Origin of the sequence: Demequina aestuarii (assembly GCF_000975095.1) — a bacterium.
Classification (GTDB): domain Bacteria; phylum Actinomycetota; class Actinomycetes; order Actinomycetales; family Demequinaceae; genus Demequina; species Demequina aestuarii.
The window spans coordinates 1-115343 of record NZ_BBRD01000002.1; the positions used below are offsets into that span (position 1 = coordinate 1).

A 115343-nucleotide genomic window follows, 5' to 3' on the forward strand; every position below is an offset into this window, starting at 1 on the left:
GGCGAGCCTGGCCGCCGTGCCGACCTCCCTTCGCCGCTGGAGGCGTCAGTGAGACTCGGCGAGCGCCGTCACGAAGGCGCGCCTCCCCGCACGCGTCGCCCTCTTGCGCGCCAGGGCTCTGCCGCCGCCAATCCATCGGAAAAGCCGTCGCCCAAGCTCGCTCTCGCATCGGCGACCACAACGTCTTGTGCCACGGTCTGCCACCACGCCTCACGCGCAACCGCCTCCGCGAACTCATCGTCAAACCACCGCCACGCGACCGGATCCGGGGTCGCCCCTAGCGCCAGTGGCACGTCGGAGAACTCTGTGCAGAGCGTGTCGTACCCTCCGTCGGCTGAGGTCGGCCGATACCAGAACACCCGGTCAGGTCCACGTTCGACCGTGACCTCAACATCCCAGCCGACGAGCTCACCGGCTGCGACGACGCCGCGGGCTACAACTGGCCCGTGACCGATCATCGGTGGGCACCGAGGTGGTAGTTGTTCACACCACGACCTTTCGGCGCTCACCAGCACCGGTCGCGGAGCAGAGTCCAGGTTGCAGGCGGCTGAGGTCTAGCGCCCACCCGAGCCGCCCGTTGGAATCCCGTCAAGCGCCTCGATGACTGCAGCGCCGAGTGCGGAGGTCCCTGCAGGACACTCCGGCTCGAACTCCACGAACCCCGAGCGTGCGCCATCGTTGCGCCACACCACTCCGGAGCCGCCAACGTGATCACGCCGCGGCACCCGCGTCCACCGCCTCCCAGACAACCGAAACACCAACAGTGTTGCCTCGACAACACCGCCGTCGGACGCGACGACCAGGTCGCGAAGCTCTATGAGCGCGCGCCGTCCATCCGAGACTCGACTCGCCGCCACTGCTGGATCGCGTCCACGCACCCGACTGCAACTGACGTCATCGATCCCGCGCGCCGAAAGTGACTGACGCACGTCGTCCTCGACCCAGCGCAGCAAGTCATCAAGTGACTCTTCATCCATGATGCGCGTCATTTGTCTCGACCTCGATAGAGAGTGATGTGGCCGCGCCAATACCCCTCCGATCCGGTCACACGATTCATCGGAATCGCCGGGAAGGACACTCGGAAGACAGGCCCCCGGGACTGCTGAGGGTTGAGGTGACTCCTGACTTGTTACTAGTGACGTGAGCCCCGCTGCATGGTGTCATCTGCTCTAGGGGCTCGCCTGTTGCGCTGTATATCGGCTCACGATGCTGCGTGTGGCGCCAGCCACGACAATCAAGCCGAGCAGCGCATAGCAGACGCGCACCCACAGTGGAAGCGGGGCGAATGCCAGTCCTAGTACGAGCGCGGAGATGGCGTAGAGGGCCAAGTCCAAACCTAGCGATGGGGTCTGTCGTCGCAGTGACCCCACGACCATGAGGGCGACCGCGGCCAGCAGAGAGAGGTATGTGGTCATCATCTGCAATTGTACGTATTCTTCTTGACCTGAGTCGGATACCAGTAGCCCGGGCTGAACGCGTACTCGCGGAGGAACTTGTAGCCGAAGCAGTTGCCGTTCTCGTAATAGCGGCCAGTGATAAGGCCGTATACGCCGAGCCATGCCGCGATGACGGCAGCGGCGGGTGCGGCTACGCCACCCGAGAACGCGGAGACGACCCCGGCGGCGATGGCCGAGAGCGCGGCGCCGTCCCTGATGTTCCTGGTCGTCGCGCGGTTGAGGCGAACGGTGCACGTGATGATTCCGCAGTCCGCCTGAACCTTGGGATCCGCGACGACAGGGAACTCAATGTCGCCGCTCAGATCGAGTGGCTGAATTACGGCGTCGCCCTCGACGACGTAGCGCGTCGGGACTGGCTGTCCTGACGCGTCGTAGGCCCAAGGCTGCTCAATCACTCCAAGTACCACGGAGATCTCCTCGGAGCCTGCCGTGAGATGTACGCTCCCGTCTTGCTGTAGCTCGGGTGACACCCCAGGAATCGTGTATGCATATTCGTCGGGCGCAGACGAGTCATTCAGGACTGTGTGGATGTGCGCAGATCCGCCGTCAGTCTGTACTGCCACATCGACGATGACCTCGCCGTCGGAACTCTGTGGCACTGCCACTGTCCCCGCTACAGTCTCGACTTCGAGTCCCGCAGCAGTGAGGTCTCGCGTCACTGCTAGCGGAGCGGAGGGGCTGACGTCGTTGATCGCTTGGGCAATCTTGTCGACGTCTGGCTTGCCGCCATCCGCCTGAGCGATTGTTCCCCCAGAGACAACAAGAAGCGCAGCGATTGCCGCACTCGTGCCCGATTGAGTGGTTCTAGTCCACACATTGACCCCCTGGTCATGTGTCTATTCTGAGTTGATCCGCAGAAGCTACGCTCTCCTGCTTGGGGTTGCCCGGGACGTAGGTCGCGAGGGGTTCAGCGTGGGTGGCGCCAAAAGGCCTCGAGTCGGTCTGGCGTGTAAGGCGCTGCAGTGCGGCACGGCGACGGGAGGGTCTGGCACGCCGTGAGGTGACAGGGGTGACCTGACCGGTGCGTCTCGAGTATGCGTCGTCCGGTACAGTCGCGAGGTCTCCACAGACCCCCGTGACCCCCGTGACCCCCTCACACAGCATGCCCGTTCTGTCCAGTTTGTCCGTTCACGGGGGCGGAAGCGGTCGCGCAACTCGAGAGCGAGGTGCGGGCACGGATTCGTTCACGTGGCGTCGACCCGCTGCGTGATAGCAAGGGCGTGCGCGCATCGGTCGATGAGGCGCTCGCCGCGTGGGAGGAGCGCGCTTTTGAGGGCGTCGTGCCGCCCGTTGAGGATCCGGAGCCGGCGACCCGGGCCGTGCTCGCGAACGTCGCCGGGCTCGGGCCGCCTCAGCAGTACCTCGATGACCCAGCGGTCGAGGAGATCTGGATCAACGAGCCTTGTCGCTATCGCCGTCATGGGTATCACCGGTTGGTGGATGCCGGTGCGTTGGTATATCGACGCACTACGCCGTCGAGGCCGAGGGCGAGCCCGCCACTCCCGAGCCGCACAAGATCGCCGAATGGGGGTGGTTCCGCTGGGACAACCTCCCGCAGCCGGTCTTCGCCCCGATCCGCGCGCTCCGCGCCACTGGCTGGTCTCCGTCACCATAGGTCCAAGAGACCTGGCAGCAGTCTGCGGGGCTCACTCGTCATATGCACAGGAACGGGCAAGCGCCCGGCAAGAAGGGGGCCCCGTGCCGAACGACATTCTCGACAACAGCGCCCTCGTCATCGCGGCGGCGGCGGTCGCTGCAGTCGCGCTCGCGTTCGCAGGGTTCATCGGCGCGCGGCATGGTCGCGGCACCCGATCAGTGCTGTGGACCGCGCTCGTGCTCTGGCTGCTGGTGATCGCCGTCGCCACCCTCGGCTCCACGGTCTCATCCCACTACACGGGCCCGCGCGGGCTGAGCCTGGTCCCCGGACAGGAGATCGAACGCGGGCTTGCCAATGAGCGCGGCTCGCACCCGTGGCTCAACCTGGTGGGCAACGTGGCGCTCTTCGTGCCTTTCGGCTTCCTCGCTGCTTGCCTGGTGAGGGCGCCATTCATTGGCCGCGTGGCGACCGCATTCATCTTTGGCCTGATGCTGTCAGCGTCGATCGAGATCGCGCAGTACGTGCTGGGCCGGGTGGCCGACATCGACGACGTGATTCTGAACACGAGCGGCGCGCTCGCCGGGGGCGTCGTGGGCGCGCTGGTGGCGGTGGTCGCGCTGCAATCGCGCAGGGTGAGAGCCGACTGACCCGGTGCGACTCCGACGGCGCGGCGCTATTCTCAGCGGTGGTGGGCTGCTGACGGCAGTCCGTGCTGGTGGAGGAGCCACCTGGCGATCACCCCTGAAGGGCAACGATGTTCCAGACCCGCTCTCTGGTCGGCTCGGCTGACGCTCTCGCCGCCCACCTCGATGGCACCATCGCACGCGGCAGCGTCTCGGCCTCGATCGAACACTCCGGCGAGCTCAGCGTCGGCGACGCTCGTGTGGTCCTGCGGACGTACGAGCGCTACAGCATCACCGGCAGCAACCGGGTCACGCTCTCCGTCACCATCCTCGCTGTGGGCGACCGCCTTGAGGTCGCGCTCACCACCTCCGGCGGCAGCGAGGCCGTGTTCTTCAAGCTCAACACCTTCGGCGAGAGCGCCTTCATGGACAAGGCCGTCGACGCGATCGACGCCTTCGCCTGAGAGAGCCCATGCCCACCGGTGCTCTGCGGGCGCTCGTGCATGTGCCCCCCATCCGCCCGGCCTGACCGTAAACCCCCATCCTTCGGCGAAGTTCGAGAACCGCTCACTAGTGAGCCCGTACGGGGCGACCTCGACAGGCCGTCAGAAACGCGAAGAGACTCGCCCCCACCACCAGGGGAACTGGTGGCGAGAGGCGAGCCTCGAGAGCGGGCGTCAGGCCTTGGCGGTCGAGCTTCGCGACTTCTTCGCGCGCAGCCACCAGTAGATGGCGGTCACCGCGAACAGGATGAGGCCGATGAGGGCGAGCCAGAGCAGCGCCTCGACCACGAAGCCGATGACGGCGATGGCAGCGAACGCGATGAGCAGGACCACGATGAGTGTCTTCATGCCTCGTATCAACGTCGTCACTCCGGAGCCCATTCCGCCCGCGCTCGGGAGACGCTGACGAGCACACCTCGCACAGGAGTAATCTCTGGAGAAGACAGCGGCCGTCGTCACCTCCCCCCGGTGCCGACGGCCGTTGTCGCGCCTGGCCCACTCACCCGAAGGTGAACGAGTACGCCTCCACCCCCTCGGAGAGCGTGACGTCGAGCACGTGCTGCCCCTCGGTCACCGCCTCCACCAGGCCATACGATCGCGGCGTGCCGTCCACCTCGATGGTGCGCATCTCACCACCATCGAGACTCACCGTGACCGAACCGGAGCCTGCGAGCACCATCCGCACCTGCGAGGCATGGAAGTTCAGCCTCACCCTCGCATCGGCCGATGCGGGGGTCGCGTACTGCGTCTCCAGCACCCAGTCGCCGGAGAGCGCGAACGAGTCGTCGGGCTGCGCATCCGGGAACGCGTACGCGCCCTCGCCCGGTGCGTAGCGGCCTTCGCCGCCGTAGTTGACGTCCTTCGAGGTGCCCAGGAAGGTCTCCTGCGTGGTCGACCCGACATCGGGCGTGACGTCCGCGACGTCCGTGTCCCCGGGGAGCTGGACGTCGGGGTTCGCGTCGCGCAGCAGCTCGCGGATGAGCCCCTCGGTCGCCTCGTAGTTGCCCTCTCCGAGGGCGATGTGACGCACCGTGCCCTCGGCATCGATCAGGTAGTGGGCGGGCCAATAGCGGTTGCGATAGTTGGTCCAGGTCGACAGGTTGTTGTCGATCGCCACCGGGTAGGTGATGCCGAAGTCCTCGGCGCCGGCGCGCACGTTGCCCGGGTCCTTCTCGAACGCGTACTCGGGAGAGTGGACGCCGATGACGTTCAGGCCCAGGTCCCCATAGGCCTCGTGCCACGCGACCGTGTGGGGAATCGAACGCTGGCAGTTGATGCACGAGTAGGCCCAGAAGTCGACGAGCACCACCTCTCCGCGCAGGTCCTCGAGTTCGATGGCGTCGTTGCCCGGGGTGTTGAACCACTCCTCGATTCCCCTGATGCTGGGGGCCGTGCCGCAGCTCTCGAGCTCGGTCGCGCCGTTGGTGCACTGGTCGAGGTCCTTGTTCTCTTGCGTGACCAGCCCGCCCAGGTCGAGAGCTCTCTGCGCGGACTCGTTGTCGGTGAGGTCGGTCTGGATGCCGGCCGTGTAGTCCGGCACCAGGCGCTGCAAGGTCTGCGGAAGGTTGAAGGCGAGGCCGATCGCGAGCGCGATCATTGCGACGCCCGCGGCGATGCGCAGGCCGCGTTCACGACGTCGGAACGCCTTCACGCGCTCCGCGACGCGGCGTCCGGCGAGAGCGAAGAACAGCAGCGGGACCGCGACGCCGATCGCGAAGGAGATGGTGAGCAGCACGGTGCCCCAGCCGATCTGGCCGGTGGAGCCGGCGACGATGATCGCCGCGAGCACCGGGCCGGCGCAGGGCACGAACACCGCACCGAGAGCGAGGCCCACCCCGAAACCGCCCCGGTTGTTCTCGACCCGTCGCTGTGGCACCCACGTGAACGCGCGCTCGAGCAGGTGCTCGAACCGCGGCACGATGAGCCCGAGCCCGATCGCCACCAGCACCGCCATCGCGACCCACCGAATGATGTCCTGCGGCAGGTTCAGCGCACCGAGGATCAGCGAGCCCACCAGGGTGACGAGAGTGAAGCTCGTCACGAGCCCCGCGATCACCAGGAACGGGCGCCAGCGCGAGACCGTGCTGGCTGTCGCATCGGCCGGCCGTGTCTTGACCGCCGCAGCCCCGGTGCGCGCGACGCCGCCAGGACCGATGGCGTCGATCTGCGGAATGCTCGATCCCTGCGAGGTCCGCGCCGACTGCGCTCCGCCCGTGAGGAAGATGACCGGCAGCACCGGCAGGATGCACGGCGAGATGCCGGTGATGAGGCCGCCGAGCAGCCCGATGATGACAAGTTCCATGTCCGTGACCTTCCTAGTCGTCGCGGCAGGTTCGCTCGCGACGGGTCACCGGATTGGACGGCCGATGCGGTCGCCAAGGTCTCCCGACATCGCACCAATCCGCCCGGCGGGGCCGCGCGAACCCGGGGTGTCGCCGCATCAGTGGCGGGCGCTCCCCAGGGGCGCTGAACCCATGGCCCGGACGCTCGGGCTCAGGACAACGGAGGCAGTCATGCTCACAACCAAGACGAAGTTCTCGACCGGGCTCGCGCTCGCGGTGGCCAGCACGTTCGTGCTGTCCGCCTGTTCCGCGTCCGACGACGACGCGATGGACCCGGCGATGTCGGAGACCCCCGCGATGACCGAGGAGTCGCCCGAGCCCGCGATGTCAGAGGACGCCATGGCGATGGACCCGGCCGCGAACCTCGTGGGCCCGGCCTGCATGGCGTACGCGGAAGAGGTGCCCGACGGCGCCGGGTCGATCCAGGGCATGTCCCAGGACCCGGTCGCGGTTGCGGCTTCCAACAACCCGATGCTCACCACGCTGGTCTCGGCAGTGAGCGGGGAGCTGAACCCCGACGTGAACCTCGTGGACACGCTGAACGGTGACGAGTTCACCGTGTTCGCTCCCGTCGACGACGCCTTTGCGAAGATCGACGACGAGACCATCGGCGTGCTCCAGGAGGACGCTGACCTGCTGTCCTCGATTCTCACGTACCACGTCATCCCCGGCCAGATCGAGCCGATGGACATTGCGGGCACTCACACCACCGTGAACGGCGCCGAGCTCGAGGTCATGGGCGAGGGCGACGACTTCACGGTCAACGGCGAGTCCGCGGTGCTGTGCGGCGGCGTCCAGACCGCGAACGCCACCGTCTACCTGATCGACACGGTGCTGATGCCGTAGTCGTCTTCACAGACCTCTCTCCCTGAGGACGCGGCCGCCGACACCCCCGGGTGTCGGCGGCCGTGGTCGTTTCTGCGGGCGGAGGGCCGTTCCGGTTGCCGTGCTCGCCGCGCTGCAGGACACTCATGCCGTGGACGGGGCGCCACCGGCGCACCCGACACGTCGGTGGCCGGACACGAGGAGGCGCCATGGCGCACGGCGACATCACCCACATCGACATCCCGGTCTCGGACCTGGGGGCCGCGACGGAGTTCTACGGGACGCTGTTCGGCTGGCAGATCGCCGAGCCGCCCGGCTTCGAGGGCTACCCGATGTGGACCAACCCCAATGGAGCCGGCGGCGGCGGGCTTGCACCCAGGTCGGACGACTTCACTCAGCCGCGCTCCTACGTCGAGGTCGACTCGATCGACGAGACCCTGGCGCTGGCGGTCCAGCACGGCGGCACGGTGGTGGTCGAGAAGATGCCCATCGACGCGACCAGCTGGTGGGCCGCATTCGCGGACCCGGATGGCAACGAGATGGCGCTGTACGAGGGCACCACACAGATGGGCTGACGGGAGGCCGGCGCGCACGGGCCGTGGGTCCCGGGCGGTCCGACGGGCTGGGACACTAGCGTGGAGCCTGCCTTCACCTAAGGAGCCCGCATGCGCCAGCCCGCCACGATCCGGGGCTCGCTCACCCCCCGCACCGCGTGGATCGTGTTCGCGGCTGCGGCGTTCATCTACTTCGTCGCAGTGGTGCAGCGCACGGCGCTCGGTGTCGCCGGCGTGGAAGCGCTCGACCGGTTCGGCGTCGAGGCGCTCGGGCTGTCCGCGCTCTCGGTGGTGCAGATCACCGTCTACGCGTCGCTCCAGCTGCCCGCCGGTGCGCTGCTCGACCGCCTGGGCCCCAAGCGCATGCTGCTGGCCGGCTCGCTCATCATGGGCGTGGGTCAGCTGCTCCTCGCCTTCACGGACCACCTGGGCTGGGCCCTCGTGGCCCGGGTGCTGATCGGCGCGGGCGACGCCCCCGTGTTCGTGGCCGCGACCCGTCTGGTGTCCGAGTGGTTCCCGCCGCGGCGCGCTCCGCTCATGGTGCAGATCACCGGAACGCTCGGCCAGGTGGGACAGCTCGCGAGCGCGATCCCCGTCGCGTGGCTGCTGCACGAGCACGGGTGGACGCCCACGTTCACGGCACTCGCCGCGCTCGGCCTGTTCGCCGGAGCGATGTCGCTGTGGCAGGTGCGGATGCCCCCCGACGACCACGCGCACCACTCCGTGCCCTCCGCCACCGGCGCGTCGGGCGAGGTGTCACCTGCCGCACCCGCGCATCGGCCGTCTGCCGGCGATGGTTCCGCGAGCGCCGCACCTCCGCTGCGCATGCGCGATGCGATCCGCCCGCCGGGCGTGAAGCTCGGATTCTGGACGCACTGGACGGGACTGTTCTCGGCCAACACGGTCGCGCTGCTGTGGGGCGTCCCGTTCTTCGTGCAGGGCCAGGGGCTGTCGACGGCACAGGCGAGCGGACTGCTCACGCTGCTCGTCATGACCAACATCGCCGCCGCGCCCGTGATCGGCACGCTCACCGCACGGCATCCCCTGCGACGGTCGTGGCTGATCCTCGGCGGCGCGACGGCCATCGCGATCGCATGGGCCGCGATCCTGCTGCCGTCGACACCCCGCCCTCTGTGGCAGTTGGCCGCGCTGATCGTGGTGCTGGGCCTGGGCGGCCCGGTGTCGCTCGTGGGCATGGACTACGCGCGCACGTTCGGCATCCGCGGACGGCTCGGCACCGCCACCGGGTTCGTGAACATCGGCGGATTCGCGGCCACCGTGCTCTCCGTGGCGCTCGTGGGCGCCGCGCTGCAGATCGTCGCGCCCGGCACGTCCGACTACTCGCTCGGCGACTACCGCATCGCGCTGTCCACCATGACGGTGCCGTGGGCGATCGGCGTGACAGGCATCCTCTACTCGCGCCGCCGCACCCGTGCGGAGATGGCCGATGCGGGCGTCACCGTCCCGCGCATGCGAGAGGTCCTGCGGGAGGGCCGCCGGCTCTGACGGCTTGCCCAACTCCCAGCGGGCTCCCAGGTCTCTCCCAGCATCGGCCCGTTGACTGAAGGCATGATCTCTCCGAAGCCCTTCCGCATCGCCGCCGGCATCGCCGGAGCGCTGCTGCTCGCCTCGTGCACCACTCCCACCGATGGAGACCCCGCGACCGCGCCGCCGTCCAGCAGCGCGACCCCGACGGACATGCCGGCCGTGTGGGACTCCTCGGTGCTGCACACCATCGAGGTCGACTACGACGCGGGCGACTACGAGTCACTCATCAGCGCCTACCTGCAGTCGGGCGAGAAGGTGTGGATCTCCGCGACCGTGACCATTGACGGCGAGACATTCGAGAATGTCGGGCTCAAGCTCAAGGGCAACTCGTCGCTGCGCGGGCTGGACGAGGAGCAGGCGGAGAGCCCCGAAGATCTGCCATGGATCATCAGCCTCGACAAGTACGTCGACGGTCAGACGCTCGACGGCGCGAGCGAGTTCGCGGTGCGATCCAACAGTGCGGAGGCGTCTCTCAACGAGGCGCTCGCCCTCGACGTGCTCGACGGCACCGGGCTCGCGGCGGAGCAGGCGATCGCGGTGTCCTTCACCGCCGGTGACTCCGACCCTGCGCTGAGGCTCGTGGTCGAGAATCCCGACGAGGCGTGGATGGAGCGCGAGCTCGGGGTCGGCTACCTTTACAAGGCCGAGTCGACCGGCGACTGGTCCTACCGGGGCGACGATCCCGACGAGTACGCCACGTCGTTCGACCAGAAAGGCGGCGACGACGACCTCACGCCCCTGATCGCGTTCCTGGCGTTCATCAACGACTCCGACGACGAGGACTTCGCCGCGTCACTGCCGGAGTGGCTGGACATCGACGCCTTCGCCACGTATCTGGCGTTCCAGGACCTGGTGCAGAACACGGACGACATCGACGGCCCCGGCAACAACGCCTACCTCTACTGGGATCCGGAGACGGAGCGCATGACGGTGGTGAACTGGGACCTCAACCTCGCCTACGGCTCGGCACCTGGCGGCGGCATGGGCGGGTTCGGCGACCGGCCCGATGCGGGCGCGGGGGGCGGCATGCCTGAGGGCGAGCGTCCCGAGGGGTTCGCACCCGGCGAGGTCCCCGAGGGCTTCGATCCCCCCGACGTGCCGGAGGGGTTCGAGCCGGGCGACCTACCCGACGGCTTCGACCCCTCCGAGCTGCCCGCCGACCGCTCGGACGGCGGCTTCCGCGGGATGGGGGGGATGGGCGGCGGGACGGTGCTCGTCGAGCGGTTCCTCGAGGTACCGGAGTTCGCGGCACTCTACGAGGACGCGGTCGCCGACCTGGAGGCCCAGTGGTACGAGTCAGGAGACGCGGCCGCTCTGCTCGAGGAGTGGACGGACCTGCTGACCGCGGAGGCCTCTCACCTCGTCGATCCCGCAACGGTCGAATCCGAGGAGGCCGAGCTGCTGACCCGTCTCACGACTGGCGACGAGCAGTAGCACCGGGCACGCGCATCGGGCGTAGCGTGGAGGCATGACTACCATTCCCACCCGCACACTCAACGACGGCCACGAGATCCCTGCGATCGGGTTCGGCACCTACCCGCTCAAGGGAGACGAGGGCTACCAGGCGGTGCGCTCGGCGCTCGATTCCGGCTACCGCCTGCTCGACAGCGCGGTGAACTATGAGAACGAGGCCGAAGTGGGGCGCGCGGCCCGCGACTGGCTCGAGGACAACGGCGTGGAACGCGACGCCCTCACCATCCAGACCAAGCTGCCTGGCCGTCACCACGACTATCACCTGGCCATCGCGTCCGTCGAGGAGTCACTGGAGCGCATGGGCCTGCAGCGCATCGACGTGCTGCTCATCCACTGGCCCAACCCCCTCACCGACAAGTACCGCGATGCGTGGCGTGCGCTGGTGGACCTGCGTGCCAGCGGCGTGGTGCGCTCGATCGGTGTCTCCAACTTCACCGCGCAGCACCTGGCGGACATCGTCGACGAGTCGGGCGTGACGCCCGCGATCAACCAGATCGAGCTGCACCCGTACTTCATCCAGGAGCAGATGCGCGCCGAGCACCAGGCACGCGGCATCCTCACGCAGTCATGGAGCCCGCTCGGCAAGCGCCAGGCGCCGTTCGAGGAGCAGCCCGTCGCGCAGGCCGCCGAGGCCCACGAGGTCTCTCCCGCCCAGGTGATCCTGCGCTGGCAGGTGCAGCTGGGCAACGTGCCGCTCCCGAAGTCGGCCACCCCGGAGCGCCAGGCGTCCAACCTCGACGTGTTCGGCTTCGCACTCACCGAGGCCGAGATGGCGGCCATCTCCGGCCTCACCCGCGAGGACGGTCGGCTGTTCGACGGCGACCCGAACACTCACGAAGAGATGTAGCGAGGTGGGCCCCGCTGTCGATCAGGCCGGCGGCCCGTCCTGCTCGGCCTCCATCTGGGCCACGAACTCGGCCTTGCTCGACTGCCATCCGTCCTCGTTCATCCCAGTGCGCCAGTAGCCGGAGATCGAGACGCGCTCCTTCGGCACCCCCCGCTCACGGAACAGGTGGCGACGCAGCGGCTTGATCATGTCCGCGTTGCCGTGCACGAACGCCTCGACATCGCCCTCTGGCCACTCCGCAGACTGAACCGCGTAGGTGAGCGCCTCCCCGTATGCCATGCCCAGCTCGTCGCGGTGGACCCACGTCACCTCGGTGCGGTCCGTCACCGGCAGCACCTGACGATCTGCGGCCGATGCGACCTCGAGGTAGACGCGCGCGACGGCCTGAGCGGGCATGGCGTCGAGGGCGGCGGCGATCGCGGGCATCGCAGATTCGTCCCCCACGAGCACGTGCACGTCGGCGTCGGGCCGCGGCGCCCACTTGCCACCTGGCCCGACGAACCGGAGCTCGTCGCCCGGCTGGGCTTGTGCCGCCCACGGGCCCGCCAACCCCTCGTCGCCATGGACGACGAAGTCGATCGCCATCTGGAGCGACTCCTGGTCCAGCCAGCGGATCGTGTACGTGCGCTTGACGTCGCCGAACCTCAGCTTGACGTAGTGATCCGTGAACTCGAGCGGGGGAAGCTCGGCGAGGTCAGGGCCGCCGACCACCACGCGGATCATCGCCGGCGACAGCCTCTCCGTGCGCAGCACCGTGACGGTGCGCAGTGGCCTCTTGTCTCCCATGGCCTCATGGTAAGCACGGCCGACGTACACCAGGGACGGATCACCCGAGTGCGCGGGGGTGCGCCTGAGGGGCCGCCACGCGACTCCGCTTGGTTGGTCCGCTGGCGCGGTACGGCAGCCGGCCGATGCGCGGACAGGTGCGTCGTGCGCGAGCGGGTGGGAGCGGCTCCGTGTGGGCGGGTCAGGTCCGTGGTCCCAGCAGTGCGTCCGCCGTCGCACCCCACTGGTCCATCAGGTCGAAGTTCTCGGGGTCCCGCAAGAAGTGGACCTGCAGCCCGTCCATCGCCGCGAAGACGCGGCGGGCACGGTCGTGGTCCTGATCGCCGAGCCACCTCGCGAGCTGGGCGGCCAGCCGGTCCGCGCGGTCGCGGAAGTACTCGTGGCCGGGGTGAGCGGGGTCCAGAGCGTCGGCGCCGACCATCGCGAAGAGCTGTGCCGCGCGCGGCCGGGCCGCGATGTTGGCGACGATCGCGTCGAGGACCGTCCGCGCATCGGCCGCAGGCGGCAGGGAGGCCTCGAACTCCGCACTGTCGCGTTCGTCGCGGCGACGCACCAACGCGACCAGCAGGGTGGGCAGATCGGGGAAGTAGTGCATGACGCCGGGCGCCGACATGTCGCAACGACGCGCCACCTCCGCCATGGAGAGCCTGCGGTGGCCCTCGGCGTCGATGATCGCGAGCGCGGTGTCCAGGATGCGCTCGCGGCGCACCTCGGGAGCGAGCCTCTCGGCCATGGCCCCTCCTCCCGTGCTTGTCCCGGCCACCGTCGGGGCCTACCATGGACCTTATCTAACGCCCTTAGATAAGGGCAATGACCTCGCGGCTCTGCCGCGGAAGGAGCACCCATGAACGCCCCCGCCGCATCGGCCGCGTCGCCCGCCCAGGCGCCCGGAGTCACCGTCCAAGCCGCTGGGATCGTCGCGGCCCTGCCGCGCTCCGAGAGGATTCGGCTGGTGTCCGGCGCTGACTTCTGGAACACCGAGGCCGCAGAGGCGGAGGGCGTGTCCGCGTTCATGCTGACCGACGGCCCCCACGGGCTGCGCAAGCAGAACGGCGCCGGCGACCACGCCGGCCTGCACGACTCGGTGCCCGCGACGTGCTTCCCCACGGCGTCCGCGCTCGGATCCACGTGGGACGTGCCGCTGCTCGAGGAGGTGGGCACCGCACTCGGGCGCGAGTCTCGCTACGAAGAGGTGGGCGTGCTGCTCGGCCCGGGCCTCAACATCAAGCGCCACCCCGCGGGAGGACGGAACTTCGAGTATCTCTCCGAGGACCCGCTGCTGTCCGGACGCATGGCGGCCGCGCTGGTGCGCGGCATCCAGTCCGAGGGCGTAGGCGCGTGCCTCAAGCACTACGCCGCGAACAACCAGGAGTCCGACCGCATGCGGGTGGACACCATCATCGACGAACGCACGCTGCGCGAGATCTACCTCACCGGCTTCGAGATCGCGGTGCGCGAATCCCAGCCGTGGACCGTGATGTGCGCCTACAACCTCATCAACGGCGAGCACGCAGGTGAGTCCCGGATGCTCCTCACCGAGGTGCTGCGCGACGAGTGGGGATTCGACGGTCTCGTGATGACGGACTGGATCGCCACTCACGACCGTGCTGCGGGCATCCACGCGGGACTCGACCTCGAGATGCCCTCCAGCTCCGGTGCGTGGGACGCACGCGTCGAGGCCGCGATCGAGGCGGGCGAGCTCGCGGAGGCCGATCTCGACATCGCCTGCGGCCGCGTGGTCGCTCTCGCGCTCAAGGTGGCGGCCGAGCGCGCCTCGCGCCTGCCCGCCGACCCGGTCACCATGCACGACGATCACCACGCGCTCGCGCGCCGCGTCGCCGCTGCCGCCACCACTCTCCTCACGAACGACGGCACGCTGCCGCTGGCGCCCCGCGGACGCATCGCGCTCGTCGGGGCGTTCGCCGAGTCGCCCCGTCACCAGGGTGGAGGCAGCTCGCTCGTCAACTCCACGCGCATGGACACCGCGCTTGAGACCATGCGGGCCCGCCTCGGCGGAGCCGGCGAGGTCGTGTACGCGCCGGGCTATGACGCCGCCACCGGGGACGCGACCGATGCCCAGATCGCTCACGCGCTCGCGGCGGCCGAGGACGCCGACGCCGTGGTGCTGATGGTCGGGCTGCCCACGTCCTTCGAGTCCGAGGGCTACGACCGTTCGCACCTGGACCTGCCCGCCTCCCATGAGCGCCTCATCCAGGCCCTCACCGCCCGTCACCACCGCGTGGTGGTGGCGCTGTCTCACGGAGCCCCCGTGCACATGCCCTGGGCCGACGCCCCTCAGGCGATCGTCACCGGCCATCTGGGCGGGCAGGCCGCGGGCAGCGCCATCGTCGACGTGCTGTTCGGCGATGCCGAGCCAGGCGGTCGGCTGGCGGAGTCCTACCCGGTCCACGTGCGCGAGCTGCCCTCCGACCACCACTTCGCGAATGCGCCCACGCAGGTCCAGTACCGCGAGGGACTGTATGTGGGCTATCGGTTCCACGACACGTTCGGGGTGCCGGCGCGATTCCCGTTCGGCCACGGCCTGAGCTACGCGTCCTTCGAGGTCGGCGAGCCCAAGGTCACCGGACGCGGCACGGCCCGCACCGTCACCGTGCCGGTCACCAACACCGGCGAACGCGCGGGGTCGACGGTGGTCCAGGTGTACGTGCACGACCGTGAGTCAACGCTGCACCGGCCCGCGCAGGAGCTCAAGGGCTTCGCGAAGGTGCATCTCGAGCCGGGCGAGACTGCCGATGCCGTCGTCACGCTCGACGAGCGCTCGTTCGCCGTCTACGACGTCACCGGTGCGGCCTGGAAGGTCGAGGCCGGCGAGTACGAACTGCGCATTGGGCTGTCGTCCACGCGGATCCTCGCCACCAAGTCTCTGCGCCTCACCTCCGGCGACGCGGTGGCGCCCGCCCCAGGCACCGCATCGGCCATCGCCACCGACAAGGAGTTCGCAACGATGCTGGGCCGCCTCGTTCCCGAGCCCCGGCCGCTGTTCCCCTTCCACTACGACTCCACGATCGACGACCTGAGGACCACCTGGCTCGGCCGCAGGTTCGCGGGTGCACTGAGCGGGATCATGGCGAAGGCGCTGCCGACGGACGCGGACATGCCGGACGAAGTGCGCGAGACCATGACGTCGTTCCTGGTGAACATGCCGCTGCGGGCGCTCGCGATGATGTCGGAGGGTCGCCTGTCATTCGCGTCTCTCGACCGGCTGATCCGCCTGCTCAACGCAACCGCGCTGTCGACCAGGCGCGCGGCGCGGCGCTAGCCCCGGCCCTCGCTCCGTGGGGCCGGGCCACGCGCCTATGCTCGGCAGATGAGCCCCTCCCGCTGGTCGCTGCGCGCCCGCATCAATGGCGAAGACCACAGCGTCACGCCCAAGGAACTGCTGTTCGATGTGGTGTACGTCTTCGCGTTCATCCAGGTGACCGACTGGATCGCCAAGGAGTTCACGTGGCGCGCGACGGCCGAGGGCCTCACGGTGCTCGCGATCCTGTGGTGGGTGTGGATCTCCTGGGCGTGGCTCGGCAACGTCATGCGGGCCGACAAGGGGCTCCCCCTCGCCGGCTTCGTCGTGTCGATGGTCGCGGTGTTCGGCCTCACCATCACCATCCCGGACCTCTGGGACGCGGAAGGTGGCGGCCTCGCACCGCTGGCGTTCGCAGGGTTCTACGTGCTGATCCGCGTGATCCATGCCGCAGTGTTCTTCTGGGGCGCGCGAGGCGATGCCCGAACCCGCCGCCAGATCCTGCTGTCCACTGCCGCGTGGATCCCCGCGGCGGGACTGCTGATGGTTGGTGCACTGGCCGAGCCACAGGAGCGGCTGTATTGGTGGATCGGCACGGTCGCACTGGACATCGTCGCGACGTGGGTGCTGTCGGTGAAGGGGCCGGGATGGAAGGTGCATTCGGGTGAGCACTTCGCCGAGCGGTTCGACCTGGTGGTGATCCTCGCGATCGGCGAGTCCGTGCTGGCGGTGGGTATCACCGCCGCGGGCATCGACCTCAATCCGGAGTTGATGGCCATCGCGCTGCTGGGCGTGCTCATCGCGATCGCGCTGTGGTGGCCCTACTTCAAGGACGTGGGACCGACCCTCGAGAACGCCCTCAAGGAGGCCGACGCCGAGCACCGCAACGACCTCGCGCGCGACGCGTACACCTACCTTCACCTGCCGCTGATCATGGGAATCCTGCTGGTCTCCGCCGGGAACAAGGGAGCGGTGACCGCGATCGAATTGGAGCAGCCCTCGGGCGACTCGGCGCTGCTCATGGCCGGAGGCGCGGCGCTGGTCGCGCTCACGTGCGCGCTGCTCATGCGCCTGGCGGGCGGCACATCACGGTGGCTCGTCGCATCGGCGGTGTTCTTCGCGCTGGCGATGCTATGGATGCCGCGGATCGACCCGACGATCGCCACCCTGGTCACCATCGTGGTGCTCTCCGCCGTGGGCTGGCTCACCCCCGCCACGCGCAACCGGAAGTCCGTGGCCATCGCCGCCAATGAGGAGAACTAGCCCGGATTCGCGCGCAGCCGGCCCGCGCATCGGCCGTCCCTCTGGCGCGCGCAGGGAATGACGCGCGGCCGATGCGTGTATGAGTGGGCATATGGCTGACAACTATCGGGAGGGCTCCCTCTCCCTGCGCGGCGCGGTGGCGATGGGCACCGGCGTCATGGTCGGCGCCGGCATCTTCGCCCTCACCGGCCAGGTCGCGGCGCTCGCGGGACCGCTGTTCCCGCTCGCCTTCCTCACCGCCGCCGGCGTCGCAGGACTGGGTGCCTACACCTACGTCAAGATGACGCGCGCGAACCCGTCCGCCGGCGGGATCGCGATGATCCTCACGCAGGCGTACGGCCGCTCCGCCGTGGCTGCGGGGTCAGCGATGCTGATGGCACTGTCGATGGTGCTCAATCAGGCCCTGGTGGCGCGCACGTTCGGCACGTACCTCACTGTTCCGTTCGGGGACAGGGCCGGCTGGATCATCCCCGTGCTGGCCGTCGCAGTGATCGCCGGCGCCGTGGCCGTGAACCTCGCACGCAACGAGACGATCGGCTGGATGCAGACGATTGGCGCGGTCGTGAAGATCGCGGGAATCGGCGTGCTCGCGATCGCCGCCCTGGCCGCATCCGGCTGGTCCTACGAGGCTGGCTCGGAAGGGCTCTCGGCGGGGACCTCGCTCGGCGGGTTCGTCGCCGCCACGGGACTCGGGGTGCTCGCCTACAAGGGCTTCACGACCATCACCAACTCGGGGGGTGAGCTCAAGAACCCCTCGCGCAACGTGGGCCGCGCGATCATCATCTCGCTGGTGCTGTGCGCCGTGGTCTATGTGCTGGTGGCGATCGGCGCGGGATCCTCACTCAGCGTGGACCAGATCGTCGAGGCGCAGGACTACTCGCTGGCCGAGGCCGCGCGCCCCGCGCTGGGCCAGTGGGGGGTGTGGGCCACCGTGGTGGTCGCCGTGGTCGCGTGCGTCACCGGAATCATCTCCTCGATGTTCGCGGTGTCGCGGATGCTGACCATGGTCACCGACATGCGCATGATCCCCCACCGTCACTTCGGGATGCCCGGCGACGTGCGCCACCACATGCTGGTCTACCTGGGCGTGGTCGCGGCGGTGCTCGCCGTCGCTCTCGACATGGGGCAGATCGCCGCCGTGGGCATCGTCTTCTATCTCGTGATGGACATGGTGATCCACTGGGGCGTGCTGCGCCGCCTGCGCCACGACGTGGACGCGAAGGCCTGGGTGGTCGTCAGCGCACTCATCGCCGATGCCGTGGTGCTGGCCGCCTTCGCCGTGGTGCGCGGGCAGGAGGCGCCGTGGGTGATCGTGGGCGCCTTCGCGGGAGTGGGCCTCATCTACGCGCTCGAGGCCTGGTACCTGCGGACTCATCCGGACGAGGACCACGAGACCTCGTCGTCCGACGAGTCCGGGCGCGGATAGCATCTCCGCATGACAACGGCCGTGCGCATATGGCGAGCGCTGACGCCGGTCGCGATCCTGGCGGCCATCGCCGCGAACCTGACCACCGAGATCCGCAGCGGCGACTTCGTGTTCGTCGACTACTTCGGCTACTTCACCAATCAGACCAACCTCATCGCGGCCACCGTGCTGATCGCGGCCCTGCGCTCCACCGCACGCGCCCGGCCGCTGTGGCTCGAGCTGGCCCGCGCATCGGCCGTCGTGTATCTGCTGATCGTGGTGATCGTCTACTGGATCCTGCTGTGGCCCACCATCGACGATGTCGCAAACCCGTGGGCCAACGCGATCATTCACGCGGTGAGCGGCGTGGTGCTGCTGGTCGACTGGCTGCTTGAGGGGCCTCGCGATCCCATCTCACTCCGGTGGGCATGGGCTCCCGCGCTGTACCCCCTGGTGTGGTTGAGCGTCGTGATGGTGCGTGGCGCGACGGACGGGTGGGTGCCGTACCCGTTCCTCGACCCGCAGGACGGCTACGGTCCGGTCGTGGTGGTGCTGGTGGGGATCGTCGCCGCAGGAGTGATCGCAGGTTCCGCCCTCTTCCACGTGACGCGGTGGCGAGTGATCACTCCGACCGGATCGTCGGTCTAGCAGGAGGGGCGCTACGGTGGACGTGGAAGGGAGAGCGCGCCGTCGAGCCCCCGGCGCGACCACGATGAGCACACCCCCCACTGTCGACCATCGCCCCATGACCGCGAAGACCCTCGCCACCTGGGTCTTCTGGCCCTCCGCGATCATCATTCTCGGCTTCGCCCTCTTCGCCATCGTCGCTCCCGGCGCGGCAGAGAGCGCATTCGACACCATCCAGAGCGAGATCATCGGCGCGTTCGGCTGGTACTACGTGCTCATCGCCGCGTTCTTCGTCGCGTTCGCTCTCTTCATCGGCTTCAGCAAGTACGGCGGCATCGTCCTCGGAAGGGACGGCGACAAGCCACAGTTCTCGATGTTCTCGTGGTTCGCGCTGCTGTTCGCCGCTGGCATGGGAATCGGCCTCGTGTTCTTTGGCGTCTCGGAGCCGCTCTCACACTTCGCGTCGCCGCGACCCGGCGTCACTGGTGCGCCCGAGTCCATCGCTCAGTCCGCGATGTCCCAGACGTTCCTGCACTGGGGCGTCCACGCGTGGTCGATCTACATCGTGGTGGGCATCGCGATCGCGTACGCCGTGCACCGCAAGGGACGCCCCGTCTCGATTCGCTACGCGCTCGAGCCGCTGCTGGGCAAGCGCATCCACGGCGCATGGGGCAACGTGATCGACGTCACCGCCGTGGTGGGCACGCTGTTCGGCGTCGCGACCTCGTTGGGCCTGGGCGTCCAGCAGATCTCCTCCGGACTGGGCACCACGGGTATCGCCGAGCCGAGCACCGCCACCCAGATCGTGCTGATCATCGTGATCACCATCATCACCATCTTCTCGCTGGTCACCGGGCTCGAGCGCGGCATGAAGTGGCTGTCGAACATCAACCTCGCCCTGGCCGGGGCGCTGCTGCTCTACGTGCTGTCGACTGGGCCCACGGTCTTTCTCCTGAGGGAGTTCGTCCAATCCATCGGCGCGTACATCCAGTCCTTCATCGGCCTGAGCTTCAACGTGTCCGCCTTCCAGGGCGACGCCGGCGCCACGTGGCAGGCGGACTGGACCACGTTCTACTGGGGCTGGTGGATCTCGTGGGCACCGTTCGTCGGGGTGTTCATCGCGCGCGTCTCGAAGGGTCGCACGGTGCGCGAGTTCGTGTGGGGCGTCCTGCTCGTGCCCGCGTTCGTGACCTTCCTGTGGTTCTCCGTGCTGGGAGGCTCCGCGCTGTACGACCAGCTGTACGGAGACGGACGGTTCATCGCCGCGGACGGCACCATCGATTCCACCGGCTCGCTGTTCCAGCTCCTGGAAGGGCTTCCCGGCGGCGGCGTGGCTGCATTCGGCGCGATCATCCTGATCGCCGTGTTCTTCATCACCAGTTCCGACTCCGGCTCGCTGGTGCTGTCGATGCTCACCTCCGGCGGCAACGACAGCCCCAAGCGCTGGCTGCGCGTGTTCTGGGCCACCACCACGGCGATCGTCGCGATCGCTCTCCTGGTCGCAGGCGGCCTCAACGCGCTGCAGACAGCCGCGATCATCACGGCGCTGCCGTTCTCCTTCGTCATGGTCGCCATGTGCGCCGCGACGCTCAAGGCCTTCAGGCGAGAGCATCGGAACTACCTGAGCGCCAACCGAGCGGAGTTCGCAGAGCACATCACGGAGAGGGTCGGGGAGTCGTACGGGCTCGCTGCGGCCACCGACGAGGTGGACCCGGAGGGCTCCCGCACCCACCTGCCTCACGCGCCGCATCGGCCTCATTGGCGCGGGCGCCGCAAGCCGCGTGGGGGCGGCGAGACCGGTGCGACGGACCCGGACTACGAGCGTCATCAGACGGACCACATCGTGCGGCCCCTGCCCGAGGACGGCGAGGAGCGTTGACACGGCACGGGATCAGTCCGTGATGAGCGCGAACCTCACCGTGTCGCCGGGCCTCGCCTGAGCGGCGGCGGCGAGTCCCGAGGCGTCGACCACGCCGACCACCGGGTAGCCGCCGGTGGTCGGGTGATCCGCCAGGAACACCACCGGCTCACCCGACGGCGGGACCTGGACAGCGCCCAGCACCATGCCCTCGCTCGGGATCTCGCCCTCGATCGCGCGGTCGAGCGGCGTCCCGGCGAGACGCAGCCCGACCCGGTTCGAGTCCACCGACACCGTGTACGGCGATGACGGCAGTGCCGCGCGTGCACCCGCGGTGAACCAGTCGTCGCGCGGCCCGAGCCTGATGGACAGGATCAGGGAGTCCCGTACGGGTGGGGCGTCGTCGTGGCCGGTTCCCCGACCAGACACCGCGCGTGCGCGCCGCGCCTCGTCACGCAGCGCTGCGAACTCCTGATCCACCACGGGCGCACTGGCGCCGACCGGCACCTGCTCCCCCACCGCAAGCGGTGACGGGCCCAGCGCCGAGAGTGTGTCCGTGGAGCGACTGCCGAGCACCGGCTCGATCGCGATTCCGCCCCTCACGGCGACATAGCTCCGGACGCCTCGCGCGGGTGAACCGAGCTCGAGCGTCTGCCCTGTGGCGAGCCGAACCGGGGATGCGAACGGCGCCGGCGCCATCCCGCCGAGCACCGGGCCGATGAAGACCGAACATGGGGCGCCAGTGACGGCCACCAGCACGGGCCCGGTGGCGCGCAGTGTGCAGCCCGTCGCCGTCGTCTCCAGCACTGCGGCACCGGCAGGGTTGCCCACGAGCCGGTTCGCGAGTGCAGCGGCAGGTGCGTCGAGAGCCCCGGCACGCGGCACCCCCAGATGCGCGAACCCCGGCCTGCCCTGATCCTGAACGGTGGTGAGAGCGCCGGCGTCCAACACCTCCAGGGCCGGGCTCACGGCGACACTCCTTCGTCCTCGACCACCCGCACCCGCGTGCCGGGCGTCAGCAAGGCGGGAGGCTCTCGGCTGTCGTCCCAGAGCACGACGCCGACGGCCGTGCCCAGCAGCTGCCATCCTCCCGGCGAACTCCGCGGATACAGTCCCGCATACTCTCCTGCGAGCCCGAACGCATTGGCGGGGACCCGGGTGCGCGGAGTGGTCCGGCGCGGCACGGCGCGCCCCTCGGGCAGGCCCGACAGATAGGCGAAGCCGGGCGAGAAGCCGCAGAACGCCACCTGAAACTCTGCTTCCACGACGGTGGCGACCACTTCCGGCACGGTCATGTCCCACAGTGTCGCGACGGCGTCGAGGTCGGGACCGTCGAACGCGACCGGAACCTCGACCATCGCTGCGGCGCGGTCCTGGGGCAGCGACAGCGTCCACGAGGACAGCTCGTGGATGAGGCGCTGCACGTCATCGACGGCCAGCACCGAGTGAACGCCTTCGAGCCCGATGCGGTCGAGCAGCAGGGTGCGCGCCGCGGGCACCACCTCCCCCACGTGCACCGCCGTCGTGCGCTCGGACGGCCCGCCCCACCGCGCCCGCACCTCCGCGTCGAGGGCCGTCACCCAGGCGGAGTCGCTGAACTCGACCAGCAGCGCATCGGCGCCGACGCGCCGCACCGCGGAGACCACATCGCCGGCCCGCACTGCCTCAGCCATCGATCGAGCACCGTCGCTGCACTAGTGCTCGGTGGTTCCGGCGAAGGCCCGCAGCTCGACGCCGGCGTCGATCAGCGCTCGGCGCACGTCGGCCGCGAGCGCCGCGGCTCCCGGGGTGTCTCCGTGGACGCACAGAGACCTGGCGACGACGGTCAGCGACGAGCCGTCGTGTGCGGAGATGGGCGTACCGCCGGCGATCGCGAGCGCGCGCTCCACGACCTGCCTGGGGTCCTTGACTACGGCCCGGTGCTCGGCGCGCGGCACGAGCGTTCCGTTCGGCGTGTAGGCCCTGTCGGCGAAAGCCTCGGTGACCGTGGTCAATCCGGCCGCCTCGGCCGCATCGAGCAGTGGGGAGCCGGGCAGGCCCAGCACGGCGAGGTCACGGCCCGTGGCCTCGCACGCGATCAGCACTCCGTCGACGACGGCCGCGGCCTGCCGCGAATCGTGCGACACACGGTGGTAGAGAGCACCGTGGGGCTTCACGTAGGTCACGCCGGGCCCGGCCGCCGAGGCGAAGACCTCGAGTGCGCCGATCTGGTACGCGACCTCGGCAGACAGTTCGTCAGGCGGCACGTCCATCGCTCGGCGGCCGAAGCCGGCGAGATCCTGGTACGAGACCTGGGCACCGATCGCGACGCCCCGCTGCGCGGCACGCGTGCACACCCGCCGCATCGTCACCGGATCGCCGCCGTGGAAGCCGCATGCGACATTCGCACTGGTCACGGACTCGAGCAACGCGTCATCGTCCGTCAGAGACCAGCGCCCGAACCCTTCGCCCAGGTCCGCGTTCAGGTCGATCACAGTTCCGTCGCTCACGCTCTCAACGTATCGCGGGTCGAGCGCTCACACCATGCCCGCCATCGCCGCCTAGTGCCGGAGCAGCAGGCAGACGTCGACACTGCCTTCGAGCCCGACGGGGCCCTCCACCGTGTCATCGGCGTAGTCCTCGTACCAGCACTCCCACACGTCGGGACGAGAGCCGTCTCCGAGCGTCACCGCGAAGTCGAGGCCCTGGGCATCGCCCCATTCCATGAGCTCGTGCGTCAGTCCGCCGATCCAGGCGTACGGGCCGCGCTGCGTCGCCACGGCGTACCGGCCGGCCTCGAGCCGGCCCACCACGTAGCGGTCGCGCACCCGCGGGACGTTGGACACCGCCTGGCCCACCTCCACGGTGAAGGGGTCCTCCGTCGACACCGAGCGGTAGCGGAACATCCCGGCGCCAATCGCCTCAGCGCCGCGTTGATCGAGGTATGCCTCGAGCTCGGTGATCGCCGGGCCCACACGCGCGGGCAGATCCGCCATGGTGGTGTGCACCGGCAGCGCGATGTAGTCGACGGCCTCGCGCCACTCGACCCTGAACTCAGCCATGACGCCAGGCTAGACCCGCACCATGGCCGAGACCAGGGGTCCTGTGTCAGATAACTAGCTCGAGCGGTACTCCGGGTTCGGGTGGCCAAAGTGCTCGCCGGAACTCCAGGCCTCCACCGAGTTGCCACCTTCAGGGAAGCCCCCGCCCGCCTTGAGCCACGCCGCCATGTGCATGAGGTTCCACGCCATGAAGGTGGTGTTCTTCTGCGTGAACTCCGTCTCCGGCCCGCCGCTGCCCTCGTCCAAGTAGGACGGGCCGGGCCCGATGGCGCCCAGCCACGCGGCGTCCGCGTTCGGCGGGATCGCGTAGCCGAGGTGCTGCAGCGAGTAGATGAGGTTCATCGAGATGTGCTTGGCGCCATCCTCGTTGCCGGTGACGATCACACCGCCCGTACGACCGTAGAACAGAGACTGACCGCGGTCGTTGGTCTCACCCGAGAGCCCGTAGAGCCGCTCGATCAGGCGGGTCGCGACCGAGGACTTCTCGCCCAGCCAGATCGGCGTGCCGATCACCAGGATGTCGGCGGCGAGGATGCGCTCGGAGAGCTCAGGCCAGTCGTCTGCGTCCTGATTGCCGCCCGGGACGTCCTCGCGCATGTCGGGGTTCACCCCGGGGGCGACGTCGAAGTCGACCAGGCGAATCTGATCCACCTCCACGCCCTGCTTCTCCATGATGGCGATCGCGTCCTCCATCAGGCCCTGGGTGTGGCTGAGCGCGGGGCTCGGCTTCAGGGTGGTGTTGACGAAGACGGCCTTGAGGCCGGTGAAGTCGTGCGTTGTCGTGTCTGGCATGGGTGACACCTCCTGCAAGGTGACACGCGCATCGGCCGGCTTCTATTCCGTGTCAGACGTCGACAACCCTGGCCCCGCGGCGCTGCTGGACCTCCCACGCGTTCTTCTCGCGGGTCGCAAGCATCACGACGACGCCCCAGAACCCGAGATCGTCCACGAGGCCTACGGGGCCGAAGAACAGTTCCGGGATGAGGTCGACGGGCACCAGCGTGTAGATCACCGCGGCGATCGCAGTGAGCCACGTCACCGGCGAGAGCTTGTGCTCGCCGCGGCGAACAGCATTGAGGAACTTCCACCACATGAGCGCGCCTCCTGAGGGGTCTGTCTCTACGGTAACCCCGCGATGCCACGTACACAGGACTCGGATGAAAAGAGTCAGCACACCTCCCGCGGACGGGTGTGAAGGAGGGCACGCTCGTTCGATCCGAGTCTCGTGCACACCGGCCGATGCACAGGCCCCGTTCGCACTAGGCGGCGAGGCGGTAGTGGACAGCTTTGGGCGCGCGGGTCATCAGCCAGGCGAAACCCGCCACAATGAGAGGGGGCATGACCAATCCAATAGCGAGCACATCCCAAGCGAAGACCCCTGGCGATGCGCTCCCCATCGCCCGGACTACGTCGAGGACAGCTGCGCAGGCGAGACCTGCCCCCACCGCGAAGCCCACCAGAATCCCTCCCTGCCACGCCGCGACGGAGCGCGCCAGGCGCGGCGACGCTCCGAGCGATGAGAGCGTGACGTCGTCCCGCCGCGCGTCCGCACGAGCCAGGCCCAGCGCAAGCCCGGCTGCCGCACCGGCGACGAGGAGCGTCGCCATCAGCGAGCCGAACGTGATGACCCCCAGGCTCCAGTCGATCGGGCGCGCGACGTACGCGTGAAACTCACCCTCACGCATCAGGGCCGCCTCGAGCTGATCCTCCTCGAGTTCCGTGAACCCTTCCTCCCGTTGCAGGAACAGCGTGCCGGGGACGACCTCCGCGTCTACCGACTGTGCGGCCTCGAGCGACAGAATCACCGGATAGGTCGACACCCACGTCTCGGGCTCGGCGACGATCGCGGGTACGTCAACCGCCTCGCTGGGCTCTCCCTCGCCCAGGTACGCCCCTCCCCCGGCGTCCCATGACTCCAGGTGCACGGAACCCTCGGAGCCGGCTGCCGCGTCAGGTCCCACCAGCAACGGGTCGACGACAACCGCCCCACCGGAGGCGAGCATCTCGCGCTCTGCCTGGTTCGCTGGCCTTCCCAGGATGTACTCGAGCTCCGCTGGACCGCCGACTGCGAGTCCGTACACTTCCGAGCCGAACTGCTCCGCACAGCGCGGATCCGCGGCCATCTCCCGCTTGGTCATGGACCCCATCTCGTACATCTCGGTGTCCGGGTCCCACGCCGGGCAGAGGCTCGCGTCGGGACGCCGAGCGATGGAGACGCGCACAGTCTCGGCATCCGCATAGGTGTCCTGCACACGATCGATCGCGATCGCCTCGATCCCTGGGAACGGCTCCCGGGCGCGGGCGGTCAGAGCGCCCGCGTCACCCACCAGTGGCGTGTCGAGGCCGTCGACGTACTGCCAGGTGTAGAGCGGCACGTAGGCATCGCCGAACTGCGCTTGCCCGTACTCGTCGGATTCGTACACCTCGACCATGCGCACCTCGTTCAACGCCACGTTGCCTGCGATCAGCACCGTCACACTGATCGCTGCGACCACCGGAACGGTGCGTCCCGTGTGACGCGCGGCGTCGCGTGAGGCGAGACGGGCGCCCAGGCTCACGCTGCCGAGAACCCTGGCAGCGAGCCGCAGAGCCACCGGTGTGAGGGCGATCAGCCCGGCGAACAGCAGCACCACACCAACGAGCGTCACTTGCTCAGCGAGTGAGTCCGCCGAATACGCCTCGGACTCGGCGGACTCCCACGCGACCTCGCGCAGGTGAGCCGCATAGGCCAAGGTCGCTGCGGCTCCCGCGACCAGCATCCCCCCGACTGCCGCTGGCCAGCGGCGCGGCCGCGACGGCTTGCGAGACCCGCGCAGGGCGGCCATCACGTCGCGACGGGCCGATGCGATGGCCGGGACCAGTGCAGCCAAGGCGCCGGCCGCGGTCGTGAAGGCAACGATGGCGACCACGTGCCACCACACCACCTGGAGGCCCCAGACCTGCGTGTTCACGTCGCCCCATGTGTCCAGCACCCAGAGCCACCCCGCTCCGACCGCCAGGCCCACGGGCACGCCGACCAGCCCGCCTGCGAAGCCCAGCAGCGCGCCGTTCCAGATCCCCACCCCCACGAGCGCTCCTCGCCCGGCCCCCGTCGCCGCGAGCAGGGCGAGGCGCTCTTGGCGACGGCGCATCGATACGGCGAAGGCCGCGCCGGCGAGCAACACCACCTCGAGCAGCCCCAATCCCGCCCCCACAATCGCGGCGCCACCCTCGCCTTCCGCCGCTGGCCACAGCGCGCGCGAGGCGTCCAGGTACTCCTGTGGGGGGTCCTCGGCAACAGAGCGCGAGTACACGGCGACGCCGTCGTTGTTGAGGTCACGGACCGCGTTCCAGTCGAGCGCCAGATCCGGTAGATAGGTGGTCTGACCCGTCGCCGACGCGCCGTCCTGGAGCCCGGGCTCGAGAGCGGCGAGACTACCGAAGACAACTCCCTCTTCAGCGCGCAGAGGCGCCGAGACCACACCCGAGACTGTTCGCTCGCCGCCGCCGCGACCCACGCTCAACACGTCTCCCACGTCGAGCCCCCAGCGCGACGCGAGCTCGGTCGACACCATGACCTGGTCATCATCCGGAGCAGACCCGCGCACCACGTCGTACATCCCCACGAAGGCCGGGTCCCACGCCGGGCCCACCACGGCGTCGAAGGCACCCGCCGCGTCGGCCGCATCAAAGGTGAGGTACACGTCTGCCTGGGACAACGTCAGCGTTCGCGTCTGTTCAGGCAGCAGCCCGCTCACCTCGCGATCCTGGGCGGCCCCCTCTACTGCCAGCACGTTGCCGGGCGCTTCCTGCGCGCCCTGTCCAGGATCGTTGACCTGCATCATGTACGGATCATCGGTGTGCTGCGTCACACGCGCGCCGGCCGGACCCACCACTTGCACCCAGGCTTCGTTGGACCCGAGCTGCTGCGTGATGCGCTGAGCGTCCGTGGGCTCCTGGCCAGCGCTGACAACGCTGACGCCCATCAGCACCACCGCGGGCAGCGCAACCAACAGTGCCACCAGAACACCCTGACGGGGATCCCTCCGCAGGTCGCGCCACGCGATGCGCGCAGCAGTTGCGGCCCGCCGCGCGGGGGCGAGTGGCCTCATCGGGGCTCGCCGGTGAGCAACTGTTCGGGGCGAGCGGCACGCGCCTCCTCCAGGATGGTGCCGTCCGCAAGGTGGACGATGCGGTCGGCCCACGCCGCGTGGCGCGCGTCGTGGGTGACGAGCACCACGGCGGATCCCTGGTCCGCCATGCTGCGCAGCACACTGAGCACCCGGTCGCCCGTGACGGAGTCCAGTGCACCCGTGGGCTCATCCGCGAGCACCAGGCGGCGCTGGCCCACCATCGCCCGAGCGATGGCCACGCGCTGGCGTTGCCCGCCAGACAGGTCGTCGGGGAAGTCCTTTCCGCGCTCTCGCATCCCCACCGCGGCGAGCGCACGCCGCGCCTCGGAGCGCGCGGTCGCCCGCGACGCGCCATCGAGGTCGAGCGGGAGGGCGACGTTTTCAATCACCGTCAGCGCCGGAATGAGGTTGAAGTCTTGGAACACGAATCCCACGAGCTCACGTCTCACGCGAGCACGGCCACGGGCGCTCGCGCCTTCGATGGGGACCCCGGCAACCGTGACCTCGCCCGCATCCGGCGTCACCATGGCGCCCGCGATCGAGAGCAGCGTCGACTTGCCCGAGCCAGACGTACCCATCACCGCGACCATTTCGCCCGCCGCGACGTCGAGGCTCACGCGCCGCAGCGCGTGCACCCGACCGTCACCGTCGCCGTATGCCTTGGAGACGTCGCGCATGCTCAGCACGATCTCTGGGTCTGCTCCAGATCCGTCCCCCACTGTCTGCGCGCTCACTTCCTCGACTCCGCAGCGACGTGTCCATCGGCCAGACTGAAGGTCGTCGCGGCACGTGCATCGGCCCCAGGCTCGATATCGCCGTTCGCGAGCCTCGCTGCCGTGTGGTCGAGCCAGCGCACCTCCGCCTCGGCGCGGAAGATCATCGCGTCCGCGACCAACGCCCAAGCGCTGTCGCGGTCGCCGCTCGCATGGCGCGCACGAGTGAGATCCTGCATCCGGGACAGCACGGCCGCTCGCTGGACCTGAATCACCCGGGCGGTGTCGACCTCCGGCATGGATACTGCGAGGGCGATCTTGAGTGCCGCATCGTCCCTGCTGGGCGATCCGAGTTCGACCGGTGTCGTCCACCACGTGGCGGCTTCTTGGTGCCCCGCGTCAGTGAGCCCGTAGTGCACCTGACGGGCGTCGTCGGCCTCCGAGCGGCTCACGAGGCCGTCGCGCTCGAGCCGGTCGAGGGTGGTGTAGACCTGGCCGATGTTCAGCGGCCACACGCCGCCGGTCGCCTCCTCGAACGCGGCCCGCAACTGGTAGCCGTAGCGGTCGCCATCCGCGAGGAGGGCGAGAAGGGCCTGTTTGACGCTCATGAAGTCATCTCCATACTCGGTATGTATACGGAGTATGGTGGGTGCGCCGCTTCGCGTCAAGCAGCGTTCAGCGGTGTGTCGCGTGCACAGCGAACGGATCAACGGAGACATCAGCGGGCCCGCAGGTGGGGAACACCGCAGCGGCGCTCAGGTCATCCGGCCCGTCTGTTCGCGGCGTACCGGCCGATGCGCGGGCTGGCGTGCGCGCACGGGCCTCGCCCCCCCCCCCAGATAGTGCTGGTGGCCACGGAAGGGAGCGGGGTGCGCGCTGCGTTGTCCTAGAGGTCACGGAGACACCATGGCCAGAAGCACAACGCAGCGCACGGTCGGGCCCCAGAAGGGGTCAGGAGGACGACGCAGTGCGCGCCGACCGGCTGCGGGCTAGACGACCTCGCGCAGCAGCCCCGAGTGCACGTCGAACACGAAGCCTCGCACCTGCGTGACGTCGACCAGGAACGGGTTGTTGCGCAGGCGCGCGATCGACTGGCGCAGGTCCGCGTCGAGGTCCTTGAAGGACTCGGGCGACCAGGTGGGCTTGAGGCCCGTCTCGTCGAGGAGCTCGTTGCGCAGCTCGTCGTCGGTGAACGTGAGCGCACCGCAGTCCGTGTGGTGAATGAGGATGATCTCGCGCGTGCCGAGCTTGCGCTGCGAGATCACGAGCGAGCGGATCATGTCGTCCGTGATGACGCCGCCGGCGTTTCGCATCACGTGCGCGTCACCCACCTCGAGTCCGAGCATCGCGAAGGTGTCGAGGCGGGAGTCCATGCACGCCACCACGGCGAGCTTGCGGCGTGGGGGCAGGGGGCGGTCGGGAAGGTAGGCCTCCGCGTAGCGCGCGTTGTTCTCGATCAGCTCGTCGGCGATGCTCATGTGCTCTCCTGGTCCCGGGGTGGACGTTCACCGGATATTCTGCCCGATCCGGGACGCAAGGCCGGTGCACGAGTGCTGGCGACGCGTACCCTGGAGTCACCGAGGCCGTACTGCTCTGGCCGATGTGTGCCGTGCCGGTGTTGTGCGGCCTCGGCCCTCACGCGCCACGTGTGACGATGGACGCATGTCACGCATCTTCATCACCGGATCCTCCCAGGGCATCGGCGCCGAGTGCGCCCGCCAACTCCTCGCTCTTGGCCACGAGGTGGTGGTGCACGCCCGTGACGACGCCAGGGCAGCAGCCGCGCTCGACGCCAATCCAAGCGTCGCGGCTGTTCTCACCGGCGACCTGGCGAGCATCGAGCAGACGACCGCGCTCGCCGCAGCTGCGAACGAGCAGGGGCCCTACGACGTGATCATTCACAACGCGGGGCTCGGCGGCGACGCCCCCGAGCGCGTCACCACCGCAGACGGCCTCGAGCGCATCTACCAGGTCAACGTGGTGGCCCCCTACCTTCTGACTGCCCTCATGCCGGTCGCGAAGCGCATGATCTACCTGACGTCCGGGCTCGAGGCGGATGGCCACTGGAACCCGTACGACCTCCAGGGCTCGACGCGCGAGTGGAACGGCATGCAGGCCTACTCGGATTCCAAGCTGCACCTGTCAATGCTCGCGTTCGAGATTGCGGCGCTCAACCCGGACTGCGCCGTGAACGTCGTCGATCCCGGCTGGATCCGCACCCGCATGGGCGGATCCGAGGCGTGGGACCCCGTCGAGCTCGGCGCCGAGACCCAAGTGTGGCTCGCTGACTCCGACGAGCCGGAGGCGACGGCCACTGGCCGCTACCTCAAGCGCCGCGAGGAACTCGAGCCGAACCCCGCAGTCCGGGACGCCGAGGCACGAGACGCCCTGGTCTACGAGCTCATCAAGGCGACAGGCGTGGTGCTTCCCTAGGGAGCCACCACGCGCATCGGCCCTCCACCTCGGTGAGAGGCGAAGGGCCGATGCGGTGTCAGGGTTGTCGCGGAGCTAGCGGGCTCCCGCGCGGCGCTTGTTCCACACGTCGAAGGCGACTGCGAGCAGCAGCACGATGCCCTTGACGACCTGCTGGATGGACTGCTCGACGCCCATCAGCTGCATGCCGTTGGTCATGACGGCCATGATGAGACCACCGACGATCGCGCCGGTCACTCGGCCCACGCCTCCGGTGACAGCGGCGCCACCGATGAACGATGCGGCGATCGCGTCAAGTTCGAACAGGTTTCCGGCTGCCGGCTGGGCGCCGTTGGTGCGGGACGAGAAGATCACGCCAGCGACACCGGCGAGCACGCCCATGTTGAGCATGATGCCGAAGTTGACCCACTTGACCTTGACTCCGGAGAGCGTCGCGGCGGTGAGGTTGCCGCCGATCGCGTAGACGTGGCGGCCGAACACCGTGCGGGTGGTGACCAGCGTGTAGACGATGACCAGCACTGCCAGGATGATCAGCACGTTCGGCAGACCGCGGTAGTTGGCGAGCTGCCATGCGAACCACATCACGGCGGCGGCGACGGCCACCAGCTTGGTGATGAACAGCGGCATGGCGCCGACCGTCTGCTGGTACGCGATCGCCGCACGACGGGCACGGATCTGGGTGACGACATACCCCGCGACGGCGACGCCGAAGATCACGAGCGTGAAGATGTCGTAGCCGGGGCCGCCGAGGAGTCCGTTCTGGAAGCCGGTCGCGATGTTGGAGTAGGACTCCGGGAACGGCGAGAGCGAGATGTTCTCGAGCACGCGGAACGTGAGGCCTCGGAACAGCAGCATGCCCGCCAGGGTGGTGATGAAGGCCGGGATGCCGACGAACGCCACCCAGAAGCCCTGCCACGCTCCAGCGATGACGCCGACGCCGATGCCCGCAAGCACACCTACGTACCAAGGCATGCCCTCTCGGATCACCAGTACCGCCGAGACGGCTCCGGCGAGCGCAGCGACCGAACCCACGGACAGGTCGATGTGCCCGCCGATGATGACGATCACCATGCCGATGGCGAGCACCAGGATGTACGAGTACTGGAGGACGATGTTGGTGAGGTTGATGGGGCTGATCAGCGTGCCGTCTGTCAGGGCTGTGAACAGCACCATGATCAGGATGAGCGCGATGAAGATCCCGCTCTGACGCAGGTTGCGAGTGAACAACTCGCGGATGTTGGCGATACCGGTCATCGGTCGTTCTCCTCAGCGCCGACGACTGCGTCGGCCTTGGCGTCTCGTTCCTGGGTCATGAGTGTCATCAGTCCTTCCGGGGTCGCATCCGCGACGTCGGTGACGCCCGTGATGCGGCCGAAGGCCAGTGTGTAGATGCGGTCGCAGGTGCCGAGCAGCTCGGGCAGTTCGGACGAGATCACGATCACGCCCTTGCCCTCGGCGGCCAGCTTGTTGACGATCGTGTAGATCTCGTACTTGGCGCCCACGTCGATGCCTCGTGTGGGCTCGTCGAGGATCACGACATCGGCGTCGGTGTACATCCATTTGCTCAGCACGACCTTCTGCTGGTTGCCGCCTGACAGGTTGCCCGCGACCTGGAGCACCGACGGCGTCTTGATGTTCATCGAGTCGCGGTACTCCTCCGCGACCTTCAGCTCCTCGTTGCCGTTGACGAACCCCCGCGTGGTGAGCTTGAAGAGGCCTGCGGCGGAGATGTTGCGGCGAATGTCCTCGATGAGGTTGAGCCCGTACTTCTTGCGGTCCTCGGTGGCGTAGGCGATGCCGTTGTGGATGGCTTCCGAGACGGTGCGAGTCTGGATCTGCTCGCCGCTCTTGTACACCTCGCCCGAGGCGTTCCGCCCATAGGTACGACCGAAGATGCTCATCGCGAGCTCGGTGCGGCCGGCACCCATGAGCCCCGCGATGCCGACGACTTCGCCGGCGCGCACGTTGAAACTCGCGCCATCGACGACGACGCGTCCCGGCTGGGTGGGGTGATGCACGGTCCAGTTCTCGACGCGGAACAGTTCGTCGCCGATGGTGTGGTCGATGCGCTCCGGGTAGCGGTGTTCGAGGTCACGACCCACCATGCCGCGAATGATGCGGTCCTGGGTCGCGTCCTTCTCCGACATGTCGATGGTCTCGATGGTCTCGCCATCGCGGATGATCGTGGTGCGGTCGGCGATGGCCTCGATCTCGCCCAACTTGTGGGAGATCATGATCGAGGTGATGCCGCGCTTCTTGAGCGTGCGCAGCAGCTCGAGCAGGTGAGCCGAGTCTGAGTCGTTGAGCGCCGCAGTGGGCTCATCGAGGATCAGAAGGCGCACGTCCTTGGACAGCGCCTTGGCGATCTCGATGAGCTGCTGCTTGCCGACGCCGAGCTGGCCGACGGGCGTGACGGGGTTCTCATGGAGCCCCACCTGATCCATGAGCTCCTTGGCCTCGTGGTTCGCGCGGTTCCAGTCGATGAGGCCCATCCTGTTGCGGCGCTCGTTGCCGAGGAAGATGTTCTCCGCCACCGTGAGGTGGGGAACGAGGGCGAGCTCCTGGTGAATGATCACCACGCCGGAGCGCTCCGAGTCGTTGATGCTGTGGAAGCGGGCCTCTTCACCGTCGTAGATGATGTCGCCGTCGTATTGGCCATACGGGTACACCCCGGACAGCACCTTCATGAGCGTCGACTTGCCGGCACCGTTCTCACCGCAGATGGCGTGGATCTCACCCTCTTCGACGTGGAGTTCCACGTCGGACAGGGCTTTCACGCCCGGGAATGTCTTGGAGATCTTGCGCATCTCCAGAATGTTGCGAGCCATCGGTTGTCTCCAGTCCTGGCGCGGGTGGCCGTGGTGCCGGCCCCCTCCGGAGAAGGGGCCGGCGCCACGGGTCAAGCGGGAGTGCCGACGTTACTCGGCCACGCCCGAAGCGATCTCGTCCGCAGTCCAGTAGCCCGAGTCGACGAGCAGGGACTCGATGTTGTCCTCGTAGATGATGTCGGACTCGAGGAGGAACGACGGCACGACCTTGACGTTGTTGTCGTACGTCTCGGTGTCATTTGCCTCGGGCTCTTCGCCCTTCAGCAGGGAATCGGTGGCCACGACGGCCTGATCCGCCAGCTTGCGCGTGTCCTTGAAGATGGTCGAGAACTGCACGCCATCAGCGATGAGCTTCACCGAAGCGATCTCGGCGTCCTGACCGGTGACGATGGGCAGACCCTCGTCGATCGACGGGCCGTAGCCAGCGTTCTGCAGGGCCGTGATGATGCCGCGCGAGAGGCCGTCGTAGGGGGACAGCACACCGTGGAGCTCTGCGTCACCGCCGGTGTAGGTCGACGTGAGCAGGTCCTCCATGCGCTTCTGCGCGGTCTCCTGCTGCCAGCGCAGGATGTTGGTCTGCTCGATGTCGGTCTGACCAGAAGGAACGGTCAGAGTGCCGTCCGTCATGTAGGGCTCGAGCGTGTCCATCGCGCCTGCATAGAAGAAGTGCGCGTTGTTGTCGTCCAGCGAACCGGCGAACAGCTCGATGTTGAACGGGCCGGTGGCTTCACCCTCGGAACCGTCCTGGTTGAGCAGACCCAGGCCCACGAGGAGCGAGGTCGCCTGCTGAACGCCCACGTTGTAGTTGTCGAACGTGACGTAGAAGTCGACGTTCGGCGAGTCCAGGATCAAGCGGTCGTACGAGACGACCGGGATTCCAGAGGCGGCTGCCGCCTCGAGCTGGGGCGCGATCGCCGTACCATCGATGGCCGCGATGACGAGCGCCTCGACGCCATTCGTGATCATCTGGTCGATCTGCTGCGACTGCGTGGCGATGTCGTCGTTGGCGAACTGAAGATCCACCTCGTATCCGAGGTCGGTCAGTCCGGACTCGACGGCCTCGCCATCAGCGATCCAGCGCTCAGAAGTCTGAGTAGGCATCGCGACGCCGACCAGGCCGCCTTCCGAGACCTCGCCGCCGCCGGCGGTGGAACCATCGGTGGGGTCTTCGGTGCTGCCCGCACCACCACCGCTGCATGCAGCCAGCGTGAACGCCATGGCGGCGCCTGCGGCTGCGGCAAAGAACTTCTTAGCCTTCATATCTCCTCCTTGAGATCCGGCCCGCAACACTGCGCAACCGTCGTGCTCCTCATTATGTTCACGTTCACATGAGGGAGTCAATTGTCTCAGGTCACGATTGAGTCACTATCGACGGCGGTCGACACGTGATCCTTACCAGGGGTGATAACGACGGGGAGCGGGCAGGGAACTAGGGCCGCACCTGCGCGGTCGTGTCCCGAACCACCAGCTCTGGCTCCAACTGCCGCGTGGCGGACGTGTCCGTGCCCCCCAGCCTCGCGACCATCAGATCGACCGCAAGCCGGCCCACCGCCGCGAAGTCCTGGCGCACCGTGGTGAGCGGCGGGAGGCTGTGGCGGGCCTCGGAGGTGTCATCGAACCCCACCACCGAGACATCGCGCGGCACCGTCCTGCCCGCATCGGCGAGCGCGTGGATCACTCCGAACGCCATCTGGTCGTTGGCGCAGAACACCGCGGTGGCACGCGGGTCGAGGCGCGCTCCCGCCGCGTAGCCCGAGTCCGCTGTCCAGTCGCCCTCGAGCATGTCCAGCCGCGCCAAGCGCTGCTCGGCCACGACGTTGAGGTACTCATCGCGACGCAGTTGGGACTCGGTGTACGTGGGCGGTCCGGTCACATGCTGGATGCGGGTGTGCCCGAGCGAGATGAGGTGACCCAGCGCCAGCCGAACGCCCGCGCGTTGGTCGATCGATGCCGCCTCTCCTCGCGGCTCGCCGCCGGTGAGGAGGTGGATCACGGGGACCGGAATGCGCGCCGCCCTCACCGCATCGGCGATCGCCTGCTGCTGTGCGACGAGCGCGATGCCGTCGACGCCGCGCCCCACGAGGAACTCCACCGCCTCAGTCACGCTCTCGCTGGTGGCGTCGGCGCTGGTCATGAGCGTGTGGAGGCCCACCGCACGCGCCGAGCCCTCGATCGAATGGAGCGTGGACAGTGGGCCGATGTCGGGGACCCGCGGGCCGATCATGCCGATGGTCTGCGTGCGCCCCGTCACCAGCGCACGGGCGGAGAGGTTGCGCCGATACCCCAGTTCCACGATCGCGGCCTGGACCCGCTCGCGAGTCGCCGGACGAATGCCTGGAAAGTCGTTGAGGACGCGCGACACGGTCTGGTGGGACACGCCCGCGCGCGCGGCGACGTCGTGCATGCTCGGCCCGCGCGCACTGCTCACCATGGCTCCCCCACGAGGTCACTGTAGTCGCAGCGCGCGTCCTGGAACCTGGCGGATGCACGCGCCGGTGCGCGGCGATGCCCGCGCCATCCGTCGAGACGGCGAGCGCGGGCATCGCTCCTGGTGGTCGCCTCAGTCGTGCGTGACACGCTCCACGCGCCTCGCTCGACCAGCAACGATCAGCGCGCCACCGAGGGCGAGGGCGATCGCCGCCGCTGCGGCCCACCGGCTGGCCACGTCGCCGTGTGCACCGGTGGATGACAATTGGTCGGCGCCGGAGCCACCATCGGCGCCGCCGACGCCCGAGCCATCCGCGGCGGCGAGAATCGACAGCGGTGATGCCGCAGCGATCCCAGTCGCCGCGTCGATCACGACGATCTGGTGCTCGCCCACCGGGGCGTCGGTCGGGATCGTCACGGTGGTGGAGAACGCCCCCGTCGCATCGGCCTGAACAGTCGCGAGGAGCATCGGCTCGGAATGCAGTTCGATGACGATGTCGCCACCGGGCATGAATCCGCTGCCCGCCAAGACAAGAGTCCCGCCCTGCTGGATCTCGCCCGCCGCGAGGTCGACCGCAGGCGCGACGCCGTCGGGAGCGATCACCCGGACCGGTCCCGCCTGCACGGCCGTAGTCGCGTAGCCAGCGGCCGATGCGGTCACCCGCACCGTCAGCTCCGCACCGGTCGCATCCAGCGGCACCTCGACGGCCGGGGCGTCCCCGCCGATGACCTCTCCGTCGAGTCGCCACTGATATGTCAGCGTGGCGCCCGCAGGGTCGGCCTCGGCCGATGCGGTCGCGGTGCCACCTGCCCGGGCACCGGTCACCGAGACGCCGGAGAGTCCGACCGAGCGGTCGAACGTGACCTCGTAGACACGCGAGGTGCCGTCACCGGCCGTGACGGTCACGCGCGCCACCGAAGCGGCGTTCGTCGCCTGCTCGATCGCGACAGCGGAGTATCCAGAAGCCGCCTCGGCCGTCACCGTCGGCAGCTGCGCGCCGGCGACTGCGACGGAGTACGAGGTGTCCTCCGGTGAGAAGCCGTCCACCGCGTCGCCTCCCACCGAGAGCGAGGCGAGCGCGGGCTCGCTCCAGCCCTCCGGCGCCGCGACCACGACCGCGTCGCTGCGGACCGTGACTGCATCGAATCCGCCTGCCTCGACCGCAACCTCGAGCGCGAGCTCCGCGCCGATCATGTCGGTGGTGGGGGTGAAATCGAACCCGGTTGCCTCCGCCACCGGGGCGCCGTCGAGGTACCACTGGTACGAGGCGACGTCGGGCTCCGGAGACGAGGTCACCGTGGGCTCGACGAGCGCATCGGCCGTCGCCCCGTCAGCGAGCGTCACCGTGAGATTGATCGTGCGCGTGATCGTCACCGTGACGGTGCGCGAGGTCTCGCCGTCGGCGGCGATCACCCCGACCGTCGCGACAGAACCAGTGCCGGCAGTCGCCTGGTCGATCGTCACCGTCGCACCCTCGTCGAGAGCGACCGCGGACACCAGCGGGTACGCCTCGCCGGGTGAATCCACCGTGTACTCCGTGGTGTCGGGGTCGAATCCGTCCACCTCCGTGCCGCCCACGCGCAGCGTGGCGAGGCGGGCCTCCGCCGCGACCGACGGCGCGAGCGCGTAGACCTCCACCTCCGAGACCGTCAGGTGAGTGTTCTCGAACGCATCGAGCACCACGCGCACGGCATCGCCGCGCACGGGCTCGAACGACTCGTCGATGACCGGCGCCCCTGCGGACGTGTCGTTGCTGAGGGCGATCGCCTCGAGCCCCGGCACCGCCGTCCAGTCGCCGTCCGCGTTGCGGTACTCGATCGCAGTCGACTCGGCCCAGCTCGAGGCGCCACCGTCCGCATAGAAGCGAATCGCGACGCGGTCGATCTCGTGCATCTGGTCGTACACGTACGTGAGGGTGTCCTGCGTGGGCTTGTTGCTGCCCACCCAGTTGGACCAGCCCTTGTCGTTGGTGACCTGGTTCCTGGTGTTGTCGACTGAGTAGCTGCCCTCCGTCGAGGTGGCCGACGCCGTGGTGCCGTCGCCGGGGTTGATGTTGGTGGCATCGGCCGCCGTGACGATCACGGTGAGCGTCGCGGGAATCTCGCCATCGCCGGACTCCGCGGTGCCCGGCACCGTGACGGTTCCCACGGCGGCGAACGCGTCGCTCGCGATGCCGGACCAGTACCAGGTGACGGGGATGTCGAGCGACTGCTCGGACGCTCCCACTCTCGCCGGCACCGTGACCGGTGCGGCCGCCTGGACTGCATCGAGGCTGGCTCCGGCGTACGTGGTGAGCGATCGGGGGTCGGTGACGGAGAAGCCGCCCACGTCCACCGCGGCGGTGACGTCGAACGAGGCACCGAACACGTCCGTCGCGGTGCCGGACACCTCGACCCTGCCCTCGACGTCCCATGCCGAGTCAGCGTGCTCATCCCACGTCACGGGCACGCTGGCCATGGTGCCCCAGCTGTACCGAGGGCTCACCGTCGCGGGCAGCACGGGCGCCACGCCGGCGTCGGTCTGCAGGGCGATCGTCACGGGTTCCACCGCGAGGTCACGCGTGATCCAGCGCTGGTTGGCACCGCCTGAGGACGTCCACCACCCGACGGTGGAACCCGCTGAGGTCGCTTGCCCGCCCACATCGAGCGCTTGGGCGAGCGCCTCGTTGACCAGCGAGAATGTCGCGCCGTCGAGAGTGTTGACGATCCACCTGGTCTCGGGGTTCGCCGCCGCATCGGCGACGCTCACCTCCCGCAGTTCGGTGTCGGACTCCGACGCCGCCATCACGCGGCCGTCGCCATCGGTCAGCACGACCCTGGTGATGTCATCGCGCCCGGTCGGAGGCACCTCGTGCACGGTCCACGCCTGCCCAGGCGCCTGAGCGGTGGTGGCGGCCTCATCGTTGATGCGGAGCCGGCCGCTCGTGGAGTCCAGCATGAGGCCGCTCTGCACTCCCTGCAGTTGGTAGGTGTGCCCGTCGACCAGGCCGGGCGCCTCGTCTGCCACGCCGGAGACCCCCTCGATCACGATCGACGCGATCGACTGCGCCGGGACCGTCACGGTGACGGACGCGGAGTTCGCGTTCACGGCCACCGGGGCCTGCTCGACAAGCGCGTTGCCGGTCGGGTCGCTCTCCGAGTCGGCCTCGGTCGTGACGTACGCCGTCGCCGTCGCGCCATTCGCGACCGCGCCGAACTGCGACAGGTCGATGGTGACCGCCCGGTCCTCCGTGGCGGAGTTGGAATGCACCAGGGTCAGCGCGTCCGAGCCGCCGTCCAGGGCGGCCGTCGTGGCGGCATGGTCCGTGGGGATGATCGAGTCACCGTCACCGATGAACTGCGTGAAGTGACGCATCGCATTGAACTTCGAGTTCACCTGGACGCCGCACGGCTCGACCGCGGTCGAGTCACCGCCGGCGTCGGCCACCCGGCGCTCGGACTTCCACACCGTCTCGCCGCCCTCGTCGAACGGCACGCAGTCGAGGTCGATGAAGACCGATCCCCAGTTGAGGTTCTCTCCCTGCGGCTCCATGTTGTAGAGGTCCTCGACAGGCTGCCAGAGCACCCACGCATCGGCCTCCAACTCGCGGAGGTCGTCGTGGATCCGGCCGGCGAGGCCCAGACCATTCTCGATGGCGGAAGGGTTCCATCCGGAGACCCAGCTGCCCTCGACCTCGCTCATCCACAGCGGCTTGTCGGCCTGGCTTGCGAGGTCACGGACCTGGAGACGACCGCCGGTGCCGTAGGTGTGGACGTTCATCTGTGCGACGTTGGCACGCGTCTGAGCGTCGTACCCGGCCCAGTCCTGGATGAAGATGCCGGGGTTGGTCTCGTCGGGGGCGGAGATGCCCGCGTTCGTGGTGGTGCCCTCATCGAGCACGGCGGCCAAGGCGTCGATCAGGTCCGCCTGGCGCTGCGGTCCCACGTGCATCCCCTCTTGGCGACCCCCCACGGGCACGCCCCCGCTGAGGGTGGTGCCCCAGTACGGCGTGTTGGGCTCGTTCAAAGGATTGATGGTGTCGAACTCGATGCCGTGCGCGTTCTCGACCAACGCGGCGGCGGTGGCGAAGTAGCGAGCGAAGTCGTCGATCGATTCGGGCCGCAGCTGCTCTGCCGAGGCGTTGAAGCCACCCGACACGTAGCCCGACTCCGTCATGAAGTACGGCGCAGAATTGGCGAATGCCTCCCAGTGCGTGATCTGACTGTCCTGCTCGAGGCGGTCGATCCACCACCGCTGCGTCTCGTCGGCGCTCGGGTCGTAGTGGTCGGGATTCGAGGGGTCGAATGCGGCGCGCATGTCGTCGCGTGAGGCGTAGTCGGTGGCGACGCCTCCGTAGGTGCCCGCCGAGCCGTCGGCGTCCTCGGCCCACCAGCCGTCCACCGCGCCGCCCGGGCGAAGATAGTCCTCCACGTCAGAGGCGTTCTCGCCGCCGACGTTGTAGCGGGCGATGTTGAGGTCGAGCCCCTGCTCGCCGAACACCGCTTGATAGAGCGACTCCCGGAGATCATCGGGATACCCGCCCGTCGCGTTGGCGAACCACACGAGGCTGGTGCCCCAACCCTGGAAGTCGGTGTTCGCGTAGCGAGGGTTCGGGGTGATGGTGAGGGACGTCGCGGCGTCGGCGGATGGCGCCGCGGCGACCACCCCTGCCGTCGCGCCGAAACCGATCGCTCCCAGCGCCGCAAGGGCGGGAACGCGCGTCCAGGGTCGAGACATCTTCGTCATCGTGTCCTCTTCATTGAGTCGTATCGATGGGGCCCACACAGCTGTCGGTGCCGTCGGATGTTGACGTCACCATGCCGGGCATGAACCTAGCATGTTTACGTCACCATGCCAATGGCAAACTGCTGGAGACGGACGCGCGAACCGTCAGGTCGACGGCACCCCGACGCGCAACCACGCCCACGACACGGGGGGCAGCGTCACCTCGAGCACGCCGTCCCCCGAGGCCACCGGGAGCTCCTGCATGGCCACCGTGCCAGGGCTTTCGTGGGTGTTCACCGCAAGCCGGCCCTCGGCAGACGTGAGCACCTCGGCCTCGCGCGCGGCGAGGTCGGCGCGCGGCAGCGTGATCGTGACGGAGGCGGAGTCCTCCAGCGCTCGGTTCGCAAGGAACACACACCACTCGCCCCGATCATCCTCGTGCGTCACGACCGCGTCGACCGCGGGCGCTCCCGCGATCTCAGGGGCATCGACGTGCGTCTCGAGAACGTTCCCGCGGGCGTGGCTCGCGATGCGGGCGAAGGGCCAGAACGTGGCCTGACGCCACGCGTCGCCGCCCTCGGCCGTCATGATCGGCGCTATCACGTTGACCAGCTGCGCAAGGTTCGCGATCCGCACACGATCCGCGTTCCGGAGCATCGTGTGCAAGAAGGTCCCCACCACCACCGCGTCGGTCAGCGTGTAGACGTCCTCGATGACCTCCGGGTGCTCGAGCCACGGGCCGTGCTGCACCTCGCGCTGATGCTCGGGGTCGTTGAACCGGTCCTGGTTCCACACGTTCCACTCATCGATGGCGAGGGCCACCTGGTGCGAGTGCTGGCCTTCAGCGCGCACCTCGTCGATGATCGTGCTCACGTCCCTGATCGCTTGCTCCAGCCGCAGCGCTGAGGCAAGGAACGCCGACGGGTCCTGACGCTCCTGGACATACAAGTGCAGCGAGAGGTAGTCCACGTGCGCGTAGGCGTGCCGCAGCACGGTGCGTTCCCACTCGCCATACGTCGGCATGTCCGTTCCGGAGGAGCCTGCGAGCACCAGCTCGATGCTGGGATCGACGGCACGCATGCCCTTCGCAGTCTCGCGCGCGAGAGCGCCGTACTCCTCGGCGCTCTTGGCGCCGAGCTGCCAGGGGCCGTCCATCTCGTTTCCCAGGCACCAGAGGCGTATGCCGAAGGGCTCCTCCGCACCATTGCGGCGGCGTGCATCCGACAACGCCGTGCCAGAGGGGTGGTTGGAGTACTCCACCAGGCGCATCGCGTCCTCGACGCCACGGGTGCCCAGGTTCACGGCCTCCATGATCTCGACGCCCGCCTGTTCGGCCCATGTCACGAACTCGTGCAGGCCGACGATGTTGGGCTCGATCTCATGCCATGCGGTCTCGAGCCGGCGCGGGCGCTCCTCGACCGGACCGATGCCGTCCTCCCAGCGATAGCCCGAGACGAAGTTCCCGCCTGGGTAGCGCACCACGCTCACGCCGAGTTCTCGCACCAGGTCCAGCACGTCGCCGCGAAAGCCCTCAGCATTCGCCGTGGCATGCCCCGGCTCGAATATCCCCGTGTACACGCATCGCCCCATGTGCTCGACGAAGGAGCCGAACATCCGGGCAGGTACATCGCTGACCGTGACGCCCGGCACCGTCACCACCGCGTCGATCATGCCTGCCTCCTCAGCAGCACCGCATCGAACGGCGCGAGTTCGCACTGCTCGCCGTGAACACTGACGGAGCGGGGCTGCGAGGTGTGATTCGCCACGAAGGCGAACGGACCGCGCTCGACGGTCTCGACCCCGTGCTCGGGCTGCGGGAAGGCGGCAGTGATGCGCGCATCAGCGAGCCACCGCCCCACCAGGGCGTCCATGAGCTCCTCGTCTGGCTGCGTGCCGACATACCAACTCGCACCGTCGCCGTCCGCGCGGCGGGTGATCGCGGGCAGGCCGGCGGCGAAACCGTCCGCGAAGGACGCGACGACCGTGGCATCGCTGACGGCGATCACCTCCTGCCACTCGACCGCCTCACCGGCGATCTCTCCCTCCACCGCTGTGCGCGTGTCGGCGTTCGGCAGGGGCGCGAACTCCTCGACCGCGACGCCCAGTGCGCCTTGCAGCGCCGAGCCCGGTCCGCCGAGGTATCCCCCCAGATATGCGTGAAGCTGCGGATCAAGCACGCCCGACTGGTACGAGACCACCAGCGTGCCTCCACGAGAGGGCACCGCGGCGAGCTCGTCCAGCGCCTGCGCGGAGGCGACGTGCAGAAGCGGCGCCACCACCAGGTCGTACCCCCCAGCCGATGCGCCGGCGCGCAAGAAGTCGACGCTCACGCCGCGCCGCAGGAACCCCGCGTACCACGTGAGAACCGTCTCGACGTAGTCGCGCTGAGCCGGCACCGCCTGCTGCTCGAGCGACCACCAGCTGTCCCAGTCGAACATGATCGCGACACGGGCGGGCACCCGTGTACCGACGATGTCATCGAGGCCTGCGAGCTCGGCGCCCAAGGCCTGAACCTCGCGGTGGATTCTGGTGTGCTCCCCTGTATGCGGCAGCATCGCCGAGTGGAACTTCTCCGCACCGGCCTGAGACTGACGCCACTGGAAGTAGCAGATGCCATCCGCACCACGCGCGACCGCGTTGAGCGACTGAACCCGATTGAGCCCCACCGGCTTGGGGGCGTTCCGGTCACGCCAGTTCACTGCGGAGGTCGCTTGTTCCATGAGCAGCCACGGCTTGCCGCCGCCCAGGGATCTCATCAGATCGCGCGACGCGCTGAGACGCACGATGGCGCTCGAGTCGCTGGGGTCAGGGTACGAATCGTCGCTGACCGCATCCACATGCTGCGCCCACTGCCAGTAGTCGGCGCCTTTGAAGAAGCTCATGAAGTTCGTCGTGATCGGCAGGTGCGGCGAGTACTCGCGCAGAATCGTCGACTCCTCACGGTGCAACGACAGCAGCGCGTCGGAGCTGAACCGATCGAAGTCGAGCAGCTGCGTGGGGTTGAGGTGCGCTGGGGCGGCGGCAGGCACGCCGACCTCGCCGAAGTCCCCGTACGACTGCGACCAGAAGGCCGTGCCCCACGCGTCGTTGAGTGCGCCGATGGTGCCGTACTTCTCCGTCAGCCAGGCCCGGAACGCCTCCGCCGACTCTGCGTCGTAGGAGTGCGTGACATGGCAGCCATACTCATTGCCCACGTGCCACGCCTCGACCGCAGGATGCGCGCCATAGCGCGCCGCCATCTCCCTCACCAGGCGCATCGCGTAGGTGCGATAGGCCGAGGAACTGGGGCTGTACTGCTGACGTGAGCCGAAGCCAAGTGGCGTCCCGTCTTGGGTGACGGGAAGCGACTCGGGGTGCAGTCGCGCGAGCCACGCTGGCGGAGAGGCGGTCGCGGTGGCAAGAATCACTCGAATGCCACCCGCGTGAAGGCGAGTCAACACCTCATCGAGCCACGCGAAGTCGTACTCGCCAGGGCTCGGCTCGAGGCGGGCCCACGAGAACACCCCCACGGTCGCGGACGTGACGTGCGCCCCCCGCATCAGCCGCACATCGTCGTCCCAGACGTGCTCCGGCCACTGCTCCGGGTTGTAGTCGCCACCGAACCGAATGCTAGGCGAATCGAACATGGTGTCTCCCTCGTGGTGTGGGCATCACCATTCGGTGTGCCCCAGGATCAGGTCGTCGGCAAAGGTGAGGTGCGTCGCATCGGTGGGGTCGAGCGCGAGCACGGTGAACTCCGCGCGACCGTCGTGGAGTGCGGTGCCGGGCACGTAGAGCGACCGCTGCGGTCCGCGACCCCAGAACCGTCCGAGGCAGAAGTCCCCCACCCAGGCGATCCCCTTGCCCAGATGCGTCGCGTCGATCACCAGATCGCGTGCATGACCCACATCGACCGTGGCACGGAACACCGTGGGCCCGGGCCTCGCGGCTCCCGAGCCACCGGAGAACTGCGGAATCGCCTGGAGCGGCACAGGCGCCGACCGCCAGCCCTCAACGGCGCGTCCGTCGAGCCAGACTCCGCCGATGATGCCCTTGTGCTCGCCGATGCGCGGGCCGTAGTTCACGCGCCCCTGATCCTCCACCACGAGTTCCAGGTCACCACGACCGCGGGGGAGCTCGATCACGCGCTCGTGGGCATCGCGGCTCAGGATTCCCACCGGGGAGCCGTCGAGAAGCACGTGAACGCGGTCACGCACCTCTCCGAAGCCCAGCACGGCGGGCGCATCGGCGCCGTCCAGGGTGGTGCGGTGAACAGACAGGCCCCGGTAGTGCCCCATCTCGTCCATCGTGGGGAGCGCTGGGGTCGTGGTCCACCGATCGTTCGGCATCGCGTCCTGCAACGAGCCGATGCGCACCAGAGGCGCCGGCGGCGGCGCCGCACCCATCGGTTCAGGCAACGACGAGGGGTCGAGGTCCGGCACTGAGGCATGGCGCGCGATCACGTCACGGAATGCCCAGAACTTTGCCGTCGGCCTGCCCGCTTCATCGAGCGGCGCGTCGTAGTCATACGACGTGACGGTGGGCTGATAGACGCCCTTGTCGTTGGCGCCGGAGGTCAGGCCGAAGTTGGTGCCGCCGTGCACCATGTAGATGTTCACGGAGGCGCCGGCACCGAGCAGCGCATCGAGCTCGCGCGCGGAGTCCTGGGGGTCCGTGACGTGGTGATGGGCGCCCCAATGGTCGAACCAGCCGCACCAGAACTCTGAGCACATGAGCGGCCCCTCAGGCTGGGCCTCGCGGAGGGCCGCAAGGCGCTCCAGCGACCGGGATCCGAACGAGCCTGTTCGCAGCACTCCGGGCAGCCCGCCGTTGGCGAGCATGTCAGGCACGGGCTGGTCGACCGTCGTGAGCGGCACGGTGATTCCACTGCGCCGGTACACGTCGACGATGTGGGCCAGGTACTCGCTGTCGCTCCCATAGGCGCCGTACTCGTTCTCCACCTGCACCAGCACCACTGGTCCGCCCTCGTGAATCTGGAGCGGGGCGACGATCTCCATCACGCGCTCGAGGTACGTGGTGGCGGCGCTCAAGTACGTGGGCTCGGACGAGCGCGGCTGCACGCCGGGCTCGCGCGTGAGCCAACCAGGCAGGCCTCCCGCATCCCACTCCGCGCAGATGTACGGCCCGGGCCGCACGATCGCGTGCATCCCCTCCTCGTGGATCAGGTCGAGAAAGGCCCCGAGATCGAGAGCCCCTGTCGCGGAGAACTCACCGGGCTGAGGCTCGTGGTCGGCCCACGGCACGTACGTCTCGATGGTGTTGAGCCCCATCAGGCGCGCGGCGCGGATGCGGGCGGTCCACTGACCAGGGTGGACGCGAAAGTAGTGCAGGGCGCCAGAGATGATGCGGCGAGGCTGACCGTCAAGCAGGAAGTCCTGCTCGCCGATGGCGAAGTGGTGCGCGGGCACGGGGGCCTTCCTCCTTGGAAGAGTGAACGGAGCGGGGGCGGCTCCTCAGGAGCCGCCCCCGCCATGACTCACGGGATTACGGGTTGACGGTGAATCCCTGGTCGGAGCCGTACTGAATGTTCTGGTCCTGCCAGTTGAGGAGCCCCTCGTTGAGGTCAGCACCGGAGAGATACGCCTGACCGACGGTGTCGGGGTAGATGCTGTTGGCATATGCCTGCCACGGGAGGTACTGCCATCCGGGCAGCACCGAGTTGGTCGCGTCGACGAGCACCTCGTTGATGCGCTGGCCGCCGAAGTACTCCGACTCGTACGCCTGGAACTCCTCGGACTCGAGGTCAGCGACCGTCGCGGGGAACCCTCCAGAGGCGAGGAAGACCTCGACGGACTCGTCCGAAGCGTTGAGCCAGCGCAGGAACGCGGCGGCGAGCTCGGGGTCCTCGGACTGCGCCGTCACAGCCTGCGAGGAGCCGCCATTCTCTGCTGTGGCGGGCTCACCGTCGTAGGTGGGCATGGGCGCCACCGCCCAGTCGCCGGCTCCGCCGGGAGCGCTCGACTCGAGGACGCCAGGCATCCAGGCACCGATGGGCAGCGACGCAATCGTGCCGTCGGAGAGTGCCGTGAACCACTCGTCGCTCCACCCAGGGATGTCCGCGAGCAGATCCTCTTCGATCAGGGGGTTCCAGGTCTCGGCCCACCGCGTGGTGCCCTCGTCCTGCAGGTCGATCGTCACGTTCTCGCCGTCGATCTGGAACGGCAGGCCGCCTGCCTGCCACATCATCGACGTGCCGAATCCGGCGTCGCCGCCGTAGTCGTTCGTGATCCACACGTCATCACCCGACTCGCGGAGGGTGCGTCCGGCCTCGACGAACTCGTCCCACGTGGCGGGAACCTCAATGCCGTACTCGTCGAACACGCGCTTGTTGTAGAACAGCGCCATGGGCCCCGAGTCCTGCGGGAGGCCCCAGATGCCTTCGCTGAAGGACACTGCGCCCCACGTCGACGGCGTATACAGAGACTCGTACTCGCCGAAGCCGTACTCGGAGAGATCGAGCAGCGCACCCGGCAGCACGAACTGAGGCAGCGCCTGGTACTCGACCTGCACCACGTCCGGCACACCGGAACCGGCGGAGATGGCGTTCTGAAGGTCGAGGTTGTTGTCGGCAGCGCCGCCCGTGTCCACGACCTCGACGTTGACGTTGGGGTAGGCGTCCATGAACGCCTCCACCTGAGCTTCAGCAGAGGGGGTCCACGTCCAGTAGGTCAGGTCGCCGCCGCGCTCAAGCGCAGCATCCAGTGCGTCGTTCGTCTCCGCGCCTTCGCCGCCGTTGCCGGTCGACTCAGGGGTGGTCTCGGCGTCGCCGGAGCAGGCGGCGAGCGTGAGCGCGAGGCCCACGACCGCGGCGCCGGTCGCCATCGCCCGGCGGTGGTGTCGTGTGGTCATGATGAGGTGTCCTTCCACATCGTTGGGGGTTGGGTGGGGATGGTTCGTGCGTGGTGGTGTCGCAGCGTCCCCATCACTGCTTGACACTTCCCGCGCTCAGGCCTGACTGCCAGAAGCGTTGGAGGAGGAGGAACGCGATCACGATCGGGATGATCGTGAGCAGCGACCCGGTGATCACCAGGTGGAAGATCGGATCCGATCCCACACCTGTCGCCTGCAGGTTCCACTGCTGCAGGCCGATCGTGAGCGGGAAGAGTTGAGGGTCATTCAGCATGATCAGCGGCAGGAAGTAGTTGTTCCAGGTCGCGACGATGGCGAACAGGGCGACCGTGACGATGCCGGGAGCGAGCAGGCGCAAGGCGACCGTGAAGAAAGTGCGGAACTCGCCGGCTCCATCGACCCGCGCTGCTTCGAGCAGCTCAGTCGGCACCGCGTCGACCGCGTAGACCCAGATCAAGTAGAGGCCGAATGGCGAGATGAGCGAGGGGATGATGATGGCCCACATCGTGTTGGTGAGACCCAACTGGCTGAACATCAGGAACGTGGGCACCGCGAGCGCGGTGCCTGGCACCGCGATGGCGCCAAGCACGATCGCGAAGACTGCGCGCTTGCCAGGGAACGAGTACTTGGCGAGCCCGTAGCCCGCGAGGGTGGCGAGCAGTGTCGCGCCGCCGGCTCCCGCGATCACGTAGATCATGGTGTTCGCCAGCCACGTGAGGAAGATGCCGTCGCCGTACGTGAGCGTCTCGACGATGTTGTCCCAGAGTGCGAACTCGCTGCCGAACCACAGACCGAACGTGGTGCTGATATCGCCCTGCGTCTTGGTGGCGTTGATGAGCAGCCACACCAGGGGCAGGAAGGCGTAGATGAGGAACACGGCCATCACGATGCCCAGCGGTATCGAGCGGCGAGGGCGGAGGGCCGAGGGCGACCGGTCGAACGCGGGGGCAGCGCGCTTCATCGCGCACCTCCTCGAGTGCCGCGCAGTTGCACCACATAGGCGATCACGGCGGTGATGACGCCCATGATGATGGCGACGGTGGCGGCGTAGTTCACTTGTTGCCCCACGAAGCTCAGGTTGTAGGCGTACATGTTGGGCGTGTAGAACGTCGTGATCAGCGTGGGAACCAACGACTTCAAGATGTTCGGCTCGTTGAAGAGCTGGAAGCTGCCGATGATCGAGAAGATGGTCGCGATCACGAGTGCGCCGCGGAGCGCGGGGAGCTTGATGTTCCAGATGATGCGGAACTGGCCCGCCCCGTCGATGGCCGCAGCTTCGTAGACGTCGTGAGACACCGCCCGCAGCGCTGAGTAGAAGATCAGCATGTTGTATCCCATGAACTCCCACGTGACGATGTTGCCGATCGCGAACAGAATCCAGTCGCCGCTCAACGGCGTCATGAGGTCGAAGCCGACGGTGTCGTTCACGTCCCCTGCGAGTCCCAGCCGTTCGGAGTAGATGAATCCCCACATCAGCACCGCGACGACGCCGGGGACGGCGTAGGGCAAGAACAGCCCGATCCGGAACAACGAGCTTCCCGCGAGGCGCTTGGAGTCGATGGCGAGAGCGGCGATGAGGGCCAGGACCAGCATGATGGGGACCTGAACGGCGAGGAACGCTCCCACGCGCAGCGCGCCCTCCAGCAGCTTTTCGTCGGCGAAGGCCTGGGCGTAGTTGTCGAGGCCCACGAAGACGTTGCCGCCCACCAGTTGGTCCCGGAACAGACTCAGATAGACCGAGTACACCAGCGGGGCGATGAACGTCAGCGCGAAGACCACCATGAAGGGGACGACGAATCCGGCACCCGCCCAGCGCCGTCGTGCACGTGCACGGCGCCGCACGCGGTCCACCGGTGGTGGGGCGGTAGGTATGGACGACATCTTTGTCTGCAGTTCCGTTCCTCAAGAGGGCGATCCGAGGACCGCCATTCTCGATGTTGACGTTAACAACTGCTGGTGAGCGTAGCATGTTGACGTCATCATCTGTCAACAGGGGGTAGTCATGGTCGGGAGTGGAACAGGCGGCGCACGGGCTCTCCGCCGCTGCGCACGATTGCGAGCACGACGCGCGACATCGACGGCCGTCCCTAGACTCGCCCCATGAGCACCTTGCCTCCTGGCGCCAGCGCACCGCGCGTGCGAATCGCGCCCTCGCAGGCGGACGTGGCGAGACTCGCCGGGGTGTCCGGCCAGACGGTGTCCCGCGTGGCCAACGGATCGGAGTCGGTGCTTCCCGCCACGCGTCAGCGCGTGCTGGACGCCATGAACACCCTGGGATACTCGCCGAACTCTGCGGCTCGAGCGCTCCGCAACGGCACCTTCGACACGCTGGGCATCATCGTGCACAAGCTCGCCCGCACCGGAGAGTCGCGCACCGTGGACGCGATCGTCACGGCAGCACACCAAGCGCGCCACACGGTCACGCTGGTGGACGTCGAGTCACCATCCACCGACGAGGTGACGGCCGCGGCCACGCGACTGTCGCACCAGGCCATCGACGGCCTCATCATCATTCGCGCCGAGCTGGAGCGCACTGCAGACCTCGCGCTGCCGGCAGATCTCCCGGTCGTCGTGTCCGATTCACAGTTCATGGGCCAATTGCCGTCGGTCGGATCGGACCAGATCTCCGGAACGCGCCGCGCGGTCGAGCATCTGCTGTCGCTCGGCCACCAGACCGTGCACCTGCTCGCCGGCCCCCAGGACTCGGTCCCGGCGGGGACGCGGCGCCGGGCATGGGCGGATACCCTGGCGGCCCATGACCGTCCCATTCCAGCGCCGTTGCAGGGAGACTGGACAGCGGAGTCCGGCTACGCCGCCGGGCGAGCCGTGGCGGACGACCCGTCGATCACCGCCGTCTTCAGCTCCAATGACGAGATGGCCGCGGGCCTCTACCTTGCACTGCACGAGCAGGGAGTCAGGGTGCCTGATGACGTCTCGATCGTCGGATTCGACGACGTGCCCCTGGCGACGTACCTCTGGCCTCCGCTGACGACGGTGCGGCAGGACTTCGGAGCCATCGGCAAGGAACTGGTCGCCTCCCTGCTGACGCAGATGGCAGGCGAGGCGCCCGCGCGCGACGCGCTCACTCTCATCCCCACCGAGCTCATCGTGAGAAGGTCGACGGCGCCCCCGCGGCGTCGCCCCTGACTCGCGCCACCACCACCCCCACGACCGCGACACTACGAGGAGTACAGACATGCCCGCACAGGTCACCGCCACGGAGCACGCCTTCGCGCAGGGCTTCGGACGCCGCCCAGACGGGGCGTGGTCCGCACCCGGCCGCGTGAACCTCATCGGCGAGCACACCGACTACAACCACGGCTACGTGCTCCCTTTCGCGATCGATCGCCGCACGGTCGCCGCCGTCGGCCTCCGGGACGACCGCGTGCTGCGGGTGCGCTCGACCTTCACGGACGACGAGGTCTCGCTCACGATCGACGATCTCACGCCGCAGGCCATGGCCGGGTGGAGCGCCTACGTGCTCGGCGTCGCGTGGGCCCTGGCAGACGAGGGTCACGACCTCTCGACCGCGCCCGGTCTCGACATCCTCATCGACTCGCGCGTGCCGGTGGGCGCGGGGCTGTCGTCCTCGGCCGCCATCGAGTGCGCCGTCGCCGTGGCCTTCAACGACCTGTGGGAGCTGGACCTGTCGCCGCTCGCCCTCGCGCGCATCGGCCGCATCGCCGAGAACAAGGCCGTGGGCGCACCCACCGGGCTGCTGGATCAGGCAGCCTCGATGCTGGGTCGCGAGGACCACGCCGTCTTCCTCGACTGTGACTCCGAGGGGGCAGAGCCCGTGGCGCTCCACCTGCGCGAGGAGGGCCTCGAGATCCTCGTCATGGACTCTCGTGTGGAGCACGAGCACGCCACCGGCGGCTACCGCGATCGCCGCGACTCATGCGAGAAGGGCGCAGCCGCGATGGGGGTCGCCACCCTGCGCGAACTGTCGGAGGACGACCTGGCCCGCGCATCGGACGTCCTGGACGACGAGACCTACCGCCGGGTGCGCCACATCGTCACCGAGAACGCCCGGGTGGTCGCGACGGTCCGCACGCTCGACGAGGGCGGGCCGCGGGCGATCGGCGCTCTGCTGGACGCGTCTCAGGCCTCCATGCGGGACGACTTCGCGATCACCGTGCCCGAGATCGACCTGGCCTGCGCCACGGCCGTCGCCCACGGCGCCATCGGTGCGCGCATGACCGGGGGCGGGTTCGGCGGGTCGTCCATCGCCGTGGTTCCGGCCGATGCGCGGGCAAGCATCGAGGCCGCCGTCACCGCAGCGCTGGCGGCCGCAGGCATGCGGGAGCCCCACCTCTTCACCGTCACCCCGTCACAGGGCGCGCGCCGCGACGCCTGACCCACCGATCGAGACTGAAGGAGTCACCATGGCCTGGATGGTCACCGGAGGAGCCGGATACATCGGAGCGCACGTGGTGCGCGCCCTCGCCTCGGCAGGGATCGACCCCGTGGTGCTCGACGACCTGTCGAGCGGCTTCGAGCGATTCGTTCCGGCCGGCGTGCCGTTCGTGCGCGGGTCCGTGCTCGACACCGCGACCGTCACGGCGGCGCTGCGCGAGCACGACGTCCGCGGCGTCATCCACTGCGCCGGCTACAAGTACGCGGGCGAGTCCGTGAAGCACCCCGTTCACACGTACCGGCAGAACGTGGAGGGCACGGGCACGCTCCTCGACGCGATGGCCGATGCGGGCGTCACCCAGCTGGTCTTCTCCTCGTCGGCGGGCGTCTACGGCACCCCCTCTCAGCCCGTGGTCACCGAGGACACCGCGACCATGCCGGAGTCGCCCTACGGCGAGTCCAAGCTCGTCGCGGAATGGCTCATCCGCGACCAGGTGCGCGCCACCGCGGCCTCCGATGCACCACTGCGGGCGACCAGCCTGCGGTACTTCAACGTGGTGGGATCCGGCACCACCGAGGTGTACGACGCGTCGCCTCACAACCTGTTCCCCAAGGTGATCCGCGCCATCAAGGCGGGCCAGCCTCCCCTGATCTTCGGCGACGACTACGACACGGAGGACGGCACCTGCGTGCGCGACTACGTGCACGTCGAGGACCTCGCACACTCGCACGTTGCGGCGGCTCGGATGCTCGACGCGGGCAGGCCGCTCGCGCCCGTGTACAACCTGGGCTCGGGCGATGGCACGTCGGTGAGGGAGATCGTGGGAAGCCTGCTCGAGGCCGCTGGATCGGACCTCGACCCGGTGGTCAAGCGCCGGCGGCCTGGCGACCCCGCACGCATCGTCGCCACCGGAGAGCTCGCGGGCGACGACATCGAGTGGAAGATGTCTCACACCATCCACGAGATGGCGTCGAGCGCCTGGGCGGCGGCGCCCGCATCGGAGTGATGCTGCAGGTCTGAGGCGCGCGGACCGCGGGGTCCCCGCGCGGCCGCCGCGCACTCGCCCGCGAGCCCGCATACAGTGACCGCATGACGTGGTTGGTGACAGGCGGAGCGGGATACCTCGGCGCCCACGTGGCCCACGCGATGGTCGACGCGGGCCTCGACGTGGTGGCGCTCGACAACCTCTCGAGGGGGCGACGCGGGTTCCTTCCCGATACCGTCCCGCTCGGCTGGGTGTCGGTGACCGACCAGGATGACGTGCGCGACGTGATGGAGGAGAACGCCATCACAGGAGTGGTGCACCTCGCAGCGTTCACGGACGCCGGAGAGTCCGTCAAGCGCCCGCTTCACACCTGGCGGCAGAACCTCGACGGCACCCTGTCCGTGCTGGGCGCGATGCAGGACCTCGGCATCGACCGCATCGTGTTCTCCTCCACCGCGGCCGTGTACGGCACCCCTGACGTGGATCTCGTCACTGAGGAGACCCCCACCCATCCCGAGTCGCCCTACGGGTCCTCCACACTCGCCGCTGAGCGAGCCATCGTGGAGCAGGCGGCCGCGCGTCGCTCGGCAGGATCACCGCTGCGCCACACCGCCCTGCGCTACTTCAACGTCGTGGGCTCCAGCGTGCCGGGCGTGTACGACTCGTCACCCCACCACCTCTTCCCTCTGGTGATGGAGGCGCTGTCTCGCGGCGACGCGCCGCGCATCTTCGGCACGGACTACGACACTCCCGATGGCACGTGCGTCCGTGACTACGTGCACGTCGCGGACGTCGCCGCAGCGCACGTGGTCGCAGCCCAGGCCATGGATGCGGGCGAGGACCTGCGCTCCACCTACAACCTCGGCTCCGGCACGGGCACGTCGGTGCGCGAGATCGTGGGCGCGTGCATCGAGACTGCGGGCGCGGACGTCGCACCGGTGCTCACCGGACGGCGGCCTGGCGACCCGGCGCGCATCGTGGCCTCCGGCAGGCGCGCCTCACACGATCTCGACTGGAAGATGCGGCACACCGTGCACGAGATGGTCGCCTCAGCGTGGGAAGCGCACCCAGCCTCCGGTGGCGCCGCACTAGGCTGACGGCGTGACTGCGCCTTCGGCACCTGCCGACCCGCTCGAGCGCTATCTCGACGAGTTCGTGCCGGGCGATGACCTCGTCGCCTACCTCGATGGAAACTCGCTCGGGCGCCCTCTGCTCGCCACGGCGGAGACGGTGCCAGCGTTCGTGCGCGAGAGCTGGGGCGCGAGGCTCATCCGGGGCTGGGACGAGGGATGGCTGGCGCGCGCTGAAGAGCTCGGCAACCGCATCGGTGCGGTCTGCCTGGGCGCCGGGTCCGGTCAGACGGTCGTGGCCGACTCGACGACGGTGCTGATCTTCAAGCTGCTGCGGGCCGCCATCGACGCTCGGCCCGGCCGGGACGAACTCGTCATCATGCGCGACGAGTTCCCCACCGACCGGTTCATCGTGGAGCGTCTCGCAGACGACCACGACCTCACGATCCGCTGGATCGACGCGCCGGCCGATGCGGGGGCGACGCCCGAGCTCGTCCAGGAGCACCTGAGCGCGCGGACGATCGCGGCCCTCGTCAGCGGCGTCTCGTACCGCAGCGGCTGGTGGGCGGACATGGCCGCGGTGACCGCCGTGGTGCAGGCGGCCGGTGGCCTCATGATCTGGGACTGTTCGCACGCGGTCGGCTCGGTTCCTCTCGAGCTCGATGAGTGGGGCGTCGACATGGCAGTCGGGTGCTCGTACAAGTACCTGAACGGAGGGCCAGGAGCTCCGGCGTGGGCGTATGTCGCGGCGCGGCACCACGGCCAGCTCCGCAACCCCATTCCCGGCTGGCTCGGAGCCCGCGAGCCGTTCGCGATGGCCACCGAATACTCGCCGGCGCCCGGCATCCGGCGACTTGTGAGCGGAACCCCGCCCATCGTCGGCATGCTGCCGCTCGCCGACATGCTGTCGCTGATCGAGCGAGCAGGCATCGGAGCGATCAGGGCGAAGTCGGTCGCGCTCACCTCCTACGCGATCGCCCTCGTCGACGACCTGATCCCCGACGCACGTCTGGCCTCGCCCCGTGACCCCATGCGCCGCGGCGGCCACATCACTGTCGACCACCCGCATGCGCGCCGGGCCGTCGAGCAGCTGTGGGGGGAGGGAGTGATTCCCGACTTTCGCCATCCCAGCGGCGTGCGAGTCGGGCTCTCGCCGCTCAGCACCTCGTTCGCCGAGGTCGAGCGCGGGGTGCGTGCTCTCGCGAGCGCCCTTGTCTGAAGGTTCTCAGGAGTGCAGATTCAGGCCGAGTCCGCCGCGTCGGTGACGATCGCATCGGCCTGGATCTCGACCAGGTAGCGAGGGTGTGCGAGCCGGCTCACCTCGACCAGCGTGGCGGCCGGACGGACGTGCTCGAATACGGCCCGATGCGCGGCGGCCACCTTCTCCATGTCGCGGATGTCGGTCACGTAGGCGACGGTCCGCACCACGTCCGCGAGAGACGCGCCCACCTCGGCGAGCGCGCGCTCGATGGTGCGCAGCGCATCGGCTGCTTGAGCGTAGGCGTCGCCCACCAGGGCGTCGTCACGGGCGCACGTGCCGGCCACGGCGACATGCTGGCCCACCCGCACCGCACGGGAGTAGCCGTAGATCTCTTCGAAAGGCCCCTCGGAGCCGTGGATGACCCTCATGGGCACACTGTAGAGCCGACCGGCGGCCGTACGCTGGCCGCATGGAACCGTTCAGCATGACCAAGGACACCGCGGTGAAGGTCTTTCACCTCGAGGACAACGACGCGACCGTGGTGGTCACCACCACCGACACGGCCGCGCCGGAGCGCCCCCCGCACGTCGCGTACGAGCAGTGCGAGAACGAGGAGGAGTCGCAGGCGGTGGTCCAGAAGTTCGTCTTCGACCTGCAGCGCCAGGGATGGACGCTCGTCGACGTCGAGCAGGACGCCGAGTAGCGCTCAGCTCCAACCGAGCTCGTGCAGGCGGTCGTCGTCGATGCCGAAGTGGTGAGCGATCTCGTGCACGACAGTCACCGCCACTTCCTCGCGGACATGATCGGCGTCCTCGCACACACGCAGCGTCGGGTTGCGGAAGATGAAGATCCGGTCGGGGAGCTCGCCGAGGCCCCACTCGGAGCCGCGATCGGTGAGTGCGACCCCGTCGTACAGGCCCAGCAGATCGGGGTCGTCGCCCTCTGGCTCGTCCTCGACCAGGATGACCACGTTGTCGACCATGTCGAGCAGCCGTTCGGGGATCATGTCCAGAGCGTCGTCGACCGCGGACTCGAACTCCTCGCGCGACATCTCGACCATGCCGACCATTCTCGCTCAGCCCCGCTCGAGCATCGGCCGCCTTGAGCCGTCGGCCGAGGCGACTTGGCGATTCGCACCCGCCGGCCGTAGCATGGGCACCGTCCTTGACGCACGGCAGCATCGCGCGTCAGACGGCGCCCTCATCGTCTAGCGGCCTAGGACGCCGCCCTTTCACGGCGGTAGCACGGGTTCGAATCCCGTTGGGGGTACGACTCTCCCGTAAGGATGGTCTACACTTCATACGGTCCTCATGCTCGCATGAGGGTCACGAGGCCCTGTAGCGCAGTTGGTTAGCGCGCCGCCCTGTCACGGCGGAGGTCGCGGGTTCAAGTCCCGTCAGGGTCGCGAGCGGCAATGCCCCTTGTTCGCAAGGGGCATTGTGCTTAGGTTGGGGTGACGCCCCAAGGCTCTGTAGCTCAGTTGGTAGAGCGTTCGACTGAAAATCGAAAGGTCACCGGATCGACGCCGGTCGGAGCCACTTCCCGAAAGCCCTCGCCTCACGGCGGGGGCTTTCTGCATGTCCGGGCCGCTGCGACGGAAGGTCTGGGCCCGCTCGTGCGTTTGCGCTGGTGTGCCGATAGGCGGTGTACTAGGTGTCAAGCAATCAAAGGAGCACTCATGGCTGACTCGAAGCTCGGGAAAATGGTCATCAACGCGATCCTCGGCGCTGTCGCCGGCAAGTGGATCGCGACCATCAAGACCGAGGTTGAGGTCACCAAGGTCGAGATCAAGTACAAGAGCCGCCAGCTCGGCATCGGCGCAGCGTTCCTCGCGATCGCCGCCGCCCTCGGCTTCTTCATGCTGATGGTCCTCATCGCCGCGGCCGTCCTCGCCTTCGCGCTCATCCTCGAGCCCTGGGCCGCTGCGCTCGTGGTCGCCGGCATCCTGCTCGTGATCATCGTGATCTTCGGCGCGGCGGGCGCGAGCAAGATCAAGAAGAACAAGGACCTCATGCCCACCGCCTCGATCGAGCGGATCAAGAAGCAGTTGTAGGCTCTCCGCCGCGCCGGGCCACGCCCGCTGGCGTCAGACTGCGGAGCCCGTGAGTTCCTGGACGACCTCTGGACGAGGCCGTGGCCTGCGCTGCGCGAGCCACACCCCGGTCATCACCACGACCGCGCCCACGGGCTCGTACCAGTGCAGCTGCTCGCCCAGCACGAGGATGCCCAGCGCCGTCGCGATCACCGGGACCGCATAGGTCACTGATGCTGCGGTCGTCGCGCCCGCCGCCTTCACGATCTTCCAGAACCACACGTAGGCGAACGACGTGCCCGTGACGCCCAGCGCGACGAGCGACCACATGGCGGTAGAGCTGAGTTCGAACGCCGCCGGGCCGGGCGCCGGGGTCGCGAGCGCGACCGGCGCGATGATGAGCATGGACAGCGTGATCTGCACCGCTGACAACCCCACCGGCGACGCTTGAATGCGGTTCAGCAGCACGCGCGACAGCGTCGAGCCGATGCCGTAGCACGCGGTCGCTCCCAGCATGAAGGCGGCGCCCAGCGCCGGGAAGTCATCGATGCGCCACGCGCCCAACAGCACGGCGATGCCAAGTGCACCGATGACGAGGCCCACGAGCTGCGCGCGATGCACGCGCTCGGTCGGAATCAGCAGCGCGACGAACAGCGCGGTCCACAGCGGGGTGGTGGCGTTGAGCAGGCTCGCCAGGATCGACGTGACGTGCTGCTGGGCGAGGGGGATCAGGACGAATGGCAGACCGGACATGAAGACGCCGACCGCCAGCAGCGCGCCCGCCATCCGCCACGTCAGACGCGGCACGGCGCGCATGGTCACGGCCAGCACGATCAGTACCGCTGCCCCGCAGACGAGCCGACCCAGAGCGACCTGAATGGGCTGGAACTCGCCGAGCGCCACCTCGATGAACAGGAAGCTCGATCCCCACGCGGCGGAGACGCCGAGGAAGTACGGCAGCCAGGCCTTCAGAGGGACGTCAGCGGCGTGGCTCACCGGGCGACCGTCACTGAGGCGTCGGGCGAATGAGACGCGACCCGGAAGCCCTCGTGCTCGAGCATGGCCGCCTTGACCGACGTACCGCCGAAGCCGTAGTTTCCCAGCCGCCCGCCCGACTGGATCACCCGGTGGCACGGAACGAACGGCGCGATGCCATTGCGCGCGCAGGCCGTCCCCACCGCGCGCATCGCTCGCGGCCGGCCCGCCATCTGCGCCAGCTCCTGGTAGGAGACCACCTCGCCCCCCGGGACCGAGCGCAGCACTGCCCATACCTCCTGGAAGAAGGGGCCACCGGGCTGGTCCACTGCGACGGTGGTGACGGCATCCGCGTCACCGTCCAGCCACGCGGCCACGGCACTCTCGACGTGAGGCATCTCGCCGACCTCCCAGCCGCGCGCCGCGAGGGTGCCGGGCAGCGCCGCCGCGACGTCCCGCAGCGGCCGGAATCCCGCGGCGCGCACCACCGAGTCCTCAGGACTCACCACGACATGGAGCTCGCCGAAGGGCGTGTCGAAGCCAGCGGCGGCGAGGGGGTGGACGGTCATGGCGACAGGCTACGCCCGGACGGCTGGGCCAGTGCCAGCGCGAGTGGCACCGTCCGCGATGCAGCGGTGCCGGCGACCAGGACCACGTCGGCGTCCGGAGACGACAAACGGCCCCCGCCCCGGAGGGCGAGGGCCGCATCGATGTCGATCGCTACGGGCGGCGCTGCTCCTGCGCGTCTGCGAGGAGGGCGTGAACCTCGGCCTCGCGGAAGCGGCGGTGGCCCCCCAAGGTGCGAATAGAGGAGAGCTTGCCCACCTTCGCCCATCGCGTCACGGTCTTCGGGTCGACCCGAAAGATCGCGGCGACTTCGCTCGGCGTAAGCAACTTCTCCGGCTCTTGGACAGTGTCAGCCATCATCACTAACTTCCCTCAGTTCGAGAATTGGACCATCACGGGTCCTCCGTGACCCATGAGACATGCCTCGTTCTTAATTATGACGACGTTTGCGTAAGATTTCCTGTTCGCTCCACTCTGGGCGGACTCGCACCCATGTCCGTGAGCGTTGTAAAGTACGTGTCAGAACTCAAGCGGCAGGGCCCGCGATTCACGTGCGCCCGCGAAGACTCGCAGAAGGGACGGCGACATGGGGCGCGGCCGTCAGAAGGCAAAGGACGCGAAGATCGCGCGTCAGCTCAAGTACTCGAACCACGGTCTGGACCTGCGCGACCTCGAACGCGAACTGATCTCGGGGGCTCCCGAGCCCGCACCACCGACCGCGCCCGAGCCCGACGAGTCAGAGGACCCCTACGACAAGTGGGCGGACGACGACGAGCGCTGACCCGCGCCCTCATCACCCCACGCGCCCTGGAACGTCCGTAGCGTCGCACTCTCAGGCGCCGCGTCCGCATCGGCCCTGCCGTCCCCCGCGGACTTGGCCCGCCCCCTCCGCATCGGCCGATGCGCGTTCTCACGGCGGACCGTGCCCCCTCGACCAACGGACAGGCTCGTCTTGGACCGGGGCGCGCCTCCCCCGGTAATGATCCGCCGCAACGGGCAAACGAGCCTGTCGGTCGGTCACGACTGAACCATTGCGGCCGCCGCTGTCCATGACGCTCGGACCATCCGAGCCCGCACGCGGCACTTGAGCACCGCTCGCGCGGACGCCGCTCAGTTGATCCGCGTCCGGTGCTCACGGCAGCCAAGAACCCAGGCTGTGGACAACGCCCACCCGCGGTCCGGCTGCGCCACAGTAGCGACCATGGATCCGGTCGCGGCGTGCGAGCAACGGGGAGGCGTCGCCACGTACGCGGAGCTCGCCTCGTCGGGGGTGGCCCGCCGTGCGCTTGCGGCCGCTGTCGCGAGCGGCGACGTCTTCCGGATCGCCACGGGGGTCTACGCACTCCCCATCGCATCGCGGCTCGCGCGCGCGGAGGCCGTCCACCGTGGCACCCGCACCTGCATCACCGCGCTCGCCGCGCACGGGCTGCCTCATCGCACCGTCGACTCGCGGCTCCACCTGGCGATACCCGCATCGAGCAACCATGGCCGATCGTCGCGCGATCTGCGACTGCACTGGTACGCGGGCCCGATCACCGACGCGGGCACCGTCCTCGGAGCCATCGACGTGGCGTGCCTGTGCCTTGCCGACATCGATCAGCTCGCCGCCATCGACGCCGCACTCAATCGCGGGCTCATCTCCCCACGCGACCTCGACCGGCTCACGGTCACGGCGTCGACCCGCGCCGCCTGGCTCCGACGCCACTGCGACGCCGAGTGCCAGTCGCCGCCCGAGACGTTCGTGCGCGTGGCCATGCGCGAAGTCGGACTCCCGGTGCGCACTCAGGTCCAGGTGTCCGGCGTGGGTCGCGTGGACTTCCTGGTGGACGATGCGGTGATCGTCGAGGTCGATGGCAAGACCTACCACATGAACGAGCGCGCGTTCTGGGAGGACCGACGGCGCGACCGGGTGGCGCAGGTCGGGGGGCTGATGGCGCTGAGGTTCACCCGTGAGGACGTCGAACGCGACCTCGACGGCGTCATCGCACTGGTCACGCGGGCCGTCACCACGGCGCGGAGGCGGCGCGGACTCGCACCGCTGGCGACGCGGGATGGTCCGCAGTGGACACCATGGGTGCGAGATCGCCGCGGGAGGCTCCAGTAGTGCCGTGCATGAGACTCGGACCATCCGAGTGGTGTGCGGGGCGCCGTGCCTGGTGGCCGATGCGCGGGCTCAGTTCGTCCGCGTCTCGTGCACGCGCCGGGGCGGCGGGTCGGGGTCAGACGTGGAGAGGAGCGCTCAGGCCCGGTAGGCGCCGCTGAGGAGCACTGCACCACCGTCGACGCCCTTGGCGCCGCGGACGGTGTCGGGGCCCGTCACGCGGCCGTCGTCCGCGACGATCTCGCCCAGGGCCCACGCGGGCACTCCGGCGGCGGCCGATGCGGCGACCAGGGAGTCGGCCTCGTCAGGGGCGACGATCGCCACCATCCCGACGCCCATGTTGAGTGTGGCCTCGAGGTCGTTCCACGGCACTGATCCGGCGGATTGCACCAGAGAGAACACTGCGGGCAGATCCCAGGCGTCGCGCGCGACCGTCGCGGCCATGCCGCGTGGGAGCACGCGTGCAACGTTGGCAGCGAGGCCACCACCGGTCACGTGCGAGAAGGCCCGCAGGCCGGGAGTCGATGCCGCGAGGTCCACGCACAGCTGCGCGTAGATGCGGGTGGGCTCGAGCAGCTCCTCGCCCACCGTGCGGCCCAGGTCGTCCATGTGGTCGTCGAGCGACCAGCCCGCGTGAGACGCGACCCGCCGCACCAGGGAGTAGCCGTTCGAATGCAGTCCGGAAGACGCCATCGCCACGACCACGTCGCCTTCACGCACGCGCTCGGCGCCCAGCAGCGCATCGGCCTCGACGACGCCGATGGCCGCGCCAGCGACGTCGTAGTCCTCGGGGTCCATGACGCCGGGGTGCTCGGCCGTCTCGCCGCCCACCAGCGCAGTGCCGGCCATCTCGCAGCCGAGAGCGATCCCGCGCACGATGTCGGCGATGCGCTCGGGCACGACCTTGCCGCAGGCGATGTAGTCCGTCATGACCAGGGGCGTCGCGCCGCACACCACGATGTCGTCCACGACCATGGCGACCAGGTCCTGGCCGATGGTGTCGTGCACGTCCATCTGCCGAGCGATGACGATCTTGGTGCCCACCCCGTCAGTGGACGACGCGAGCAACGGCCGACGGTAGTCCTTGAGCGCCGAGGCGTCGAACAGCCCGGCGAAACCGCCCACGCCGCCCAGCACCTCGGGTCCGTGGGTCCGCGCCACGGCCTCCTTCATGAGCTCGACGGCCTTGTCACCGGCCTCGGTGTCGACGCCGGACTCCGCGTACGTGAGCGGGGCCGATGCGGGCGCTGAGCGAGTCACGGAGCAACCTCCACGGGCTGAGGGGCGAGCAGGTGGCGGGCATCAGCGGGCGGCTCGATGGGGTACTCGCCCGTGAAGCAGGCCGTGCACAGCCGGTCGCGCGGCTGCTCGGTGGCCTCGATCATCGACTGTGACGAGATGTAGCCCAGGGAGTCGGCACCGAGCTGGTCGCGGATCTCGTCCACGGTGTGACCCACGGCGGCAAGCTCGTCCCGAGTGGCGAAGTCGATGCCGTAGAAGCACGGCCAGGTGACCGGCGGCGAAGAGATTCGCACGTGCACCTCCGCCGCGCCGGCCTCGCGCAGCATCTGCACGATGGCGCTCTGGGTGTTGCCGCGCACGATCGAGTCGTCGACCACCACGAGACGCTTGCCCGCGATCTGCTCGCGCAGCGGGTTGAGCTTGAGACGGATCCCGAGCTTCCGCAGTGTCTGGGACGGCTGGATGAAGGTGCGGCCCACGTAGGCGTTCTTCGTGAGGCCCTGGCCGAACGGGATGCCCGACTCCTGCGCGTACCCCACGGCGGCGGGCGTGCCCGACTCGGGCGTCGGCATCACCATGTCCGCCTCGACGGGGTGCTCGCGCGCCAGCCGGCGTCCCATCTCGACGCGCGCGGCGTGCACCGACCGCCCAGCGATCGAGGTGTCGGGACGCGCGAGGTACACGTACTCGAAGACGCATCCCTTGGGTCGCGCCTCGGCGAAGCGCTGCGAGTGCACGCCGTCGCCGTCGATGGTGAGAAACTCCCCCGGCTCGACCTCGCGCTCCCAGGTGGCGCCCACGATGTCGAGAGCGGCCGTCTCCGAGGCCACCACGTAGCCGCCCGAGGCGAGCCTGCCCAGCACGAGCGGGCGCACGCCCTGGGGGTCGCGGGCGGCGTAGAGCGTGGTCTCGTCCATGAACACCAGCGAGAACGCGCCGGCGAGGTGCGGCATGAGCTCAAGCGCGGCTTCTGCAAGCGTGTCGTAGCGGTCCCAGCCGAGCAGGGCGGTGACGATCGAGGTGTCGGTGAAGCCTGCCGCACGAATCGCGTCGTGACGTTCGCTGCCGAGCCTCTCCTCCACCAGTTCCAGCAGTTCGGGGGTGTTCGTCAGGTTGCCGTTGTGACCCAGCGCGACGGTGCCAGCGCGCGTGGGGCCGAGCGTGGGCTGAGCGTTCGCCCATACCGAGGCGCCGGTGGTCGAGTAGCGCGCGTGTCCAATGGCGAGGTGGCCCTGGAGCGCCTCGAGCGCCCGCTCGTCGAACACCTGCGACACCAGACCCATGTCCTTGTAGACCAGGATCTTGTCACCCATCGAGGTCGCGATTCCTGCCGACTCCTGGCCGCGGTGCTGCAGCGCGTAGAGGCCGAAGTACGTGAGCTTCGCGACCTCCTCCTCGGGTGCGTAGATTCCGAAGACGCCGCACGCGTCCTGCGGACCCTTCTCGCCTGGGAGCAGGTCGTGATTCAGCCGTCCGTCTCCACGGGGCATCAGCGTCGCTCCTCATCCGGGGTCGAGGGGGTGGCGTCGTCTCCGGCGGCCGATGCGGGGTCGGGGCCCACGGCAGAGTCGCCTGGGGAGGGCGGCGGCCAGGCCGCTGACGGCGCCGTCTTGAGATAGCGGGGGGTGTCGCGGTCGAGGCCGACGGCGATCAGGCCGGTCACCATGCCTCCGATGAGCGCGAAGCCGAGCCCCACCAGGATCGCGACCATGCCGCGGCCCACGCCGGTGGAGTTGGGAAGGAGTAGTCCGCACAGCGCTCCAGCGACGAAGCCTGCTGTCACGCCCGTGCCGATCACCCGGCGGAACCGCGGAGCGCGGCGCACGTGCGCGGGCGTCGACATTCGCCTCAGCTCGTCCTCCGAGGGCGTGTCCTCGGGCTCCGGGGGGCGGGGGGCGTCGCTCACGCCCCAAGTGTAGGCCGTGGCCGCCACGAACGGGTCACAGCGCGAGAAGGGGGCCGATGCGCGCGCATCGGCCCCCTCGTCGCGTACTGGAGCGATCAGCCCTTCGTGGATCCCGCGAGCAGGCCACGGACGAAGTAGCGCTGCAGCGAGAAGAACACGATGAGCGGGATGATCATCGAGATGAACGCCGCCGGCGGTACGAGGTACGCGTACTGGCCGTAGTCACCTGCGAGGTTCGAGATGGGGTACGTCAGCGGGTACGTGCTGTTGCTTCCGAACACCGCGGAGACGAGCAGGTCGTTCCACACCCACAGGAACTGGAAGATCGCGATGGACGCGATCGCCGGCAGCGACAGCGGAATGATGATGCGGAAGAACACCTGCGTGTGGCTCGCGCCATCGACGCGCGCGGCCTCGAGGACCTCGCGCGGGATATGGGACACGAAGTTGTGCAGCAGGAACACGCACAGCGGCAGCGCGAAGATCGTGTGTGCGATCCACACGCCCCCGAACTCTCCCGCCAGTCCGAGGTTCTCCGGTCCCAGGATGCGCAGCAGCGGAATGAGCGCGAGCTGCAGCGGCACCACCTGGAGAGCGAAGATGAGCACGAACAGGAAGTTCGAGCCGCGGAACGGGATCCAGGCGAACGCGTACGCCGCCATCAGGGCCAGGACCACCGGGAACACGACCGACGGGACCGTGACCACGATCGAGTTCATGACGTTCGCCAGCAGTGGCGGTGAACTCGCACTGTCTCCGAACGAGTCGAACAGCACGTAGTTGAAGTTCTCGAACGTGAGTTCACCGTCGGCCATGACGGACCACCAGGGATCGGTGCGATAGCGATCACCGGGAATCAGCGCGTTCATGAACAGCGCGATGGTGGGAATGGTCCAGACCATCGCGATGACGATCGCCGCAGCGGTGGCCCACGGCGATGTCAGATTCTCCTTGGCCTTCTTCGACCGAGACGTCGCCTTGCCCGCCCGGTCCTTGCCCTCCTTGAGCGGTTGCTGCACGGGAGGCTGCATGGACGTGCTCATCAGCGGGTCTCCTTCACCTTGTTGAGGGAGCGGACGTTGTAGATCACGATCGGCACCACGAACACGAACAGAATCACCGCGAGCGCCGCACCCAGGGACTCACGGCCCTCGACGAAGCTGAGCACGTACATGCGGTTGGCGACGATGTCAGTGGAGTTGCGTCCCTGAGTCACCGTGCGAACGATGTCGTAGACCTTCAGCGCCATGATCGTGATCGTGGTCAGCACCACCACGATGGTGCTGCGGATCGACGGGATGGTGATGGATCGGAACCTCTGCCACGCGTTGGCGCCGTCGAGCGACGCCGCCTCGTTGAGCTCCGCCGGAACGCCCTTGATCGCGGCGGAGAGGATCACCATCGCGAAACCGGTCTGGATCCACACCAGGATGATGATGAGCCAGAACGTGTTCAGCGGGTCGTCGGCCAGGAAGTTGTACGGGTCCAGCCCCACCAGCGAGCGGAGCGCATTCAACATTCCCGTCTGCTCGCCCACCTGCTGGTAGTCGTACATGATGTTGCCCCAGATGACCGAGGCGCCCACCAGCGAGATCGCCATGGGCATGAACACCAGGGACTTGAGGACCTTCTCGCCCTTGGCCTTGTCGATGAAGACCGCGTAGGCGAGACCGAACCCCGTGGACAGCAGCGGCACCAGGATCATCCACACGAAGGTGTTGAGGATCGTGCGCAGCGTGCTCGAGTCGGAGAGCGCGAAGCGATAGTTGTCGAGCCCCGCGAACTGCATCGACGTCGTGTAGATGCCGGTGTCGGGGTCCGGTGCATCCGTCACCGTGTTGAACGACAGCCAGGTCGTGTCGAGCGCCGGCCAGATCAATCCGACGCCCAGGAGGAACAGCACCGGAGCGATCAACACGACGAGCGTGATCTTCTCCCGGAACCTGCCCTTGATGAGATCCGCGCCGTACATCACGAGCACGACGATGATCAGGAAGACCACGATCGCCACCGCGCCGAACAGCAGATTCTCGCTTTGAGTCGCCCAGAAATCCCCGTCCAGTCCTGCCGCGGGGAGAATTCGTGGGCCTGACAGGAGCACCTCGGTCGACGTCATCGCCGACTCCTTTCAGATCGTGGAGAGGGTCCGGCTGGGCCCCGCGCACTGCGCGGGGCCCAGCCGTCTAGCTCACCTCTGCCGGATCACGGCCAGGCGTTCTCGATGTCCGTCAACACCGTGTCGAGCGGAGTGCCCGAGACGAAGTCGTTGATGCTCGTCCAGAAGGCCGAGGACCCCACCTCTGCGGGCATCAGGTCCGATGCGTCGAAGCGGAAGATCGTGTCCTCACCCTGGAGGATCTCGATCGACGCCTGTCCGATCGGACTCGATGCGTTCGCGGGGTCCAGACCCGTGTTCGCCGAGATCACGCCACCGATCGAGACGCGCTCGTTGGCCCAGGTGTCAGACGACAGGAACGCCTGAAGTGCCTGCGTGGGCTCCTCCTCGTTGAACGCCGCGACGAACTCGCCACCACCGGTGACCGCTGCCGGGTCATCAGCGTTGACGTTGGGCGTCAGGAATGCCCAGATGTCGCCGTCCTCGGCCACCTCGGTGCCCTCGGGCCACTGCGCCTCGTAGAACGAGGCCTGGTGGTGCAGCGAGCAGGTGCCGTTGAGGATCTCGAGTCCCGCCTCCTGGAACGCGGTGTCGACGATCGACGCGGAGTCACCGAGTCCACCGTTCACGTAGTCCGGGTTGAGCGCGATGTCGCCGAACGTCTCGAACGACTCGGTGATCTCGGGCGACGTGAAGTCCAGCTCGCCGGCGACCCACGCGTCGTAGGCCTCGGGGCCGTGCTGGCGCAGGACGAGGTCCTCGATCCAGTCCGTTCCCGGCCAGCCGGTCGCGGTGCCTGACTCGAATCCGATGCACCACGGCTTGTAGGTGTCATCTGCTCCACCTGCGGCGGCCATGGTCTCGGTGAGGGTCATGAGCTCGTCCCACGTCGTGGGGACCTCATAGCCGGCCTCCGCGAACTCCGTGGGCGAGTACCAGACCCAGCCCTTGACGGACGCCATCAGCGGCGCCGCATAGAACGTGGTGCCAACAGTGCCGTAGTTCTTCCAGTCCTCGGACCAGAACTCGTCGACGTTGGCCTCGACGGCCTCCGGCGCGGCGACGACTGAGCCGGTGCCCACCACGCGCTGCAGCAGTCCGGGCTGCGGGACGATCGCCAGGTCGGGTGCGTTGCCGCCCTCGACGCGAATGTTGATCTCGGTCTCGAACTCGTCGGAGCCGTTGTAGGTGACGTCGATTCCCGTGCAGTCCTCGAACGGGACGATCGACTCCACGAGCTGGTCGGCCTCGACAGCGGAGATGGTGCCGTAGAGCTCGACCTCCGCGCCCTCGTGGGTGCCGTAGGTCGCGTAGTCCTCGCAGCCGGCCATCATCTCGCCGCCGCTGTCGCCCCCGGCCGTGCCGCCGTCAGTGGGCTCGTCATCGCCGTCGGACGAACAGCCCGCCAGCACAAGGCCGGCGGCGGCGATCGCCGCGACCGGTCCGATGATCCTTCTTCTCATGCGCAACACTCCTCCTCGTTGAGTACAGCTCCGGCACGGTCTTCAAGAGACCCGCCGAAGCCAACCGCTGAATCGTGTCCGCGTGAGGCGCGAACATCGACGTAAGCGCTTGCGTTCTCACACTATGCAGGGATGTCGCTCGCGGCAAGCGCATCGGGGAAGGTCACCGAATCGTGACATTCCCCCACGTTTCGACATCGCCTCAGAGCGCGTCGATGGGCAGGTGCGCGGACAGGTCAGAACGCTCCCCTGACGCGTCGACCTCGCCGGCCGCGACCGCATCGGCCCACGAGACGCGCCCCGTGACGAGCCCGAGCCAGGCCTCTGGCCTCATCTCCACGACCGCCGGTGGAGTCCCGCGCCGATGGGACGGGCCTTCGATGCACTGCGTCGCCCCGAACGGCGGCACGCGGACCTCGAGGGCCTGGCCGGGAGCGCGCGAGGCAAGCTCCTCGAGGGTGAACCTCACGGCAGTGGCGACGGTGGTGCGGTCGACGGTGGGGGCGGCGTCCTGGGCGATCGCCGCACCGGGCTGGTGCAGGTCGCGCTCACGCGTCGACGCTCGCCAGTGGCGCAGGGCGGCACGCCCCGCCTGGGGATCGATCCGGCGTCGAGGAGTCTTCGGAGCAGGCATGCGTCCAGCGTGCCATGCCGCAGGCACCCGGAGGGGAGAGCCGATGCGCTTGCAGCCGGGAGTCCTACGCGAAGCGCGCGCGCACTGGCGCTTCCCACACGCGACGCAGCTCGGCCAGCGGCAGCGAGAACTGGTCCTGCACGTCCAGCACGGCATCGTCGCCGTCGTCGGTCACGCCCAGCCGGATCGCGGGCACGCCGCGAGCCTCGAGCATGGCCACCAGCCGAGCCTCCTCCTCGCGAGGCAGCGCCACGAGCACGCGGCCCTGGCTCTCGGAGAACAGGGCCTCGGCGGGCGTGACGCCGTCGCGCTCGACGATCTCGTCGAGGACGATGCGCGCGCCCACGTCGTAGCGCAGCGCGCCCTGAGCGACGGCTGCGGCAAGGCCGCCGTCCCCCACCTCGCGCGCGGCGTCGATGAGGCCGTCACGGGACGCGGACACCATCACCTCGCCCAGCACCTTCTCGGCCTCGATGTCGATGGTGGGCGGCAGCCCACCCAGGTGGCCGAGCGCCTCCGCGAAGCGCGAGCCGTCCAGCTCTGCGGCGGTGGTGCCCAGCAGGTAGAGCAGCTGGCCGCCCTTGCGCCATCCACTCGGGGTCGCGCGGTCCACGGTGTCGAAGATGCCGAGCATCCCCACGATCGCGGTGGGGTTGATCGAGCTGTCGATGCGCCCGGGCTCGCCGGTGCCGTTGTAGAGGCTCACGTTGCCGCCAGTGACGGGCACGCCGAGCTCGGCGCACACATCGGCCAGGCCGCGGATCGCCTCGACGAACTGCCACATGGCGTCCGGGTCCTCGGGCGAGCCGAAGTTGAGGCCGTCGGTGATCGCCGTGGGCGTCGCCCCGGCGATCGCGACCGCACGGTACGCCGCGACCACGGACTGACGCGCACCCTCGTACGGGTCGAGCTTGGTGAACCGGTCGTTCGACCGGGTCGCGATCGCGACGCCGCGGCCGGTGGCCTCGTCCACCCGCACCACGCCGACGGTGTCGGGGCGCGCGAGCGCGGTGTTGCCCTGCACGTAGCGGTCGTACTGGTCGGTGATCCAGCTGCGATCCGCCAGGTTGGGCGAGGACATCAGGGTCAGTACGGCGGCCCTGAGGTCATCCCCGGACGACGGCAACGCGAGCGCATCGGCCGCGTGGTCCGCCTGCAGTGCGTCCATCCAGGCCGGCCGCGCGTAGGGACGGTCGTACGTGGGGCCCTCGTGGGCGACGGTGCGCGGGTCCACGTCGACGATCCGCTGGCCGTGGTGGTCGATGGTGAGCCGACCGGAGTCGTTGACCTCTCCCACCACGGAGGATTCGATGTCCCACTTGGCGGCGATCTCCATGAACTGGGCGAGCTTGTCCGGCGTGACGACCGCCATCATGCGCTCCTGCGACTCGGACATGAGGATCTCGCCGGCGTTCAGCGACGGATCGCGCAGCAGCACGTCGTCGAGCCACACGTGCATGCCGCCAGAGCCGTTGCTGGCGAGTTCCGAGGTCGCGCACGAGATGCCCGCGGCGCCCAGGTCCTGGATGCCCTGCACCACGTCCGCGCGGAACAGCTCGAGGCAGCACTCGATGAGCACCTTCTCCATGAACGGGTCGCCCACCTGGACGCTGGGCCGCTTGGCGGGCACGCCGTCCTCGAAGGTCTCTGACGCAAGGATCGACGCCCCGCCGATGCCGTCGCCGCCGGTGCGGGCGCCGAACAGCACCACCTTGTTGCCCACGCCCTCGGCGGACGCGAGGTGGATGTCCTCGTGCTTCATCACACCGACGCACAGCGCGTTGACCAGGGGGTTGCCCTGGAAGCCAGAGTCGAACAGCGAGCCGCCGCCGATGTTCGGCAGCCCCAGCGAGTTGCCATACGAGCCCACCCCGCTGACGACGCCGTGCACCACGCGCGCCGTGTCGGGGTGGTCGATCTCGCCGAACCGAAGCTCATCCATGGCGGCGACGGGGCGCGCGCCCATCGCGAGGATGTCGCGCACGATGCCGCCCACGCCGGTCGCCGCGCCCTGATGGGGCTCGACGTACGACGGGTGATTGTGCGACTCCACCTTGAACGTCACGGCCCAGCCGTCGCCGATGTCGACCACGCCCGCGTTCTCGCCCATGCCGACCATCAGGCGTTCCTTCATCGCCTCGGTGGTCTTCTCGCCGAACTGCTTGAGGTGGATCTTCGAGGACTTGTAGCTGCAGTGCTCGGACCACATCACGGAGTACATGGCGAGCTCGGCGGCGGTGGGGCGGCGGCCCAGCAGCTCCACGATCTGCGCGTACTCGTCGGGCTTGAGGCCCAGCGCCGCGTACGGCATCTCCTGGTCAGGGTTCGCGGAGGCCTGCTCCACGGTGTCCAGGGCGTGATCGGGCTGGCGGACGGGGGCGTCGGTCATGAGATCCCTTGGTGCTGAGATGAGCGCTGCTGAGAGGCGGCCGGGGCGTATGCCCCCAGACTACCGGCGGGGCGTCGGATGCAGGGCGGCCACATCGACCCTCCCGCGCGAACTGCGAACCATTCTTCGGTGCGACACCCCGCAGAGTGCCCCGATACGGGGTCGGACGTTCGGCGTGTCGAGCGAAAGGTGGTTCGCTGTGAAGGAGGGCGGGGCGGGCGAGGAGGCCGATGCGGGGGCCGGGTCAGTCGAGCAGATCGGCCACGGCGGCGCGCGCGTCCCGCAGCAGCTCCGTGTGGTCGCGGTCGGGGGCGTCGACATGAAGGTGGTCGGCGCCCTCCCACTCGACGCCGTGGACTCCTGCGGTGGTGCCGATGGCCTCCCCGAGTTGCTCGAAGGCCTCCGCGCCCAGCAGCGGCTCCGCCAGGTGGGACACCCACAGCACGTGCGTGAAGCCGTCGCGCCGTGACGTGCCGATGTCCAGCAGCACTGCGGAAGGGCCGGAGGTGGGGCGATCCTCGCCGGACAGCGCGGCGCCGCGACGGCGTCCGGGAAGGTCCCGAGGAGCGGACGCGACGGCGGGCGTGAACGGACCCGCGTCGTGACCCAGCTCGTCAGCGAGGTGCTCAAGCGCCTCGCTGTCGCGAGAGTCGCCGTCCTGGGCGTCATTGCGGGACGTGGCCATGTCAGTTCCTTCGGCAGGGATGGACCTCTCTATGACACCTCAGTGTCCGTCAGATGGAAAGTCCACGTGCCGAATCAGACAGTCGGGGCGACGACTGGTCCCGGCCTAGGGTGAGCGCTATGGACTGGCCCCTCCTCGCGTTCGCGCTCGGCGTCGGCGCCCTCCTTCTCGCCGTCGTCGCCGCGGTGCTGGGGGGCCGCCTGCGCGGAGCCCGCGCGCGCATCGGCGCTCTCGAGGCAGAACTGAGCCGGGACACGGAGGCCGAGCGAGCGCTCGCGGCCGCCGACGAGCGCGCCCGCATCGCCCGCGAGATGCACGACGTGGTGGCTCACACCCTGTCGGTGGTGGTCGCGCAGGCCGACGGCGGACGATTCGCCGGCGCCCAGGATCCGGTCCTGTCCCAACGCGCACTCGAGACCATCGCGGACGTGGGGCGGTCCGCGCTCGCGGAGATGCGCGCGATGCTCGGCCTGCTCCGGGACACCGACTCCGAGGTGGCGCTCGGACCGCAGCCCAGCCTGCGCGACATTCCGACGCTCGTCGCCTCGGCCCGCGAGGACGGCCTCGACGTGAGCTACGTGACGACCGGGACGCCCCGTCCGCTCCCCATCGGCGCCGGACTGGCGATGTACCGCATCGTCCAGGAGGCGCTCACTAACGTGCGCAAGCACGCTGGGCCCTCCCCGAGCGTGTACGTCCAGCTCACCTGGGAGGCCGATGCGGCGGTGGTCGCGGTCGGCGACGACGGCCGCGGCGCGGCGGCGAGGCGCGATGGCAGCGGGCTGGGAATCGCCGGCATGCGCGAACGCGTGGGCGTGTTCGGAGGCTCGCTGACGGCCGGGCCGCGTGCCGGCGGCGGGTTCCTGGTGCGAGCGCGCCTGCCTCTCGCGCCACGGGGCGCTCCGGGCTCGCCCTCCCTCGAGGCCGCGGCCGACGCCTGACGTCACAGCGCCGGGCATACTTGCCGCTATGGACGCCACAGACGAACGCGAGATCCTCACCTGGCAAGGCTTCGGCGACGCGTCGCGGGAGATCGCGCAGATGGTCGTGGACTCTGGCTACGAGCCCGAGGTCGTGGTCGCCGTCGCACGCGGCGGGCTGCCCATCGGCGGCGCCCTGGCCTACGCGCTCGGCACCAAGGGCGTGGGAACGCTCAACGTCGAGTTCTACACCGGCATCGACGAGCGCCTGCCGGCACCGGTGCTGCTGCCGCCGCTGCTCGACACCGATGCGATGGCGGGCCTCAAGGTGCTGATCGCGGACGACGTCGCCGACACCGGCGAGACCCTGGCGCTCGTCAAGGCCCTCATGGAGCAGCACGCGGGCGAGGTGCGCACCGCGGTCCTCTACGCGAAGTCCCGCTCGATCATCGACCCGGACTACGTGTGGAGGCGCACGGATCAGTGGATCACCTTCCCGTGGTCGGCGCTCCCGCCGGTGACACCCGGGGCGGCTCACCCGGAGCGCGGATGACCATTCGCGTCGCGCTGGTCGACGACCAGCAGCTCATCCGCGCGGGCTTCCGGATGGTCGTGGACTCGCAGCCCGACCTCGAGGTGGTGGCGCAGGCAGGCGACGGTGCCGCCGCTGTTGCCGCGCTCACCGCCCTCGACCCGCCCGCCGACGTGGTGCTCATGGACATCCGCATGCCGGGCATGGACGGCATCGAGGCGTGCCGGGCCATCACCGATGCGCTGTGCACCCGCGTGATCATCCTCACCACCTTCGACGTCGACGAGTACGTGGTCGCGGCGATCAAGGCGGGGGCGAGCGGATTCCTCCTCAAGGACGCACCGCCCGAGGACCTGCTGGCGGCCATCCGCACGGTGCACGCGGGCGACGCGGTCATCGCGCCCTCGTCCACGCGCAGGCTGCTCACCACCATCGCCTCGGCCGTGCCCGACCCAGGCGCGACGACCACGCTGCCGGAGCTGACCGACCGCGAGCGCGAGGTGCTGGTGCTGATGGCGCGAGGTCGCTCCAACGGGGAGATCTGCGACGAGCTGTTCCTCGCCGAGCCTACGGTGAAGACGCACGTGGGGCGCGTTCTCGCCAAGCTGGGCGCGCGGGACCGCGTGCAGGCCGTGGTCATGGCATACGAGGCCGGGCTGGTGCACCCGCACTCCTGATGCCGCGGTGGGCAGTGGCAGTGCACGGCCGTGACCTCCGCGTCAGCCCACGTGGATACCTTGCCACCATGACATTCCACGCTGGCGACCGCGTCTTCGTCGACGAGTCGAAGACCCGTGGCTACTGGATCACCGCAACAGCGACCGCACCTGCCGTGATGCCCGAGAACGACAAACGTCTTCGTCAGCTGCTCAAGCCCGGCCAGCGCAGACTTCACTTCACCAAGGAGAGTCCGCAACGGCGGCGGGCGCTGCTCTCCGCGATGGTCGATCTCGACGCAAGGGTCGCGGTCTTCAGCATCAGCGGTGTGCGCGACACCTACGCACGGCCCGCCTGCTTGCGGGCGCTCGTCCAGCATGCAGTCCGCGACGACATCCAGGAAGTCGTCCTGGAGCGGGACGATTCGCTCTCCGTGCATGACCGCCGAGTCATCGCCGCGGCCATCCGGACACACCAGACTCGGACCGAGTTCCGGTATCGACACGCGTCTCCACATGAGTTCCCGCTGCTCTGGGTAAGCGACGCGGTGGCGTGGTCCTACGCCAAAGGTGGTGACTGGCGCCGACGCGCCGCGCCGTTGGTAGGCGACCGGCACTACCGTCTGTAGAAACACGTGAGCCTGGCTCGTCGACCGTCCGGACGACTGCCAGGCTCCGAGGGCTAGTGCCCGCCGTGACATCAATCTTATGCTGACCAGCCTGCCTTGCCAAGCGCATTCCGTGCCGTCGCTGTCATACCCTGGTATCGCCCACGTCGACACCAGGGGCCGATGTGCCAGGCAGAGCGCAGGCCGTAGCGTTCCCGGTATGACCTTGAACCAGGCCGGAAAGCCAGCCGCGGCATCGGCCCCCGTGACGCTCACCGCGCGCGGACTCACCAAGACCTACGGCGTGGGCGACGCCGCCGTTGCGGCCGTCGATCACGTCGACCTCGACATCCCGGGCGGCAAGCTCACCGCCGTGATGGGCCCCTCCGGCTCGGGCAAGACCACCCTGGTCCACCTGCTCGCGGGGCTCGACCGGCCGGACTCCGGCGAGGTGTGGGTGGGCGACGACGAGCTCACCGGGCTCTCCGACAAGAAGTTGGCGCGCGTGCGCGGTCGCGTGGTCGGTTTCGTGTTCCAAGGCTTCAACCTCATCCAGACCATGAGCGGGCGCGACAACATCGCGCTGCCGCTGAGACTGAACGGCCTGCCCCACGACGAATCGTGGATGGCGACGCTGGTGGAGATGCTCGGCATCGATCGCGAGCTCGACCGCAGGCCGTACGAGATGTCGGGTGGTCAGCAGCAGCGGGTAGCCATCGCCCGCGCGCTGATCACCCGGCCACGCGTGGTGCTCGCCGACGAGCCCACCGGCAACCTGGACACGCACGCGAGCGCCGAGATCCTCTCGCACCTGCGGGCGTCCTGCCGCGAACTGGGCCAGTCGGTGGTGATGGTCACTCACGACCCCGCCGCGGCGTCCTACGCGAGCCAGGTGCTGCTGTTCGCCGACGGTCGCGTGGAGGGTCACATCACGGACCCGACGCCCGAATCGGTCATGGCCGGGCTGGACGCGCTGGCGGGGGTCGAGCGATGAAGTGGTTGCCAGTAGGGCTGGTCGGTGCGGCCGCCGCGTGGATGGGGTGGGTGAGCGGACCACTCTTCGAGAACTGGAACGACCCTGGCGGATACGGCCTGAACTTCTGGGTGCTGCCGATGGGGTGGCTCGCCATTGTCTTCTACGCGCCCTTCTTCTTTGCCGTCGTGGGCGGCCCCGTGCTCGCGTTCCGCTCCCTCTGGCTGTCGACCCAGCGCGCGGAGATCGCGGCACGGATCGCATTGGGCCACAGTCGCCAGACACTCATCCGCGGTCATGTCAGCGACGGCGTTCGCGACGGACTCATCGCTGGTCTCGGCGGCGTGACACTCGGCGGGGCGCTCCGCCAGATCATGACCGGCTTCGTCGGGGTCCAGTTCGTGTCCAACACGCTCTGGGACTACACCGCGTTCGTGACCCTGGCAGTGGTGTGCTTCGCACTCGCGTACTGGGTCGCGGCTGCTTGGGCGACGCGGGGCTCGGTTCGCGCGGTCGCATCCGGACAGATCGCCGATGCGCCCGCGCCCAGACCCGCCCGCGGCGCCCGTCGCCCTCGGCGCCGCATCATTCTGGCGACGGCGGTGGCTCTCGCTGCAGCGGGGCTGAACCTGGTGGTCTGGGCGCCGGATGTCCTGTCAACCGACGACACGGACGGCGATGCGCGGGTGCTACTGGCGATCGCCGCCGGAATCCTGGTCAACGTCGGTGCCGGCCTCGCGCTCCCCGGCCTGCTCATGTATGCGGGAGCCCGGTCCAGCGTGCGGGCCACCCGCGCACTGGGTGCCGCCGTCGGTGGTGGCGCCGGCCCAGGCACGGCGCGCTCGCTCGCGGCCGATGCGGTGGCCAGGCCCACGCCGATGCGCACGGGAGCGGTGGCCGCGGTCGTCGTGGTGATGGGAGTCGCGGTCACGGCGACCGCGCTGTCCTTCGACCTTGAGCACGCCAATCGCATTGCCAACGACCTCGACCCGCACGCCACGGTCAGCACGATCGAACTCTCCGCCAGCGAACCGGCACAGTCGGTGCACTCCGGGTGGGCCGCACCACTGCCCCCGGAACTTCTCGACGACCTTCGCGCCGACTCGGACCTCACGGTGATCGAGGCGGGAGTGCTGACCACAGAGCCCCGCGAGCACGAGTCCTGGGGAGATGATGGGCTGCCGTTCATGGATGCCTCGCGGGACCTGCTGATCGCCGTCGATCCCGCAGCGCTGGACGCCGTGGTGCAGGACTCGGGGAAGGCGCTCTACCTCACCGACGGGACGGTGTGGCAGAACGGTGAGCTGGGTACGATCCCGTCCTCTGGGCCAGGTGGACTGCACATCGAGGTGAACGGCGTGCGGGGGGACGCCGACGCAGTCAATGGCCCCTCCCCCTGGACCGGGATCTCGCGCCCGTGGGCCGAGAGTCTATGGGGCACCGCCCCGACGTCCGCGGTGATGCTGTACCCCGCCGGTGAGGTGACCGTCGATGAGGCGCTCTCTGCCCACGATCTGGACGGACTCCATGCCTCCAGCGCAAACGCCTCCTTCAGGTGGAGCAGCAGCACCAGCCCGGGGCTGGTCACTGCCGTCACGGCTCCGTTCCTGGCTGTCGCCGTAGCCATCGTCGTCGGCCTTGCCTGGTCGGGGCAGCGACTGCGCGCTCGCGATCAGGCGACGCTGCTGGCACTCGGCGCTACCCCCTCCGCACTGCGCGGGGCAGCAGCTCTCGAATCGTTCCTGGTCACCGCAGTCGCGGGCGCCGTCGGCTGCCTCGGCGGAGCTCTCCTGGGGCCGCTCGCGGCTGCGGTCGCGTTCTCCTCGCCCATCAGGGCGGCCGGTCCCGGCCTCGTGCTGTGGAACATGGGCCACACGCTCACGATCATGCCGTGGGGCGTGCTCCTCGGGCTGGTGGTCGGCGCGGCAGTGATCGCTGCCGGTGGTGCCGCCCTCATCCGCGTGCGGCTCGATCGTCTGAGCCCCGCCCAACAACTCTCCGAAGCTCAGAAGGCGGGAACGCCATGACTACGCCCCTCTCACGTCACACGGACGAAAGAGCAGTCCGATGAGGGCCGTCGCCGCTGCGATCTCGGGGGCATACGCGCTCCTCATCATGACCGCCGCATTGCCGTGGGACGCGGCCGAGTGCGCGGACGCCACATGCGTCACGAGCGGCGCGGACGCGCAGTTCTTCCCCACGTGGTTCACCTTGACCGCGCTCGCTGTTCCTACACTTCTGCTCTTCGTCATCCTCCGCGGCGTGCTGGGCATGGTCTCTTCTCGGGACCCCGAGGAGGGAGCAGTGCTTGCGGCGCTCGGCCAGACGCGCTCCACCTCAATCAGAACTGCTGCCCTCTCCGGGCTACGGGACGGGGCCATCGCGGTCAGTGCAGCGTTCCTCATCGCGGCGGGGATACACGTCGCCATGCTCGTCGGCACTGATCTGAACCCCGTCACGACGAGCCCCGACATGTGGGCCAGTCGCGCGATCATGGGTGCGGCCGTACTTCTTGCCCTCGTGCTCGCGCACATCACGCGAGCCGCGCACCGACCACGAACTCCGGTGGAGGCCCTCGCGGCGGACCTGCGAGGCGAGCCAGCGCATCGGCCGTCCCTCAGAGTCCGCGCGCTGCTCACCGGCACCACCCTCGCACTCTCCGGCGGGATCATCGCGGGACTTGCCATCGCGGAGCGCGACGCCGGGGCGTGGGACGTGAGCTTCTACGTCACCAACACTGCCGGCATTGCGATGATGGTCGCGTGGCTCAGTGCCCTCACGCTCGGGCTGTGGGTCGCGGTTCCCTGGCTGCGTGGACGCCGCGGCGTTGTCCTCGACGCCGCGGCGCGTGCCGTCGGCCGGGACGGGCGCGTCGGCGCCGTGCTCGCCACATACGCAGGCGACCGCTCCCGCGCATCGGCCCGCATCGTCACCGTGCTGGCAGTGCTCGGATTTCTGATCGCATCCGTGCCGTCACAGGATCCCTACCCGGCCGTGAGCGACCGCCTCGTGAGCATCACGTCGGTGGAAGGCGACGTCGACGCGATCGCCCTGGCAGATCGGTACAGAGCCATCGAAGGGGTCGACCATGTCATTCCAGCCCAAGGAATCATGCTGGAATACGCCGAGCCCCACAGCTCCGTCTATGCAGTTGCGCCCAAGAGTCTGCGGAGTTGGGACGACCCGCTGGCCGATGCATTGGAACGGCACCCGACCTCGGTGGCGGCATCGCTATGGAACGGCCAAGCCCCGACGGACCTGGTCGAGCGCCAGGAGTTCAACGCCGAGGGAATCGTCCCGATCGAGGACTGTTGCGCTGCATTCGTCAATGCCGACTTCGTAGATCTCACCTCGCCTCAGCCCGCCTTCTTCATCTTCTCCGCTGAAGATGCCGACATCGCCGCCGTCACTCGGGCAATCGACGACGTGACCTGGCAGGTACCGGGCGCGACGGGGACGGGCTCCTCCACCCCTGGCGGCTACGTCGATTCCTCGATGCCGCTGTGGAACACCCTGGTGAACGCCGTGCTCTACGCCGCGGTCTTCATCCTCCCCCTGGTGTTGGTCGCCGTGGGCGCGGTGCGGCGCCGTCGTGACGACGATGGCACGCTGACCGCGCTCGGAGCTACCGCCCGCACCATGCGCGCGGCGGTCGCGATCGAGATGGCTGTGGTAAGCGCCTTCACCCTCGCAGGCGGCATGGCAGTGGGCGCCGCGATCCGTGTCCTGATGACGGCGCTTCAACAAGGGCGATTGTCGCTGCGGTCCGTCGAGGTGGACTCGGCATTGATGATGGGCCTGCTCTCGACTCCTTGGACGGCCATGGCCATCGTGGGAATCACCAGCGTGGCCGTCATGACCATCACGGCATACCTCACCGCGTGGGCGACCGGACGCCCCAGTGGAAGGCGACCCACGCCCGTAGATGCGCTCCGCACGAAGGCGAAGGAGGGCGTGCGATGACGTGGACACTCGTCAAGGAACAACTGCGTTCACGCCACAGCTACCTCGTGTGGTCCGTTGCCCTCATCGCGCTCGCCGCGGGGCTGGCGTCGTTCGCATGGGGGACGGTGCTGTCGGAGCAAGCGTTCCTGAGGCACTCCTTTGCGATGCGCGGCGGGGAGCGCGCGCACAGCACTCAGATCGCCATCGTCGACGGCGGGGAGGATCTCGCACGGGCCGAGCAGTGGGGGGTGCCGATGACTGCGGCGGAGTTTGACTCGCTCCTTGCAGACGCGAATGCCGAAGGCGCAGAGGCCGTCGCAGCACGCGAAGGCTGGGCCCTTAGCATGACCGGGATCCCCGGTCCGAATGGAGGAGTGCCGCAGACGGGGCTCGTGCTGAGTGGGGACGTGCGCTGGGACGTGATCCTGTCATCGGGAGAGCCTCCCGGAGCCGGCGACGTGGTCGTACAGGCCTCGGTCGCGGACTCACTCGGGGCAACGGTCGGCGACTCGGTGGAGATCGCCAGGGAGCCCATGGACAACAGCGGTATCGCCCCATCAGTGGGCACCCGTGTGATCACAGGCATCGCCTATAACGATGGCGGGGAATCTGGGCGCGGACACAACGGCGTCTTCTACCTGTCTGAGGCGGACCTCACGTTGGTGGCGGAGTCGATGCGCGAGGCCAACGACGGCGCGGGCACCGAACTGAACGCCCCGCTAACCGTGGCGCTCCGCTGGAACCACGACACGCCTTCCCTTGCCTCGGCAATCCCGGCCAGCGCTGCGTGGGATGAGGGTGGGTGGGGTGTCAACGCTGACGCTCAGATCGTGATCCTCGCACTCGTGGTCACAGGCGGAGTACTGGTGACCGCCTTCGCCGTGGGCCGCGCGCAGGCTCAGGAACGCGCGCGTTGGACGGCGACTGCCCGCGCGCTGGGGTCCACACGCGGACGCCTCGTTCGCGCCACGCTCATCGAGGGAATCGTCATCGGCGGCATCGGCGGCGCCGTGGGGATGGTGTGCGGGCTCGCGGCGGCGGCTGCGAGCCACTCTGCCGGACAGGCCACCCTGACCGCGCCTCCCCCGGTGGCGTTTACGGTGAGTAGCGCTCTAGCCATCACCGTCGTGCTCGGAGGCGTCATGCTCGGCCTCGTCATCGCGGGCGTTCCGGCGTTCCTGAGCGCTCGAGTGCCGCCCTCAGCCGCGCTCAAGGATGTCTCCACCATCGACGAGATGGAGGTGACGCGTCGTGTCCCGGTCACTCCCGTGGCGGTGCTGTTCGGACTCTCCTATGTCGGCGCACTCAGTGCGATGCCGGTCGACAACGATCAGCGCGCGCTAGCGATAGCGGTCGCAGCGATCGCCGGTGTCACGTCCGGTCTCGCGTTGATTGTCGAGATGTCCCGCCGAACCGCGAGGTGGCTCGGCCGGCTGCTCAGCGCCCGCGCCGAACCAGTAGCCATCCGTGCCGGGCTGGAGCTGTCGGGCCATCCGCGCCAGGCAGGCGCGTTGATCACCGTCCAGTGCGTTGCCTCTGTTGGCCTGACAGCCGCCATCTGTGCGTACACGGTCGGGTCAGCGTCGTTCGGCTGGCTTGCCTCCACGGCCAATGACGCGTCATTCGAACTGATCTTTCACAGCGCGAGTACGCAGTTTCACTGGGAGATGACGGTCGCCATCGCGATCATCGCACAGACGCTGTGCGCTTCGATCTTCGTGGGAACGCGGCGAATCGCACGCAAGGACGATGCCATCGCATCCGGCCTCGGCTTGGACGCGAGGTCCGAGCGGATGGCACGCGCCATTCGGTACGCGGCGCCGCAGATGATCGGGCTCGCGGCGGGATCAGCCCTTGCCCTCCCCCTGATCGGATCCCTGTTCTCTTCATACTCCGCCGGCGCCTTCGCGGGCGACGGGGGCCTGGGGTTCCTATGGAGCGTCGCGATCCTGCAAGCACTGCTGACGATCGTCATCGGCCTGGGAGTACTCGCGGGCGCGACTTCGCTACAGAGCATCACCCGGAGGAGCCGGGTCCGCCACCCGGAGCACGCGCGATAGCGACCTTGAAGTCGACCATGAACTCATGCTCGCCACAACGTCTGACGAGGGGATCGCTGCAGCCCTAGACTGACGCGCATCGGCCCCCGAGCGTGGGGCGCCGCCCCCGCACCCGCATCGGACGCCCCGCCGGTGCCGCCTCGGAAGGACCGCTCGTGAGCAACTACGCCGGAGACATCACCCCCCAGGAGGCCTGGGAGCTGCTGACCTCGAACCCGGATGCGCGCCTCGTCGACGTGCGGACCGAGGCCGAGTGGCGGTTCGTGGGCGTGCCCGACACGTCTTCGACCGACCACGAGACCCTGTTCATCGAGTGGGTGAGCTACCCCGACGGGCAGCGCAACTTCCGGTTCGTGGAGCAGCTCAAGGACGGCGGGTTCGAGCCCGGCTCCGAGGCGCCCGTGATCTTCCTGTGCCGCTCGGGTCAGCGCTCGATCGGCGCGGCGGTCGCGGCGACCGATGCGGGCATCGGCCCGTCCTACAACGTTCTCGAGGGCTTCGAGGGCGCGGTCGACGGCGACGGGCACCGTGGATGGCAGGGGTGGCGCGCGGCCGGGCTGCCCTGGCGTCAGGGCTAGTCGACCTCGTCCACGCCCGCGGCGACCGACGTTCGCGTGGGATGTCACGATTTGGTCACACGACTTGCATTGTTGCCATCGGCAACTTAGTGTCGTCGTCAACGAGGCGCTTCGAAGCGCTTCGACGAAGCAGTCCAGTGCGACGACGATGGAGTCAATGATGGCGACGATCGAGGATGTGGCCCGCGAGGCGGGCGTCAGCATCTCGACCGTTTCGTACGCCCTGAGCGGCAAGCGGGCCATCAGCGCCACGACCCGCCAGCGCGTCCAGGACGCCGCCACCAAGCTGAACTACCTCCCCCACGCTTCGGCGCGCATGCTGGCCGCCAACCGCTCGCACATCTTCGCGGTGACGGCACCGCTGCACCCCGACACCGACCACAGCGCCCACATGACGTTCGCCATGGAGGTCACCAAGGCCGCTCGCGAACGCGACTACGACACGCTGCTGCTGGTCCACAAGGACGCCCTCGAGGGCATGAAGCGCTCGGCCGCGACCAGCCTCGCCGACGGCATCATCGTGCTCGACGTCGACGCCCATGACGATCGCGCCGCGCTCGCACGTCAGCTCTCCTGCCCCACCGTGTTCATCGGCATCCCCGAGGACACCTCCGGCCTGGTGTGCGTTGACCTCGACTTCGAGGCCGCAGCGGCCATGTCGATCGACAGGCTCCTGGACGCCGGCCGCACGAGCATCGGCCTCATCTCGCACCCCGAGGAGACGCTGGTGCGCGAGTCCAACTTCCCGCTGCGGTTCCGCCACGGCTTCGAGCACCACGCCGCCCTGCGCGGCATCGACATCGCCGTCGCGAACCCGACCCACCACCGTGCTCACGAGGCCATCGCGGAGCTCCTCGAGCTCAAGCCCGACCTCGACGCGATCGTGCTCAACACGAACATCGATGTCGCCGGGTCGGTCACCGCCGCCCTCGCCGGCCTGGGCCGCTCGGTTCCGCGAGACGTCGCCGTGGTGGCCGCAGGCGTCACGTTCTCCACTCTTCGCTTCCCCGTGCCGTTCGACACCATCCCCCTCGACGCGCACGCCTCGTGCTCCGCGGCGGTCGATATGCTCGCCCGCATCGTGGAGAACGGTGAGTCCCCACCGGAGACCACCCTGATCCCGCCCACCTACATCGAGCTCGGCTCGGTCGCGCGCACCAGCGTGACCACGTCCGCGCCCGTCACGGCACCGGCCACATGACTCCCCCCACCCCGCGCTCGTGACGGCTGCGCTTCATCGAAGCGCTTCGACAGCGACGCGGGACCCGCACCACCACAACTGAATACGCACGACGACGATCACTGTCGAAGCGCTTCGCCAAACGAAGAAGCGCACAGGACGACCACCCCCGCGACGGGCCACCCCGGTCCCGAGCACCTACAAGGAGGTAGAGAAAAATGAGGAACCGATCACGGACCCTCGCGGCGCTGGCCACGGCCGGCGCCCTGACCCTCACGCTCACCGCGTGCTCATCCGATGACGACGGCGGGTCCGAGACCCCCGCCGACGGCGACTGGTCGGGCGAGACGCTGACCGTCATGCACTTCGAAGGCCAGGACTCGGCGATGGGCATCGCCTGGGACCGCGCCATCGAGATCTTCGAAGAGGAGACCGGCGCCAGCGTCGACCTCCAGCTCACGGCATTCGAGGACCTGCGCACCTCCGCCGAGCAGCTGTTCGACTCGGGTGACGCCCCCGACGTCGCCGAGTACAACAAGGGCAACGCCACGGCGGGTCAGCTCGCGGCGATCGGAGTGCTCGAGAACCTCGACGATGCCTATGAGGAGTACGGCTGGGGCGACAAGCTCGCCGACTCCGTCGCCACGACCGCGCAGTACAACGAGGACGGGATCATGGGCTCGGGCAGCTACTACGGCGTCCCGAACTACGGCGAGTTCACGTTCCTCTACTACAACGAGGACATGTTCGCCGAGTACGGCCTCGAGGTCCCCACGAGCATCGAAGAGGTCGAGGCCGCGGCCCAGACCTTCGCCGATGCGGGCGTCACTCCCTTTGCGGAGTCCGTCCAGGAGTACCCGCTGGGTCAGCTCTGGTACCAGCTCGCGCTCAGCCAGGGCGGCCGCGACTTCGTCAACGCCTACCAGCTCTACACGGAGCCGGTCGACTGGCAGGGTCCGGAGATCAGCTACGCGACCGAGACCATCGCGGAGTGGGTCGACAACGGCTTCATCTCCTCCGAGGTCACCGGCATGACCGCCGAGGACGCAGGCCTCGAGTTCATCAACGGCGACGTGCCGATGTTCTACTCGGGCTCCTGGTGGTACGGCCGCTTCCTGACCGAGGTGTCTGACTTCGAGATGGGCATCACCAACTGGCCGTCCACCGACCTCACCCCCGGATCCGGCGGCAACATGTGGGTCGTCCCGGTCGAGTCGGAGCAGCCCGAGCTCGCTCGCATGTTCATCGACATCACCATGCGTCCCGAGATCCAGGCACTGCTGGGCGACTCCGGCGGCCTGCCCGTCGCGGCCGACCCCGCGGACATCACCGACGAGAACGCCCAGGCGCTCATCGAGCTGTTCAACGAGGTCAACGAGCGCGACGGCCTGTCGTTCTACCCCGACTGGCCCACCCCCAACTTCTACGGCGACCTCAACGGTGTGCTGCAGGGGCTGGTGAACGGCGACTTCACGGCTGAGGAAGCTCAGGCCGAACTCGAGTCCTACTACGAGGACCACGTCGCGGACCTCCGCGACTAGCCCCTTCCACTCACAGGCGCGGCCCGGGCCTCACCGCCCGGGCCGCGCCGGAGAAGGACAATCATGACCTCGACGATGACGCCCAAGCGGCGCAAGCGCTCGGCCGAACCCGCCCGCATCCCCGAGCGCGGCGGCCGCAAGCTCGGCTACTGGCTCTACTTCCTGCCCGGCGCCCTCCTGGTGTCGGTCATCATCTTCTACCCGATCGTCCGCAACCTGCGGCTGAGCTTCTTCCACTGGCGCGGTGGCCGCGCCGAAGAGGAGTTCGCCGGGCTGGACAACTGGGCCGCGCTCTTCCAAGACCAGGAGTACCTGCAGTCATTCCAGAACATCATCCTGGTGATCGTCGCCATGGTGATCGTGCCCACCCTGCTGGGCCTGGTGATCGCGGCGCTGCTGTTCGACGTCATCGGCCGCCGGTTCGGCGGCAAGCTCTCCAGCTTCCTGCGCGCCACCTACTACCTGCCGCAGATCCTGCCGATCGCCGTCGCCGGCGTGCTGTTCGGCTGGCTGCTCAAGCCCAACTCCGACGGAGTGGTGAACCAGTTCCTCACGTTCATCACCGGCTCCGAGACCACCGTGAACTGGCTGGGCGGCTCCTACCCCACCGCCATGGGATCGGTCATGGTGCTGATGATCTGGATTCAGATCGGCTACCCCATCGTGATCTTCATGGCGGCCCTCCAGCGGGTCGACCCCGAGCTGTACGAGGCGGCCGAGCTCGATGGCGCGAACTGGTACGAGCGATTCCGCGCGATCACCCTCGCGCAGATCAAGCCCGAGGTGTTCGTCGTGTCCCTCACGACCACCATCGCGGCGATGAAGGTCTTCGCGCCCGTCTTCATCCTCACCCAGGGCGGTCCGAACAAGTCCACGTACGTGCCGTCCTTCTACGCGTACAACGAGTTCGTCAACGGCACCGACAAGGGCTACGCGGCCGCGATCGCCTCGTCGATCACGATCCTCGTGGCGATCGTCGCCGTGATCTTCATCCGCGTGCAGAACCGCTCCGAGCGAAAGGACGCGTGACCTCATGACCACCACGCCTGTCCAGAAGGACACCACCCGCGCATCGGCCGGAAGCGGTCAACCCCCCAGCGACGACCAGCTCGTCAAGGCCCGTGGCCGCCGCGGCGGCCGTCCCCGCACCGCGGCGGAGTGGATCCTCATGCTGCTCGGCGTCCTCGGCGCCGCCATCGTGGTGTTCCCGATCCTGCTGCTGCTGATCAACGCGTTCAAGTCGCCCGCCGACTACTCGACGTCGAGCCCGCTGGATCTCCCGCGGTCGTTCGACCTCACCGGAATCCAGACGTTCTGGGAGCAGAACGACTTCCTCCGCGCCCTGTGGAACTCGGTCTTCATCTCGACGATGGTCGCGCTGCTCGCGGTCGTCGTGTCGGTGCTGAACTCGTTCGCGATCGGCATCGGCCGGGTGCGCGGACGCACCTGGATCGTGCTGCTGTTCCTCATGGCCAACCTCGTGCCGCAAGAGATGCTGTTCGACCCGCTGTTCACCCTCTACGACGACCTGGGGCTGCTGTCCAACTCGTGGTCCGTGATCATCACCTTCGTGGTGATCCAGTCCGCATTCGGCACCTACCTGCTGTCGAGCCTGCTCGGCACCTTCCCCAAGGAGATCCTCGAGGCGGCCGCCGTCGACGGGGCGAGCCGGTGGCGCATCCTGCGCTCGATCATCGTGCCCGTGGTGCGGCCCACGCTCTCCGTCCTGATGGTGTTCTTCTTCATCTGGACGTGGAACGAGTTCCTGCTGCCGCTGGCCTTCCTCAACACGTCCGATTCGCTCACCGTCCCGCTCGTGCTCGAGCAGCTGAGCGGCGAGCGTCAGACGGACACCACCACGCTGATCGCCGGAACGCTGATCAGCATCATCCCGACCATCATCTTCTTCCTCATCTTCCAGCGCACGCTGACCCGAGGAATCACGGCAGGAGCAGTGAAGTAATGAAGTTCACCGACGGATTCTGGCACCTGCGTCCCGGTGTCACGGCGAATTACGCCCAGGAGGCGTACGACATCGCCCCCACCACCACGCCCGACGGCGACGGGATCGTGATCCACGCCCCGTCGCAGCGCATCGTCTCGCGCGGCAACGTGCTCAACCGGGCGCTGCTCACGGTCACGCTGTCCTCGCCGCTCGAGGGCGTGGTGCGGGTGCGCATCGAGCACCATCAGGGTGCCCACCGGTCACCGGGCTTCGCCCTCGCGACCGAGCCCGGCGCCGCCACGGTCACGACGGACGATGCGGGGGCCAGCCTGGTGACGGGCGGCCTGACCGCGCGCATCGGCAAGGGCGCCCCGTGGGACCTGTCCTTCTCGCGTGACGGGCGCCGGCTCACCGGCTCCGGGCACAAGTCCGTGGGCCACATGGCCCTCGCGGCCGATGCGCCGGTCGCCGCCGAGCCGGCCGGCATCTCGGGCTACTCGGAGAGCGGGCTCGCGCCCTCGCGCACCTACGTGCACGAGCAGCTCGACCTCGGCGTGGGCGAGCTCATCTACGGCCTCGGCGAGCGGTTCGGGGCGTTCGTGAAGAACGGCCAAGCGGTAGACATCTGGAACGCCGACGGCGGCACCAGTTCCGAGCTCTCGTACAAGAACGTCCCGTTCTACCTGTCCTCACGAGGCTACGGCGTGCTGGTCAACCAGCCCGAGCACGTGTCGTTCGAGGTCGGCTCCGAGGCGGTGGAGCGCGTGCAGTTCTCCACCGCCGGCGAGGCGCTGGAGTACCTGGTCTTCGACGGGCCCACGCCCCGCGACGTCATTGACCGCTACACCAAGCTGACCGGCCGTCCGCCCGTGGTGCCCGCATGGTCGTACGGCCTGTGGCTGTCGACGTCGTTCACCACGGACTACGACGAGGAGACCGTCAACTCGTTCGTGGACGGCATGCGCGAGCGCGACATCCCCCTGAGCGTCTTCCACTTCGACTGCTTCTGGATGCGCGAGTTCAACTGGACCGACCTCGAGTGGGACGCTCGCACGTTCCCCGATCCGGAGGGAATGCTCGCTCGCCTGCACGATGACAAGGACCTGCGCGTGTGCGTGTGGATCAACCCGTACATCGGCCAGCGCGGACGCATGTTCGCCGAGGCCATGGACGCGGGCTACCTCGTCAAGCGCGCCGACGGCACCGTGTGGCAGTGGGACATGTGGCAGGCAGGCATGGGGCTGGTGGACTTCACCAACCCCGATGCGCGGGCCTGGTTCAAGGACCGGCTGCGCGAGATCATTCGGCAGGGCGTCGATGCGCTCAAGACCGACTTCGGCGAGCGCATCCCCACCGACGTGGTGTGGCACGACGGCTCCTCTCCCGAGACCATGCACAACCTCTACACGCAGCTGTACAACGAAGCGGTGTGGGAGGTGCTCGTCGAGGAGCGCGGCGAGGGCGAGGCCGTGCTGTTCTCGCGCTCCGCGACGGCCGGTGGGCAGACCATGCCCGTGCACTGGGGCGGCGACAACTCGTCGACCTACGTGTCGATGGCGGAGACGCTGCGCGGCGGGCTCTCCCTCGCCTCGTCCGGCTTCGGCTACTGGAGCCACGACATCGGCGGCTTCGAGGGCACTCCCGACCCCGGCGTCTTCAAGCGCTGGCTCGCGTTCGGCCTCCTGTCCTCGCACTCGCGCCTGCACGGCTCGACCTCGTACCGGGTGCCGTGGGCCTTCGACGACGAGGCGGTGTCGGTCACCAAGACGTTCGCCGAGCTCAAGAACTCGCTGATGCCCTACCTCTACACCGCGGGCGCCGATGCGGCGGCCAGCGGCGTCTCGGTGGCCCGCCCCATGTTCTTCGAGTTCCCGGATGACCCCGCGGTGGGGTACCTGGACCGTCAGTACATGCTCGGCAACGACCTGCTGATCGCGCCCGTGATGTCCCATGACGGCGTGGTGGACTTCTACCTGCCCGCCGGCACGTGGACGTCGCTGCTCACCGGCGAGCGGGTCGAGGGAGGCCGTTGGGTGCGTGAGACCCACGGCTTCGACTCCCTGCCGGTCTACGTACGCCCCGGGGCCGTCATCCCCCGGGGCGCCCGCTCCGACCGCCCGGACTACGACTTCCTGGACGGGCTCGTCCTGGACGTGTACCCCGAGGACGAGCAGATCGACACCTCCGTCGATGTCGTCACGGCCGAGGGTCGCCGGGTCACGTATCGTGTGACCGGATCGGGCGACTCCGCCACGGCGCCCGACGCGATCGTGCGCGTGCACCGCTGACGCGCGCTCGGCGCGGCTCCCGTTGAGCATCCCCCCTGCAGCTCCGGGAGCCGCGCCACTTCTTCTCGCGAGGCCCGCACCTCGGCCATCGTCGGCCGCACCTGCGGAGCGTCACCCGACCGTCACCTGACGGCCACCTCGATGTGGCCTGGTATCGATACGTTCGCTCGTGGTCCATCCACACGAGGAGAACATCGATGAAGAGTGTCCAGTTGGGGGCCGCGCTCGCGGCGTCCGCCGTCATCGCAGGCGCCACCCTGGTCGCGTCCGGCCCGGCGACCGCCGCCGAGGCGCCGACCGTCGTCATCAACGAGATCGAGTCCTCCGGCACCGGCGATGTGCTGGGCGGCGCGGACTGGGTCGAGCTGATCAACACGGGCGACACGACCGCCGACGTCTCCGGCCTCGTGTTCAAGGACGACGACGACGCGCACGCCTTCGCGATTCCCGACGGGACCAGCATCCCGGCCGGCGGCTTCTTGGTGCTCACCGAGTACGACGATGTGGACCACCCCGAGGGCGACTTCGACTTCGGCCTGGGAGGCTCCGACACCGCGCGGCTGTTCGCCGACGACGGCACCACGCTCCTCGACACCTTCACGCAGGCGGGCCACGCGGAGGCGACGTACGGCCGCTGCCCCGACGGCACGGGCGGATTCGTCGACACCGCGTCCGCCACCCCCGGCGCCGCCAACGACTGCCCCACGCCAGCGACGCCCGAGACTGCATTCCGCATCAACGAGGCCCAGTCCACGGGCGAGACGGCCGATTTCATCGAGGTCGTCAACACCGCCAGCGTCCCGGTCGACTTCGACGGCGTCGTGGTGATGGATGGCAAGGACGAGGACGCCTGGGTGGCGACCGGAATCGGCATGGTGCCCGCGGGCGGCTACGTCCACCTGATCTCTGACGTGCACTTCACGTTCGGCCTGGGCAAGGGCGACTCCGCGCGACTGTTCGCCCCCGGCACCGCGCTCACCGACATCGGCGGCCTCGCCACCGCCACGGATCCCTTCGACGCGACGTCGTGGCCCGCGGACCAGCACACCGCGCCGACGTGGGGTCGCTGCCCCGACGCGACCGGTGACTTCCGCATGACCGCAGCGGCGACGCCTGGCGACACCAACGACTGCGACGGCACGTCGCCCGAGGTCCCCGACGAGGAGCCCGCCGAGCTGTCGACGGGCCTCGCCATCAACGAGGTCGAGTCCAACGGCGATGACACCGACTGGTTCGAGGTCGCCAACCTGACCGACGCCCCGATCGACATCTCGGGATACGCAGTCAAGGACAACGACAGCACCCGCACCGATGTGGTGCCCGCCGGATCGGTGGTGCCGGCGAACGGACTGCTGGTGATCGACCAGGAGAGCGCGACGCATCCGGAGGGCTTCACCTTCGGCCTCGGCAACGGGGACGCGGCTCGCCTGTACGACCTCGAGGGGAGCCTGGTCGCCAAGCACACCTGGTCCGCCCACGCCCTCGTGACGTGGGCGCGCTGCCCCGATGGCACCGGCGACTGGCGCGACGCCACCACCTCCACCAAGGGCGAGCCCAACGACTGCTCGGCCCCGGTGCGCATCAACGAAGTCGAGTCCTCCGGCACCGACGCCATGCTCGGCGGCGCCGACTTCATCGAGCTGACCAACGTCTCCGCTGAGCCGCTCGACCTGACCGGCTTCACTGTGAAGGACGACAACGACGACCACGCCTACACGTTCCCTCCGGGCGCCGTTCTCGACGCGGGTGCGTTCGTGGTGGTGACCGATGACGAACTGGGCGCGGGCATTGGCGGCACCGACACCGCCCGTGTGTTCGACGCCGACGGCGTCCTCGTGGATTCGTTCACCCAGCCCGGTCACGCCGGCGTCACCTGGGGCCGCTGCCCCGACGGCACGGGCGACTTCGAGGACACCGCCGAGGCGACTCCCGGCAAGGCCAACATCTGCGCCGGCCTGGTCTACGCCTCGGCGTGGCCCGGCGGGTCCGAGGTCACCGTCCTCGATGAGGAGGGCTGGTTCTCCGGCGACCTGAGCGGCATCGACTACGCGTCCTCGGGCACCGACGAGTCCGGCACCCTGTGGGCGGTCCAGAACGGCGACGGACTGCTCTACAAGCTCGAGGCCGATGCGACCGGCGCCTGGGAGCCGAGCACCGGCTGGGAGACGGGACGCACGCTGCGCTTCCCGGACGGCACCGGCACGGTCGACGCCGAGGGCGTCACGGTGGTCGCGGGCGAACCGGGCGTGGTCTACGTCTCCGTCGAGCGCGACAACGACGAGGGTGGCATCAGCCGTCCCTCGGTGCTGCGCTACGAGACCGCAGGCAGCGGTGGACTGACGGCCACTCACGAGTGGAACCTCGCGGCCGACTTCGCCGGGCTGGGAGCCAACCAGGGGGTCGAGGGCGTCACGTGGATCCCTGACGCCGTGCTGGTGACGGGGGGCTTCATCGACGCCTCGACGGACGCCGTCTATGACCCGGCCGACTACCCGGGCCACGGAGGAGGCGCCTTCGCGATCGGCGTCGAGGGCACTCAGGAGGCGTACCTCTACGCGCTCGAGTCCGATGGCGACTTCACCCGCCTGGCCACACTCGACACCACCCCAGTCTCGTTCGACCTCGTCGCCGACGTGCAGTGGGACGCGGAGCGCGGCGTGCTCTGGGTCGCGTGCGACGAGGCCTGTGGTGGACGCATCGCCACGTACGGGCTGGTGGACGGCGCGTTCGTCGCCACCGCGCTGTACGAGCGGCCGGCGGGCATGGCCAACATCGCCAACGAGGGATTCGCCATCGCCGACGCCGCCATGTGCGTCGACGGGGCGGTCCCGACGTTCTATGTCGACGACAACGACACCGACGGCTTCTCGCTGCGGTCCGGCACTCTCGACATGGACTGCGCCGATGCGGGCGACGGGGACGGCAACGGCCCGGGTGACGGTGATTCGGTCGAGGAAGGCGACGGCGACCAGGCGCGCAAGTGCGCCGTCTCCGCCCCCGCATCGGCCGCCGCCGGTGCACGGGTGACCCTGCGCGTCGATCCCGACTGCACCGGCGCCATGGTGCGGGTCGTCATGTACTCCGAGCCGACGGTGCTGGGCACCTTCGCCGTGACCGCCGACGGCACCGTCGCCATCAGGATCCCCGCCGACCTCGCCGTCGGTGCGCACACCATCGAGGTGCAGCTCATGGACGGCACGGTGATCGGGTCGACCGGCATCACCGTCGCCGCAGCCGTCGGCGAACTGTCGCAGACCGGCGCGTCGGAGTGGGACACGCTGGCGCTGGTGGCAGCGCTGCTCGCCACCTTGGGAGGCGCGCTCGTGGTGGCGAGGCGCACGGCGGCCTAGCGCTTGCGCTGGAGACTCACCACCAGAGCTTGGTGATGGTGACCTCTCCGGTGTCCTGCGCCGGCCACGTGCACGAGAAGCCAGGCGGGACCCACGACCACCCGAACTCGACCGATGCACCGAGTGCCCCCGGGGGCGCGGCGGAGTCCTGACTGCAGGCCAGGTCCATCTGGCGCCATCCGAGCGCGGCGTACAGCAGGGAGGCGGTGGCGATCAGCGTCGCGGTGACGAGCACCACCGCGACGCGCACGAGCCAGCGCGTCCGGCTGGCAACCACATCTGAGGGCATCCGGACACTGTGCCGCACCCGTGCGGACGGCACAAATCGGACACGCCCGCATCGGCCAGGCGCCGCGCCCGGCCTCCGCTGCGAGCACCGTCGCGCCGCTACCCTGAACCCATGAATGCATCGGACCTCCCTCGTGACCTTCGCCCGGACACGCTCGCGCTCCACACGGGCATCCACCGCTCCGAGGCGAACGAGATGTCCGAGGGCCTGTACCTGACGCAGGGATACGCGTACGACTCGGCCGAGCAGGCGCGCGACGCGTTCGCCGGCGACATCGACATCTACATGTACTCGCGCTACGGCAACCCCACCGTGACCGCGTTCCAGGAGCGGCTTGCGGCGATCGAGGGCGCGGAGTCCTGCTTCGCGACGTCGACCGGCATGAGCGCAGTGTTCGTGTCGCTGGCGTCGATCCTCGGACAGGGCGACCGGCTGGTGGCGTCCCGAGCGCTGTTCGGGTCGACGCTGCAGGTGTTCGCGAACTTCTTCGACAAATGGGGCATCGTCATCGACTACGTCGACGCCCACGACAACGCGGACTGGGAGCGCGTGCTCGCCACTCCGGCGAAGGCCGTGTACATCGAGTCCCCCACCAATCCCATGCAGGACGTGGTGGACATCCCGTTCGTCGCCGCGCTCACCAAGCAGGCGGGCGCACTGTTCATCGTCGACAACGTCTTCGCCACGGCACTGGGCCAGAAGCCACTCGAGCTGGGCGCCGACGCGGTGGTCTACTCGGCGACCAAGCACATCGACGGCCAGGGTCGAGTGCTGGGCGGAGCGATCCTGGGCTCGGCCGAGTACGTCGACGGGCCCGTGAAGACCATGGTGCGCCAGATGGGCGCCACGATCTCCCCGTTCAACGCGTGGGTCCTCGTGAAGGCGCTCGAAACGCTGTCGGTACGAGTGGAGCGGCAGGCCGCGAGCGCGATCGAGTTGGCTCGCTGGCTCGAGGCCCACCCCTCAGTGGCCGTCGCGCGCTATCCCCTGCTGCCGTCCCACCCTCAGTACGCACGCGCCGCAAAGCAGATGACCATCGGCGGCACACTGGTGACGCTGGATCTCGCGATGGGCGACGGCGTCGACGTGGCGGGACCCGAATCGCAGGCTGCGGCGTTCCGGTTCATGAACGCCCTGCGGCTGTTCACGATCTCCAACAACCTCGGCGACGCGAAGTCGATCTCGACGCACCCCGCCACCACCACCCACAACAAGATGACCCCCGAGGCCCGCGCCTCCGTGGGCATCTCGGAGACCACCGTGCGGCTGTCGATCGGCCTTGAGGACGTCGAGGACCTGCGCGCGGACCTGGACCAGGCGCTCGCGCAGGTCTAGGCACGTCAACCACGCCATGAGCACCGGAGCGCGGCCCGCGGCCGATGCGGGGGCGAGCGGCGACGGCGGTCGCCGAGAGCGTCGTGAACGAGCCCTCGGGGCGAGGGGCGGCGCGCCCACCTGGCAGCCCGTGGCACCCACCACGGAGACGCTCGAGGTGCTGCGCAGGCGCCTGCCCCTGTCCATCCGGCTCATCGGCCGCAGCTCGGTGCCGGGTGCACTGCTGGTGCTGGCCGTCGCCGCCGTGTTCATCGGCATCGTGCCGCTCGCAGCCAAGCTGCAGCTCAATGCCTCCCAGGCCACGGGTGACGTGATCCAGGTGGGCAACGCCTTCGAGCTCACCGTAGCGAACGACTGGAGCGTCGAATCCCAGGACGGACGGGCCACGGTGCTGGCCAGCGGCAGCTCGCGGCTGGTGATCGTCCCGGCATACGAGGACTCGCGGTCAGTGACACAGGTGGTCGCGGCGGAGATCTCCTCGGTCGACGCGGACGGCACCGGGTCGTGGGTCGTCGGCGAGCCCACGACATTCGAGACCGACCTCGGCGATCAGGGCGCCACGGTCTCCGCGAGCAGCGAGACGAGTGCCACCCAGGTGTGGGCCGTGTCCCGCGACGGACTCACTACGGTGGCGGTGCTGTCGACCACGATCGAGAGCTGGACGTCGGCGCAGCCCCTGGTGCAGGACATGATCGACTCGATCGAGTTCTCCGCTGGGCAAGGCGCCACCCGCGAGGCGGAGGCTGGGCCGTGAACCCGCCCGAGCCGCAGCCGCTGACGGTCACGCTCTCAGCGCTGCCCCGCATGTCGCCGCGCACCGCGTCGTTCATCGACGTCCGGTCGTGGGTGTTCTGGGCGGGCGCCGCCCTCACGATCTTCGGCATCTGGCGCTGGACGCCACTGGTGGTCTCCGGGCTGAGCGGCAGCCCCACCACCGGGGTGCTCTCGGCGATCCTGTGGCTGATGTACGGCCTCGTGTTCCTCGTGCTGCTGTATCGGCTCGAGCTGTTCGAGCGCCGCTCCCCCGCGACCGTCTTCGGCGCCCTGCTCTGGGGAGCGCTCGCGGCTCCCGGCATGGGCGTCATCGCCGCGCCGGCGATGCATGACCTCGTGGCGGCGGCTATCGGGAGCGACAACCCGTGGGTGCCGTCGTTCGCGGCACCCCTGGTGGAGGAGCCGCTCAAGCTGCTCGGTGTGCTCGCCCTCGCACTGATCCCCGGGGCGCGCGTGCGATCCGCCGCAGACGGGCTCTTCTACGGCGCCGTGGTGGGACTGGGATTCCAGATGTCAGAGGGCTTCCTCTACACCGCCGCGTTCGGCGCCGAGTCCGGCACGACCACGGTGACGGCGATGTTCCTGCTCCGCGGGATCATCGGCGGGCTCTGGAGCCATGCGACCTTCGCCGCAGTGGCCGGCGCGGGGCTGGGGCACTTCTTCAACGCCACGGCAGACCTGAATCGCCGCGTCACGGTGCTGTGCGGCACCGTCGCGCTGTCGATCGCTCTCCACGGCTTCTTCGACGCACCCGTCCTGGGAACCAACCCCTTCGTGAACTCCGTGGTCAAGGGGCTGCCCGTCTTCCTGCTGTTCCTCGCGGTGCTCAGGTGGGCCCACCTGCGGGAGCGCCGCACCTTCGCGGGGCTCGCCGCGCACGTGGTTCCGGACAATCTGGTGTCCCCCGGGGACTTCTCCACGCTCGCGACGCGGCGCGCCCGCCGCCGGGCGCGGCGATGGGCCAAGAGGCGAGGGGGCTTCATCACGGCGCGCGCTCTCAAGCGCCTGCAAGGTGCTCAGCTGAGCCTGCTCACTGCGGTCCACGAGGACGGCTGGGGGTCGCCACGCACCGTGGAGCTGTCGCGGGATGTACGGATTCTCGCCGCCACGCTTGACCGGCGCCAGGCCGAGGCGGACTCGCGACGGTGACGGGAGAACGCGCGTCGCATCCCCCGGGTTCCGGCCACCCGCTGATGTCGTGGCGCGCCTTGACAAAGAGTGCCCCACCGTTGACGCTGACCCCCGTCAGACGACAGCGCCGTTAAGGGAATCCATGACCACACCCGACACTCCAGTCCACGCCACACCCAAGCCCCCGCACCCCTCTCTCGTGCACCTGAGCAACGGCGGAGTGGACCTGGTGCTCGCCTGCCACGATCACGCCCTGCCCGAGGTCCTCCATTGGGGCGGCCCGCTGCATGGCGCCGTCGACGATGCCCTGGCGACCGCATCGGCGCACGGCGTGGGCCCGAGCGCCCTCGATGAACCGTGGCCCCTCACCCTCGCCCCCACCGACACCGACGGCTGGGCCGGGCGGCCGGGCTTCGCTCTCCATCGCCACGGACTCGCGGTGCTGCCGCGCTGGGAGCGTATCGATGTCGACCACGATGCCCACCGCATCGACGTGCGCGCAGAGTCGTCGGACGTGGCGCTCATGATCAGCCTTCGCATCGACCTCGCGGGCGTGGTGTGGTGGCAGGCACGTATCGAGAATCTGGGCGATGACGACCTCGACGTCGCTGCACTCGAGGCCGCGCTGCCGGTGCCCGACGGCGTCGACGAGGTGCTCGACTTCTCCGGGCGCTGGACCCGTGAACGCGCGCCGCAACGCGCGCCGTTGCGCGAAGGCACCCGTGTGCGCGAGACGCGCAGGGGCCGCACCGGTCACGACAGCCCCATGGTGACGGTGCTCGGGCGCTCAGGGTTCGACGCGAGTCACGGCGAGGTCTGGGCCGTGCATGCCGCATGGAGCGCCGATGCCGTCTACCGCGTCGACGCGCTCCCGGAATCACCGCCGGTGCTGGGCGCCGGAGCCCTGCTGCGTCCAGGAGAGATCTCGCTGCCGCCGGGGGCGTCTCATTCCTCGCCTGAGGTCGCCTTCGTGTGGTCCTCGGAGGGACTGGACGGGCTCGCGACGCGACTCCACTGTGCGGTTCGGGCTCGGTCGCGGGCACCTCACCCGCGGCCGGTGACCCTCAACACGTGGGAAGCCGTCTACTTCCAGCACGACACCCAGCGACTCACGAAGCTCGCGGACGTCGCCTCCAGCGTCGGAGTCGAGCGCTTCGTGCTCGACGACGGGTGGTTCCGGGGACGACGATCCGATGCCTCGAGCCTGGGCGACTGGACCGTCGACGGCGACGTATGGCCCGATGGCCTCCACCCTCTGGTCGACCATGTGCGCGGGCTCGGAATGCAGTTCGGGCTCTGGTTCGAACCCGAGATGGTCAGCCCGGACTCCGACCTGGCGCGCAGCCGGCCGGAGTGGCTTCTCGGCCACCGAGGGGAGTCCGAGCGCACCTGGAGGGGACAGCACGCGCTCGACCTCGCCAACTCCGACGTGTCGCAATACCTGCTCGACTCGATCACTGCGCTTGTCGAGGAGTACTCGCTCGACTACATCAAGTGGGACCACAACCGCGACCTGCTCGTGTCGGTGCACGCTGGTCGCCACGGCACGGTCGCACAGACGGTCGCGGCGTATGGGTTGATCGATGCCTTGAGAGCACGCTTCCCCACGCTTGAGATCGAGTCCTGCGCCTCTGGCGGGGCGCGGGTCGACCTCGGGATCCTGTCTCGGACCGACCGCATCTGGCCCTCTGACACGAACGATCCCCTTGAGCGTCTCGAGATCCAGCGCTGGACCGAGCTGCTGGTGCCGCCGGAGATGATCGGAGCGCACGTGGGCCCCGACGTGGCGCACACCACTCAGCGGCACAGCGCCCTGAGTCTGCGGATCGCCACGGCACTCACTGGCGCCATGGGGATCGAGTGGGACCTGACCACGTGTTCCGATGAGGAACTCGACGAGCTTCGTGCCGGGATCTCCGCACACGTGCGACTGCGGCCCCTGCTCCACAGCGGCACCGTCGCGCACCCACCGACCGCGGAGCCGGGCCTCCGCCTCACCACCGTGACCAGCCATGACCGTCGCAGCGCGGTGGTCCGGCTGGTGCGCGTCGCGTCCGATGGCCGTTCCTTGCCCGCGATGCTGCGTGTCCCCGGACTCGAGCCTCACCGAACGTACGCCGTGCGCCCCGTCGAGGAGCTGCGGTCGCCCCGCTACCCGGACCTGAAGCCGCCGCCATGGCTGCGCGACGGAGCCGTGCGGCTCACCGGTTCGGCTCTCGCACACGTCGGCGTACGACCCCCCTCGCTCGATCCCGGACAGGCGTTCGTGATCGAGATCCATGCCGACGGGACGACATGACCCCATCTGCGGCACCGTCGCACGACACGTGAACGACGGCTGTCATCAGTCGGCGAACGAGCGCCTGTCACCGTGCTGGCGGACTCCGGGGCACCGGACGTGCTCGATTCGCGGAACGTCCCGGCGGGCTCGCAGCGCGGGAGACGTCGCCCGCGCATGACACGGGCCCCGCGACCTGGTGGTCGCGGGGCCCGTGCGTCGTGCGGTGAGACTCAGCCCTCGGTCAGGGGTCCGAGCGTCGCATCGTCTGCGTAGACCTCAGCAGCGTTCTCCTGCGTCACGATCTTCGGGTCGAGCAGGAACGCGGGCACCACCTTCACGCCGTTGTCGTACTGCTCGGTGTCGTTGACGGGGATCTCGCCACATGCGGCGAGCTCCTCGACGGAGGCGATGGTCTGGGCCACCAGCTCACGCGTGTCCTTGTAGATGGTCGAGTACTGCTCGCCGTCCACGATGGACTTGACGGACTCGACCTCGGAGTCCTGGCCAGTGATGACCGGGGTATCCTTCCCGGCCTGGTCCACCGACGTCAGCGCCGCGCGAGCGAGAGTGTCGTTGGGGGACAGGATGCCGTGCAGCTCGGTGTCGCCCGAGTACGAGCCGGACATGATGGTGTCCATGCGAGTCTGCGCGTTCTGCGCCTGCCATCCGGCAGTCGCCGCCTGCTCGAACGACGTCTGGCCCGAGACGACCGTCAGGGTGCCGTCATCGATCTTGGGCTGCAGCACGCTCATGGCGCCCTCGAAGAACGGCGTCGAGTTGGCGTCGTCGGAGGAGCCTGCGATCAGCTCGATGTTGTAGGGCCCCTCGCCCTTGCGCTCGGCGAGGCCCTGCAGGAGCGCCTCACCCTGGAGCACGCCCACGCGGAAGTTGTCGAACGCGATGTACGCGTCGACGGCCTCCGTGTTGAGGACCAGGCGGTCGTATGCGATGACCGATGCGCCCGTCTCCTTGGCACGCTCGAGCTGGGTGCCGAGCTGGGAGCCGTCGATGGCGCCGACGACGATGACCTGAGCGTCCTGCTCGATCATCGCAGCGATCTGGTTCTGCTGCTCCGTCACTCCGGAGTTGCCGAACTGCACGATGGGCTCGAAGCCGGCCTCGGTCAGCCCCTCGTTGAACAGCTGCTCAGCGAGCACCCAGTTCTCCGACGTCTTCTGGGGAAGCGCGACGCCGATGGCGGCGCCTTCTTCGATGCAGATCTCGCCTCCGGCTGCGCCGGCAGTCGACGTCGACGCGGGGTCCGCCTCGGTCTCGCCGCCGCGGTCCGACGAACAGCCGGCGAGCGCGATGACGCCGAACGCTGCGAGCGCCGCAGCGCCCCTCATGTTCACTCTCATGGTTCCTGCCTTTCGTTGTTCGCATTCCTCGTTGGATGCGAAGTCTCTGTTGCCGGGGTGCTCGAGGTCGCTGTCTCCAGCTCCTCCTGAGCGCCCACCGGCCCGGCCTGGGACGAGCCCCCGTCCGGGGTCGCCGCCGCGGCGGCGTCGTCGTCACGGAACGTGGGACGCCGACGCATCAGCAGAGCGATGACCGACGGCCGGCCCTGCTTCTTGTTGTAGACGTCGAAGGCGACCGCAGCGAGCAGCACGAGGCCCTTGATGATCTGGGTCTCGTCCGAGCCGGCACCCATGAGCTGAAGCCCGTTGTTGAGGGTGGCCATCACGAGGCCGCCGATGATCGATCCGGTCACGGTCCCGATGCCGCCGGTCACAGCCGCTCCGCCGATGAAGACAGCGGCGATCGCGTCGAGTTCCCACAGGGTGCCGTCGAACGGCCCGGAGGCTCGTGCACGGCCGATGAACATCATGCCCGCGAACGCGGCCAGCACGGACATGTTCGCCATGACGAAGAAGTACGTGCGCTTGGTCGAGACACCGGAGAGCGCGGCCGCTGCGCGGTTGCCACCCACCGCGTAGACGTGGCGACCGAACTTCGTGCGCTGCGTGATGACGTGGTAGATGATCACCAGGATCACGAGCACCACGCCAGGGACCGGGAACGACGTGCCTTCACGGCCCGTGCCGAACAGGTAGGTGGCGTACGAGATGAGCGCGATCAGCAGACCGGCGCGGATCGCGGCGATGGGCAGCGGGTCGGGCTCGAAGCCCACGCGGGCGGCCCGCACGCGCTTGCGCCACTCGCGCCACACCACGAAGGCGCCTGCGATGATGCCGAGCAGGAGCGTCGAGTTGTTGAAGCCAGTGTTCGGGCCCCACTCCCAGAGGTAGCCGCCGCCCAGGAACTGGAGCTCTTCCGGCACCGGGATCGAGTTCGAGTCGCCGATGTACTGGTTGAGGCCCCGGAAGATCATCATGCCGGCGAGGGTGGTGATGAAGCCCGGAATCCCCACATAGGCCACCCAATAGCCCTGCCACATGCCGATCACCGCTCCGACGGCGAGGCCCAGCAGGATGCCTGCCCACCACGGAATGCCCCAGTCGCGCAGCGCGAGCGCCACGATGATGCCGGTGACGGCGGCGACGGACCCGACCGACAGGTCGATATGGCCCACGACGATGACCATCACCATGCCGATCGCGAGGATCAGCACGTACGAGTTGCCGTTGATGAGGTTCATCATGTTGCTCGGCGTGAGCACTTTGCCGCCGGTGAGGACCTGGAACAGCATGATGAGGATGACGAGCGCGCCCAGCATCGAGAACTGCCGTGGGTCACCCCCGAACAGGCTCCGAATTGACTTCATCGTCTCTGCTTCTTTCTGTCGTGTATCCGGGTCGCCGCAGTCGTCAGGCGGCGGAACTGGTGGTGGTCATCAGACGCATGAGCTGCTCCTGGTCGGCCTCGCCTCGCGCGACCTCGCCAGTGATGCGGCCCTCGCAGACCGTGTAGATGCGATCGCACATGCCGAGCAGCTCCGGGAGCTCCGAGGAGATCAGCACCACGCCGCGACCGGCGTCGGCGAGCTTGTTGATCAGTGTGTAGATCTCGTACTTGGCGCCGACGTCGATGCCGCGGGTCGGCTCATCAAGGATGAGCAGTTCCGGCTCGGTGAACATCCACTTGCCCAGGACGACCTTCTGCTGGTTGCCGCCCGACAGCGTCGAGACGCCGCGGTTCACGTCGGGAGTCTTGATCCGTAGAGACTTGCGGTAGTGCTCGGCGGCCTTGTACTCGAGGGACTCGTCGAGCAGCAGGCCCGGGGTGATGCGGCTCAGGTCGGCGGAGACGATCGTGTCGCGGATCGAGTCGAGGAGGTTCAGTCCCAAGGTCTTCCGGTCTTCGGGCACATACGCCAAGCCCCTGGCGATGGCGGACTTGACCGTGGGCAGCGTGATCTCTTCGCCGTCGAGGGTGATCGTGCCGGCGCGATAGATCCCGAACGAGCGGCCGAACACGGACCGTGCGAGTTCCGTACGGCCTGCGCCCATCACACCCGCGAATCCGACGATCTCGCCGCGCCTCACCTGGAACGAGGAGCTCTTGGACATCAGTCGTCCGGGGATGGTCGGGTCCTCGACGGTCCAGTTCCTGACCTCGAAGAACACCTCGCCGATGTCGGGGGTGTGCTCGGGGTAGCGCGCTTCGAGCGAGCGCCCCACCATGCCCTTGATGATCCGGTCTTCGTCGAGCGGAGCATCGGCCACGTCCAGGCGCTCGATGGCCAAGCCGTCGCGAATGATGGTGACCGCATCCGCGATCTCTTCGATCTCGTTGAGCTTGTGGCTGATGATGATCGACGTCAGGCCGCGCTCACGGAGTCCGCGCAGCAGGTCGAGGAGGTTCTCGGAGTCGCTCTCGTTGAGCGCCGACGTGGGCTCGTCGAGGATCAGCAGCTTCACGTTCTTGGACAGCGCCTTCGCGATCTCGACGAGCTGCTGCTGGCCGACGCCCAGGTTCTTGATCTGAGTGCGGGGGTCGACCTCGAGGCCCACGCGAGCGAGCAGCTCCGTGGTGCGGCCGCGGGCCTCGTCCCAGTCGATCAGGCCGTGGGACACGATCTCGTTGCCCAGGAAGATGTTCTCGGTCACCGAGAGCTCGGGGATCAGCGCGAGCTCCTGGTGGATGATCACGATCCCGGCGTGCTCGGAGGCCTTGAGGCTCTTGAAGGTCTGAACCTCTCCGTCGAGGACGATGTCGCCCTCGTAGGTGCCGTGCGGGTACACGCCAGAGAGCACCTTCACGAGCGTGGACTTGCCTGCGCCGTTCTCGCCGCAGATCGCGTGAATCTCGCCGGCACGGACCGTCAGGTCCACGCCGTCGAGCGCCTTGACGCCGGGAAACACCTTGGTGATGTTCCGCATCTCAAGCTTGACGTGCGAGGTGCTCACGCTTACCCCCATTGGTCCGTGTTCGTCCTTCACCGACGGCCGTGTCGGCGCTATGCACGCTACGACCGGACTGCCGTTGGCGTCAACTTTCGAAGCCAACAGTTACCTGTTCGTGACCTGAGTCGAACACTGGAACCGGGCCGTTGAGCCGGATTGGTCCGTCTTCCCCGCACAAAGTGGGCAGCGATGCCCCCGTCCGCCCTCCTGCGGTCGGTCGAAGTCAACGCTTCTTTGGTTGTTTCTTTACTTCAGGTTCCAAACTCAAATCCAAGGGATTCGAGCGGTGCTTCGCTAGGATCGGGCAATGACGTCGACTCAGGGATCCACGGGTTCCCAGTCGTCCCTGCGCGAAGCCAACAGCGTTCGCATCCTCGATGCAGTGCGGCAGTTCGGCTCCATCACCCAGGTCGAGCTCTCCCATGCGACCGGGCTGTCCCCCGCAACCGTCTCCACCATCGTCAAGGACCTGCTGGCCGCCGGAACCGTCGAGACCCGCCACACCATCCGCAGCGGTCGCCGTGCACAGCTGGTGACGCTGGCGCATCGCGCCGGACTGCTCATCGGCCTGCACGTGGGGGAGCGTTCCCTCCGAGTCGCCATCTCCGACAGCGCCTTCGAGTTCCTCGATCAGCGCGAGATGCCGCTCCCCGTCGACCACCGGCACGACACCACCCTCGACCGCGCGGCCATGCTGATCAGCGAGCTCGTCGACGGCCTCGGCTCCGCACTCTCCGAGACCCTCGCTCTCGCGATCGCCGTGCCCGCTCCCGTGAACCCCGCGACGGGAGCGGTCGCCATCCCGGGAATCCTCCCCGGGTGGGAGGGGGTTCCGATCGGCGAGGTGCTGGGTCGGCGGCTCGGACGCCCGGTCGCCGTCGACAACGACGCCAACCTCGGCGCCTTGGGTGAGATGCGATTCGGCGCCGGTCGCGGCATGGGCTCGCTGCTATACGTCCGCGCGAGCTACGGAGTCGGCAGCGGCATCGTCCTGTCCAGAGAGCTCCACCGCGGTGTGCTCGGCATCGCCGGCGAGATCGGTCACACCTTGGTCGATCCTCACGGGCATATCTGCCGATGCGGCAGCCGCGGGTGCCTGAACACGGTGTGCGGGGCGCAAGCCCTCGTGGACTCGCTGCGCCATTCGCGCGGCACCGTCACCCTCACCGATGTTCTCGACCTCGCCGAGGCGGGAGACCCCGGATGCCAGCAGGTGGTGATCGATGCAGGCGGGGCCATCGGTTCCGTCGTGGCGAACACCGCCGTCTCGTTCAGCCCCGAGGTCATCATCGTGGGCGGAGAGCTGGCACGCGCCGGGAAGCTGTTCCTCGAGCCCATCCGCGAGTCCGTGCGGCGGCGCATCCCGCTGGCCCAGTCGCAGACGTTGGAGGTCCGTGCGGCGGAGCTCGGCCAACGCGCCGAGTTGTACGGCGCCCTGGCTCTCGCGGCGGACCTCGCGCACATCGAGAGCGTGGCATCATGACCACGGACCACAGCGCACGTGACCGATCGGAGGCCGGCATGACGTCCGCACCCCTGCTCCGAGTGCGTCATGTGTCGAAGAACTTCGGCGCCGTCCAGGCACTCGTCGACGTCGACCTCGACGTGCACGCGCATGAGGTCGTCGCGATCGTCGGCGACAACGCTGCTGGCAAGTCCACGCTGGCGCGCGTCATCTCAGGCTCGTATCAGCCCGACGGGGGCAGCGTCGAGATCGCGGGTGAGAACGTGCTGCCGCTCACCACCAAGAGTGCGCGGACTCACGGCATCGCGACGGTGTTCCAGGACCTGGCGCTCGCCGACAACCTGGACGTCACCGCGAACATCTTCCTGGGTCAGGAGCTGCCGTCGACGCGACGGCTGGACCATGGCCTCCTCGACGAGCAGCGCATGGAGTCGCTCGCCCGGGACTACCTGCGCCAGTTGAACTCGCGCATCGCGTCGCCGCGCACGCCGCTCGCCCAGCTCTCCGCTGGCCAACGTCAGTGCGTGGCCATCGCGCGCACGCTCGTGGGACAGCCCCGGATCATCGTGCTCGACGAACCCACATCGTCGCTCTCCGTCACTCAGACTGCGGAGGTGCTGAACCACATCTCCCGCCTGCGCTCCATGGGCCTGGGCGTCGTGCTCATCAGCCACTCGCTCGCCGACGTGCGCTCGGTCGCGGACCGCATCGAGGTGCTGCGGCACGGGCGCAACAATGGCTCCTTCAGCGCGACCGAGACCGGCTACGAGGACATCATTGCGGCCATCACGGGAGCGCCGTCCGCTCACCGCATTCCGCGCTGACGCCGGAGGCCGCGAGCGGCCAGCGGCTCACCGCGCACGGTAGCCCTGGAACGTCCGCAGCCGCAGCGAGTTGCCCACCACGAAGAGGCTCGACGCCCCCATCGCGCCAGCAGCGATCATGGGGTTGAGGATGCCCAGCGCCGCCAGCGGAATGGCCGCCACGTTGTACGCGAACGCCCAGAACAGGTTGCCTCGAATCGTGCCGAGCGTCCGCCGGGAGAGGGCGATCGCATCGGCCGCCGCGCGCAGGTCGCCCGTCACGATCGTGAGGTCAGACGCCTCCCGTGCCACATCCGTGCCGGTGCCCACCGCGATGCCCAGGTCAGCCTGGGCGAGCGCAGGGGCGTCGTTGATGCCGTCGCCCACCATCGCCACGCGAGTGGGACGACCGGAGCCGTCACCAGCCTGCAGGTCCCGCACCACGTCGGCCTTGTCGCCCGGCAGCACCTCGGCGATCACCCGGTCGATGCCGAGCGGCGTGGCGACCGCGAGCGCTGCGCGCTCGTTGTCGCCGGTGAGCAGCACCACGTCGAGCCCGAGCTCACGGAAGGCCGCGATGGCCTCCGCGCTCGTCGGTCTCACGGTGTCGCTCACCGCGATCACGGCCTCGGCGACGGCCGATGCGCGCGTCGCCAGCGTCCCCGTGCCAAGCCCTGCCTGAGCCGTGGGGACCCGTCCGGCGAAGATCGCCGTGCGGCCCTCGGCCTCCGCGTGGGAGGCCAGGGTCTCGAGGTCCTCGGGGACCTCGTCGAACATGCGCCGCGACCCCACGAGCACATCGGCGTTCGCGGCCCCGGCGCCAGTCGTGCCAAGAGTCGGAGCCTCGCCGGCCAGCCCCACGTGCTGCACGGTGGCGATGACTCCCTGGCCGGGGACGTTGCGGAAGCCCTTGATGCGAGCCCGGCCTGGCCGTGCAGCGGCGATCGCCTGCGCGACCGGGTGCTCGGAGCGAGCCTCGACCGAGGCGACCGCGTCCAGCAGCGCCCCCTCCGCATCGGCCCCATGCAGTGCGCGCACCCGCGGTGCGCTTGCCGAGACGAGCGCCATCGCGCCCTCGGTCACGGTGCCCGTCTTGTCGAGCACGATCACCTGGATGTCTCGGGTGTCCTCGAGCGCCTCTGGTCCGCGCACCAGCACGCCCAACTGGGCGCCGCGACCGGTGCCGACCATGATCCCCAACGGGGTCGCGAGACCGAGCGCGCACGGGCAGCTGATGATCAGCACCGCGACGGCGGCGGTGAAGGCACCGTTGACGTCGCCGGTGAGCACCCACCATGACGCGAGCGTGGCCAGCGCGATGAGGATCACGACGGGGACGAACACCCGCGAGATGCGGTCCGCGAGCCGCTGCACGCGGGCACGGCCGGACTGCGCGTCGTCCACCATCTGGGCGATCTGCGCGAGCATCGTCTCGGAGCCCACCTTGGTGGCCTCGACCGTGAGCGCGCCGTCGGTGGCGATCGTGCCGCCGATCACCTGCGACTCCTTGCCGGCGCCGGCCTCGACCCGCACCGGCACCGACTCGCCGGTCACCAGGCTCGCGTCGACCGCGGCCGTGCCCTCGACCACGGTGCCGTCGGTCGCGATGGTCTCGCCGGGGCGCACGACGAACCGCATGCCCACCTCGAGGTCGCCACGGGCGATGACGGTGCCGTCCTCGAGCCGCGCTGTCGAGCTCTGTCGTGAACTGAGGGCCCGGATCGCGTCGCCGGCGCGGGCCGTCGAGCGGGTCTCGAGCCACTTGCCCAGCAGGATCAGCGTCACGATGACGGCGCCGGTCTCGTAGTAGACGTGGCCGTCGCTGAGCGCGCCGAAGGCGTGCCCGATCAGCACCACGGTGGACCACGTCCAGGCGGCCACCGTGCCCATCGTCACCAGCGTGTCCATGTTGGTGGTGCCGTGACGGGCGGACATCACGGTGCTGCGGTGGAACGGCCATGCCGACCAGCCGATCACCGGCGTCGCAAGCGCGGCCGCGACCCACTCCCAGCCCGGGAACTGCCACGGCATCACCATGGAGATCGCGGTCAGCGGGATCGTCAGGATCGCCGCGACGGTGAAGCGGCGCCGGTAGTCGGCGATACGCGACGCGTCCGCCTGCATGTGAGCGGCGTGCTCGTCCATCTCGTCGTCGTGATCCACATGGGCATCCGTGCCGGCCCCGGCGGCCGATGCGCCACCGGGCTGGGTCGCGATCGTGTCGGTGCTTGGCTTGCCGGCGCGAGGGCGAGTGAGGACCTTGTATCCCAGTCCCTCGATCGAGCCCCGCATCTGCTGCTCGAGCTCGGCGAGGTCCACGCTGCCGTCCGGGCGCACGGTGGCGCGGCGGGTCGCGTAGTTCACCACCGCATCGTCCACACCGGGCAGCGTGGAGAGCCCGCCCTGGATCGACGCGGCGCAGCTCGAGCACGTCATGCCGTCCACGGCGAGGTTGATCGCCTCGACCTGCGGGACCTGCCCGCCGGTGCTCGAAGACGCGGTGTTCGCGGGTGTGGTCACGACGACGCCACCCGGTAGCCCGTGCTCTCCACGGCCTCCTCGAGGGCGAACTCCAGGTCGTCGGCGGGCACCGAGCCGTCCGGGCGCACCTGAACGATTCCGGTGGCGTGGTCGACCTCGGCGCCGGCCACGCCGTCGGTGCTCTCCAACGCCCCTCGCACCTTGCCTGCACAGCCGTTGCACGTCATCCCGGTGACGGTGAGTTCGATGATGTCGCTCATGGCGGTCTCCTCTCGTGAGGCCCTTCATGGCCCCGACTGAGACCACGGTAAACCTTCCAGTTGAGTGGAAGGTCAAGTCGATCCCCACCGACTCCGTGGACACGGGACTCGGAGCATCTCAGTCGCCTGCGGGCCGCTGAGCATCCGACGGCCCAGGTGGACTCGGATGGTCCGAGTCTGGTGCACGCCGGGTCGCTCGCCCCGCGCCCGATGCGCGGGTGGGGCTACGCCTCGACCGGGTCCGCGAGCGGGAGCGCGGCGAGGATCGCTTCGACCTGCGTCTTCGCGTCGCCGAACAGCATCGACGCGTTGTCGCGGAAGAACAGCGGGTTCTGGACGCCGGCGTAGCCCGTCGCCATCGAGCGCTTGAAGACCACGACCTGACGCGCGTGCCACACCTCCAGCACCGGCATGCCGGCGATGGGCGAGGACGGGTCCTCGAGAGCGGCGGGGTTCACGGTGTCATTGGCGCCGATCACCAGCACCACGTCCGTGTCTGCGAAGTCCGCGTTGATCTCGTCGAGCTCGAGCACGATGTCGTACGGCACGCGCGCCTCGGCGAGCAGGACGTTCATGTGACCCGGCAGGCGGCCCGCGACGGGGTGCACCGCGAAGCGCACCTCGGTGCCGCCCGCGCGCAGCCGGCGCACCAGCTCGGCCACGGGGTACTGCGCCTTGGCCACGGCCATGCCGTAGCCGGGGGCGATCACCACGGACTTCGCGGTCGCGAGCAGCGCAGCGGTCTCGGCGACGGTCATCTCAGTGTGAGTGAGGTTCGGGTCGACCTCAGCGGAAGCGGACGGCGCCGCGTCTCCCCCACCGAATCCGCCCAGGATGACCGCGATGAACGTGCGGTTCATCGCCTTGCACATGATGTAGCTGAGGATCGCGCCCGAGGACCCGACCAGCGCGCCCACCACGATGAGCAGCGTGTTGCCGAGCATGAAACCCGCGGCAGCCGCGGCCCAACCGGAGTACGAGTTGAGCATCGACACCACGACGGGCATGTCGCCGCCACCGATGGCGGCGACCAGGTGCGCGCCGATCGCGAGCGCGATCAGAGTCATGATCGCCAGCGGCCACACCGACGGCGCGGCGATGAACCACGCCATGAGGGCGGCACTCACGAGCAGGCCGGCCAGGTTGAGCGCGTGCCGGCCGGTCAGGGTCAGCGGCGCGGAGGACATCCGGGCGGAGAGCTTGAGGTACGCCACGATCGACCCGGTGAAGGTGATCGCGCCGATGAAGACGCCCAGGAACACCTCGACCTGGTGCATCGCGTCGTGCGGCTCGGTCAGGTACGAGTTGAAGCCGATGAGCACGGCCGCGGCACCCACGAAGGAGTGCAGGATCGCGATGAGCTCGGGCATCTGGGTCATCTCGACCGAGCGCGCGCGCCACGTCCCCACGAGCGCACCGATGAGAAGCACCGCGACGATGAGCACTGCGGTGACGCCCACGGGCCGCTCGGACCGCTCGAGTGCGAGGGCGATGGTCGCGAGGATGGCGATGGCCATGCCGACCATTCCCATGAGGTTGCCGCGGCGCGCGGTGGTCTGCTTGGACAGCCCCGCGAGGGACAGGATGAACAGCACGGCCGCGGCGACGTAGGCGACCTGGGCGATGGACAGCACAGTCATGGGCTTACGCCCCCTTCTGGAACATGCCGAGCATGCGATAGGTCACGAGGAATCCACCGAACACATTGATCGAGGCCACCGAGGCTGCCACGAAGGCCAGCGTGGTCACGACTGCGTTCGACGAGCCGAGCTGCAGCAGCGCACCCACGAGGATGATCCCGGAGATCGCGTTGGTCTGGCTCATCAGCGGCGTGTGGAGCGAGTGGCTCACGTTCGAGATCACGTAGTAGCCGATCACCACCGACAGCACGAACACGGTGAACATCGCCAGGAAGGCGGGCGACGAGAACGCGAGCGCGATCGCGAGGGCCGCCCCGCCGATGCCCGTCAGCAGTGCGCGGCGGGCCCTGGGGTCCGTAGCAGGCTTGGCCGCAGACGGCTCACTGGCGGCCGATGCGACGGCGGGCTCATTGGTATCCACCACGGCTTCTGCGGGCGCGGGGGCGGCGGAGACCTGCACCGCCGGCGGCGGCCACAGAACGTCGCCGTCGTGGGCCACGGTCATGCCGCGCACCACCACGTCCTCCAGGTCGAGCACAGGAGTGCCGTCCTTGGCGGGGGTGAGCAGCGCGAGCAGGTTGACGATGTTGGTGCCGAGCAGCTGCGACGAGTGCTGCGGCATGCGGCCGGGCAGGTCGGTCCACCCCAAGACGGTGACGCCGCCGTCCGTGACGACCCGCTCGCCAGGGACGGTGAGTTCGCAGTTGCCGCCACCCGACGCAGCGAGGTCGACGACGACGGAACCCGCGCGCATCCCCGCGACCGCATCGGCCGTGATGGTGGTCGGCGCCTGACCGCGCACGAGCGCGGTGGTGATGATGACGTCGGCTCCCGCGGCCTCGGTGGCGTAGAGCTCTTGGGTGAGGCGTTCTTGGGCTTCGGTGAGCGCGCTCGCGTAGCCGTCGGAAGAGACCTCCTGCTGCGCGGCGGGCAGCGACACGAACGTCGCCCCCATGGACTCGATCTGCTCTGCGGCTTCGGGGCGCACGTCGAAGGCCCGCACCTGGGCGCCGAGCGACACGGCGGCGCCGATCGCGGCGAGGCCCGCGACACCGCCGCCGATCACGAACACGGTCGCGGGCGGGGTCTTGCCTGCCGCGGTGACCTGGCCGGCGAACATGCCGCCGTAGGCCTCGGCGGCCTCGATGACCGCGCGGTAGCCGGCCACGTTGGACATGCTGGACAGCGCGTCGAGGGACTGGGCGCGGGAGATGCGGGGCACCGCATCGAGCGAGAGCGCCGTGATGCCGTGCTCCGCGTAGGTGGGCAGGCGGTCGGCCTGCGAGTGCGGCGCGAGGGAGGCGACCAGGATCGCGCCCTTCTTCATGAGCGACAGCTCGTCGTCGCCGGGGGCGTTCACCGCGGTGACGATGTCGCCTGACCAGGCGTCGGCGCGGTCGCAGATGCGCGCGCCCGAGGTGACGTACGCCTCGTCGGGCAGGTTCGCAGCGGCGCCTGCACCGGTCTGGACCGCGACGTCGTAGCCCAGGCGGACCAGCGCCGCCACGGTGCGAGGAGTGGCGGCGACCAGGCGTTCGCCCGGGCGGGGCTCCATGGGGACTGTGATGAGCATGCTCGGGCGCGCCCTCCGTCTCGAATCAGGGAAATGGCGGCCGTGCGGCGCAGGGTGCGCACCGCCGCCATCCGCTCTCAGACTAGGGCCACTGGCGGGCACGGACGCCGGGACCCTTGTCCCGGACATCGGGCCGCGTGCACGAGACGCGGATCGTTCGGGTCCCGCGCGCCCTGGCCCCACATACGCGCCGAACGCGGTACTCCGATGGTCCGCGTTTCGTGCACGCGAGAACCCGTCAGTGCGCGCCCACCACCTGGCAGCGGTTGGCGTCGGTGCACGCCGCGGGGTCCAGCACGTCGGCGCGCTGCGAGAGGGAGACGAGCTCGGCCCGCGCGGCCTGGAGCGAGGCGATCTGCGCGTCGATGTCCTCGAGGTGCCGGTTCAGCAGTGCGCGTGTGTGCTCGCAGGTGCCGTGACCCTCGGCCTTCATGTCGAGGATGGTGCGCGACTCCCGCAAGGTCAGGCCCGCAGCCTGCGCGTCCCGCACGAACTTCAGGCGCTTCACGGCGTCCGCGTCGTAGTCGCGGTAGCCGGAGCCCGTGCGGCCAGGGTCGGGCAGCAGCCCCACCGACTCGTAGTAGCGGACCGTCTTGGCGGTCACGCCGGCCTGCTGGGCAAGTTCGCCGATGCGCATGGTCACTCCTGTGGGTTGGCTACCTGCCTCAACGTTACAGCGCGCTGGAGGGTTCCATCGTGGCATTGCTCCTGCACTGACGATCGGATCCGTCATCAGTCGCGAACCTGCAGACGTGGCTTCTCGACGGACGATGCGCCGCTGGAGACGTTCTGTTCCTCCCGCAACTCTGCGGGTGCTTCACGGCCGTAGCGCCCGGGTGCCAAGGGCAGCGGCCCTGGCCCTCGCATCGGCCGCGTGCCGTCGCTAGCCTGGCCAGATGCGCACCGCACCACGCCGCCTTGGCCTGCTTGGAGGAATTACCTGGCACAGCTCGCTCGAGTTCGAGCGACTGCTGAACGAGGGCGTCAACGACCGCCTGGGCGGGTCGAGCGCCGCGGACCTGCTGGTGCGCTCCTACAACTTCCAGCAGATCGCCGATGCCCAGGCGGCCGGCGACTGGGACGGCCTGAGTGCGCGGTTCGCGGCCGATGCGGCGGCTCTCGAAGCGGCGGGAGCCGAGGCGGTCCTCATCTGCGCCAACACCATGCACAAAGTCGCCCCTGCGGTCGCGAGCGCGATCGAGGTGCCGCTGATTCACATGCTCGACGCGACGGCCGATGCGATCGAGGCCGCTGGCCTCGACACGGTCGCGCTGCTCGGCACCGGCTACACGATGCGCGACCCGTTCTATCGCGATCACATGGCGGCCCGCGGCATCACCACGGTGGTGCCGGAGGAGCCCGCGCTCGGCGAGCTCCACGAACTCATCTACGCGTCGCTCGCGCGAGGCATCGTGCCGGACGGCGCGCGCGCGTGGGCGACCGGCGTCTACGATCAGCTGCGCGAGCGCGGCGCCCAGGGAGTCATCTCCGGCTGCACCGAGATCCCGATGGTGCTCACCCAGGACGACGTGGGCGAGCCCTACTTCGACTCGATGGCGCTGCACGTCGAGGCGGCGCTGGAGTTCGCGCTGCGCGACTGAGCCCCACGCGGGACGGCGCTACCAGCCGATGCGATCGATCACCTCGGCGGCCACGTCTAGGCGGTCGCGGTCGCCTGCGTTATCGACCACCGCGTCGTCGAGATCCAGCTCCTCGAGCACGGCGTCCAGTTCGACGGTGCGTGCCGTCGCCCAGTCGCGCCAATAGCCCTCGGGCTCGCGCGCGGCCACGCGCTCCAGCCGTACGTCCTGTGGCGCGACCACGCGGACGATCGTGACCTCGGCCGCCCCAGCATCGGCGCTTGCGAAGGCGCGCTCGTAGCGGCCGCGGTCCGAGGCGTCCTCGACGACCCGCGGGATCACCATGAGCCCGTACCCGCGAGTGCGGAACACCCCCGCGACGGCCGAGAGCGAGTCGAAGAGCAGCTCCTGCTGGTACGGATCCGACTCGGGCACCGGCACCGCCTGGCACAGTGCATCGGCGTCGATGAAGCCGCAGTGCGCACCCTGCTCCCCCAACAGATCGTGCAACGCCGCCGCGACCGTGGTCTTGCCCGCGCCCACGGTGCCGTTGATCACCAGCACGCGGGTGGGCAGGGGCTTGGCATAGCAGCGCGATTCGGGCTCGTGGCTGTACTCCCCGTACGGCGCCATGGGAATCCAGCCCGCAGACTCGTACAACGCGATGGCCTCGGGCTGGCCCGTGCCGGTCTCCAGGATCAGCCGAGTGGCCCCGGCCTTGCGCGCGGCGGCCTCTGCCGCGCCGAGCATCACCCGCGAGTGGCCGTGGCCGCGATGTCCGGGCTCGACCCACAGGCGCTTGAGCTCCACGTCGCCCGGCGCGGTCTCGGCGTAGGGCGACCAGCGGGCCACGATGGACGCGACCGGGGCGCCGTCGTCGCGATAGCCCACCCACGAGCCGACGAGCGTGGGGAACACGGTCTCGAGCTCCAGGTCGGGCTCGTCGTAGCGCTCTGCGAGGTCGCGCTCCTGCGCCTTCCACAGCCGATGCGCGTCGGCATCATCGGCTGCGACGCTGCGGACGGTGATCATGACACGAGTCTAGGGAGCACGATGCTCGCTCCTAGAGACCCTGGCCCGCGTCCCACAGGCGTTCGGTGTCACCCGTCAGCAGCGCGTCGAGGTGCGCGGCCTGCGCGTCCGTCAAGGCGGCCACGTAGTCGATCACCCCACGGCCCACCGCACGGCGCCGCAGCTCCGTCTCGTCGATGTCCGGCAGCAGCCGGGGCTCGTCCCGCGCGACCGCGAGATAGTCCTGTGTGGAGAGCTCCACGAGGTCGAGCAGCCTGCGCGGCGCACGCCGAGCGTCGTAGGGATCGTCGAGCCATGTGGTGAAGCCGTCGACCAGGCGCTCCAGCACGCTTGCCTGACCGCGCTGATAGACGGCGAGGTCCGGGCGGTCGAGGATGAACCGTTCGTGCAGAAACTTCAGCACCGCGACCTCATGCCAGGCGGTGCGGTCGAGCGACACGTGGCCCGAGCGATGATCGGGCTCCTCGTGGACCTCCACGGAGGACTGCAGGTGGCGGATCCACTCGTCCGTGAAGCGTGCCAGCGCCCTGTCGGCACTCAAGGACCCGTCGAACGGCACCGTCAGCAGGCCCTCGACCACCTCTTCCGTGACCCTGGCGACCGCCTCGTCGAATGCATCGACATCCGCGATCCACGGGTCGCGCGCCTCGAGCCGGCGCCACAGCATCTCGAGCGAGTGCCCGGGGGCGCGGCTGACGCTGCGCAGCGCGTAGTCGTCGAGGGCACGCAGATCGGTCAGGTTGCGTCGCCACTCCCGGAACTCACCCGCGATCGTCGCCTGGTTGAGCAGCCCGGCACGGTAGAAGTCGTCCAGGTCGTGCAACGAGTAGGCGATGTCGTCCGCGATGTCCATCACCGAGCATTCGAGCGTCTGCTGACCGGGCGCGATCGCGGGGTAGGCGCTCAAGGCCTCGCGCGCATCGGCCGCGTCCACGACGTACATCGAGAACTTGTCGCTCGCCGCTCCGCGACGCGTGCCGCCCTCGCCCCGGCGCCACGGATACTTCTGCACCGCGGCCCGCACTGCGGAGGTGAGGTTGAGACCCACCCCTGAGACGTCGTGCTCATCGAGCCGCGTCAGAATCCGGTACGTCTGCGCGTTGCCCTCGAAGCCCTCGCGCAGCCGGAACCGATCGCGTGCCAGGCGGTCGAGGGCCCGCTCGCCCAGGTGCCCGAAGGGCGGGTGGCCCACATCGTGCGCGCTGGCCGCGGCCTGCACCACCACTGGGTCGCAGCCGCCGAGCTCCTGGACGAGCCGTCCCGTGGGCCCGGTGTCACGGTGGAGATTCATCGCGATGGCCCGCGCCACCGCTGCCACCTTCACCGAATGGATGAGGCGGTTGTGGACGGCCAGCCCCGCTCCCGACTGGGAGATCACCTGCGTCACGGCGGACAGCCGCGAGAAGTAGGGCGAGAATCGAACGCGCTCCAGGTCCACTCGGAAGTCCGGGTGGCGCTCGGCCAGTTGGAACTCATCGAGCACCTCGGGCGCTCGGCGGGCGGTGCGGGGATCGATCTCGCTCATGCGTCCATCCTGGTGCATTCACCCTCCGGCCGATGCGGGGGCTGACGGCGAGCGCGATGTCGCCGTTGCCACAGGCCGCCATACCGCGCCTTCCACGCCGCCCACGTCTGTGCCAGCATGGGGGCATCTCGGTGGCGCCGACACGAAGGATCGATGCGGACTCTCGCATCAGGAGGAGAGTGACATGAGCACGCGCCCCGGGGCCCGCCCCCTCCCGCGCCGGTTCAGGATCGCGAACTACTTCGCGCTCGTTCCCTTCGTTGCCGCCATGGTGTGGGTGATCGCGAACGGCGTCGACGACCCGCACTGGCCTCAGGGCCTCGTGTACCTGGCGTTAGCAGCCGCCTTGGCCAGCATGGCGCTTTCGTTCGCCGACGAGGCCTGGGCCCAGACGGGAGCGAAGGCAAGCCAGGGGCTGCTCTCGGCCCTCATGCTGCTCGCCTACGTCGACATGGTCCACGATGCTGCGCCCCCACTCTGGGTGCCTCTCGCC

98 protein-coding genes and 3 tRNA genes (1 of these 101 running past the window's edge) are annotated in these 115343 nt (G+C 68.9%); 48 read left to right on the forward strand and 53 right to left on the reverse strand.

The window, feature by feature from the left end; all coding sequences use genetic code 11:
* Positions 1-554: 554 nt before the first annotated feature.
* From AOP72_RS11605 to AOP72_RS11620, 3 genes are all read right to left on the reverse strand, one after another.
* Complete coding sequence (locus tag AOP72_RS11605; protein ID WP_062137256.1) at positions 555-989, reverse strand: hypothetical protein; 435 nt, start codon at positions 987-989, stop codon at positions 555-557.
* 425 nt (positions 990-1414) lie between these two features.
* Positions 1415-2062 carry a hypothetical protein gene (locus AOP72_RS11615; RefSeq protein WP_152650410.1) on the reverse strand — a complete coding sequence of 216 codons (648 nt, stop codon included), beginning with the start codon at positions 2060-2062 and terminating at the stop codon, positions 1415-1417.
* A 579-nt stretch (positions 2063-2641) separates the two neighbouring features.
* The gene (locus tag AOP72_RS11620) at positions 2642-2878 is read right to left on the reverse strand and encodes a hypothetical protein (RefSeq protein WP_062137264.1); all 237 of its coding nucleotides are present in this window, start codon (positions 2876-2878) and stop codon (positions 2642-2644) included.
* Positions 2879-3155: 277 nt separating this feature from the next.
* Here AOP72_RS11620 and AOP72_RS11625 point away from each other — a divergent pair, with 277 nt between their 5' ends.
* Both AOP72_RS11625 and AOP72_RS11630 read left to right on the forward strand, forming a co-directional pair.
* Positions 3156-3701: a VanZ family protein gene (locus tag AOP72_RS11625; protein ID WP_062137268.1), complete on the forward strand. Its 546-nt coding sequence runs from the start codon at positions 3156-3158 to the stop codon at positions 3699-3701.
* Between the two features lie 107 nt (positions 3702-3808).
* On the forward strand, positions 3809-4141 hold the full coding sequence (locus AOP72_RS11630; protein WP_062137271.1) for a DUF6054 family protein: 333 nt from the start codon (positions 3809-3811) through the stop codon (positions 4139-4141).
* A 213-nt stretch (positions 4142-4354) separates the two neighbouring features.
* Here AOP72_RS11630 and AOP72_RS13650 read toward each other — a convergent pair whose 3' ends face one another.
* Entirely contained in the window at positions 4355-4528 is a 174-nt protein-coding gene (locus AOP72_RS13650) for a hypothetical protein (RefSeq protein WP_193746428.1), read from the reverse strand.
* 151 nt (positions 4529-4679) lie between these two features.
* The gene (locus AOP72_RS11635; protein WP_062137274.1) at positions 4680-6482 is read right to left on the reverse strand and encodes a cytochrome c biogenesis protein DipZ; all 1803 of its coding nucleotides are present in this window, start codon (positions 6480-6482) and stop codon (positions 4680-4682) included.
* A gap of 211 nt (positions 6483-6693) precedes the next feature.
* Here AOP72_RS11635 and AOP72_RS11640 point away from each other — a divergent pair, with 211 nt between their 5' ends.
* The 5 genes from AOP72_RS11640 to AOP72_RS11660 all read left to right on the forward strand — a co-directional run bounded on the left by AOP72_RS11640 (position 6694) and on the right by AOP72_RS11660 (position 11769).
* Entirely contained in the window at positions 6694-7368 is a 675-nt protein-coding gene (locus AOP72_RS11640) for a fasciclin domain-containing protein (protein ID WP_062137277.1), read from the forward strand.
* Positions 7369-7556: 188 nt separating this feature from the next.
* The gene (locus AOP72_RS11645; protein ID WP_062137280.1) at positions 7557-7922 is read left to right on the forward strand and encodes a VOC family protein; all 366 of its coding nucleotides are present in this window, start codon (positions 7557-7559) and stop codon (positions 7920-7922) included.
* Positions 7923-8012: 90 nt separating this feature from the next.
* Complete coding sequence (locus AOP72_RS11650; RefSeq protein WP_062137283.1) at positions 8013-9407, forward strand: MFS transporter; 1395 nt, start codon at positions 8013-8015, stop codon at positions 9405-9407.
* Between the two features lie 63 nt (positions 9408-9470).
* Positions 9471-10883: a CotH kinase family protein gene (locus AOP72_RS11655; RefSeq protein ID WP_062137286.1), complete on the forward strand. Its 1413-nt coding sequence runs from the start codon at positions 9471-9473 to the stop codon at positions 10881-10883.
* A 34-nt stretch (positions 10884-10917) separates the two neighbouring features.
* On the forward strand, positions 10918-11769 hold the full coding sequence (locus tag AOP72_RS11660) for an aldo/keto reductase (RefSeq protein ID WP_062137289.1): 852 nt from the start codon (positions 10918-10920) through the stop codon (positions 11767-11769).
* A 21-nt stretch (positions 11770-11790) separates the two neighbouring features.
* Here AOP72_RS11660 and AOP72_RS11665 read toward each other — a convergent pair whose 3' ends face one another.
* Positions 11791-12555, reverse strand: a complete 765-nt coding sequence (locus AOP72_RS11665; protein ID WP_062137292.1) for a siderophore-interacting protein — start codon at positions 12553-12555, stop codon at positions 11791-11793.
* Positions 12556-12736: 181 nt separating this feature from the next.
* Positions 12737-13288, reverse strand: a complete 552-nt coding sequence (locus tag AOP72_RS11670; protein WP_062137295.1) for a TetR/AcrR family transcriptional regulator — start codon at positions 13286-13288, stop codon at positions 12737-12739.
* A 111-nt stretch (positions 13289-13399) separates the two neighbouring features.
* Between AOP72_RS11670 and AOP72_RS11675 the strand changes: the two genes are divergently transcribed.
* From AOP72_RS11675 to AOP72_RS11695, 5 genes are all read left to right on the forward strand, one after another.
* On the forward strand, positions 13400-15835 hold the full coding sequence (locus AOP72_RS11675; RefSeq protein WP_062137298.1) for a glycoside hydrolase family 3 C-terminal domain-containing protein: 2436 nt from the start codon (positions 13400-13402) through the stop codon (positions 15833-15835).
* Between the two features lie 48 nt (positions 15836-15883).
* Complete coding sequence (locus AOP72_RS11680; protein WP_062137301.1) at positions 15884-17077, forward strand: low temperature requirement protein A; 1194 nt, start codon at positions 15884-15886, stop codon at positions 17075-17077.
* Between the two features lie 91 nt (positions 17078-17168).
* A complete protein-coding gene (locus AOP72_RS11685; RefSeq protein ID WP_084631930.1) occupies positions 17169-18503 on the forward strand; it encodes an APC family permease in 1335 nt (444 codons plus the stop codon).
* Between the two features lie 9 nt (positions 18504-18512).
* A complete protein-coding gene (locus AOP72_RS11690; protein WP_062137307.1) occupies positions 18513-19130 on the forward strand; it encodes a Pr6Pr family membrane protein in 618 nt (205 codons plus the stop codon).
* Positions 19131-19227: 97 nt separating this feature from the next.
* Positions 19228-20988, forward strand: coding sequence for a BCCT family transporter (locus tag AOP72_RS11695; RefSeq protein WP_062137310.1), 1761 nt, complete (start codon positions 19228-19230; stop codon positions 20986-20988).
* Between the two features lie 12 nt (positions 20989-21000).
* Here the strand turns inward: AOP72_RS11695 and AOP72_RS11700 are convergent, their stop codons facing one another.
* The 10 genes from AOP72_RS11700 to AOP72_RS11745 all read right to left on the reverse strand — a co-directional run bounded on the left by AOP72_RS11700 (position 21001) and on the right by AOP72_RS11745 (position 30311).
* Entirely contained in the window at positions 21001-21936 is a 936-nt protein-coding gene (locus AOP72_RS11700) for a 5-oxoprolinase subunit C family protein (RefSeq protein ID WP_062137313.1), read from the reverse strand.
* Positions 21933-22640 (reverse strand): 5-oxoprolinase subunit B family protein, encoded by a 708-nt coding sequence (locus AOP72_RS11705; protein WP_062137316.1) that lies wholly within the window; start codon positions 22638-22640, stop codon positions 21933-21935. Before AOP72_RS11705 ends, AOP72_RS11700 begins: the two co-directional genes overlap by 4 nt.
* Positions 22641-22661: 21 nt before the next feature.
* Complete coding sequence (locus AOP72_RS11710; protein WP_238581694.1) at positions 22662-23456, reverse strand: LamB/YcsF family protein; 795 nt, start codon at positions 23454-23456, stop codon at positions 22662-22664.
* Positions 23457-23507: 51 nt separating this feature from the next.
* Entirely contained in the window at positions 23508-24008 is a 501-nt protein-coding gene (locus tag AOP72_RS11715) for a GyrI-like domain-containing protein (RefSeq protein ID WP_062137318.1), read from the reverse strand.
* A 54-nt stretch (positions 24009-24062) separates the two neighbouring features.
* On the reverse strand, positions 24063-24800 hold the full coding sequence (locus AOP72_RS11720) for a flavodoxin family protein (protein ID WP_062137321.1): 738 nt from the start codon (positions 24798-24800) through the stop codon (positions 24063-24065).
* A 52-nt stretch (positions 24801-24852) separates the two neighbouring features.
* A complete protein-coding gene (locus AOP72_RS11725) occupies positions 24853-25101 on the reverse strand; it encodes a YkvA family protein (protein ID WP_062137326.1) in 249 nt (82 codons plus the stop codon).
* 166 nt (positions 25102-25267) lie between these two features.
* Positions 25268-28009: an FtsX-like permease family protein gene (locus AOP72_RS11730; protein ID WP_062137329.1), complete on the reverse strand. Its 2742-nt coding sequence runs from the start codon at positions 28007-28009 to the stop codon at positions 25268-25270.
* A gap of 86 nt (positions 28010-28095) precedes the next feature.
* On the reverse strand, positions 28096-28797 hold the full coding sequence (locus AOP72_RS11735; RefSeq protein WP_062138025.1) for an ABC transporter ATP-binding protein: 702 nt from the start codon (positions 28795-28797) through the stop codon (positions 28096-28098).
* A gap of 53 nt (positions 28798-28850) precedes the next feature.
* On the reverse strand, positions 28851-29441 hold the full coding sequence (locus AOP72_RS11740) for a PadR family transcriptional regulator (protein WP_062137332.1): 591 nt from the start codon (positions 29439-29441) through the stop codon (positions 28851-28853).
* 381 nt (positions 29442-29822) lie between these two features.
* Positions 29823-30311: a beta-class carbonic anhydrase gene (locus AOP72_RS11745; protein ID WP_062137335.1), complete on the reverse strand. Its 489-nt coding sequence runs from the start codon at positions 30309-30311 to the stop codon at positions 29823-29825.
* Between the two features lie 184 nt (positions 30312-30495).
* Between AOP72_RS11745 and AOP72_RS11750 the strand changes: the two genes are divergently transcribed.
* Positions 30496-31266 (forward strand): SDR family NAD(P)-dependent oxidoreductase, encoded by a 771-nt coding sequence (locus tag AOP72_RS11750; protein WP_062137342.1) that lies wholly within the window; start codon positions 30496-30498, stop codon positions 31264-31266.
* A gap of 75 nt (positions 31267-31341) precedes the next feature.
* On the opposite strand, the gene mmsB (AOP72_RS11755) is transcribed toward AOP72_RS11750, so the two are convergent.
* The 11 genes from mmsB (AOP72_RS11755) to AOP72_RS11805 form a co-directional block, all read right to left on the reverse strand.
* Positions 31342-32520, reverse strand: a complete 1179-nt coding sequence (gene mmsB / locus AOP72_RS11755) for a multiple monosaccharide ABC transporter permease (RefSeq protein WP_062137344.1) — start codon at positions 32518-32520, stop codon at positions 31342-31344.
* Complete coding sequence (mmsA, locus tag AOP72_RS11760; RefSeq protein ID WP_062137346.1) at positions 32517-34094, reverse strand: multiple monosaccharide ABC transporter ATP-binding protein; 1578 nt, start codon at positions 34092-34094, stop codon at positions 32517-32519. The genes mmsB (AOP72_RS11755) and mmsA (AOP72_RS11760) overlap by 4 nt, the downstream gene beginning before the upstream one ends.
* A 90-nt stretch (positions 34095-34184) precedes the next feature.
* Positions 34185-35354, reverse strand: coding sequence for a multiple monosaccharide ABC transporter substrate-binding protein (gene chvE, locus AOP72_RS11765; protein ID WP_062137348.1), 1170 nt, complete (start codon positions 35352-35354; stop codon positions 34185-34187).
* A 169-nt stretch (positions 35355-35523) separates the two neighbouring features.
* Positions 35524-36525 (reverse strand): LacI family DNA-binding transcriptional regulator, encoded by a 1002-nt coding sequence (locus AOP72_RS11770; protein ID WP_062137349.1) that lies wholly within the window; start codon positions 36523-36525, stop codon positions 35524-35526.
* A 129-nt stretch (positions 36526-36654) separates the two neighbouring features.
* Positions 36655-41247, reverse strand: a complete 4593-nt coding sequence (locus AOP72_RS11775) for an Ig-like domain-containing protein (RefSeq protein WP_062137352.1) — start codon at positions 41245-41247, stop codon at positions 36655-36657.
* A 144-nt stretch (positions 41248-41391) separates the two neighbouring features.
* The gene (gene arfA, locus AOP72_RS11780; RefSeq protein ID WP_062137355.1) at positions 41392-42897 is read right to left on the reverse strand and encodes an arabinosylfuranosidase ArfA; all 1506 of its coding nucleotides are present in this window, start codon (positions 42895-42897) and stop codon (positions 41392-41394) included.
* The gene (locus AOP72_RS11785) at positions 42894-44852 is read right to left on the reverse strand and encodes a beta-galactosidase (protein ID WP_062137358.1); all 1959 of its coding nucleotides are present in this window, start codon (positions 44850-44852) and stop codon (positions 42894-42896) included. The genes arfA and AOP72_RS11785 overlap by 4 nt, the downstream gene beginning before the upstream one ends.
* 24 nt (positions 44853-44876) lie before the next feature.
* Positions 44877-46634, reverse strand: a complete 1758-nt coding sequence (locus tag AOP72_RS11790; protein WP_062137360.1) for a glycoside hydrolase family 35 protein — start codon at positions 46632-46634, stop codon at positions 44877-44879.
* Between the two features lie 76 nt (positions 46635-46710).
* Positions 46711-48075, reverse strand: coding sequence for an ABC transporter substrate-binding protein (locus AOP72_RS11795; RefSeq protein ID WP_062137362.1), 1365 nt, complete (start codon positions 48073-48075; stop codon positions 46711-46713).
* A 73-nt stretch (positions 48076-48148) separates the two neighbouring features.
* Entirely contained in the window at positions 48149-49036 is an 888-nt protein-coding gene (locus tag AOP72_RS11800) for a carbohydrate ABC transporter permease (protein ID WP_062137364.1), read from the reverse strand.
* A complete protein-coding gene (locus tag AOP72_RS11805; protein WP_062137367.1) occupies positions 49033-49956 on the reverse strand; it encodes a carbohydrate ABC transporter permease in 924 nt (307 codons plus the stop codon). The genes AOP72_RS11800 and AOP72_RS11805 overlap by 4 nt, the downstream gene beginning before the upstream one ends.
* Before the next feature lie 219 nt (positions 49957-50175).
* On the opposite strand from AOP72_RS11805, the gene AOP72_RS11810 reads away from it, so the two are divergent.
* The 5 genes from AOP72_RS11810 (at position 50176) to AOP72_RS11830 (ending at position 55706) form a co-directional block, all read left to right on the forward strand.
* Positions 50176-51222 (forward strand): LacI family DNA-binding transcriptional regulator, encoded by a 1047-nt coding sequence (locus tag AOP72_RS11810; RefSeq protein ID WP_062137369.1) that lies wholly within the window; start codon positions 50176-50178, stop codon positions 51220-51222.
* A gap of 49 nt (positions 51223-51271) precedes the next feature.
* Entirely contained in the window at positions 51272-52432 is a 1161-nt protein-coding gene (gene galK, locus AOP72_RS11815; protein WP_062137372.1) for a galactokinase, read from the forward strand.
* A gap of 28 nt (positions 52433-52460) precedes the next feature.
* Positions 52461-53438 carry a UDP-glucose 4-epimerase GalE gene (gene galE / locus AOP72_RS11820; protein WP_062137375.1) on the forward strand — a complete coding sequence of 326 codons (978 nt, stop codon included), beginning with the start codon at positions 52461-52463 and terminating at the stop codon, positions 53436-53438.
* An 83-nt stretch (positions 53439-53521) separates the two neighbouring features.
* The gene (gene galE, locus AOP72_RS11825; RefSeq protein ID WP_062137378.1) at positions 53522-54514 is read left to right on the forward strand and encodes a UDP-glucose 4-epimerase GalE; all 993 of its coding nucleotides are present in this window, start codon (positions 53522-53524) and stop codon (positions 54512-54514) included.
* 4 nt (positions 54515-54518) lie between these two features.
* Positions 54519-55706 carry a kynureninase gene (locus tag AOP72_RS11830; RefSeq protein WP_062137384.1) on the forward strand — a complete coding sequence of 396 codons (1188 nt, stop codon included), beginning with the start codon at positions 54519-54521 and terminating at the stop codon, positions 55704-55706.
* 20 nt (positions 55707-55726) lie between these two features.
* Here the strand turns inward: AOP72_RS11830 and AOP72_RS11835 are convergent, their stop codons facing one another.
* Positions 55727-56116, reverse strand: coding sequence for a RidA family protein (locus AOP72_RS11835; protein WP_062137388.1), 390 nt, complete (start codon positions 56114-56116; stop codon positions 55727-55729).
* A 41-nt stretch (positions 56117-56157) separates the two neighbouring features.
* Here AOP72_RS11835 and AOP72_RS11840 point away from each other — a divergent pair, with 41 nt between their 5' ends.
* A complete protein-coding gene (locus tag AOP72_RS11840; RefSeq protein ID WP_152650411.1) occupies positions 56158-56391 on the forward strand; it encodes a hypothetical protein in 234 nt (77 codons plus the stop codon).
* A gap of 3 nt (positions 56392-56394) precedes the next feature.
* Here the strand turns inward: AOP72_RS11840 and AOP72_RS11845 are convergent, their stop codons facing one another.
* Complete coding sequence (locus AOP72_RS11845; RefSeq protein ID WP_062138028.1) at positions 56395-56748, reverse strand: metallopeptidase family protein; 354 nt, start codon at positions 56746-56748, stop codon at positions 56395-56397.
* A 136-nt stretch (positions 56749-56884) separates the two neighbouring features.
* Between AOP72_RS11845 and AOP72_RS11850 the strand changes: the two genes are divergently transcribed.
* The 4 genes from AOP72_RS11850 to AOP72_RS11865 all read left to right on the forward strand — a co-directional run bounded on the left by AOP72_RS11850 (position 56885) and on the right by AOP72_RS11865 (position 57741).
* Positions 56885-56957 (forward strand) — tRNA-Glu (locus AOP72_RS11850).
* A gap of 62 nt (positions 56958-57019) precedes the next feature.
* A tRNA-Asp gene (locus tag AOP72_RS11855) sits at positions 57020-57093 on the forward strand.
* A 60-nt stretch (positions 57094-57153) separates the two neighbouring features.
* Positions 57154-57226 (forward strand) — tRNA-Phe (locus AOP72_RS11860).
* Positions 57227-57366: 140 nt separating this feature from the next.
* Entirely contained in the window at positions 57367-57741 is a 375-nt protein-coding gene (locus AOP72_RS11865) for a phage holin family protein (protein ID WP_062137394.1), read from the forward strand.
* 33 nt (positions 57742-57774) lie between these two features.
* Here AOP72_RS11865 and AOP72_RS11870 read toward each other — a convergent pair whose 3' ends face one another.
* The 3 genes from AOP72_RS11870 to AOP72_RS11880 form a co-directional block, all read right to left on the reverse strand.
* The gene (locus AOP72_RS11870; protein WP_062137396.1) at positions 57775-58716 is read right to left on the reverse strand and encodes a DMT family transporter; all 942 of its coding nucleotides are present in this window, start codon (positions 58714-58716) and stop codon (positions 57775-57777) included.
* Complete coding sequence (locus AOP72_RS11875; protein WP_062137399.1) at positions 58713-59264, reverse strand: methylated-DNA--[protein]-cysteine S-methyltransferase; 552 nt, start codon at positions 59262-59264, stop codon at positions 58713-58715. Before AOP72_RS11875 ends, AOP72_RS11870 begins: the two co-directional genes overlap by 4 nt.
* A 151-nt stretch (positions 59265-59415) precedes the next feature.
* On the reverse strand, positions 59416-59619 hold the full coding sequence (locus AOP72_RS11880) for a BldC family transcriptional regulator (RefSeq protein WP_062138031.1): 204 nt from the start codon (positions 59617-59619) through the stop codon (positions 59416-59418).
* A 229-nt stretch (positions 59620-59848) separates the two neighbouring features.
* Between AOP72_RS11880 and AOP72_RS11885 the strand changes: the two genes are divergently transcribed.
* Positions 59849-60043, forward strand: a complete 195-nt coding sequence (locus tag AOP72_RS11885) for a DUF3073 family protein (protein WP_062137403.1) — start codon at positions 59849-59851, stop codon at positions 60041-60043.
* A 420-nt stretch (positions 60044-60463) separates the two neighbouring features.
* Positions 60464-61366, forward strand: coding sequence for a type IV toxin-antitoxin system AbiEi family antitoxin domain-containing protein (locus AOP72_RS11890; RefSeq protein ID WP_062137405.1), 903 nt, complete (start codon positions 60464-60466; stop codon positions 61364-61366).
* Between the two features lie 135 nt (positions 61367-61501).
* On the opposite strand, the gene purM is transcribed toward AOP72_RS11890, so the two are convergent.
* From purM to AOP72_RS11935, 9 genes are all read right to left on the reverse strand, one after another.
* Positions 61502-62623 (reverse strand): phosphoribosylformylglycinamidine cyclo-ligase, encoded by a 1122-nt coding sequence (purM, locus tag AOP72_RS11895; protein ID WP_062137408.1) that lies wholly within the window; start codon positions 62621-62623, stop codon positions 61502-61504.
* Positions 62620-64095, reverse strand: a complete 1476-nt coding sequence (purF, locus tag AOP72_RS11900) for an amidophosphoribosyltransferase (RefSeq protein WP_193746429.1) — start codon at positions 64093-64095, stop codon at positions 62620-62622. The genes purM and purF overlap by 4 nt, the downstream gene beginning before the upstream one ends.
* On the reverse strand, positions 64095-64511 hold the full coding sequence (locus AOP72_RS11905) for a hypothetical protein (protein ID WP_152650412.1): 417 nt from the start codon (positions 64509-64511) through the stop codon (positions 64095-64097). Before AOP72_RS11905 ends, purF begins: the two co-directional genes overlap by 1 nt.
* 95 nt (positions 64512-64606) lie before the next feature.
* Positions 64607-65554 carry a carbohydrate ABC transporter permease gene (locus AOP72_RS11910; RefSeq protein WP_062137417.1) on the reverse strand — a complete coding sequence of 316 codons (948 nt, stop codon included), beginning with the start codon at positions 65552-65554 and terminating at the stop codon, positions 64607-64609.
* Entirely contained in the window at positions 65554-66627 is a 1074-nt protein-coding gene (locus AOP72_RS11915; RefSeq protein ID WP_084631936.1) for a carbohydrate ABC transporter permease, read from the reverse strand. Before AOP72_RS11915 ends, AOP72_RS11910 begins: the two co-directional genes overlap by 1 nt.
* A gap of 86 nt (positions 66628-66713) precedes the next feature.
* Positions 66714-68090 carry an ABC transporter substrate-binding protein gene (locus AOP72_RS11920; RefSeq protein WP_062137419.1) on the reverse strand — a complete coding sequence of 459 codons (1377 nt, stop codon included), beginning with the start codon at positions 68088-68090 and terminating at the stop codon, positions 66714-66716.
* Positions 68091-68292: 202 nt separating this feature from the next.
* Entirely contained in the window at positions 68293-68724 is a 432-nt protein-coding gene (locus AOP72_RS11925) for a sterol carrier family protein (RefSeq protein ID WP_062137422.1), read from the reverse strand.
* Positions 68725-68788: 64 nt separating this feature from the next.
* Positions 68789-71113 (reverse strand): phosphoribosylformylglycinamidine synthase subunit PurL, encoded by a 2325-nt coding sequence (gene purL, locus AOP72_RS11930; protein ID WP_062137425.1) that lies wholly within the window; start codon positions 71111-71113, stop codon positions 68789-68791.
* Positions 71114-71357: 244 nt separating this feature from the next.
* Positions 71358-71798 carry a hypothetical protein gene (locus AOP72_RS11935; RefSeq protein WP_062137428.1) on the reverse strand — a complete coding sequence of 147 codons (441 nt, stop codon included), beginning with the start codon at positions 71796-71798 and terminating at the stop codon, positions 71358-71360.
* Positions 71799-71917: 119 nt separating this feature from the next.
* Here AOP72_RS11935 and AOP72_RS11940 point away from each other — a divergent pair, with 119 nt between their 5' ends.
* The 15 genes from AOP72_RS11940 to AOP72_RS12010 all read left to right on the forward strand — a co-directional run bounded on the left by AOP72_RS11940 (position 71918) and on the right by AOP72_RS12010 (position 92374).
* Complete coding sequence (locus AOP72_RS11940; RefSeq protein WP_062137432.1) at positions 71918-72739, forward strand: sensor histidine kinase; 822 nt, start codon at positions 71918-71920, stop codon at positions 72737-72739.
* 28 nt (positions 72740-72767) lie between these two features.
* Positions 72768-73271, forward strand: a complete 504-nt coding sequence (locus AOP72_RS11945) for a phosphoribosyltransferase (RefSeq protein ID WP_062137435.1) — start codon at positions 72768-72770, stop codon at positions 73269-73271.
* Positions 73268-73927: a response regulator gene (locus AOP72_RS11950; RefSeq protein ID WP_062138047.1), complete on the forward strand. Its 660-nt coding sequence runs from the start codon at positions 73268-73270 to the stop codon at positions 73925-73927. The genes AOP72_RS11945 and AOP72_RS11950 overlap by 4 nt, the downstream gene beginning before the upstream one ends.
* A gap of 68 nt (positions 73928-73995) precedes the next feature.
* Positions 73996-74535 (forward strand): hypothetical protein, encoded by a 540-nt coding sequence (locus tag AOP72_RS11955; protein WP_062137438.1) that lies wholly within the window; start codon positions 73996-73998, stop codon positions 74533-74535.
* 199 nt (positions 74536-74734) lie between these two features.
* Positions 74735-75508 carry an ABC transporter ATP-binding protein gene (locus tag AOP72_RS11960; protein WP_062137441.1) on the forward strand — a complete coding sequence of 258 codons (774 nt, stop codon included), beginning with the start codon at positions 74735-74737 and terminating at the stop codon, positions 75506-75508.
* The gene (locus tag AOP72_RS11965; protein ID WP_062137444.1) at positions 75505-77514 is read left to right on the forward strand and encodes an ABC transporter permease; all 2010 of its coding nucleotides are present in this window, start codon (positions 75505-75507) and stop codon (positions 77512-77514) included. The genes AOP72_RS11960 and AOP72_RS11965 overlap by 4 nt, the downstream gene beginning before the upstream one ends.
* A gap of 40 nt (positions 77515-77554) precedes the next feature.
* Complete coding sequence (locus AOP72_RS11970; protein WP_062137446.1) at positions 77555-79450, forward strand: ABC transporter permease family protein; 1896 nt, start codon at positions 77555-77557, stop codon at positions 79448-79450.
* Positions 79447-81492 carry an FtsX-like permease family protein gene (locus AOP72_RS11975; RefSeq protein WP_062137449.1) on the forward strand — a complete coding sequence of 682 codons (2046 nt, stop codon included), beginning with the start codon at positions 79447-79449 and terminating at the stop codon, positions 81490-81492. The genes AOP72_RS11970 and AOP72_RS11975 overlap by 4 nt, the downstream gene beginning before the upstream one ends.
* Positions 81493-81647: 155 nt before the next feature.
* A complete protein-coding gene (locus AOP72_RS11980; protein ID WP_062137452.1) occupies positions 81648-82070 on the forward strand; it encodes a rhodanese-like domain-containing protein in 423 nt (140 codons plus the stop codon).
* A gap of 160 nt (positions 82071-82230) precedes the next feature.
* Positions 82231-83271, forward strand: a complete 1041-nt coding sequence (locus AOP72_RS11985) for a LacI family DNA-binding transcriptional regulator (protein ID WP_193746430.1) — start codon at positions 82231-82233, stop codon at positions 83269-83271.
* A gap of 197 nt (positions 83272-83468) precedes the next feature.
* Complete coding sequence (locus AOP72_RS11990; RefSeq protein ID WP_062137459.1) at positions 83469-84791, forward strand: ABC transporter substrate-binding protein; 1323 nt, start codon at positions 83469-83471, stop codon at positions 84789-84791.
* Positions 84792-84854: 63 nt separating this feature from the next.
* Positions 84855-85820 (forward strand): carbohydrate ABC transporter permease, encoded by a 966-nt coding sequence (locus AOP72_RS11995; protein ID WP_062137462.1) that lies wholly within the window; start codon positions 84855-84857, stop codon positions 85818-85820.
* Positions 85821-85824: 4 nt separating this feature from the next.
* On the forward strand, positions 85825-86754 hold the full coding sequence (locus AOP72_RS12000) for a carbohydrate ABC transporter permease (protein ID WP_084631939.1): 930 nt from the start codon (positions 85825-85827) through the stop codon (positions 86752-86754).
* Positions 86754-89024 carry an alpha-xylosidase gene (gene yicI / locus AOP72_RS12005; protein WP_062137464.1) on the forward strand — a complete coding sequence of 757 codons (2271 nt, stop codon included), beginning with the start codon at positions 86754-86756 and terminating at the stop codon, positions 89022-89024. The genes AOP72_RS12000 and yicI overlap by 1 nt, the downstream gene beginning before the upstream one ends.
* Positions 89025-89221: 197 nt before the next feature.
* Positions 89222-92374, forward strand: a complete 3153-nt coding sequence (locus tag AOP72_RS12010; RefSeq protein WP_062137467.1) for a lamin tail domain-containing protein — start codon at positions 89222-89224, stop codon at positions 92372-92374.
* Positions 92375-92390: 16 nt separating this feature from the next.
* On the opposite strand, the gene AOP72_RS12015 is transcribed toward AOP72_RS12010, so the two are convergent.
* A complete protein-coding gene (locus tag AOP72_RS12015; RefSeq protein ID WP_152650413.1) occupies positions 92391-92663 on the reverse strand; it encodes a hypothetical protein in 273 nt (90 codons plus the stop codon).
* Between the two features lie 111 nt (positions 92664-92774).
* Between AOP72_RS12015 and metZ the strand changes: the two genes are divergently transcribed.
* From metZ to AOP72_RS12035, 4 genes are all read left to right on the forward strand, one after another.
* Positions 92775-93998 (forward strand): O-succinylhomoserine sulfhydrylase, encoded by a 1224-nt coding sequence (metZ, locus tag AOP72_RS12020; protein ID WP_062137473.1) that lies wholly within the window; start codon positions 92775-92777, stop codon positions 93996-93998.
* Between the two features lie 16 nt (positions 93999-94014).
* The gene (locus AOP72_RS12025) at positions 94015-94752 is read left to right on the forward strand and encodes a hypothetical protein (protein ID WP_062137476.1); all 738 of its coding nucleotides are present in this window, start codon (positions 94015-94017) and stop codon (positions 94750-94752) included.
* Positions 94749-95921: a PrsW family intramembrane metalloprotease gene (locus tag AOP72_RS12030; protein WP_062137479.1), complete on the forward strand. Its 1173-nt coding sequence runs from the start codon at positions 94749-94751 to the stop codon at positions 95919-95921. The genes AOP72_RS12025 and AOP72_RS12030 overlap by 4 nt, the downstream gene beginning before the upstream one ends.
* A 124-nt stretch (positions 95922-96045) precedes the next feature.
* A complete protein-coding gene (locus AOP72_RS12035) occupies positions 96046-98202 on the forward strand; it encodes an alpha-galactosidase (RefSeq protein ID WP_084631940.1) in 2157 nt (718 codons plus the stop codon).
* A gap of 212 nt (positions 98203-98414) precedes the next feature.
* Here the strand turns inward: AOP72_RS12035 and AOP72_RS12040 are convergent, their stop codons facing one another.
* Genes AOP72_RS12040 through mmsA (AOP72_RS12050) form a run of 3 tightly spaced genes read right to left on the reverse strand, consistent with a single transcriptional unit; the run spans position 98415 to position 102506 of the window.
* A complete protein-coding gene (locus AOP72_RS12040) occupies positions 98415-99542 on the reverse strand; it encodes a substrate-binding domain-containing protein (RefSeq protein WP_062137482.1) in 1128 nt (375 codons plus the stop codon).
* Complete coding sequence (gene mmsB / locus AOP72_RS12045) at positions 99539-100909, reverse strand: multiple monosaccharide ABC transporter permease (RefSeq protein WP_084631941.1); 1371 nt, start codon at positions 100907-100909, stop codon at positions 99539-99541. Before mmsB (AOP72_RS12045) ends, AOP72_RS12040 begins: the two co-directional genes overlap by 4 nt.
* Before the next feature lie 43 nt (positions 100910-100952).
* Positions 100953-102506 (reverse strand): multiple monosaccharide ABC transporter ATP-binding protein, encoded by a 1554-nt coding sequence (mmsA, locus tag AOP72_RS12050; protein WP_062137486.1) that lies wholly within the window; start codon positions 102504-102506, stop codon positions 100953-100955.
* Positions 102507-102798: 292 nt separating this feature from the next.
* Here mmsA (AOP72_RS12050) and AOP72_RS12055 point away from each other — a divergent pair, with 292 nt between their 5' ends.
* Both AOP72_RS12055 and AOP72_RS12060 read left to right on the forward strand, forming a co-directional pair.
* Positions 102799-103974 (forward strand): ROK family transcriptional regulator, encoded by a 1176-nt coding sequence (locus AOP72_RS12055; RefSeq protein WP_062137489.1) that lies wholly within the window; start codon positions 102799-102801, stop codon positions 103972-103974.
* Positions 103971-104780, forward strand: a complete 810-nt coding sequence (locus tag AOP72_RS12060; protein ID WP_238581695.1) for an ATP-binding cassette domain-containing protein — start codon at positions 103971-103973, stop codon at positions 104778-104780. The genes AOP72_RS12055 and AOP72_RS12060 overlap by 4 nt, the downstream gene beginning before the upstream one ends.
* 27 nt (positions 104781-104807) lie before the next feature.
* Here the strand turns inward: AOP72_RS12060 and AOP72_RS12065 are convergent, their stop codons facing one another.
* From AOP72_RS12065 to AOP72_RS12085, 5 genes are all read right to left on the reverse strand, one after another.
* Positions 104808-107279: a heavy metal translocating P-type ATPase gene (locus AOP72_RS12065; RefSeq protein ID WP_274519739.1), complete on the reverse strand. Its 2472-nt coding sequence runs from the start codon at positions 107277-107279 to the stop codon at positions 104808-104810.
* On the reverse strand, positions 107276-107500 hold the full coding sequence (locus AOP72_RS12070) for a heavy-metal-associated domain-containing protein (protein WP_062137491.1): 225 nt from the start codon (positions 107498-107500) through the stop codon (positions 107276-107278). The genes AOP72_RS12065 and AOP72_RS12070 overlap by 4 nt, the downstream gene beginning before the upstream one ends.
* Positions 107501-107724: 224 nt before the next feature.
* The gene (pntB, locus tag AOP72_RS12075; RefSeq protein ID WP_062137494.1) at positions 107725-109140 is read right to left on the reverse strand and encodes a Re/Si-specific NAD(P)(+) transhydrogenase subunit beta; all 1416 of its coding nucleotides are present in this window, start codon (positions 109138-109140) and stop codon (positions 107725-107727) included.
* Positions 109141-109144: 4 nt separating this feature from the next.
* Positions 109145-110713 (reverse strand): Re/Si-specific NAD(P)(+) transhydrogenase subunit alpha, encoded by a 1569-nt coding sequence (locus AOP72_RS12080; protein ID WP_062137497.1) that lies wholly within the window; start codon positions 110711-110713, stop codon positions 109145-109147.
* A 238-nt stretch (positions 110714-110951) separates the two neighbouring features.
* A complete protein-coding gene (locus AOP72_RS12085) occupies positions 110952-111350 on the reverse strand; it encodes a heavy metal-responsive transcriptional regulator (protein ID WP_062137498.1) in 399 nt (132 codons plus the stop codon).
* A 259-nt stretch (positions 111351-111609) separates the two neighbouring features.
* Between AOP72_RS12085 and AOP72_RS12090 the strand changes: the two genes are divergently transcribed.
* Entirely contained in the window at positions 111610-112314 is a 705-nt protein-coding gene (locus AOP72_RS12090; protein WP_062137501.1) for an aspartate/glutamate racemase family protein, read from the forward strand.
* An 18-nt stretch (positions 112315-112332) separates the two neighbouring features.
* Here AOP72_RS12090 and AOP72_RS12095 read toward each other — a convergent pair whose 3' ends face one another.
* Together AOP72_RS12095 and AOP72_RS12100 are read right to left on the reverse strand one after the other, a co-directional pair.
* Positions 112333-113325, reverse strand: a complete 993-nt coding sequence (locus AOP72_RS12095) for a GNAT family N-acetyltransferase (RefSeq protein ID WP_062137504.1) — start codon at positions 113323-113325, stop codon at positions 112333-112335.
* Positions 113326-113356: 31 nt separating this feature from the next.
* Positions 113357-114850 (reverse strand): deoxyguanosinetriphosphate triphosphohydrolase family protein, encoded by a 1494-nt coding sequence (locus AOP72_RS12100; RefSeq protein WP_062138062.1) that lies wholly within the window; start codon positions 114848-114850, stop codon positions 113357-113359.
* A 184-nt stretch (positions 114851-115034) separates the two neighbouring features.
* On the opposite strand from AOP72_RS12100, the gene AOP72_RS12105 reads away from it, so the two are divergent.
* Positions 115035-115343, forward strand: the 5' portion of a protein-coding gene (locus AOP72_RS12105; protein ID WP_062137507.1) for a hypothetical protein. It continues 90 nt past the right edge of the window; 309 of the gene's 399 nt are visible here — the first part of the coding sequence; the start codon lies at positions 115035-115037; the stop codon falls past the right edge of the window.

What these genes read in the sequence shown, in the direction of transcription:
- AOP72_RS11605 (WP_062137256.1), bottom strand. Translation starts at nt 989, where the DNA reads ATGACGCGCATCATGGATGAAGAGTCACTTGATGACTTGCTGCGCTGG.
- AOP72_RS11620 (WP_062137264.1), bottom strand. Translation starts at nt 2,878, where the DNA reads ATGACGGCGATAGCGACAAGGCTCGTTGATCCAGATCTCCTCGACCGC.
- AOP72_RS11630 (WP_062137271.1), top strand. Translation starts at nt 3,809, where the DNA reads ATGTTCCAGACCCGCTCTCTGGTCGGCTCGGCTGACGCTCTCGCCGCC.
- AOP72_RS13650 (WP_193746428.1), bottom strand. Translation starts at nt 4,528, where the DNA reads ATGAAGACACTCATCGTGGTCCTGCTCATCGCGTTCGCTGCCATCGCC.
- AOP72_RS11635 (WP_062137274.1), bottom strand. Translation starts at nt 6,482, where the DNA reads ATGGAACTTGTCATCATCGGGCTGCTCGGCGGCCTCATCACCGGCATC.
- AOP72_RS11640 (WP_062137277.1), top strand. Translation starts at nt 6,694, where the DNA reads ATGCTCACAACCAAGACGAAGTTCTCGACCGGGCTCGCGCTCGCGGTG.
- AOP72_RS11645 (WP_062137280.1), top strand. Translation starts at nt 7,557, where the DNA reads ATGGCGCACGGCGACATCACCCACATCGACATCCCGGTCTCGGACCTG.
- AOP72_RS11650 (WP_062137283.1), top strand. Translation starts at nt 8,013, where the DNA reads ATGCGCCAGCCCGCCACGATCCGGGGCTCGCTCACCCCCCGCACCGCG.
- AOP72_RS11655 (WP_062137286.1), top strand. Translation starts at nt 9,471, where the DNA reads ATGATCTCTCCGAAGCCCTTCCGCATCGCCGCCGGCATCGCCGGAGCG.
- AOP72_RS11660 (WP_062137289.1), top strand. Translation starts at nt 10,918, where the DNA reads ATGACTACCATTCCCACCCGCACACTCAACGACGGCCACGAGATCCCT.
- AOP72_RS11665 (WP_062137292.1), bottom strand. Translation starts at nt 12,555, where the DNA reads ATGGGAGACAAGAGGCCACTGCGCACCGTCACGGTGCTGCGCACGGAG.
- AOP72_RS11670 (WP_062137295.1), bottom strand. Translation starts at nt 13,288, where the DNA reads ATGGCCGAGAGGCTCGCTCCCGAGGTGCGCCGCGAGCGCATCCTGGAC.
- AOP72_RS11675 (WP_062137298.1), top strand. Translation starts at nt 13,400, where the DNA reads ATGAACGCCCCCGCCGCATCGGCCGCGTCGCCCGCCCAGGCGCCCGGA.
- AOP72_RS11680 (WP_062137301.1), top strand. Translation starts at nt 15,884, where the DNA reads ATGAGCCCCTCCCGCTGGTCGCTGCGCGCCCGCATCAATGGCGAAGAC.
- AOP72_RS11685 (WP_084631930.1), top strand. Translation starts at nt 17,169, where the DNA reads ATGGCTGACAACTATCGGGAGGGCTCCCTCTCCCTGCGCGGCGCGGTG.
- AOP72_RS11690 (WP_062137307.1), top strand. Translation starts at nt 18,513, where the DNA reads ATGACAACGGCCGTGCGCATATGGCGAGCGCTGACGCCGGTCGCGATC.
- AOP72_RS11695 (WP_062137310.1), top strand. Translation starts at nt 19,228, where the DNA reads ATGACCGCGAAGACCCTCGCCACCTGGGTCTTCTGGCCCTCCGCGATC.
- AOP72_RS11705 (WP_062137316.1), bottom strand. Translation starts at nt 22,640, where the DNA reads ATGGCTGAGGCAGTGCGGGCCGGCGATGTGGTCTCCGCGGTGCGGCGC.
- AOP72_RS11715 (WP_062137318.1), bottom strand. Translation starts at nt 24,008, where the DNA reads ATGGCTGAGTTCAGGGTCGAGTGGCGCGAGGCCGTCGACTACATCGCG.
- AOP72_RS11720 (WP_062137321.1), bottom strand. Translation starts at nt 24,800, where the DNA reads ATGCCAGACACGACAACGCACGACTTCACCGGCCTCAAGGCCGTCTTC.
- AOP72_RS11725 (WP_062137326.1), bottom strand. Translation starts at nt 25,101, where the DNA reads ATGTGGTGGAAGTTCCTCAATGCTGTTCGCCGCGGCGAGCACAAGCTC.
- AOP72_RS11735 (WP_062138025.1), bottom strand. Translation starts at nt 28,797, where the DNA reads ATGCGCGACGTCTCCAAGGCATACGGCGACGGTGACGGTCGGGTGCAC.
- AOP72_RS11740 (WP_062137332.1), bottom strand. Translation starts at nt 29,441, where the DNA reads ATGAGCGTCAAACAGGCCCTTCTCGCCCTCCTCGCGGATGGCGACCGC.
- AOP72_RS11745 (WP_062137335.1), bottom strand. Translation starts at nt 30,311, where the DNA reads ATGAGCATCGCCGACGAGCTGATCGAGAACAACGCGCGCTACGCGGAG.
- AOP72_RS11750 (WP_062137342.1), top strand. Translation starts at nt 30,496, where the DNA reads ATGTCACGCATCTTCATCACCGGATCCTCCCAGGGCATCGGCGCCGAG.
- mmsB (WP_062137344.1), bottom strand. Translation starts at nt 32,520, where the DNA reads ATGACCGGTATCGCCAACATCCGCGAGTTGTTCACTCGCAACCTGCGT.
- mmsA (WP_062137346.1), bottom strand. Translation starts at nt 34,094, where the DNA reads ATGGCTCGCAACATTCTGGAGATGCGCAAGATCTCCAAGACATTCCCG.
- chvE (WP_062137348.1), bottom strand. Translation starts at nt 35,354, where the DNA reads ATGAAGGCTAAGAAGTTCTTTGCCGCAGCCGCAGGCGCCGCCATGGCG.
- AOP72_RS11770 (WP_062137349.1), bottom strand. Translation starts at nt 36,525, where the DNA reads ATGGTGAGCAGTGCGCGCGGGCCGAGCATGCACGACGTCGCCGCGCGC.
- AOP72_RS11775 (WP_062137352.1), bottom strand. Translation starts at nt 41,247, where the DNA reads ATGACGAAGATGTCTCGACCCTGGACGCGCGTTCCCGCCCTTGCGGCG.
- arfA (WP_062137355.1), bottom strand. Translation starts at nt 42,897, where the DNA reads ATGATCGACGCGGTGGTGACGGTGCCGGGCGTCACGGTCAGCGATGTA.
- AOP72_RS11785 (WP_062137358.1), bottom strand. Translation starts at nt 44,852, where the DNA reads ATGTTCGATTCGCCTAGCATTCGGTTCGGTGGCGACTACAACCCGGAG.
- AOP72_RS11795 (WP_062137362.1), bottom strand. Translation starts at nt 48,075, where the DNA reads ATGACCACACGACACCACCGCCGGGCGATGGCGACCGGCGCCGCGGTC.
- AOP72_RS11800 (WP_062137364.1), bottom strand. Translation starts at nt 49,036, where the DNA reads ATGAAGCGCGCTGCCCCCGCGTTCGACCGGTCGCCCTCGGCCCTCCGC.
- AOP72_RS11805 (WP_062137367.1), bottom strand. Translation starts at nt 49,956, where the DNA reads ATGTCGTCCATACCTACCGCCCCACCACCGGTGGACCGCGTGCGGCGC.
- AOP72_RS11810 (WP_062137369.1), top strand. Translation starts at nt 50,176, where the DNA reads ATGAGCACCTTGCCTCCTGGCGCCAGCGCACCGCGCGTGCGAATCGCG.
- galK (WP_062137372.1), top strand. Translation starts at nt 51,272, where the DNA reads ATGCCCGCACAGGTCACCGCCACGGAGCACGCCTTCGCGCAGGGCTTC.
- galE (WP_062137375.1), top strand. Translation starts at nt 52,461, where the DNA reads ATGGCCTGGATGGTCACCGGAGGAGCCGGATACATCGGAGCGCACGTG.
- galE (WP_062137378.1), top strand. Translation starts at nt 53,522, where the DNA reads ATGACGTGGTTGGTGACAGGCGGAGCGGGATACCTCGGCGCCCACGTG.
- AOP72_RS11835 (WP_062137388.1), bottom strand. Translation starts at nt 56,116, where the DNA reads ATGAGGGTCATCCACGGCTCCGAGGGGCCTTTCGAAGAGATCTACGGC.
- AOP72_RS11840 (WP_152650411.1), top strand. Translation starts at nt 56,158, where the DNA reads ATGGAACCGTTCAGCATGACCAAGGACACCGCGGTGAAGGTCTTTCAC.
- AOP72_RS11845 (WP_062138028.1), bottom strand. Translation starts at nt 56,748, where the DNA reads ATGGTCGAGATGTCGCGCGAGGAGTTCGAGTCCGCGGTCGACGACGCT.
- AOP72_RS11865 (WP_062137394.1), top strand. Translation starts at nt 57,367, where the DNA reads ATGGCTGACTCGAAGCTCGGGAAAATGGTCATCAACGCGATCCTCGGC.
- AOP72_RS11875 (WP_062137399.1), bottom strand. Translation starts at nt 59,264, where the DNA reads ATGACCGTCCACCCCCTCGCCGCCGCTGGCTTCGACACGCCCTTCGGC.
- AOP72_RS11880 (WP_062138031.1), bottom strand. Translation starts at nt 59,619, where the DNA reads ATGGCTGACACTGTCCAAGAGCCGGAGAAGTTGCTTACGCCGAGCGAA.
- AOP72_RS11885 (WP_062137403.1), top strand. Translation starts at nt 59,849, where the DNA reads ATGGGGCGCGGCCGTCAGAAGGCAAAGGACGCGAAGATCGCGCGTCAG.
- AOP72_RS11890 (WP_062137405.1), top strand. Translation starts at nt 60,464, where the DNA reads ATGGATCCGGTCGCGGCGTGCGAGCAACGGGGAGGCGTCGCCACGTAC.
- purF (WP_193746429.1), bottom strand. Translation starts at nt 64,095, where the DNA reads ATGCCCCGTGGAGACGGACGGCTGAATCACGACCTGCTCCCAGGCGAG.
- AOP72_RS11910 (WP_062137417.1), bottom strand. Translation starts at nt 65,554, where the DNA reads ATGAGCACGTCCATGCAGCCTCCCGTGCAGCAACCGCTCAAGGAGGGC.
- AOP72_RS11915 (WP_084631936.1), bottom strand. Translation starts at nt 66,627, where the DNA reads ATGACGTCGACCGAGGTGCTCCTGTCAGGCCCACGAATTCTCCCCGCG.
- AOP72_RS11920 (WP_062137419.1), bottom strand. Translation starts at nt 68,090, where the DNA reads ATGAGAAGAAGGATCATCGGACCGGTCGCGGCGATCGCCGCCGCCGGC.
- AOP72_RS11925 (WP_062137422.1), bottom strand. Translation starts at nt 68,724, where the DNA reads ATGCCTGCTCCGAAGACTCCTCGACGCCGGATCGATCCCCAGGCGGGG.
- purL (WP_062137425.1), bottom strand. Translation starts at nt 71,113, where the DNA reads ATGACCGACGCCCCCGTCCGCCAGCCCGATCACGCCCTGGACACCGTG.
- AOP72_RS11935 (WP_062137428.1), bottom strand. Translation starts at nt 71,798, where the DNA reads ATGGCCACGTCCCGCAATGACGCCCAGGACGGCGACTCTCGCGACAGC.
- AOP72_RS11940 (WP_062137432.1), top strand. Translation starts at nt 71,918, where the DNA reads ATGGACTGGCCCCTCCTCGCGTTCGCGCTCGGCGTCGGCGCCCTCCTT.
- AOP72_RS11945 (WP_062137435.1), top strand. Translation starts at nt 72,768, where the DNA reads ATGGACGCCACAGACGAACGCGAGATCCTCACCTGGCAAGGCTTCGGC.
- AOP72_RS11950 (WP_062138047.1), top strand. Translation starts at nt 73,268, where the DNA reads ATGACCATTCGCGTCGCGCTGGTCGACGACCAGCAGCTCATCCGCGCG.
- AOP72_RS11955 (WP_062137438.1), top strand. Translation starts at nt 73,996, where the DNA reads ATGACATTCCACGCTGGCGACCGCGTCTTCGTCGACGAGTCGAAGACC.
- AOP72_RS11960 (WP_062137441.1), top strand. Translation starts at nt 74,735, where the DNA reads ATGACCTTGAACCAGGCCGGAAAGCCAGCCGCGGCATCGGCCCCCGTG.
- AOP72_RS11965 (WP_062137444.1), top strand. Translation starts at nt 75,505, where the DNA reads ATGAAGTGGTTGCCAGTAGGGCTGGTCGGTGCGGCCGCCGCGTGGATG.
- AOP72_RS11970 (WP_062137446.1), top strand. Translation starts at nt 77,555, where the DNA reads ATGAGGGCCGTCGCCGCTGCGATCTCGGGGGCATACGCGCTCCTCATC.
- AOP72_RS11975 (WP_062137449.1), top strand. Translation starts at nt 79,447, where the DNA reads ATGACGTGGACACTCGTCAAGGAACAACTGCGTTCACGCCACAGCTAC.
- AOP72_RS11985 (WP_193746430.1), top strand. Translation starts at nt 82,231, where the DNA reads ATGGCGACGATCGAGGATGTGGCCCGCGAGGCGGGCGTCAGCATCTCG.
- AOP72_RS11990 (WP_062137459.1), top strand. Translation starts at nt 83,469, where the DNA reads ATGAGGAACCGATCACGGACCCTCGCGGCGCTGGCCACGGCCGGCGCC.
- AOP72_RS11995 (WP_062137462.1), top strand. Translation starts at nt 84,855, where the DNA reads ATGACCTCGACGATGACGCCCAAGCGGCGCAAGCGCTCGGCCGAACCC.
- AOP72_RS12000 (WP_084631939.1), top strand. Translation starts at nt 85,825, where the DNA reads ATGACCACCACGCCTGTCCAGAAGGACACCACCCGCGCATCGGCCGGA.
- yicI (WP_062137464.1), top strand. Translation starts at nt 86,754, where the DNA reads ATGAAGTTCACCGACGGATTCTGGCACCTGCGTCCCGGTGTCACGGCG.
- AOP72_RS12010 (WP_062137467.1), top strand. Translation starts at nt 89,222, where the DNA reads ATGAAGAGTGTCCAGTTGGGGGCCGCGCTCGCGGCGTCCGCCGTCATC.
- AOP72_RS12015 (WP_152650413.1), bottom strand. Translation starts at nt 92,663, where the DNA reads ATGCCCTCAGATGTGGTTGCCAGCCGGACGCGCTGGCTCGTGCGCGTC.
- metZ (WP_062137473.1), top strand. Translation starts at nt 92,775, where the DNA reads ATGAATGCATCGGACCTCCCTCGTGACCTTCGCCCGGACACGCTCGCG.
- AOP72_RS12025 (WP_062137476.1), top strand. Translation starts at nt 94,015, where the DNA reads ATGAGCACCGGAGCGCGGCCCGCGGCCGATGCGGGGGCGAGCGGCGAC.
- AOP72_RS12035 (WP_084631940.1), top strand. Translation starts at nt 96,046, where the DNA reads ATGACCACACCCGACACTCCAGTCCACGCCACACCCAAGCCCCCGCAC.
- AOP72_RS12040 (WP_062137482.1), bottom strand. Translation starts at nt 99,542, where the DNA reads ATGAGAGTGAACATGAGGGGCGCTGCGGCGCTCGCAGCGTTCGGCGTC.
- mmsB (WP_084631941.1), bottom strand. Translation starts at nt 100,909, where the DNA reads ATGAAGTCAATTCGGAGCCTGTTCGGGGGTGACCCACGGCAGTTCTCG.
- mmsA (WP_062137486.1), bottom strand. Translation starts at nt 102,506, where the DNA reads ATGGGGGTAAGCGTGAGCACCTCGCACGTCAAGCTTGAGATGCGGAAC.
- AOP72_RS12055 (WP_062137489.1), top strand. Translation starts at nt 102,799, where the DNA reads ATGACGTCGACTCAGGGATCCACGGGTTCCCAGTCGTCCCTGCGCGAA.
- AOP72_RS12060 (WP_238581695.1), top strand. Translation starts at nt 103,971, where the DNA reads ATGACCACGGACCACAGCGCACGTGACCGATCGGAGGCCGGCATGACG.
- AOP72_RS12070 (WP_062137491.1), bottom strand. Translation starts at nt 107,500, where the DNA reads ATGAGCGACATCATCGAACTCACCGTCACCGGGATGACGTGCAACGGC.
- pntB (WP_062137494.1), bottom strand. Translation starts at nt 109,140, where the DNA reads ATGACTGTGCTGTCCATCGCCCAGGTCGCCTACGTCGCCGCGGCCGTG.
- AOP72_RS12080 (WP_062137497.1), bottom strand. Translation starts at nt 110,713, where the DNA reads ATGCTCATCACAGTCCCCATGGAGCCCCGCCCGGGCGAACGCCTGGTC.
- AOP72_RS12085 (WP_062137498.1), bottom strand. Translation starts at nt 111,350, where the DNA reads ATGCGCATCGGCGAACTTGCCCAGCAGGCCGGCGTGACCGCCAAGACG.
- AOP72_RS12090 (WP_062137501.1), top strand. Translation starts at nt 111,610, where the DNA reads ATGCGCACCGCACCACGCCGCCTTGGCCTGCTTGGAGGAATTACCTGG.
- AOP72_RS12095 (WP_062137504.1), bottom strand. Translation starts at nt 113,325, where the DNA reads ATGATCACCGTCCGCAGCGTCGCAGCCGATGATGCCGACGCGCATCGG.
- AOP72_RS12100 (WP_062138062.1), bottom strand. Translation starts at nt 114,850, where the DNA reads ATGAGCGAGATCGATCCCCGCACCGCCCGCCGAGCGCCCGAGGTGCTC.